We start from the raw sequence: 115343 nt of genomic DNA, 5'->3' as shown, positions 1-115343 counted from the left end.
GTCGGCAAGGTTATCGTTGTCAGGTGTCATAGTTTCTCCTCTGTGGTGATTGGTAATGGTTTTGACTGCGTCGGTTACATTCGGACAAGTCAACTGCGCCGGTCACACTCCTCGAAGTCAACAACGCCGGTCGCAAATTTGGTAGTCAACAGCAGTGAGCTGTACACAAATGGAATAGGCAAGCGGTCTCACGCACCGGCGGCGGAATCCTAGCGTCGAGTATCAGCAATTATGGGAAGATTCGTGTCTAGCCTGCGTGGCAGGCGGATCGGGTTGATCGACGTCACCTTGACGCCGCGCTTGCGTAGCGCTTACGGCAGTTTTCCTGCAACTAACCACGGCCTCATAAGGTCCGTCGTATGCGACGCCGTGGCCTTCGCAATGTCGTAACGTTTAGATCCAATTTACAAATTTGTCAATATTTTGGAACTCTTTGGCACTATGTTGCATAAACTCCGTTGTTCATGTAGCATCGTCGGGCAAGGAGATAGCCATGTCGATACGAGAACGGAAATGGACGTCCGGCGGTGAGGAAAAGACCGCTTGGGTGGTCGATTATTTCGACCAGAACGGCAAACGCCACATCAAGACTTTCAAGAAAAAGAAGGAGGCTAAAGACTTCGAGGCCGGCACGCACATCGAGGTGAAGGGGAAGATCCACGTTGCAGACCGCGACACTGTAACCGTGGCTGCCGCTGGCAAGCTATGGCATGCTGCGTGCGTCGGTGCAGGCCTCGAGATCACCACGACCCGGCAGTACGAACAACACCTACGGCTGCACATCAATCCTCTAATCGGCCATCTGCGCCTTAACGAAATGACGGTTCCCAAGGTCCGGCAATTCCTAGACGACCTGCAGACGAACGGTCGATCGCCAGCGGTGCAGCGCGCCGTGCGCGTCAGCCTGGGCGCCCTCTTATCAGACGCTCAAGAGCGCGGCCTCGTCGTCCGCAATCCAGTGAAAGAGATGGGGCGTGGCAAGGCACGAGCTCGGTCGGCTGCACGACATGAGGAGCCCGTTGTCGTCGGCGTCGACCTCCCCTTCCCTGACGAGATCCGAATGGTGATGCCAACCTTGACCGGCAAGATTAGGGTGTTCTGGATGACCGCCATCTTCACCGGCATGCGCGCGTCAGAACTTCGCGGCCTTCGATGGCAGGATGTCGACTTCCAACGCGCCGAGATCAATGTCAGCCAGCGGGCAAATATTCTAAAAACGATGGGGCCGCCAAAGACCAAGGCTGGCCGCAGGACGATCCCCCTCGTCGCTCACCTGGTTACTGCACTCAAGGATTGGAAAAAGGAATGCCCAAAAGGCGATCCGGATCTCGGTCTGGTTTTCCCGACTGGCATCGGCACGGTTGAGGAACACAACAACATTATCACTCGGTGGTATCAGCCTCAGTGGATTGCGGCCGGCATCACGAAACAAAGCGGTAAAACCGACCGCGATGGCCAGCCAATCACGGAAGCGAAATACACTGGCCTTCACGCCCTTCGGCACTTTTACGCGTCGTGGTGCATCAATTCTCCCGCCGATGGCGGCCTCGGGTTATCGGCCAAGGTGGTGCAAGACCGCATGGGGCACTCGTCAATTCAGGTAACGCTAGACACCTATTCGCACTTGTTTAGACAGGCTGGCACTGGCGAAACCATGGACAGCGCAGCTGCGGCTCTTCTGGGGTGACTGCGACAAGAACGCGACACAATGGCAATTTCATCAATAATAATAACATTATGTAACGGACTCTGACTCCGTTAATCTTGGTTCGAATCCAGGTTCCCCAGCCAATTCTTCTTCCCATTAGCTAAACCGCCCGGCATGGCTTCAACCCGCCGCGGCCGATATGCTGGCGTCAGAGAATAACCACCCTTTCGCCGAACGGCGTATCATCGTCGAAATTCTGATTGCCGATTCGTTCGCTCTCTCCAGACAATCGCTGCTCCTCCGGCTGATCGCTCGTTTCGGCGGCAGTGTGGGCATGATGTGGTGGCGCGCCATCCGGTTTCTCATCGGCGGCGTCTCGCCGCAACCGTTGCTGATCAGCCGTTATCTGCTCCTGACGGGCAGCAACCCAAGCATTGTCCGGCTCGGACGTGATCGAAAGACTGCTGTCGATCCGCGTCGCCTCGGACGCGGCACTGGCGGATATGCGGGTGACCGGCTCAACCATGATGCCTTCTCCTGCTCGTTTTCCATCGGAAACACCATTCATCTCCTGACTGGAGATAGGCTTTATCGATGGCCATGCAAGTATGACGTGCTCGCCGTCATCCTTCAGCCATGTCGCCGGTCTGCCGAGACATCGACCGCATGTTCAACGGAATGAGCGCGCGGATCAGGCCGATCAGGCAGAAACCGGGCCATCACCATCCTGCGACAGGATAGCCAGTCTGCCGGCGGTCGCATCCGTCTGCTGCAGAAACACACCGTAGGGTTCGTCCCGAATTTCGGTCAAAATCTCTTCAGGGCCGATCACGACGGGTGCCTGGTCATCCGCATATTTGTAGAATTCAAGAAAACCGTCTTCCGCCAGCCTGCATGCGAATGCCAGAACCTCGTTCACGTCCGCACCCGTCTTTTCCAACAGGTTCTCCGCCGCACTCAAAACGGCATCCTCGTCCAGGGCACTCAAAAGCAACTCGCGCTCGATCAGTCTCTTATCCATCATCTTCTCATTCTCCGAGCGGTACACGGTCGCCGGACGGCTGAACTTTTACGTAAGGGCCCTTGTGAACCGCATCGCCGCCGCCGCCTTTCAGACCTTCCGGGTAACCGCGGTTGAGCGATACGGAGCCGCCCTTGCCGTCATAATAGCGCACGCCATCTCCTTTGCCGAGCGGCGCCTTCGTCCAGCCGGCGTCGTCCCGCAGCTCGCGATCCAGAATGTCCTCGGCCTCTTCGTAACGCTTGCCGCGCAGGCGGTCCGCATAGGGTTTTGTATCGCGCTTTTGCGGTTTTGGCTTTTTAGGCGCGCAATTGCCATTGCAATTGTCGCGCTGCTGGGAGGCATTTCCTTGCTGGTCCGCCTTCTGCTGTGCCTGCTGTGGTTTTGCCGGCGGCTGGGCGGGTGGTTTGCCCGGCGGGGTTTTCACCGGAGGGCGCGCGGTGCTGCTCTTCAGCAATTTCTCAAGGAGTTTGATCAGGAACTTCATGGCGCTGATCCAGCCCAGATATCATCCCACTCACCACCGGAGGATTTTTCAAAAGCAACGAGCAGATCGTCGATCGCGTCGTCGGGATGTTTTGCAGTGTCGTTGAAGAAATTCTCCGCTTCCGGGCCATCACACCCGCCATCGGTGATCGACATCAGATAGGCCCATTTCATATGCGCCCGCTCGGATGCCAAACCCAGACGTGTACCGGAAGTTTCATAGGACAGCACGCGTTCCATCATCTCGCCATCCGCCACATCCAATGTCGCCGGATGCACATCGCGCAGATAGGCCACCACCTTGAGCCGAGAGGCCTGCATGCGGGCATCCTCGATCATCGCGATCATGTCAGGGGACAGATGCAGCATTCCCCTGCCCGCCAGAAGCGTTGCCACCGGCCGGCGCCCACGCTTGACGCCGCCGCCCCAGACGGGATCGGGCGAAAAGAAGATCAGCTCGGCCGGGCCGAACAGGCACCAGGCCTGCGTCTCGTCCAGAACCGGAAACACCTGCATCATGACGTTTGGATCGGCATGGCGAAAGATCACCGTTTCCGTGGCCGGCCCGCGCGCGGCCACAGGCTCGGCTGCGGCATCATCGGCGCCACCCGCCGCTGCCATCTCCACCTTCTCGCCATCAAAGACATCGGCTGCAGTGCCGCGCGGAATGGTGATGCGGTTGAGGCCGCGCAGATGGCGAAACAGGCTCTCGGCCGTCAATGTCTCGTCGCCAGCCCAGAAGACGATGGCCGAGCGCTGATCGGCGAGGTGAACCAAGGCCTCCAGCCGGGCAATGACGCTTTCCGGATGCGGCGCACCGGATTGTGCCAGCATGCCGCCAGCAGAAACATCGCCGGCATTCAGGCTCGCCAGCATTTTTTGCGACAGAAGAGCCGCCTGCGCAGCCAGCGCCTCGTCGGACAATGCATCCGCCTCGCCCTCACCGGAAACGCCAAAATCTTCGAGCAGCGCTGATTGCGCCGGCCGCGAGGGATCGACCAACCAGGGGCCACCGGCCACGATGGCATAATCACCGCCGGCATGGCGATAAAGCGGGCGATGAGCGATATCGGCGCGGTAGAGCGAGGCTGCCAGATTTTCGAAACGCGCGCCATCCATGGCCGCAAAAATGCGGCGGCCCGGCTCGCCGGCAAGCGCGCTCAGGCGTGCCAAAAGCGCCCGTCCCTCTGGCGAGAGCGGGTTTTGTTCGCGCTCGCGATCGATCATGATTATCCTCTCACCGTCGGCATGGATTGCGCGGCCATGCTGGCCTGGCACGGCGTGCCGCCGCTTGCCGCACTGCCGGCTCCACCGCCGCCGCCCGCACCCTTGCCCTCGTCGTCACCGATAAACACATCGCCGGAGCCGGTCTGCGCATTGCCGCCGCAATCGATGGCGTCACCGATACGACCGGCCGGCTTGCCATTGATGAACACGGTGGCGGAACCCGCCGCCAGCGCCCGTCCATGCGGCCCGGCATGACCGGCTACGCAGGCATGCGGCGCATAACTGTCGCCGACCCGCATCAAGGGGCGGTCGTTGACGTAGACATCAGGACTGCCACCGGTCGCCGGCGATGGCGGGAAGTGGCAGGCGTGGGCTGAGCCGATATCGGCGCGTCGGTGGGCTGGGGGCATGGGTGATCCTCTCTCTAAGAGCGAGACGTTGTCCTGAAAAGACAACTTTACTTAGTGTGCGCAGTGTTCTCGCTTATGACGTCGAGAGCGTTTGTTTCCATACCAATGGGAATTGTACCGCTGAGGCCATTCGGGCGAGCCGACGACACTCGACCAACAGGCACCCTCGTATCTCCAGAAGCATCCGATGGAATAAGGTTCGTCGGCGCTCCACCGCCAGCAGCTGTATCCTCCGGCCGCCTCCACGCCGGATATCCGATACCGCCAGCCTTTTCGACTGACGGCTTTATAGGTTCTCCATGGCTAGACCCACCGACCATCATCAAGACCTGAACATCAAACCGAATGATCTGGGGAAGAGGAGCTTTGTTAATTACGTCAAAGGCGACATATAGATTTCTGCCGAATTCGCCCGGAAACGCGCGCTCAGCTCGAGCGCCGTTATTGAAGTTGAACTCCAACACTTTGTTATCTGTAACTAAGCATGATCTATTCGAGTGGAGAGGCAAGAGGTCAATTTGGTACACACTGTCGATCTGGATCGGAATCCCTCCGCTGGATTTATTCACCAGATCAATGGCATCTCGTCCCGCACTGCCAACATCACTCTCTCCGGCTTTCATAGAGGCCATTCCTGCGCCTCTTTCTTTTGTAAGACTTCCATCCTTGAGCAAGTTTCCGTCGCGAGCAACTTTTGGAGAAGGAGCAAGATCCTCTATTGAATAAAGACTTGTCTTCATCCCAGTAAACCTAATTAAAATTCCGTGATATTCAGACCTGTGGATCCGAACAAATTTTGAATATCTTTTAAATTCACCTGCAGGAAGAATATCGTCTACGACAATGTAGGCAGCATGTAAAAGTTTAGTTCCCCAAGACAAAAGATTATTGTTATAGGGCTCATGGTTATATGTCGTTGATTCAATCGCGTCGGTACCATCACCAAGATTGGCTCCCGGCATAGTTAGTTGCGGCTTGCCATCTTGGTGAGTCTTAGCGAGAATCTGCCTGAACGCGTTATCAGTCATGGCTGAATAGCCTTATATAGAAGGTCGTATTGGACGCGAAAAACATCACTCAATATAAAAACGCCATCAGATGTTTCTTTTTCACTGCACACTTTATACTTGCAGTAATATGCGCGACACATTGGCTGGGCGATTCCATCAGGATACTCGGCCTGAAAAAATAACGTGCGGTAGGAACTGTCATCAAATGACGTGATTTCCGGTGCATAATCGCAAAAATACGGAGTTCTCTGAAACGCATTCTTAGCTTCGGCTGACAGCGAATCGAAAACAGAGCGATGACATTTCGCATCCAGACCACATGCCCACACCAAAAGCCTAAAAGCTTCAGAGGCAGACGTCAAAGAAACGTCAGAGTCGCTTTGCTTCTCATTTAGACGGATTTCTTCAACGTAATCCACGAACTTCTCTTTAAAATCGTTACTTATATCAAATTTAAATTTCCACATCTCAAAGAAAACATTATCGCCTTTGCATTCGCTTAATTTCTTGGTTATTTCACTAGTAATGTTGTACTGCTTGCAAACGCCAGGGAAATTTATAGCGACAGTATTAACTGTACCTTTATTATGGCAAATTGCATCAATCAGATTAACGACATCAACTGCACAAGCTTGAGGCAGCCGACGCTCGACACTCTCCGGCATAGGCGTTGAAGTCTGAGCGCTTACTGAAAAGGCAAAGCAAAAATTCAAAAATACGAAAGTAAAAAAATTAGATATTTTCATATTACTCCTCCCTCAATTGATATCGATACGTTTTGATTTTTGCTTGATGCTTTGAGCTCCTTCGACAAGCACATTCTCTCCTCGAATGGTTATCTGCCCATCCTTGTTCATGGTAAACTCCGATTTTCCGCATTTTATTGAAAACGCATCCCCCACACCAAACACGACCCGCTGCCCCACCTTGACTATGTGGTTCAAAGTTACAGAAAGAGAATAGTCCTTAGCGGTATTGATCGAGAGACCGTTGTCATAATTTTGCTGCGAGTTCCCAGACACATCTAGTGTATAATTCTTCTCAACTGAAGTTGCCACATCTCCTGACACTATAGTTATCAAAGAACCTTGATTATGAACATTTGAAAAATCTGTATTTTTCGACATTCCGTCAAAAGGAAGACCGAAATTAAATCTATCTACGAAATTTGAACTCATAATAGACATGACGGCATCACTTTCGCCGATCATCTGCACTAAATTTCTTCCTGTTGATATTGTTAGGTTTTGATTATAATAAAAATCAGCCCAACCTAAAACAACCCGACTTTCGTTCATACCTATTTGTTGGTGATGATTTGCGTTTGTGTACTGAACAAAGTTATTCTTTACGCCAACATTGTAATCCCGCTCGGCCTGAACAAATATCTCCTCGCGACCCACATTATCTTCAAAACTTAATTCGTTAAAACCGCGCCCCTTATGCGTGTTGGTCCGAAACGGCTCTTCGTCTTGTTCGCCGGCAGGTCATACGGAACCTTCTGCATCGCATTCGGAACCACACCCGTCACCAGCGGCCGATCCGGATCGCCGTCGACATAAGCAATCATCACTTCCATGCCGATACGCGGGATAACCTGCCCGCCCCAGGTTGAGCCGGCCCAGTTCTGCGCCACGCGCACCCAGCAGGTGTCCGATCCGTCCTTCTTGGCCTTGCGGTCCCAGGGGAACCAGACCTTGATGCGGCCGTACTGGTCCGGGTGGATCTCTTCGCCCTCCGGCCCAGCGACGATCGCCACCTGCGTACCCTCGATGCGCGGACGCTTGGTTTCCCTATGCGGCGTCATCGGTACGCGGGAGGGTACGGCTTCGAACTCGTTGCGGTATTCCGGTTCGTTGCTGTTGGTTTCGTAGGAGCGGTCTACCACCGTCTGGATCGAGCGGATGATGACGTGTTCATCGTAGACATTGTCGGGATGCGCGACTTCGTAAGGTGTAAAACGGCGGCCAGTTTCGATGATGCGGCTGGTAGAAGCACCGAAAACGCGGTCATGGTCGGCTTCCGACGCTTGAGACCGCAGTTTTTGCGCACGCTCGGCTTCGGCAACGGAGGAGATGCGGGCCGGGTATTCGTAAAGCTCGCGTTTGGTCGCATCCGGCATCTGCACCAGAGATGGTGTCATCGTGCCCGGCACCATGCGGGGGGTCTCGAAATTCCAGTCGGCGCCGGCGCGCTGGCCCGGCACGTAGGAGAAACGACGCGCCCATTCATTGATGTGGTTGCGGTCGGACGAGCCTTGCGCCAGGCGCACTCTCTTTTCACCCTGCGCCGAGGCTGACGGGCCGAGCCAGCCATTGGCCGTATCGGCCACATGCAGCTTGTGTTTGCCGTCTTCGTGGCTGAACCAGTAGAACAGGCCGTCTTCTTCAAAACGACGGCAGAGATAGTCAAAATCTCGCTCGTTGAACTGGACCGAATAATGCTGTTTTGGCGGAGATGTAATTACGCCAGATGTATCCGGTGCCGGGATGCCGTGTTCGGAAAACAGGATTTCGGCGATCTCGATCGACGTCTTGTCCATCCAGATGCGGCAATCGGAACGGCGGGCCAGCAGCCACATCTGCGGACGCAGCACCATGACATAGGACCGCAGACCGCGGGTGATCGGCGGACCTTCGTTGAGTTCGGTAACGAGACCGTTGAACGGGCGGCGGATGGCCGGAACATCCTCGCCGTCCCCCTGCTGCACCTCGACCGAGACATCGAGCAGACGGCCGATAAGCTCTTCCGGCTTGATCTGCTCCTTCTTGGTGCGGGCGACGAGACGGATTTCGAACAGCGAGGAAATACCTTCCTCGATCGTGACGCGCTCGGCGAGAAGCTGATCTTCTCCCAGCGGCGAGTTGATCTTCAGGATACGGCTCGCCTGGATGAAATCGGCGGCGGAAGATGCATTGTCCATAAGGTGCCCCGGCAAATGCTAAAGTAAAACGCCCGCCGGATTGCCGGCAGCGAAAAATTGAATGCTTGCTTTTGCGGGGAAAAATATGGCGCCAAGGGGCCAAATCAACCCAGAATGGGCGCTATTCAAATATAGGGTGTTTTTACGGGAATTTTAGAAAATCGGCATGAAACCGGTCTATCGCCGTCCCTTCGGCCGCGTCGCCAGCACGTTTCTGATCGAAAAACTGGAATGAATGCGCAGCACGCCCGGCAGCGCCGAGAGGATCTCCTTGTGGATGCGCTCGAATTCCAGCGCGCTCTCCACCTCCACCCTCAAGAGATAGTCAGAATCGCCGGTCATCAGAAAACATTCGCGGATTTCCGGATATTTGCGGATCGCCGCCTCGAAGCGGTTCAGATGATCCTCGGTCTGGCGCTCCAGCGTGATGTTGATGATGACAGCGATCGTGTTGCTTCCGGCGCTTTCGATCAGCGCCGTATAGCCCTTGATCACCCCCGCCTTTTCGAGAAGCCCGATGCGGCGCAGGCAGGCGGATGGCGACAGCCCGACCTCCGTGGCGATCCTGGCATTGCTCATGCGGGCGTTCAGCCGCAGCAGGCGGATGATGTCGCGGTCTATGGCATCGATGGCGGACATGCGGATTATTCCATAAGTTCGAAGATCATCCCGAAAAACATCAATTGATGCAATGATCAAGCAATAAACGATGGGATATTGCGTGATCGTTTCAATAAGCTTGAGTCATAAGTCAATAATGACGGGAACGGGTGCTGCAGACTGGCCTCAAGCGTTTTCAGGCGTGGCTGCTGCCGCAAGGCGGACTCGGCCAAAGCTGTGTTTCGCAGTATAGTGGCCTTTCCGGCATGAACCACTGAGGACAGAATGAAAGTCTCCATTCTCGGCGCCGGCGTCATCGGCGTCACATCCGCCTACCAGCTTGCCAAGGCCGGCCACGAGGTCACCGTCATCGACCGCCAGCCGGGTCCGGCGCTGGAAACCAGCTTTGCCAATGCCGGCGAAGTGTCGTTCGGGTATTGCTCGCCCTGGGCTGCCCCCGGCATTCCGCAGAAGGCGATGAAGTGGCTGTTCATGAAACATGCACCGCTCATCCTGCGTCCGAAAATGGATGCGGCGATGCTGTCGTGGATGCTGAAAATGCTGATGAACTGCACCTCGGATCGGTACGCCATCAACAAGAGCCGCATGCTGCGGCTGGCCGATTACGCCCGTATCACGCTGGCGGATGTGCGGGAAGAGACCGGCATTGCCTATGACGCGCGCATGCAGGGCACGCTGCAGCTTTTTCGCACGCAGGATCAGCTGGATGCTTCGGCCAAGGACGTGAAGGCGCTGGCGGCCGATGGCGTGCCGTATGAAGTGCTGGACCGTGATGGCTGCGTGCGCGTCGAGCCTGCCCTTTCGCATGTGCGCCACAAGATTGTCGGCGGTCTTCTGACGCCGAAGGACGAGACCGGCGACTGCTTCAAGTTCACCAATGCGCTGGCGGCCAAGGCCGAGGCGCTGGGCGTGAAATTCCTCTGGGGCCACACTATCAAGGCCGTCGATATTTCCGGCGGTGCCGTCTCGGGCGTTCATACCGACAAGGGCGATATCAGGTCGGATGCCGTGGTCGTGGCGCTCGGCAGCTATTCGCCGCTTCTGGTCAAATCCTTCGGCATCAACCTGCCGGTCTATCCGGTCAAGGGTTACTCGCTGACCATCCCGATCACCGATGCGACGCGCGCGCCTGAATCCACCGTGATGGACGAGACCTACAAGATCGCCATCACGCGTCTGGGCGCCCGTATCCGTGTCGGCGGTATGGCGGAGATTTCCGGTTATACCAATGATCTCGGCCTTGCCCGCCGCCGCACGCTGGAACATTCGGTCATGGACCTGTTTCCGGGCGGCGAAGCCGGCAAGGGCGAATTCTGGTCGGGCCTTCGCCCGATGACGCCGGATGGCACGCCGATCATCGGTGGCACCCACATCAAGGGCCTCTATCTCAACACCGGCCATGGCACGCTGGGCTGGACCATGAGCACCGGTTCGGCGCGGGTGATTGCCGACCTCGTCAGCGGCCGCGCACCGGAAATCGATGCGAGCGACCTGTCCGTCAGCCGTTACGCCTGATTTTTTTGACCGACGCGGCGGCGCTTCGATGCCGCCGCTTCTGCCCTTCCCGCTCAGGCGAAGGGATCGTAGCCCGGCTTTTTGTAGATCAGGTCCGGCTTGCCGGCGATCTCCGGCACATAGACCTTTTCCGTCCAGTCTTCCGGCGCAACATCCTCGATCGCCACGGAGATGGATTTTTCCGTCGAACCGATGGCCGTCATCAGCGCCTTGGCGATTTCCGCCGTCAGCGCCTGCTTCTGCTCTTCCGTCTTGCCGGCAAACATTTTCACGATCACATGTGGCATGGCTTTTCCTTTATGTCGTTTCCGGGCCGTTTTCATTGATGCCGGGATATGGGTGAATTACAACATTGCTGGACAGTGGCAATTTGGATTTTTGAGCCCGCAGCGAAGGCAAGGCAGAAGCATATGGAAAAGACGGCAGCACCGGCGGCCGGCCGACCACGAAAGAACGACAGGCAGAAAACGAAAGACGACATCCTCGTCGTGGCCACCGCCGAGTTCGGCGAATACGGACTGGCCGGCGCACGCGTTGATGCGATCGCCGAAAAGACCAAAACCTCCAAGCGGATGATCTATTATTATTTCGGCGGCAAGGAAGGGCTGTATCTCGCAGTTCTGGAAAAGGCATATCGGCGCACCCGTTCTCGCGAAGACGACCTCCAGCTTGCCATCATGCCGCCGGCGGAAGCCCTGAGGACGCTGATTTACAGCACCTTCGACCACGATGAGCAGAACCCGGATTTCATCCGCATCGTCAGCAGTGAAAACATCAACAACGCCATGCATATGCGGCGTTCTGCGGAGCTGAGCGATCTCAACATATCGGTCATCCGCGTGCTCGACGATATTCTCTGTCGTGGTTATGCGCAGGGTGTCTTCTGTCGTCAGATTTCATCTCTCGACCTGCACCTGATGATCAGTGCGCTCTGTTTTTTCCGGGCTTCCAACCGCCACACGTTTGGTACGCTGTTTCATTGCGATCTCTCGCAACCGGACATTTATGAGCGCCATCGCACGATGGCGGCAGACATGATCCTGAGCTACTTGACCTCAGCGTCCATTCCCCACGATGGCGACTGACGTGGAACCCTCTGCGAAAAGGCGCGTTGCCTGACCGTGAAGCTGTCAAAGGCTGCGGGTAAGACGTGAAAGAGATGCCCGCAAAACCAGAGGATCGGAAGTGCTGCATGCCGTTTGCGTCAAACGATATCATCGACAGCAAGGACCTGTCGTTCCTGCACGCGGTGCTGACCGAAATCTGTCGCGAGCGAGAGATCCCGCCCGGCAGTGAAGCGGAAAAGGCGGTGGCGGACCAGTTGATCAACTGGTTCCTGTTCGGCATCCGTGACGCACAGGAACTCAAGTCCATGCTCGAGCCGATGATCGATCCGGAAACCGCAGCGACGGGGACATGACACGGATATGCCGGGAAAATTGACCGGTTGCCGAAGGTCGCCATGCCGATAAGATGCGCCTCGATATCGCATCGCATTTCCTTCAGGCAGGTTCATCATGACAGCGGACGTCATCGTACTCGGAGCCGGTATCATCGGCGTTTCGACGGCCATTCATCTCGCCCGGCGCGGCAAATCCGTGGTGCTGGTCGATCGTCGTGATCCCGGCTGCGAAACCTCCTATGGCAATGCCGGTCTGATCCAGCGTGAGGGCGTCGCCCCCTATGGCTTTCCGCAGGAGTTTCGCACCCTCATGCGTTATGCGCTCAACAATCGCGTCGATGCCTTTTATCACGCCCGCGCCATGCCCAGGGTGGCGCCCTTCCTGTTGCGTTACTGGTGGCATTCCAATGTCGATCGCCACACGCTGATCACCAAGGCCTATGCCCCGTTGATCGAACATTCGATCAGCGAACATGCGGACCTGATCGAGGCGGCGAATGCATCCCATCTGATCCGCAAGGATGGCTGGATGGAAGTGTTTCGCTCGCCCGCCGCACTGGATAAGGAACTGGCGTCGGCTCGCGCCAAACAATCCGAATACGGACTTGCCTTCGAGGCGCTCGACAAGGCAGCACTTGCCAGCCGAGAACCGCATCTGAGCGATGATTTTGCCGGTGGCCTGATCTGGCGCGATCCGTGGTCGGTTCTCGATCCGCTGGCGCTGACACAGGCCTATGTGGCGCTGTTCGAAAAGCTGGGCGGACGGTTCGTGCATGGAGATGCGACGACGCTGACGCCGGTTGCCAATGGCTGGAAGGTGACGACCGAGGACGGCCCTGTCCAGGGCGAGGAGGTGGTGGTTGCACTCGGCCCCTGGTCCGACACCGTGACCGCGCCGCTCGGCTACCGCTATCTGGTCGGCGTCAAGCGCGGTTATCACATGCATTATGGCGCAAGGGACGGGGCAAAGCTCAACAACTGGCTGATGGATGCCGAGCGCGGTTATCTGCTCGCCCCGATGAACCAGGGTATCCGCCTGACGACCGGCGCAGAGTTCGCATTGCGCGACGCGCCAAAAACACCGGTACAACTGGCCCGCGCCGAAGCGATTGCCCGAAACGTATTTCCATTGGGGGAAAGGCTCGACGCTGAGCCATGGATGGGCGCCCGCCCCTGCACGCCGGACATGATGCCGGTGATCGGCAAGGCGCCGCGCCATCGCGGCCTGTGGTTCGCCTTCGGTCATGCGCATCATGGTTTGACGCTGGGGCCGGTAACGGGGCGCATTCTGGCGGAAACGATGACCGGCGAAAAACCGGTCATCGATATCTCGGCTTACAGGCCCGAACGCTTCCGGGCGTGAATATCAGATCGAAGTTGGGAACTTGCCTTCGAAATAATAGGTGGCCTGAGCGCGGGTGATCGCCTTGAACTGGGCGACGATAACTTCGCCTTCCTTTTCCGGAACCATCAGCGCCAGACGCAGGGTTGCGGAAGCCATGTGGAACATCAGAAACAGCGTGCGGCGATACGCATCACGCATCTGCTCTGGAATGAACTGCTCCGTGGCATCGTAGAAGCTGTCCGCCTGATAGCGGGTTTCATCGATATCGCGGTCGGCAAGCGCCTTGTCTGCCTGGATGGCGTTCAGCAGATCCTGTGTCGATGGATTCTGGCGCAGGTTATTGTAGTAGACGTCGAACATCGTGTCGGTCGCGTCCAGCGCATCAGCCGCAGAGGAGATGCTGGTGATCGTCTTGCTGACGATCAGACGGGTCTGGTCGACATAGCGATCATAAAGCATCGCGATGATCGCCGATTTATTCGGGAAATATTGATAGACCGACGCGATCGGACCACCGGAAAGAGCGGCAATTTCCTTCATCGTGACGGCATCAATGCCCTTTTCACCGATGAGATGCATTGAAACTTTCAGGATTTCGTCAATACGATCACGGCTTCTTCCCTGTTTGGGAACGCGACGGAGCGACGATGAACTTCCACTGTCATGACCGAGACCTGGCATAATATTCCTCAAACCGTTATTCGACGTAGCCCCGGGCGTCATTTCAGCATCAGACGCAATAAGCCCGGATACGCATTCTTAAAACCTGACTACTGTACGGAAGTGCCCCACAAACGGATCACCTCTCCCTCGATTTTATTTCGCCCCGTGCGGGAGGGACCGCTCGAACCGCATTCGCCACCAAGCATTGCCAGCCAGCAAAACCCGATCTGGATACACCGGAACCAAGCGTCGGACTTCACCGCGCCAATTCCGATACCCTTTCACAACAGACGAAAGGGAAATCAAAATAGTTTCATCAAACCGACAGATTATCTGAAACCGTTAACAGCAAGGGCCTCGCGAAAAACTTGGCCTGGTCATTTAGAGAGTTGGGCAGGAGCGAACGCCAATTCTTTGTAAACGTACAAAGACAGTCATATTCGATGGCCTGCAAATCAACGCCAGACAAATCATTAGCCCGGCATGTAATCTGTCAGACAAGACAGACCCAACAAGATAACTACAACATCAAATTGCAAACACCCCTTACCCTATAGGAACCACTCACTTACTTTATGAGTAATATGTACTTCAATGATTGGAACGGTTCAATGACAACTGTAAAATATACATCGATTAACATTATATTTACCATAAAAAGACCCGCATCACGCGCAAACAGGTAAATGTCGCCACCATTGGGCGGTAAAAATCCCCTGACGGTGCCTCAACACCACCCGGCAATATCGCGAATCGCTGTTACAGAAGCTGACGGAACAAACGAAAAAAGCCGCGGACTGATCCGCGGCTTTCAGGAATTCGATTGTGTTACCCTGCTGTTGCCAGATCGGGTCAGGCGGCGGGAGCGCGCAACTCAGGCATGCTGGCCGGCGGGAATTCGTCGAGGCCGAGCAGGAAGTTGATCTGCGGGCGCGCCTTGACGAGATCGTCGATCGTGTATTCGGCCAACACATCAAAAAATGCGTTGAGTGCCTTGCGCAGCGCCGAGTTGAGGCCACAGCTGTCGACCAGAGGACATTCGGCAACGCCGTCCTCGAAGCATTCCGCCATGGCAAAACTGTCTTCCGTGACCCGTACGACGTCAAACAGCGTGATCTTGTCGGCAGCACGGCCAAGCTTGACGCCGCCGTTGCGACCGCGGACGGTCTCGACCAGACCGGCCTTGGTCAGCGGCTGCAGGATCTTGAACAGGAAAAGCTCGGACACGCCATAGGCTCTGGCGATCTCGGGAATACGGCTCAAATGGCCTTCGTTCGCGGCGCAATACATCAGCATGCGAACGGCATAATTGGTCTGTTTCGTCAGGCGCATCTTCGTCTCCAGAGACTCTTGAAGTCCTATATAGGGGCTTTGCTAGTTTTGAACAATTCCAAAATACAATTTTCACCGCCGTGTTTACACAAATGTGTCCGCGTTTTCACGACGCCGGATCGGCAGCGCCAGATTATGGTGACCGCCGTACTCCAGTTTTTTCTTATATGCGTTTGCCCCCTGCTCCACAAGGCATGGATGTCGCGTCTTTTGAACGCAGGCGTTCGACGCAATGCTCCAAAGGCCGGTCAAGGCCTTGTGGAACTGCGACGTCCAAACTTCGGATGACCTTTATTTACGGCTCAATATGCGGAGAAAAACCAGCTGCCGATTGCCACCAGACCGCAAGCCACGATCAATGCGAGGCCGACCTTGCCAATCTGCGCCCGACGCGCACGCTTGGCATCCCACTCATAAACCATGACGCGCACCCCCCCCCCAACTCTGTACTGGAGCGCTAAATTAGTCCGGCTGACAGGAAGGTCAATGTGTCAAAGCCGGACATCGTCACGGATCCTTAACGGCACCTTCAAGTTGTTGTGCATAATCGCGGATATATTTCTGCCGCGCCGGGGTGCCGGGATGGGTGGAGAGCATGCTTGTTTCACCACGGTCGCCGATCTTTTCCTCCAGAATGGCGAAGAAACGCGCCAGCGCATCCGCATGATAACCGGCAGCCTTCATCAGCTCCACGGAACGACGATCCGCCGCCTCTTCCGCACCACGCGAATAGGAGAGCGCCACAAGCGTGCCGCCCTGCGCGAGAATATCCTCGACGCCGGAGCCGACGTCACCGGCGATCAGCATGACCAGCGCCGCAAAACCGGCAACCCGGTAGATCTGCCGCAGACTGTGATCGCCTTCGACATGGGCAATCTCATGCCCCAGCACGCCGAGAACCATCTGGCGATCGCCCTTGGCGAGTTGCACGAGATCATCGGTCAGGACCAGCGTGCCGTCCGGCAGCGCAAAGGCATTCGGCCCCATCAGCCGGGCATTGCGGAACAGCAGTTTGTAAGCGGGTTCGCCGCCTCTGGCATTCCTGGCCAGCGGTGCGAATTCGGCACGGATAGAACTTTGCTCCTCCTGCGACAATTCGGTTGGGCTCAGCAATGTCTTGTCGAGCGAGGCGAGCGTGCTTGCGCCGATCATCTGCGGAACGACGGGAGGCGTTACCAGCACCGCCACCTCGACCATCACCGGCAGGGCAAACCGATAGATGCCGACGGCCAAGAGAATGACGGCAAGGGTGAAGGCGATCAGACGCGGATGAAACTGCTCGAGGCGATGGACGAAACCGCTGCGCTTGCCGCCATGACGGCCGACAAAGGCATCGATGGCATCATTGTCACGGGTTTCGAACACCGAGCCATCTATAAATGTCAGGCGCCGCGGGATCGAACCGACCCGCGGGCTGATGTCAATCTGCTCGCGAAGGCCGGAGGCCAGCGTGGCGCCGTCGGAGACGGCGACCAGCTGGGCTTCCTGTTCACGAAGTTCCGCGGCGACCGCGCGGCTGGAATGAGCGGGGTGCCATTCGCCGCGCGCGATCAGAGTGCCGTCAGAAACCAAAGTCAAATCCTTCCAGGTCGAGATATTCGGCGCTGACAGCAGAGCCGGTCATCTCCATGGACGACAATACCTCACCCAGATCGCCGACAACAATGACGCCGGTGTGAATGGCCATGAAGCGGGCCATTCGCACGGCAGCCCAGGGGCGCATCAGGCTGAGCGTGAGGATGGTGACGATGACGTTGGAAATGGCGATCCAGGCATACTGGAAACGCGGCGCATCGCTGACCAGCTGATGCTTGCCATCGAGCGTGGTGGCGGAGAAGACGACATTGCGCACACCGATACGGTACAGCAGGCCGGCAAGACCGTAGGCGACGAAGACGAACAGGACGGCGAAATGTACCGGGCTGAAGCCGGACATGCTGTCGAGCATTTCGGTATCGCTCATTGCGGATGCAGCCGATGCAGCTGCGAAGCCGATACCCGCAATGAGAACCGTGCCGACAACGATCAGCGCAGCCGGAAGGATCCAGACGCCGTAAAGAGACTTGATCTTGGGATCGGTCGCGAACGGACGGTCACCGTAATGCAGGTTGTTGAAGACATAACGCCAGACCCAGCGGCTTGCGAGCGGCGCGAGAATGCCGAAGGAGATCGATGCAACCATGCTGCCGAGCAGGACCGAAACGAACGCGCCACCAACCGAGCCGATGAAATTGAAGCGAACATTGCGATAGCTGGTGACGCGAGCGCTAAAACGCAGGCTGCGCTGGATCAGCCAAGGCAGCGCAACAAGAATGACGAAAAACACGATCAGGCCGAAGGGCGGGAAAATGGTCGTCAGAATGTTGGTGACGATGAAGAAACCGACGACGATCAGGCGGCCGATGAAAATCTGCTTGCCGGTGGCGTGGTATTCGAATGCACGGTCTGCGATGACGGTGTTTCCGTAAAAGTAACGGTTGCGGCGGACCTTTGCCCAAGCCGAGTAAATGCCGAGCGTCACGATTGTCAAAAGAACGTTGACGATCCAGATTCCGAAGTATTCCCGCGCATTTCCGCTGAAAGATGCACGCTCAAGCGTGCCGGACGCCTTCGGCGCCAAGTCTGAAAAGGACATGTATATTTCCCCAATCCTTCAATTGCCGCAAAAAGCGGCAGATCCCATTGATCGGCTGCGGCAAATAGCGCAATAAAAATCAATTTCAATCACATAATAGAGAAAGGGGAGTTTTACCCTCCACTTCCAAGTCGCTGAAAACACGCCAAAAACGAACAAGGGCGACTTACGCCGCCCTCTCCTAAAATGCTGCTTTGACTTTTATTTTAGCGACTTACTTCATGACCGGCATGACGAATTCCGCACCATCCTTGATGCCCGAAGGCCAGCGGGCGGTGATCGTCTTGGTCTTGGTCCAGAACTTGATCGAGTCCGTGCCGTGCTGGTTGAGATCACCAAAGGAGGATGCTTTCCAGCCACCAAAGGAATGATAGGCGAGCGGCACCGGGATCGGTACGTTGATGCCGATCATGCCGATATTGATGCGGGAGGCAAAGTCGCGCGCCGCATCGCCGTCACGGGTGTAGATGGCGACGCCATTGCCATATTCGTGCTTCATCGGCAGGTCGATCGCTTCCTCGTAATTTTTGGCGCGCACGACCGACAGGACCGGACCAAAGATTTCCTGCTTGTAGATATCCATATCCGGCGTGACGTGGTCGAACAGCGAACCGCCGACGAAATAGCCGTCCTCATAACCCTGCAGCTTGAAACCGCGACCATCAACGAGAAGCTCGGCTCCCTCTTCGACACCACGGTCGATCAGGCCGTTGATGCGCTCCTGCGCAGCCTTGGTGACGACCGGACCCATGTCGGCCTTGTCATCCGTATAGGGGCCGATGCGCAGGGACTCGATCTTGGGGATCAGCTTTTCGACGAGGCGATTGGCGGTTTCCTCGCCGACCGGAACGGCAACCGACACCGCCATGCAGCGCTCGCCTGCCGAACCGTAGCCTGCGCCCATAAGCGCGTTGACGGCCTGATCGAGATCGGCGTCGGGCATGATGATCATGTGGTTCTTGGCGCCACCGAAGCACTGGGCGCGCTTGCCGTTCATCGCCGCCGTGCCATAGACATAACGGGCGATCGGGGTGGAGCCGACGAAGGAGATGGCGCCGATATCCGGATCGGTCAGAAGCGCATCGACGGCTTCCTTGTCACCATTGATGACATTGAGAATGCCGGCAGGCAGACCCGCCTCGATCATCAATTCTGCCAGACGCAGCGGCAGCGACGGGTCACGTTCCGATGGCTTCAGGATGAAGGCGTTGCCGCAGGCGATCGCCGGCGCAAACATCCACATGGGGATCATGCCCGGAAAATTGAACGGCGTGATACCGGCGCCGATGCCGACCGGCTGGCGGATCGAATACATGTCGATGGCGGGACCCGCACCTTCGGTGAACTCACCCTTGGAGAGATGCGGAATGCCGATGACGAATTCGCAGACTTCCAGGCCGCGGACGATATCGCCCTTGGAGTCTTCAACCGTCTTGCCATGCTCCTTCGATAGCATCACCGCCAGCTCATCCATGTTCTGGTTGAGGAGATCGACGAATTTCATGAACACGCGGGCGCGGCGCTGCGGGTTGGTGGCTGCCCATTTCGGCTGCGCCGCCTTGGCATTTTCCACCGCCGCACGGATTTCCGCAACGCTTGCCAGCGCCACCTTGGCCTGAACCTCGCCGGTTGCCGGATTAAAGACGTCGGCCGTGCGACCGCTTGTGCCGGCCACGTGGCTGCCGCCGATGAAATGTCCGAGTGTGTTCATTGAAAAGTCCTCCATTCAGTTGCCGGCAGGATGACATTCACATTTGCACAGGGCAACGCCGTAGTTTACGCATCCGTTGTGCAAATTTCGACATCGGCAATCACATGCGGGGTGCTGCGATGAACTGGGATGATGTCCGGCTGTTTCTGTCAGTGGCGCGAACCGGGCAGATCCTCAGCGCCTCGCGGCGACTGGGCATCAATCACGCGACGTTGGGGCGACGCCTCACCGCGCTGGAAGCCGACATGAAGACGCAGTTGCTGATCCGCCGCACGACGGGATGCGAACTGACGCCGCAAGGCCAGGCGCTTTATGCATCAGCCGAGCGCATGGAAGCGGAAATGCTGGCCATGCAGGCGGCAACAGGATCGGGCGATGCGGCGATTGCCGGCACGGTGCGGATCGGTGCGCCGGATGGTCTGGGTGTTGCCGTGCTGGCGCCGCGCCTGGGCGAACTGACGGAACGGCACCCGCAGCTGAAACTGCAGCTGGTGCCGGTGCCGCGCTCGTTTTCGCTGTCACAGCGCGAGGCGGACATCGCCATTACAATAGAACGGCCGCAGCAGGGGCGGCTGATCTCGGCCAAGCTGACGGATTACACGCTCGGCCTTTATGCTTCACGCGACTATCTGCAAAAGCGGGGCCGGCCGCAAACGGTGGAAGACCTGCGCGGCCATGCGCGTATCGGTTATGTCGAGGACCTGATCTTCTCCCCATCGCTGAACTTTACCGGCGAGGTGATGCGCAACTGGGATGCGGGTTTTGAAGTATCGAGCGCGATCGGACAGGTACAGGCCGTGCGCGCCGGTGCCGGCATCGCCATCCTGCATGATTATATTGCCAGACAGGATAGCGAACTGGAGCGGCTTTTGCCGGAAATCGGCCTGCGCCGCTCGTACTGGACGACATATCACGAAAGCATGCGCGATCTGCCGCGCATGCGCACCGTCATTGCCTTCCTGCAGGAAATCGTCACAGCACTGAAGCTTGCCGCCGGAGATTGAAACCTTCCGCGGCGGCAAGACATCTCTTTATTCACCGTGATGTTCGTAGGCGCCATGGCCGAGCCGATGCGCCATCAGCATGGCAGTGAGCTGCACAAGATTGCGTGCCCCCATGCGATCCTTCATGCGCTCGAGACGGTGCTCGACCGTTCGCGGCGACACATTGATCTGGGCAGCGATTTCCTTGGCGGTGGCGCCCTCCACCAGCAACTGCACGATCGATTCGTCCGTCAGGTCGAGTTCCGCATGTTTTTGCGGTGCCACGAACATGAAACGTCCCATGGTGCAGGTGATCACCCATTCCGGCCCAGCAGTGTTCTTCTGTGCCAGCATGATTCGATCGTAACCGACACTGAGGCCCATGACGCGTGTCTTGACCACCTCGATGACCGGCTGCTGCGTCTGGATCACTTCCTGCATACGCGGCACGACCGCGTGTTCCATGAACTGGCGGTCGGACACGTCCCCCAATGGCCCATCGGGAAGAAGCTTGGACATATCCAGCAGGCGTGACGCAAAGCCATAGGTGCGGATTGCCCGCATGCGCCATTGCCACGGATCGCCTTCATCGACCCGGATCAGAGTGAGGCGCATACGCACCGAAAGAAGATCCACCACACCACGATAGATATCGATAGCATCGGCAGGACGATTTGGGTCAGATGCGAGCCATGCATCAAGAAGCTTACGACTCACTACTGAAAAAGGTGTCTCTTTAGGCATAAGATAAGTTGTAGTACCCAGCTAAAAACTGAGGACATACGAGCCGAATATTTCTTCCCGCACAAGGAGAAATTCCTTTAAAACGCAACTGCTTATTTAGTTTTCTCGCATTTTTGCGACGCAGACGGGAAAATAGCAACCGGCGGCTGCCAAATTCCCGAAACGGCACATCGCGGTCCCAAAATGGTTAGATTTTTTTTACGGTAAAACCTCGAAACAACGGCCAGAATAGTGATTTTACGAGCCTAGCAAGTCCGCAATTGCCACAGTTTCGCCCCAAACAAAGGCGGAATCTAAACTTGATATATACATCAACTGCAGACGGAAAATTCGATCCCAATTGTCGAAGGCTGGCGTTGTCGACCTTGCGCACGCTATCCGTTACCGCAACGACACGGATCGAAGAACCATCTCTGATGGTGACTTGGCGAATATACGCGCCGCAAACAGACTGGCAGACGTGCCAATACCCGTCGCCATGACGATCACAGCAACGCAAAACAACAAAAATGAAACTGGAGAGAAGAGACTTCTCTTCTCCCCGACAGTCGCAGTGACATAAAGACTGACGGGGAGAAGAGAATGGTACGGTTGAGTGGGGTCGAACCACCGACCTCAGGTGCCACAAACCTGCGCTCTAACCAACTGAGCTACAACCGCACATGAGACGTTTTGGGCGTCTGCGGCTCACATACGAGGATCAAACTCGTTTTGCAAGCCCCTAACAGTCATCCAGATGAGAAAGACCACATGACAATGTGCAGTCTTTATCCTTCGCAAACGGATCAGGCCGCCTTGAAGCCGGCCATGGCACGTTCGGCCGCAGCGCGTCCGGGTTTCGTCACCTGCTCGGCCACCTTGCGGGTCGTCTCTTGCATGCCGCGCATATGCTGCGCAGTCAACTCCGCCTGCTTGCGCATGAAACTGGACTGCAGTTCGAACAGTTCGGACACCGAGCGCACGCCCATCATCGCTTCCATATGGGCGATGGAAAGATCGGCGCTGCTGCGCATCGTGTCCGCCACCTTCATGCCCAGCTCGAATGAGCCTGACTGGGCAGACTGAAATGTGTCTTCCACAGTTTTCGTCGCGTCCGTCGTCACTTCGCGCATGCGCGAATAGGCTTCGCGGGACTGTTCGGCGCCCTTCTCCGCAGCCTCGCGGAACCCTTGCGCCATACGGCTCGGATCGAATGTGGAAAATCCAAAGAAATCATCGGCTTTATAAGCCATGTTATGTCCTCCTCGACATAAACCCGGCAGGGGATGCCGGCTCCTCATCTGTATATTTAAAACATCTAATTGTGCAATGCAACATATTTGTGCGCCGCACCTTCCGGCGTTAACCCTCTTGCCCGATAGGAAGGCGGCGAAGGTGGACCCGAGCCCCCTGTGAAGTTACTAACAATATGTTAACTTGGCACTTCGTCGCGTATCTGGCGAAGGTGCTCCCAGGGTTCGTTCATGTCCGCTGTACAGTATCCATTTATAGACATCGCCGTGCATCCGCGCATCCGTGCGCGCCTTTCCGGCGGCGAGGCGATCGTCATTTTTTCGCCCGACATGAAACATGCGCTCTGGGCGAACGGACGCGGCGCCGAGCTTTTCGGCCACGAATCCATCTATGATTTTCTCGACCATGGCACCGCCCCGATCGACGTGTCCTTCCGGCAGGCGGACGCGGCTGCGCGTGGATTGAAGAATGACGGCGACAGCCGCTCCTTTATAATGCGCGTCACCAACGGTTTTCAGCGCACCGCCGTGCAGGCCACATGCGAACTGATGACGATCGGCCACGACCGCGCCATCATGATTGCCGCACCGACTGCCGACGAGACGATGTCTGTCGCCCAATGCGCGGCGCGCATGATCGAAGGTTTTGACGACACCGATACGCACCGCGCCGTGCTGGACCAGAATGGCGCGATCCTGGCCGCCTCGCCGCGTTTCGCCTCGCTCGATCTGACGCCGCATACCGCGCGCATGCTGGTGAATATGGCCGCCGTGCATAATGAAGGCCTGGTAAAACGCCCTGTCCCGACCAGGATCGGCTACCTGCCGGCGGCGATGGGCCGGGTTTCCGACATGCCGGCCATGCATCTTCTGTTCATCGTCGAACCGGACGAGGATTCCTCCGACGTCATTCCGATGGAAATCAGGCGAGAGACGATCGGGAACGAAGACGTGACAGCAGTCGTCGATACCGCTCCGGCAATTGCCGAAATCATCGAGCCGGCCGAAATTTCAGAGCCGGAAGTGCCGGCCGTGGAAACTCCTGCCGAAACCACGCCCGCCGCCGATGCTTATGCGGATACGCTCGATGCGCTGGCAGACATTTCCGAAGTGGATGACGAGCCGACCGAGGAGGCTGAATTCGAGCCCTCCAGCCGGCCCGCCAACGAAACGACGCAGACCGAACAGGCCATGTCCGAGGTGAGGCAGGCGCTGCTCGACAGCTTTGGCACCGAACCCGAGGCCCAGGATGGCGACGAAGCCGTGGCTTCCGATGACGCCGAGGACATGGATGAGGTAGACGAGACCGAATTGGAAGCGGACGAAGATCTGCCGGTAGAAGAGGTTTTGGCGGACGATGCTCCGGTCGCAGCCGAAGAAGAAGATCTGGCCGATACGGCAGTGACGGAAACCGTGGCCGTCACCGTGGATGAACCGAATGAGACGCCGGCACAGATGTTCGGCACCTCCAGAATTTCCGATAATGCAGAGCCTTTCGTGTTTTCGCCCGATATGCGCGCCACGCGTTTTGTCTGGAAGATCGATTCCGAAGGCCGGTTCAGCGAAGTGTCCAGCGAGTTTGCCCGCGTCGTCGGCCCACATGCCGCCGATATCAACGGCCTTGCCTTTTCCGATCTCGCAGCGCTGTTCAACTTCGATCCGGACGGCAAGATCGCAGAGCTTTTGCGCAAGCGCGATACGTGGTCCGGCAAGACCATCTGGTGGCCGATCGAAGGCACGACCCTGAAAGTGCCGGTCGACCTCGCCGCCCTGCCCACCTATACGCGTTCACGCGAATTCGACGGTTTTCGCGGTTTCGGGATCGTGCGCGTTGCCGATGTGGCGGAAGACCCGCTGGCAATCGGTGTGACACTGGTGCCGACACCGGCCGCCGCTGAGACGGAAACCTCGGCTGAAGACGCCACTGCCGAGAGCGATGACACAGCCGTTCATGGGTCGGACGACAGCATCGCCCTGCTGCCGGAAACGAGTGACGACGACATCCCGGCTTCAGCGGACGTTGTTGACGATAGCGACACAGCTACGGCAGCCGACGATGCTTATGCCGACCCCGCCGAGGCGGAAGATGCCGATGACATCGCGCCGGAAGAAGACACTTCCGAGATGGATGCGCCTGCCGCCCCGGAAGAAGAGCGGCCCGCGCTTCGCGTCGTCGAAACACCGTCGCGTCGCCATTCCGACAAGGTCATCCAGTTCGAGGAACGCCGTTCGCGCAAGGATGGGCTGACGCCCGGCGAGCAGGCAGCGTTTATCGAGATCGCCCGCCGCCTCGAGCCACTGACGGATCGGGAAGAGGTGGAGGACGACAATTCCATCCTCGCGCCTCACGCCAATGAAAACGCCCCGAGCGACCTCATCGAGGCCGCAGCCGGGCAGGACGAAACGGCGGCAGAAGAGACTGTTGACGCAGCCGAGCAGCCGGACGACAGCGACGCGAACCTTGACGGGAGCAGCGACGCGGCGGAAGACGGCGATGAAGACGTGGCTTCCGAAGCGCTGCCATTGCTCGATCAGGCGGAAACCGATGCCGATGAAACCGACCGGGTCGATGCCCAGATTGAGGAAGATGACGAGGACGAGCAGGAACCGGAAGCCGAGGAGCCGGCGACCTATGCCGACATCATTCCGGTGCGCGCACGGCTTGGTCTGAGTGCGGAAATTCTCGACCAGATGCCGGTGGCGTTGATCGTTCATGCCGGCGACCGGCTGTTCCATGCCAATCCCGAATTCCTGCGCCTGACCGGCTACGAATCCCTTGATCAGCTTGATGAACTTGGCGGTCTCGACGTGCTTTTGCAGCGCGACGAACTCGAAGCCAAGACCGCCGAGGCCGGTGGCATGGTGGTGGTGCGCGCCGACGATACGCTGGTTCCGGTCAGCGCCCGCCTGCAATCGATCCGCTGGGAACAATCGACCGCGCTGATGCTCGCACTGATGCCGGTCGCGGTGGTCGCAGAACCCGTGCCTGCGGCCGTGCAGACTGCTGCCGAAACCGTCGTGGACGAAGACGCAGCCGCCATTGCCGCGGAAGTCTCAGGCCTCAAGGTGGAAGTGGACGAGCTGCGCTCGATCCTCGAAACCGCGACGGACGGCGTCGTCATCATCGGCTCGGAAGGCGATGTGCGCTCGATGAACCGGGCTGCCAGTGCGCTGTTCAACTATGACAATGACGAGACCGCCGGCCGGCCTTTCGTGATGCTGTTTGCCCATGAAAGCCAGCGCTCGGTCATCGATTATCTCGGTGGCCTGTCCGGCCATGGCGTTGCCAGCGTTCTGAATGACGGGCGTGAGGTGATCGGCCGTGAAGCCGGTGGTGGTTTCCTGCCGCTGTTCATGACGATCGGCCGGTTAACCTCGTCGAACGGTTATTGCGCCGTCATCCGCGACATCACCGCCTGGAAGCGGACCGAGGAAGAACTGCGCAACGCCAAGCGCGCCGCCGAAACAGCCAATGCGCACAAGAGCGATTTTCTCGCCCATGTCAGCCATGAGATCCGCACGCCGCTGAACGCGATCATCGGTTTTGCCGACATGATGGCGACCGAACGTTTTGGCCCGATCGGCCATCCGCGCTATGTGGAATATGCCAATGATATCGGCCGCTCCGGCCGCCATGTGCTCGATATCGTCAACGACCTCCTGGATATTTCCAAGATCGAGGCGGGCGAGATGGATCTCGAATTCGAGGCGGTTGGCCTGAACGAGACCGTGTCGGAAGCCGTGTCGATCATCCAGCCACAGGCCAACGGCCAACTGGTGATCATTCGCACCGCGCTCTCTCAGGCTGTGCCGCAGGTGGTGGCGGATCTGCGTTCGATCAAGCAGATCGTTCTCAACCTCCTGTCCAATGCCATCCGGTTCACCCCGTCGGGCGGGCAGATCGTGGTGTCCAGCGCTTTCGAGGCGAATGGCAACGTCATCCTGCGCATCCGCGATACCGGGATCGGCATGACGCGCTCGGAACTGGAACTGGCGATGAAGCCTTTCCGGCAGGTGACAGGGGCTGCCCGCAAGCGCGGCGACGGCACCGGGCTGGGACTGCCGCTGACCAAGGCGATGGTGGATGCCAACCGCGCATCCTTCGCCATCTCGTCGACGCCCAACGAAGGAACACTGGTGGAGATCACCTTCCCCTCACCGCGTGTTCTGGCCAACTGATTGCAACGCTGGAATGCGGGCAAAAAAGAAGGCAGCCGAAGCTGCCTTTTTATAAGTTGATGCTGCGATCCCAACGACGGGAAAAAGGTGTCAGACGGTGAAAGTGAGCGCCGAAACCAGGCGACATTCCGCTTTTCCGTTCAGTGTTAACTTTGCACCAACAGGTCTTAACGACCGGTAAATTTTCCCGTTTTCCGCCAGGTAAAAGGCACAATTTACGATAAAGAATCACGTAACTCCCGCAAAGAGACAACGAAAAGTGTATGGTTGCAGCGACCCGCGCCAATCCGGCACAGGTTGGGAAATCATGAGCGTAATTCAGTCAGATTTGAGAAAAGGGTGAGTGCTTCGGGATTGGCGAGTGCCTCCCGATTTTTCACCGTCCGCCCATGCACGATCTCGCGCACTGCGAGTTCGACGATCTTGCCGGACTTGGTACGGGGAATGTCTGCGACGGCAATGATCCTTGCCGGCACATGCCGCGGTGACGCCCCTGCCCTGATGGTGGACCTGATTCTGGATTGCAGCGCCTCGTCCAGAGCAGCGCCGGATGCCAGACGCACGAACAGCACGACTCGAACATCGTCTTCCCAGTCCTGACCGATACACAGGGCCTCGGCGATCTCCTCCATCTTCTCGACCTGATTGTAGATTTCCGCCGTACCGATGCGCACGCCGCCGGGATTGAGCGTGGCATCCGAGCGCCCATGGATGATCAGCCCGCCGTGATCCGTCCATTCGGCAAAATCGCCGTGGCACCAGATATTGTCGAAACGCTCGAAATAGGCGGCGTGATATTTGGCGCCGTCGGGATCGTTCCAGAACATCACCGGCATCGAGGGAAACGCTTGGGTGCAGACCAGCTCGCCCTTTTCGCCGCGCACAGAATTTCCGGCCTCGTCAAAGACATCGACGGCAAGGCCGAGGCCCGGCCCCTGTATCTCGCCGCGCCAGACCGGTTTCAGCGGATGGCCGAGCACGAAGCAGGAGACGATATCGGTGCCGCCGGAAATCGAGGCGAGATGCACATCCGGTTTGATGCCGTCGTAAACGAAGGAAAACCCTTCCGGCGATAGCGGTGAACCCGTCGAGGTGAGCATCCGCAGTTGCGTCAGATCATGCGTCTCTCTCGGCACCAGACCTGCCTTGCGCACCGCATCGATATATTTGGCCGAAGTGCCGAACAGCGAAAACCGCTCTTCCTGCGCAAAATCGAACAGGACATTGCCATCCGGCGCGAAGGGCGAGCCGTCGTAAAGGCACAGCGTTGCACCCGATGCGAGGCCGGAGACCAGCCAGTTCCACATCATCCAGCCGCAGGTGGTGAAATAGAACAGCCTTTCGCCAGGCATCACGCCGCAATGCAACTGCTGTTCCTTCAGGTGCTGCAACAAAGTGCCGCCGGCGGAATGGACGATGCATTTCGGAACACCGGTCGTGCCGGATGAAAACAGGATATAGAGCGGATGCGAAAATGGTAGCGGCTCGAACTGCGGCTCACCCGCCTCGAAAGGAGCGATGAAGGCGGCAAGCGTGCGGCCATCGGCCAGTGACGCGGAAAGGGTTTCGGCTTCGCCCGCATAAGGCACGACCAGAACCGGCACACCAAGCTCTGCGCCGACAGCCCTCACCTTCTCCGAAACATCCTGCCGCTTGCCGTTATACCAGTAGCCGTCGCAGGTGATGAACAGTTTGGGCTCGATCTGGCCAAACCGGTCGAGCACGCCCTGCACGCCAAAATCCGGCGAGCATGACGACCAGATGGCGCCGAGCGATGCGGCCGCGAGCATCAGGGCCACCGTTTCCGGCATGTTCGGCATCATGGCGGCAATACGATCACCCTTGCCGATGCCCGATGCACGAAACGCCTGCTGCAGGCGCGAGACCGAAGCGGCAAGCTCATCCCATGACCAGCGGGCAAAGACCTTGTCCTCGCCGCGAAAGATCAGCGCATCCTCGGCACCACGTCGCGACAGCAGGTTTTGTGCGAAGTTGAGGGTCGCTTCGGGAAAGAAACGCGCTTCGGTCATGTGGCCATCATCGACCAGAACCGGTCCTGGCCTTTCACCCCACACGCCGCAAAAATCCCAGACCGCCGACCAGAAATCCGCCCGCTCGGCAACCGACCAGGCATGAAACGCATCCGGCCCGTCGAACTGCCGGTCGTATCGTTTTTCGCACCAGTGCATGAAGCGGGCGAGCGGCGACGCGCAGAGCGCGTCGGGTGCCGGCACCCATAACGGTTTTTGCGATTGCGGCATGAATGAAGTCCTCCCACTCCCACACCAGTCTAACATAAGCCATTTGGCGGAAAAGGCGCGGCATCCGGCCTATTTGCATGGCCGCTGGATTTCCGCTAACGAAAGCCACACATTGCCGAGGCCCCGAGATTGCGAAGCCATGGGCGCTTCGAGGAAAGCATGTTGCAGTCGCTGATCCATTCGCTCAAGACCAGAAAACGCTACCGGCGATCGGCCATGGTCGTGGCCGTCGGCGCAATCGCGCTCGGGCTGGTTTCGCAGGTTGCGGCCCCGTATCTGATTTCCACATCGCTGGTGCGCAACGGCATGGAAGAGGCCGTCGAACAATGGTTCGGGCATGAGGCAACCATTGAAGGTGCTCCGGAGCTGCATTTCTGGCCGCATCCGCACATCATCCTGAAGGATGTTTCCATTCGCGAGACGGAAGATCCAGCCTCTCGCCTGATTGCCCATGTCGATAATCTCTCGGCATCGTTCGAGCTGTTTCAGGCGCTACGCGGCAATCTGGTCTTCGAGGATTTCGACCTTGTACGCCCAAAGCTTTTCGCCTTGCGCACGGCATCCGGTGACATCGACTGGTCAATGGACGGTTTGCTCAATGATGCGGTCAAGAAGGTTCGCAGCAATGCCGGCAATACAGCGATCGGCAAGGATCTCGATGCCGCCATCGGCGAGGTGACGATCGAGGACGGCTCGGTCGAGATCAGTGATGCCAATGGTCAACACAAAACCAGCCTGACAGCGGTCAACGGAACGGTGGAATGGCCGCAGCTTTCCTCGGCGATCTCTTCGCGCCTCACCGGAACGCTGAGAGACAAGACTTTTACGCTCTCCTTCTCCTCGGCAAAACCGCTGACGCTTCTGGCCGGCCGCAATGCCGATGCCGACCTTTCGCTCAGCTCCGACCTGTTTTCGGGCCAGTTCAGCGGCACTGCCAATCTGGCGACTTACGCATTTCTGGCCGGATCGTTCAGCATCAACATGCCGCGCGTGCCGGACATTCTCAACTGGCTCGACATCCACGTTACCGGCCTCGACCGGCTGAACCAGCTGTCGCTCAAGGGCCAGATGATGACGGCCGGCAATGCCCTGCGTTTCGAACAGGTGTCGCTGCAGGCCAATGAGGCATCGGCCACCGGCATCATGGATCTGGTGGCATCCGATGGCGCAAGACCACGCCTGACCGGCACGCTCGCCTTCGACAAGCTGAATTTTTCCGCGATCATCGCAGCTCTGTCACCACAGCCGCAGACTGCCGGCCAGGATGATGTGACGCCGGCCGCCCTTCTCGGCGACCTTCTCGATCTCGACCTGCGCCTGTCCGCGACGGAGGCGCAACTGGGGCCGCTGCCGCTACGCAATGCCGCCGTCAGCCTGATCAACACACACCAGATGGCACGCGTTGATCTGGTCGACAGTTCAATCGATGGCGGACGGTTGACCGGCCAGATCAGCGCCCCGGAAGGCCGGCTGACCGATAGCGCCGATCTCAGGCTGTCGCTGCGGGATGTCGACCTTGCTAGCGTATCACGCCGCTTCGGCGTCGAGGCGATCGTTCCCGAGGCGAACGGTTCCGCCGAACTGGCCCTGCATCTTGCCAAACCGCTTGGTCTGGCGACGATGAGCGATCTTTCCGGCTCGCTGCGCCTTTCGGCACGCAACGGCCGCCTGAACGGCATCGACCTTGCCGCCATTCGCCAGCTGGCCGGGCAGTCCGCCTATTTTGCCCTGAAGGATGTCAGCGACGGCGATATCCTCTTCGATCGCATGGATATCTCGGCAACCATCGCCGATGGCGTTGCCGAGCTTGGCGAAGCAAGGCTGGATGGGCCGAGTGACCTGATCGTGCTGAGCGGGCTGGTGCCGCTGGAAACGCAGGGGCTGGCGCTTTCCGCCAATATCTATGCCGAGACGGACGGCACGCCTTCCAACGACCCGCTGATGATGTTCATCGGTGGCGCATGGCCGACACCGGTGTTCTGGCCAATGGCCAAGCCGCCGCAACCATAAACGCATCAGCCCATAACGATCAGCCTTGAGCGGCAGCGTGTTCGTCACGCTGGCGGCGCAGCTCGTTGCGTTTGGTGGCCAGCGAGGCCGCAATCACGCCGATCGCCACAAGCCCGATCAGGATTGTGCAGATCGCATTGATCTCAGGTGTTACACCCAGACGCACCTGCGAATAGATCTTGATCGGCAGCGTGGTGGCGCCGGGGCCGGTGTTGAAGTTGGCGATCACCAGATCGTCCAGCGACAGGGTAAAGGCCAGCATCCAGCCCGCCAGAACCGCCGGCAGGATGAGCGGCAGGGTGATGCGGAAAAACGTCTTCACCGGCGGGCAACCGAGATCGAGCGCCGCCTCTTCCAGAGACCGGTCGAATGTCAGGAGCCGCGACTGCACGACGATCGCGACATAGCACATCGAAAAGGTCGTGTGGGCGATGACCACGGTCCAGAAACCGCGATCGACATTGAGCGATACGAACAATAACAGCAGCGACAGGCCGGTAATGACTTCCGGCATCACCAGCGGCGCATAGATCATGCCCGAAAACAGCAGACGGCCGGGGATTTTGCGGAACCGCACCAAGGTCAGCGCCGCCAGCGTGCCGAGAATGGTGGCGATCGTGGCACTGAGCAGGGCAACACGTGCGGTCACCCATGCGGCATCCATCAGCCCCTGGTTCGACCACATCTGCTGGTACCAGACGAGCGAAAACCCGCCCCAGACCGTGACCAGCCGCGAGGCGTTGAACGAATAGATCACCAGAATGAGGATCGGGATGTAGAGGAAGGCGAAACCGAGAGTGAGAACGGTCGCGTCGAAACGGGCATTCTTCATGGCCTTATCCCGCCTTCTGCTGCTGGTTCTGGAAATAGACGATGGGCAGGACCAGCACCGCCAGCAATATGACGGCGATCGCCGAAGCGAGCGGCCAGTCGCGGCTGTTGAAGAACTCGGTCCACAAGGTCTTGCCGATCATCAGCGTATCGGCGCCACCGAGCAGATCGGGGATGACGAATTCGCCGGTGATCGGGATGAAGCAGATCAGCGAGCCGGCAATCACGCCGGGCAAGGACAATGGGAATGTGATGCGCCAGAAGGCCTTCCAGGGCGGGCAGCCGAGATCGCTTGCGGCTTCCAGCAGCGTATGGTCCATCTTTTCCAGCGCGGCATACAGCGGCAGGACCATGAACGGCAGGTAGGAATAAACGATGCCGATGAAGACCGCGTAATCGGTGCGAAAGATCTGTACCTGCTCGCCCTCGCCCATCAGGCCGATCGACTGGAAAAGAACCGTGAGCAGGCCTTCCGGCTTCAGGATGCCGATCCAGGCGTAAACGCGGATCAGGAACGAGGTCCAGAATGGCAGGATGACCATCATCACCAGAATCGGCCGCAGACTGGTCTTGGCGCGCGCCATGGCAAGCGCCATCGGATAACCGATCAGCAGCAGCAGAACCGTCGAGATGGCGGCGATGCGCAGCGAGTTGAGATAGGATTTGATGTAGATACTGTCGCTTGCCAGATAGGCGTAGTTTTCGAAATCCAGCTGCGAGAAGAAGGTGCCGAGATTGCCAAAACCCTGAAAGGTCGGCGTGTAGGGCGGCATGGCGATTGCCGTGTCGGACAGCGAGATTTTTGCGATGATCAGGAAGGGTGCCGCGAAAAACAGCAGCAGCCAGAGATAGGGAATGGCGACGATCAGCCAGCGTGCCGGATTGGTGCGCCCGGCATCATCGGCAAGTTCGACTTTTGGCTCGGGCGGTAACGGGGGAGACAGCGTATCGATTGCCATGGCGCTCTCCTCAGCGGGTCAGAACAAGGCCGGCATCGCGCGACCAGTGGACCCAGACGCGATCACCGAAGGTGAGCGGGCGATCGACGAGGCGCTGGATATTGGCCTGTGCCGCGCGGATGATGCGGCCATCGTCGAGCTTGACGAGGAATAGCGAAAAATCGCCGAGATAACCGATGTCGTAAACCTCGCCCGCGGCGGCGTTGACGGCGGTATCGGCCGGCGGCTCGATGCCGAGGCGAACCTTTTCCGGGCGGATGGCATAAGCGACGCGATCCCCTGTCGATGCCGGGCATTCCTGATCAACGGCGATCTTCAGACCATCGCAATCGAGCATCACGCCACCGCTCGCCGCGCCGCTGTTGGAAACGATCGCACCTTCGATGATGTTGATATCGCCGATGAAGTCGGCGACGTAGCGGCTGTTCGGCGCCTCGTAGATTTCCGCCGGTGTCGCAACCTGCATGATGACGCCCTTGTCCATCACGGCGATACGGTCGGACACGGTCATCGCCTCTTCCTGATCATGGGTGACGATCAAAAAGGTCAGACCCAGCGTGTGTTGCAGGTCGGTCAGTTCGAACTGTGTTTCCTCGCGCAGCTTCTTGTCGAGCGCGCCGAGCGGTTCGTCGAGCAGCAGAACCTTTGGCCGCTTGGCAAGCGACCGGGCCAGCGCCACGCGCTGCCGCTGACCACCGGAGAGCTGCGACGGTTTACGCTTGGCGAACTGTTCCAGCTTCACCAGCTTCAGCATCTCTTCGACGCGGGCGGCGATCTCGGCTTTCGGCAGCTTGTCCTGTTCCAGACCGAAGGCGATGTTCTTTTCCACCGTCATATGCGGGAACAGCGCGTAGGACTGGAACATCATGTTGGTGGGGCGGCGATAGGGCGGCACGCCGGCCAGATCCTTGCCCTGCAGGAGGATGCGGCCTTCGGTCGGCTCCTCGAAACCGGCCAGCATGCGCATCAACGTGGTCTTGCCGCAGCCCGATGGCCCGAGCAGCGCAAAGAACTCGCGCTCGTAGATATCCAGCGTCAGGTTTTCGACGGCGGTGAAATTGCCGAACCGCTTGGTGATATTCTCGAAACGGATGAAGGGCACCGATGTCGGATCGGTCCAGGGAGAAAATTTGCGCTTAACCGGCCCGAGAGATTTCGCCATGCCTGTCCCCATCTACCCTGATTTTTTGGCACGCCGTGGTGCCGGATTGGCAATCATGCGGAGCGGGCCCAAAACCCGCTCCGCAGAAGGCATCAGCTGCCGGTCTTGATCTCGGTCCAGACGCGGTTGAGCACACGCTGTTCACGCGGGCCGTAAGGCGAGATGGTGAAGAGTTTTTTCACGACATCTTCCGGGGGATAGACGCCCGGATTTTCCAGCACTTCCTTGTCCACGAATTTCTGCGAGGCAAGGTTGCCGTTGGCATACTGGACATAGTTCGAGGACTTGGCGATGACTTCCGGCTTCATCATGAAGTTGATGAATTCGTGGGCCTCGGCAACATTCTTGGCATCGGCCGGAATGGCAAGGTTGTCGAACCAGATATAGGTGCCTTCCTTGGGGATGACGAACTCGACCTTGACGCCATTCTTGGCTTCTTCGGCGCGGGTCTTTGCCTGCAGGATGTCACCCGACCAGCCGATGGAAATGCAGCTGTCGCCGTTTGCCAGTTCATCGATATAGGCCGAGGCGTTGAAGGTGCGCACCGACGGGCGGATCTTCTTGTAAACCTCGCCGCCAGCTTCCAGATCGGCCGCTTCCTTGCTGTCGGGGTTCTTGCCGATATAGTTCATGGCAATCGCGAAGGTCTCGTCGGACGCGTCGAGGATGTTGATACCGCAGGATTTCAGCTTTTCGGCATTTTCCGGCTTGAACAGGATATCCCAGCTGTCGAGCGGCACATCACCAAGCGCTGCCTTCACCTTGTCGACATTGTAACCGATGCCGGTGGTGCCCCACATGTAGTTGACGGCATATTCATTGCCGGGATCGTATTTGGCGAGACGCTCGGAGACTTCCGACCACATGTTGGAAAGGTTCGGCAGCTTCGACTTGTCGAGCTTCTGGAAGACGCCGGCCTGGATCTGGCGGGCGAGGAAGGGGCCGGTCGGCACGACGACATCATAACCGGAACCGCCGGCCAGCAGCTTTGTCTCGACCACTTCATTGCTGTCGAACACGTCGTAAACGACCTTGATGCCGGTTTCCTTGGTGAATTCTTCCAGCACCGATTCATCGATATAGTCGGACCAGTTGTAGACGTGGACCTGGCGTTCCTGCGCGAAGACGGCGGTGGCCATCAGCGTCGTGGCGGCAGCGGCGGTCAGAAGACGAAGCAGATTGGGTCGCATGATTTCTCCTGTTTTATGAAGGCTGGCCGCATCAGCGCCGCGCCTTGTTTCCCTCTTTATGCTTTTGTTTTGTGCGAGAGTATGAAGGAACATCGCTACCCACAAGCAAAAAGCTGCATTGCAGCAAAGACTTCTCAAGATACCATCAGGGCCATCACCGAAAATCGAAGGCACTGAGACCGGTCGCCATCTCGTCCAGTCCCAGAGGCCGCGTTACCGGCGGCTCGGCGCGCGACAGGCAGCCGCGTCTCTCGCACAGGCGACAGGCAGTTCCGGCCAGAACGGTTGCCCCCGGCAGGCTCGCCGCTTCGCCATAGACCGTTTCGCGCGCCACCTCGAAATCGCAGCCGATGAGGATGGCGGTGCGGCGCACGCGCTCGTTGAAACCGGCCTGCGGGCCTTCCAGCGTGCGGCAGACCGTCAGATAGGCGGCACCATCCGGCATCTCGACCCGATCCGTGAGAACCTGCCCCGGCTGGGCGAAAGCCGCATGCACACCGAGCCTGGGACAGAGCCCGCCGAATTTCGCATGCGGATAGGCTTGCGCGCCGGCGCGGCGGAGACGGTTGCCGGCGCTGTCGATCTCGGCGAGGAAAAACGGCAGGCCGGATGCGCCGGGCCGTGCGAGTGTCGTCACCCGGTTTGCCGCCTGTTCGAACGACACGTCGAAACGGGCGCGCAAAACATCGATATCGTAACGGGCGCGCTGGGCAGCCGACAGGAAAGCGCCATAGGGCATCATCAGCGCATGCGCCGCATACCGCGCCAGTTCGAACCGGGCGATGCGTTTGGCCTCGCCGCTCGACAAGGCGAGGTCTTCGAGTTCGCCGGCAATCGCCTCCCCCAGCGCCAGCAGTGCCACTTCCATGGCGATTTCACGCAGACGGTCGCTGGCCGACAGTCGTTCGGACAGGAACAGCCGCAGCGAATGACGATCGTAACGGCGTTTCAGGTCCGGCATGACATGTACCGGCAGCGAGCGGACGACGATGCCGTGGCGGGTTTTCAGCCAGTCTCGAAGACTAGCCGCAAGATCGTCACCGGCAGCGAGTTCGGCAATAAATGTTTCCGCCGCATCTTCTATGCGTGCGAAAAAATGCGGGCGGTGTTCAAGACGGTCACGCACCTCATCGGCCGGCAGACGCGTGGCGGCCATACCGGTTTCGTGACCTTCGCGGGCAAGAAGTTCGGCCAGATCGGAGAGACGCGCGGCCTGCTCACGATAGGCGCGATAAAGTTTTAGAATCCCGCCGGCGGTATTGGGGGCGGCATCGGCCACTTCCACCAGTTCCTGATCGCCCGGCAGTTCGCCCGACAGGAGCGGATCGCGAAACACCTCTCGAAGCTCGCCGACCATGGCGCCGTCATCGCTTTGCAGCGCTTCAAGATCGACCTTATAGGTGGAGGCAAGCCGCAACAGCAGCTGCACGGTGAGCGGCCGCTGGTTGCGTTCGATGAGGTTGAGATAGGAGGCGGAAATCTCCAGCCCCTCCGCCATCGCCGCCTGCGTCAGTTCCAGCCCGAGCCGGATGCGCCGAACCTTTGGACCGGCAAAGATCTTACGTTCAGCCATTCGCTCTCCTCCCAAAGAAGCAACCAGCACAAACTTTACAAAAATTGACAAACTCACTTTGGACTTTGTCAAAAACAGTACATCTCGACCCTTTTACTGTCGCAACACTGCGGATTTGATTAGATACAATTTCAACGCCCATGTAAATTCCTTGACATCGGACAAGTTACCGAAGCCCAGGGAGTGAAGCATGACTGATTTTTACAACATCGTTCCGACTGCACCGTCCGGCCGTTACGACGGCATCGAACGCCCCTATTCTGCGGATGACGTGAAGCGGCTGCGCGGTTCGGTAACGATCCGTCATTCGCTGGCGGAGGCGGGCGCCAACCGGCTGTGGTCGCTTCTGCGCAGCCAAGATTTTGTCAATTCGCTGGGCGCGATGACCGGCAACCAGGCCATGCAGCAGGTGCGCGCCGGGTTGAAGGCGATCTATCTGTCCGGCTGGCAGGTGGCGGCGGACAGCAACACCGCGTCTTCCATGTATCCCGACCAGTCGCTTTACCCGGCCAATGCCGCACCGGAACTGGCGCGCCGCATCAACCGCACGCTTCAACGCGCCGACCAGATCGAAACGGCGGAAGGCAACGGCCTTTCGGTCGAAACATGGTTTGCGCCTATTGTCGCCGATGCCGAGGCCGGTTTCGGCGGCTCGCTCAATGCGTTCGAGATCATGAAGGCGTTTATCGAGGCGGGCGTTGCCGGTGTTCATTACGAGGACCAGCTGGCATCGGAAAAGAAATGCGGCCATCTGGGCGGCAAGGTTTTGATCCCGACGGCGGCGCATATCCGCAACCTCACCGCAGCGCGCCTCGCCGCCGACGTGATGGGCACGCCGACGCTTGTGATTGCCCGCACCGATGCGGAGGCGGCCAAGCTTTTGACGTCAGATATCGATGAGCGCGACCAGCCGTTTGTCGATTACGATGCAGGCCGTACCGTCGAAGGGTTTTACCGGGTGCGCAACGGGCTGGAACCGTGCATCGCGCGTGCGGTGGCCTATGCGCCCTATTGCGATCTGATCTGGTGCGAAACTTCGAAACCCGATCTGGAACAGGCGAAAAGATTTGCCGAAGGGGTGCACAAGGCGCATCCCGGAAAAATGCTGGCCTATAATTGCTCGCCGTCGTTCAACTGGAAAAAGAACCTCGATGACTCGACGATCGCCAAATTCCAGCGGGCGCTGGGGGCGATGGGCTACAAGTTCCAGTTCATCACGCTGGCCGGCTTCCACCAGCTGAACTTTGGCATGTTCGAACTCGCGCGCGGCTACCGGGACCGGCAAATGGCCGCCTATTCGGAGCTGCAGGAAGCGGAGTTTGCCGCCGAGATCCATGGCTATACCGCCACCAAACACCAGCGCGAAGTCGGGACAGGGTATTTTGACGCCGTGTCGGTGGCGATCAGCGGCGGACAGTCTTCGACGACGGCTATGGGAGGGTCGACCGAGCATGCGCAGTTCCGCCCGGCGGCTGAGTAGCGAATCGTAAAAAGACCCCGCCCCAAACCCCAACCGGGGCAGAGCCGCGTGTCTCTGCCCGTCCTTGTGGACCCCCACAAGGGGGAGGGGCTTAACCCGGCCGATCCGCTGAGGTTCAATTTGGGCAGAGAGTTTGCCGCATATTTTCTCCCCCTTGTGGGGGAGATGGCGGCAGCCAGAGGGGGACTTTGCACCCGACAACCTGTCACCACCAAAAACCACAGAGAGGAGAAATATCATGAACATGCACAATCCGATCTCTCAGTCAGCGCCCATCCAGACCCACGTCAAGGAACGCGCCGAGGAGCAATCTTCGACCATGAGTTTCGAGCAGCAGGCGGCGATCCGGTCGCTGGCCAATGATCTGCACCGGCTGAACCATTCGGTCATGAAGGCGGTCGAGGCAGGTGTTTCGGTCGAACTCGTGCGTTCCGCCCGCCATCACGGTGGTGACGGACAATGGGGCGACCTGCTGATCCCGGTCGTGGTTGCCCGTGGCAACTGACACGGCAACCGTCCGGGCGGACAGCAGACGCGAAGGCTTCCCCCGAAACGCCAAAGGCCGGGCAAATCCCCTGCCCGGCCTTTGGTCGATTCTACAGATCTTGAAGATCAGGCGGCGTAGCGCTTGTGGCCGGCACCGTGATCTGCCTCGATGCGGAACTGCTGCACGAGGCTCATCAGCTGGTTGGCTTCTTCCGCAAGGGCACGGCTGGCTTCGCTGGTCTCTTCCACCATCGCGCCGTTCTGCTGGGTCATCTGGTCCATGCGGTTGACGGAGCCGTTGATGTCCTGCAGCGCGGCCGACTGGTCGCGGGCGGCGGTGGCGATGGTTTCGACATGCTTGCTGATGCCGGTGATCTGCTCGCTGATCGTCGACAGAACCTTTCCAGTCTGCTGCACGAGACCGGCACCGGCGCTGACTTCGTTACTCGACTGGTTGATCAGCGTCTTGATCTCGCGGGCGGCATCGGCCGAACGCTGGGCCAGTTCGCGCACTTCTTGGGCGACGACGGCAAAACCCTTGCCGGCTTCACCGGCGCGTGCGGCTTCGATACCGGCATTGAGCGCCAGAAGGTTGGTCTGGAAGGCGATGTCGTCGATCACTTCGATGATCTGCTCGATCTTCTTTGAGGCTTCCTCGATGCGATCCATGGCCTGGACGGCATTGTTGACGACCGTGCCGGAACCGTCGGCATTCTGCTTGGTCTTGGCGACGGCGTCATTGGCTTCGCGGGCGCGCTCGGCAGAAGAACGTACGGTGGCAGTAATTTCCTCGACGGCGGCGGCGGTTTCTTCGAGCGAAGCAGCCTGGTTTTCCGTGCGCTTGGCAAGGTCCGCAGACGACTGGCTGAGTTCGCCACTGTTGCGCTGGATGGCCAGCGTGCTTTCACGGATGCGCGACAGCGTATCACGCAGACGCTCGATCGAGCCGTTGAAATCGACGCGGAGCTGTTCGAGGCGGCCGGTGAAGGTGCGGTCGATCTTGACCGAAAGATCCCCCTGCGACAGGCGGGCAAGTGCTGCGCCCAGTTCCGTGACAGCGAGGTTGATCTGGCTATCGACTTCCTGCTTTTCCGCATCGTTGCGGCGACGGTCGGCATCGGCGCTGGCGCGATCATCGGCGCTGCGGGCTTCGATCAGGCGCTTCTGGCGGGCGTTGTCGCGGAAGACTTCCAGCGCGCGGGCAATATTGCCGAACTCGTTGCGACGATCGAGATATGGAATGTCGGTATCGCTGCCGTCCGCCATGGTGCGGATCGTGCCGGTCAGAACGCTGAGCGGCTTGACCAGATGACGGATGGCGAAGAAGCCGATCAGACCCATGGCGATCAGAGCCAGAAAGCTGGTGACGGCCATCTGGGTGACGGATGCCGAAAGCTGGGCAAAATAGACTTCCATCGGGATGCCGATGAACATGACGCCGGTGACCACATTGGCCTTGTCCTTGATCGGGAAATAACCCGTCATGAAATCACGGCCGAACAAAGCTGCCTGGCCGAAATAGGGCTGGCCGGAAGCCAGCGTGTTCTGGGCCGGGTGTTCGGCGGCAAGCTTGGTGCCGACGGCGCGCTCGCCCTTCTCGGTCTTCACGTTGGTGGAGACGCGGACATAATCGCTGCCGTTCTTGCTGAATACGGTGGCGACACCTCCGATGGACTCGGCGGTGCGGTCGACAAGCGAGTGGTTCTTGAACTCGATCGGACCGGCGCTGGTAATACCGGTAACCTCACCGTCCTTGACCGCGAGATCGGCACCTTCCGCCTCGACCTCATAAAGGACGCCCATGGCGCGGATGGCGCTGTGCGCATCTTCCACGGCATTGCCCATGATATCTGAACGCAAGTTCAGATAGGTCATTCCCGACAGGGCGGAAATCGAAACGAAAACGAGGAAAAGGCAAAGGCTGACTATCCGTGCAACCACGGATGACGGCAGAACGTTCAACATACGGCGACCCCCAATACGAAATACCAGTAGTAATTGAGGGGCAATATAAATGGAAATGCGTAAAAATTTACTGAACTTGCGTTTTGCCATTAACGCAGCAGAGATCTAAATTCAAAATATCCCAAACTTGGTTCAGTGTAATTCCGGCAAAGCTCAATTAGAGCATCGATGTATCGAAAAAAACATATCGCCTATATTGACCGACCATCAGAATAGATGGGATATCAACATTATGGCAACCGTTGCACTTGCTGCAGCAAGAAACAGACGAAGTGTAATTGTTGCAGCGGCTTCAGTCTTTGCTATGGCGATGGCACGGGCACGACGACGGTTCTGCATCAAGATCAATCCCGACTGGAGGAGTTTCAATCGCCGCCTCGGCGACGACCAGCGCTTAACACAAGATAAGAATCCATGACTGTGCGCGCATTAAGGCAGGATGTCGCAGGCTTATTAAAAAGTGCTAAAAGATATCTCCGGCATCAGAACAGTTCCGCCAGCGCCTCGCCACAGGCATTTCCCGATGCCCAGGCCCATTGGAAATTATATCCGCCGAGCCAGCCGGTGACATCCACGCATTCGCCGATGAAATAAAGACCGGGCACGTTCTTGGCCTGCATCGTCTTTGAATCGATCTCCGATGTATCGATGCCGCCGATCGTCACTTCCGCCGTGCGATACCCTTCGGAACCTGCCGGCACGATGCTCCAGTCCTGCACCGAGGCCGCCAACGCTTCGAGCTTGCGATCGCCTTGGTCCGCCATCTGTCCGGTCATGCCCGCATTTTCGGTCAGGAACTGGGCCAGACGTTTCGGCAGGATCTCACCCAGCACCGTCTGCGCCGCCTGTTTGCCATTGGCCTTGCGACCTTCCTTGAGGCGAGATGTGATGTCGATATCCGGCTCGATCGACAATTTTATTGAATCGCCTTCGCGCCAGTAGGACGAGATCTGCAGGATCGACGGGCCGCTGATACCACGATGGGTGAAGAGCAGAGCCTCGCGGAACGAAATCTTGCCGTGTTTTACTTCAGCATCGACAGCAATGCCGGATAGCGGCGCCAGTTTTTCCAGCAGCAACGGATCCAGTGTCAGCGGCACAAGGCCGGGACGCGTGTCGGTAACCTTAAGGCCGAATTCGGCGGCGATGCGATAGGCAAAGCCGGTCGCGCCCATTTTCGGGATCGACTTGCCGCCGGTGGCGAGCACAACGGCATCCGCCTCGACCATGCCGTTCGATGTCATCACGCGAAAACCGTCCGGACCTTTTTCGACGGCGGAAATTTCGGTGCGCAGTTCAAGGACACCGCCGACAGCACGCATCTCATCGAGCAGCATGTGGATGATGTCCTTGGCGCTGTCGTCGCAGAACAATTGGCCGAGCGTCTTTTCATGCCAGGCGATACGGTGTTTTTCGACCATGTCGAGAAAATCGCGTGGGCTGTAACGCGCCAGCGCCGATTTGGCGAAATGCGGATTGGCCGACAGATAGTTTTTCGGACCGGCATGGATATTGGTGAAATTGCAGCGACCACCGCCGGAAATGCGGATCTTTTCGGCAGGGTTCTTCGCATGATCTAGCACAAGAACGCGCTTGCCACCCTGCCCGGCGCGGATCGCACACATCAGCCCGGCCGCACCGGCACCAAGGATCACCACGTCAAATCTGCGGGCCAAAACAAAAACTCCTGAAACGAGCGGCGTTTCTGTTGCCATCACGCGTTCATGTCAATGCCGACAAAGAGATCAAACATTGCGAACCAGCTATCGCCAATTGCCGCAAGGTGACTATTATAAGGTTCCCGACCAACGCTTCCGGTGAGCCATGCCGCCCAAGAAAAAGCCGACGCCTTCCGCCCCCAAGCCCAAAATCCCTGCCGCAGTTCTGGATAGCCGACGCGGGGTGAAATCCTGGCAGGAAGCCGCCGCATGGCTGAAAGTGCGGGGCATCGAGGATGTCGAATGCATCACGCCCGACCTTGCCGGCGTTCCGCGCGGCAAGATGATGCCGGCGTCAAAGTTTACCAGCAACACCTCGCTGGCCTTGCCCTCGGCACTCTACCGCCACACGATTTCCGGCGAATACCCGGATGAAACCGGCAATTTCCGTTATGACAGCCGCGACAGCGACATCAAGCTGGTGCCGGACCTTTCGACGCTTTCCGTCGTGCCGTGGGAAAGCGATCCGACCGCGCAGGTGATCTGCGATATCGTCGGCGCCGACGGCAAGAACGTGCCCTATACGCCGCGCAACGTGCTGAAGCATGTCGTCAAACTCTATTCGGATCGCGGATGGAAACCGGTCGTCGCCCCGGAAATCGAGTTCTATCTCGTTGCCGTCAATGAAGACCCGGATTATCCGCTGCATCCGCCGAAGGGGCGTTCTGGCCGTTCGATTTCCGGCGGGCAAAGTTATTCGATCGCCGGCATCAACGAATTCGACGAGTTGATCGACGACATCTACCATTTTTCTGAAAAGCAGGGTCTGGAGATCGATACGCTGATCCATGAAGAGGGTCCGGCGCAGCTGGAAATCAACCTTCGCCATGGCGATCCGATCCAGCTCGCCGATCAGGTGTTTCTGTTCAAACGCACCATTCGCGAGGCGGCGCTGAAACACGGCATTTATGCCACGTTCATGGCGAAGCCCATGCAGGGCCAGCCGGGGTCGGCCATGCACGTCCACCAGTCGGTGGTCGATATCAATACCGGCAAGAATGTCTTTTCCAATGACGACGGCACACCGTCGAAGGAATTCTTCCACTTCATCGGCGGCATGCAGAAATTCGTGCCGAGTTCGCTGGTCATGCTGGCGCCTTATGTGAACTCCTATCGTCGCCTGACGCCTGATATGGCCTGCCCGGTCAACAATGCCTGGGGTTACGACAACCGCACCACGGCTTTCCGCGTGCCGGTGTCCGATCCGTCCGCCCGCCGTGTCGAAAACCGCCTTCCGAGTTCGGATGCCAATCCCTATCTGGCGCTGGCCGCTTCGCTCGGTTGCGGCCTGTTGGGCATCACACGAGAAATCCAGCCGACCGAACCGACCTCGGATACCGCCAACGAAGGGTCGATCGAACTGCCGCGCGGCCTTCTGGAAGCGCTGGCACTGCTGGAAAACGAACCGGCCTTCGAGGAGGTGTACGGCTCCGAATTCATCAATATCTATGCCGGGGTCAAACGCGGCGAATTCGAAACATTCATGCAGGTGATCAGTCCCTGGGAGCGTGAATTCCTGTTGCTGAACGTTTGAAGGAGACGGCATGACCGCATGGCAGAGCCCGATCGCGCCCGGAATTTCATGGTATCAGGCGTCAAGTGGCGACAGGCCGACCTATCCGGCGCTTGACGGCTCGAAAACCACCGACGTCGCCATTATCGGCGGTGGTTATACCGGGCTGCAGGCGGCTTACTGTCTGGCGTCTGCCGGTGTTTCGGTGACGCTGATCGAAGCCTGCCATTTCGGTGACGGCGCATCCGGCCGCAATGGCGGCCAGCTCGGCACCGGCCAGCGCTGGTGGCCGGAGGAGCAGGAAGAGGCACTTGGTCTTGAGCGGTCACGCGCCCTGTTCGACATGGCCGAACATGCCAAACGTTACCTGCTGGACTTTGCCGACAAACACGGCATCGACATGGAATATGTGGCTGGACACATGTGCGTGGCCCACAAGCCCGGCCATGACAAGGAATACCGCGCCAATGCCGAGATCGCGGCGACGCGCTACGACTACCCCTATATTTCCTTCATGGATAAAAAGGAGACGGCCGAACGGCTCGGCTCCGACCATTACCATTGCGGCGTCTATGACGGCGGCACCGGCCATATCCATCCGCTGAAACTGCTGATCGGCCTTGCCCGTGTGGCGGCGGCAGCAGGGGCTGCGATCCACGAAAACACGCCGGCCAAATCGATATCTCAATCCGGTGGTAAAACGCTGATCGAAACGCCGACCGGCACGATCACCGCCAATCGCGTACTGATCGCCACCAATGCCTATATCGAAAATCTCGAGCCGGTGACGGCCGCGCATGTGATGCCGATCCGCTCCTTTATCGGCGCGACAGAACCGCTCGATGCGCATCCGACCATTCTTTCCGGCAATGAATCGGTCGCCGATTCGCGCTTCGTGGTGCGTTATTTCCGAAAGTCGAAGGATGGCCGTCTGCTGTTCGGCGGTCGCGAGGCCTATACGGCCGACAGCCCGCGCGACATTTCCAGCCATATCCGCCGGCAGATCGCCGAGATCTATCCGGCCCTGAACGATATTGAGATCACCCATTCCTGGGGCGGTTCGGTGGGCATCACCCTCACCCGCCAGCCTTTCGTGCGAGAGGTCATGCCCGGCGTGATGTCGGTCGGCGGTTATTCCGGCCATGGTGTCATGCTGTCAAATTATTGTGGTAAGCTTTATGCAGATATGACACTCGGCAAATCGACGGAGCTTTCCTATCTTGCCGATCTGGACGTTCCTTCCTTTCCGGGAGGCTCGCGCCTGCGGGCCCCGCTCCTTTTCCTCGCCCTGACCTGGTACGCGCTCCGCGACCGGTTCTGAGGCAAATAGTCACTCCCGCCCGTTTTCGGGCTGGCGCTTTTAAATCGATTAGATTATGACCCCTATCAACAACGCGACTTCGAGAGAATTAGGTATGAGCAGCCAGATCATCCCAGTTGAGCCCTTCGATTGCATCGTCTTCGGCGGCAGCGGCGACCTTGCGGAACGCAAGCTTCTTCCGGCGCTCTACCACCGCCAGATCGAGGGCCAGTTCACCGAACCGACGCGCATTATCGGCGCTTCGCGCAGCGCGCTTTCCCATGAAGATTACCGTAAATTCGCCAAGGATGCCCTTAAAGAGCATCTGAAAAAGGGCGAATATGACGAGGCGGAAGTCAAGAAATTCTGCGAACGTCTTTTCTACGTGTCCGTCGATGCCAAGTCCGATCAGGGCTGGGATGTGCTTAAAAAACTGCTGGACGAAGGCAAGGACCGCATCCGCGCCTTCTACCTCGCCGTCGCTCCGGGCATCTTTGGCGCGATTTCCGAAAAGATCCGCGACCACAAGCTGATCACGCCTAAGACCCGCATCGTCGTCGAAAAGCCGATCGGCCGTGACCTTGCGTCGGCGCTGGTGCTGAACGACACGATCGGCAAGGTGTTCAAGGAAGAACAGATATACCGTATCGACCATTATCTGGGCAAGGAAACCGTCCAGAACCTGATGGCGCTGCGTTTTGCCAATGCGCTTTATGAGCCGCTGTGGAACGCCAATTACATCGATCACGTGCAGATTACCGTTGCCGAAGCCGTCGGTCTCGAAGGCCGTGCCGGTTATTACGACACGGCCGGCGCGCTGCGCGACATGGTGCAGAACCATATCATGCAGCTGCTTTGCCTGGTTGCCATGGAAACTCCGTCCTCGATGAATTCCGAGGCCGTGCGCGATGAAAAGCTGAAGGTTCTGCGGGCATTGAAGCCCATCAATGCCGACAATGTCGAGCAGATGACGGTGCGCGGCCAGTACCGCGCCGGTGCTTCCGCAGGCGGCCCGGTCAAGGGTTACCTGGAAGAGCTGGAAGGCGGCGTTTCCAACACCGAAACCTTCGTCGCCATCAAGGCCGAGATCGGCAACTGGCGCTGGGCCGGCGTTCCCTTCTACATCCGCACGGGCAAACGCCTGACACAGCGCATGTCGGAAATCGTCATCACCTTCAAGCCGGTGCCGCACAACATTTTTGACAGCGCAGCCGGCCGCATTTCCGCCAACCAGCTGATCATCCGCCTGCAGCCGGACGAAGGCGTAAAGCAGTCGCTGATGATCAAGGATCCTGGTCCGGGCGGCATGCGCCTGCGCAATGTTTCGCTCGACATGAGCTTTGCCGAAGCGTTCAACGTTCGCTCGCCGGATGCTTACGAGCGCCTGCTGATGGACACGATCCGCGCCAACCAGACGCTGTTCATGCGCCGCGACGAAGTGGAAGCCGCATGGGAATGGGTCGATCCGATCCTCAAGGGTTGGGACGAAACCGGACAGCCGGCACAGGGTTACACCGCCGGCACCTGGGGTCCGAGCCAGGCAATCGCGCTGATCGAGCGTGACGGCCGCACATGGCACGAGGGCTGAGGCATGTCGGGAAACCTGCACGAATTTCCTGATCCCGAAACGCTGGCACATGAACTTGCGCTGGACGTCTCCGCACAGTTGACGGCGGCAATCGCCGTGCGCGGTTCGGCATCGATCGCCGTGTCCGGCGGCTCGACGCCCAAACGTTTCTTCGAAGCGCTGTCGGAACAGGATATCAACTGGTCGAAGGTGACGATCACGCTGGTCGACGAACGTTTCGTTGCCGCCGACGACGAGCGGTCCAACCACCGTCTGGTCGCGACGCATCTTCTGAAGGACAAGGCGGAGGCAGCGACATTCGTGCCGCTTTACCAGCCTTCCACGACCGCCGAGGAAGCCGCAAAGATCGCCACCGAAAAGACGGCCGGTTTCGGCAATCCGTTCGATGTCGTCATTCTCGGCATGGGAGGAGACGGGCACACCGCTTCCTTCTTCCCGAAGGGTAACAATCTGGCCAAGGCGATCGACCCGGCAGGCCCGCGTGGCGTTCTGACCATGCAGGCCGAAGGTGCCGGCGAAGAGCGTCTGACCTTCTCGTTCACCAGCCTTGCCGATGCGCGCCTTCTGGTGCTGCATATCGAGGGTGATGCCAAGATGATCGTGCTGGAAAACGCGGAAAACGGTGAGGACGAGATGGAAATGCCCATCCGCGCCGTACTGAACCGCGCGCCGTCATCGCTCGAGATCTACTGGGCGCCTTAAACGGCGCCCTCCCCGGCGCACCGGTTTACGATCCGCAGGCGCCGGCACATTTTACGAGACCCACAATCCCGGTGGCTTCGGCCTCTCCCAAACCGGGATTGACCGAAGGAGGATTGCACATGGCCGCCCATTCCAGCATCGAGGCGATTACCGCGCGTATCGTCGAGAGATCGAAACCGCATCGTGAAACCTATCTCGATCGCCTCAACCGTGCCGTGACGCGCGGCACGCACCGGTCGGTCCTCTCCTGCGGCAACCTTGCCCATGGATTTGCGGTCTGTTCCCCCGCCGATAAGGGCGCGCTCGCAGGCGACGTCGTCCCGAACCTCGGCATCATCACCTCCTATAACGACATGCTTTCGGCCCACCAGCCTTACGAAAACTATCCGGCGCTGATCCGTGATGCGGCCCGCGAGGCCGGCGGCGTGGCGCAGGTGGCAGGCGGCGTGCCCGCCATGTGCGATGGCGTGACGCAAGGCCAGCCCGGCATGGAACTGTCGCTATTTTCACGCGACCTGATCGCCATGTCGGCCGGTATCGGCCTCAGCCACAACATGTTCGACAGTTCCGTCTATCTCGGCGTCTGCGACAAGATCGTGCCCGGTCTGGTCATTGCAGCCCTCTCCTTCGGCCATCTGCCAGCCGTGTTCGTGCCCGCCGGCCCGATGACCTCAGGTCTGCCGAACGACGAAAAGTCGCGCATCCGCCAGCTTTATGCAGAAGGCAAGGTCGGCCGCGCCGAACTCTTGGAATCGGAATCCAAATCCTACCACGGCCCCGGCACCTGCACCTTCTACGGCACGGCCAATTCCAACCAGATGCTGATGGAAATCATGGGCTTTCACATGCCCGGTTCGTCCTTCATCAATCCGGGCACGCCGCTGCGCGATGCGCTGACCAAGGAAGCCGCCAAACGGGCACTGGCGATTACCGCACTCGGCAACGAATTCACGCCGGCCGGTGAGATGATCGACGAACGCTCGATCGTCAATGGCGTTGTCGGCCTGCATGCGACGGGTGGTTCGACCAACCACACGATGCATCTCGTCGCCATGGCGCGCGCTGCCGGCATTCACCTGACATGGCAGGATATTTCCGAGCTTTCGGACATCGTGCCGCTTCTGACCCGCGTCTACCCGAACGGACTTTCCGACGTGAACCATTTTGCCGCTGCCGGCGGCATGGGCTTTTTGATCAAGCAGCTTCTGGCCGGCGGTCTCGTGCATGACGACGTGCGCACCGTGTTCGGTCAGGGACTGGAGGCCTATACGGTCGAAGCCATGCTCGGCGAAAACGGTGGCGTTGCCCGTCAACCGATCCCGGAGGTCAGCGGCGATCCAAAGGTGCTGACCACGATCGACAAGCCTTTCCAGGCCAATGGTGGCCTGAAGATGCTGCATGGCAATCTCGGCAAGGCCGTCATCAAGATCTCGGCCGTCAAACCGGAGCGCCATATCATCGAGGCACCGGCGATCGTCTTCCATACCCAGAAGGAATTGCAGGACGCCTTCAAGCGCGGCGACCTGAACAACAAGGACTTTATCGCCGTCGTGCGTTTCCAGGGTCCGAAGGCGAACGGCATGCCGGAACTGCACCAGCTGACGCCGCCGCTCGGCGTGCTGCAGGACCGTGGTTTCAAGGTCGCTCTCGTCACCGACGGCCGCATGTCGGGCGCATCCGGCAAGGTGCCGGCAGCGATCCATATCACGCCGGAAGCATCAGACGGCGGCCCGATCGCCAAGATCTGCGACGGCGACATCGTTCGCCTCGACGCCACGACCGGCACGCTGGAAGTGCTGGTGGATGCCGCCGAATTTGCCGCCCGCCCGGCCGCTACCGCCGATCTGTCGGAGAACGAATACGGCATGGGCCGCGAACTTTTTGGCGCCTTCCGCCGCAATGTCGGCCATGCCGATCAGGGCGCCAGCGTGTTTGCTTGAGATAGGCCGGGGCGGCTGACGCCGCCCTCGCAATTCACTCGCGGAAATGCTATCTATAGTGGCATGAGCAAGAAAAACGCGACCACGGAGACGACTGTAACCGACCCCAAGACGGGGAAGGTTCTCATCGTGCGCGGACTTGGCTCCATGAAGGACCACCCGTTCAAGCTTGATCCGCGGATCGACCTGACCAAGCCGATCTATGAGCAGGTCCTTGCACTCGAGGATGCAGACAGGGAGCGCTGATTGGCTGGTGCATTGCTCGATACGCATGCGCTTTATTGGGCCGTCAGCGGCGAAAGTCGACTTTCTTCGCAGGCCGTAACAGTCTTCGGCCAAAGCCAAACCGATGGTAGGCTATTCATCTCACCGATATCCGCGTGGGAAATGTCGTTGGCGGCACAGAAACGCGTCAACGCTCTGAACTTTGGCAACCTCTCGCTTGAGGAATGGTTCAGCCGGGCACGAAAGCAAATTCTCTTTCGACCCCTGCCCATCACCCAACGCATCGCCATCGAGGCGGCAACGGTTGCGAAGGATACCGGTCATCGCGATCCCGCCGATTGCTACATGATCGCCACGGCCCGCGTTCGCAAAATCCCCGTCATCACGCGCGATGCGGTCATCCTGAAAATCGCCGCGTCGGGTTACGTTTCGGCAATCGCCTGCTGAGACATTATCATCTGAGCGCATTCAGCGAAGGCGGCGAGTTTCATCACCGCCTTCGCTTCTGGCTGTCACTGCTCGGCTGCAGGATCACGCTGCAGCAATGCCCCTCTCAAGCTCGAAACCTTCGTCGATCCACCCGGTGATCCCGCCTGCCATGATCTTGACCGGGCGTCCGAGTTCGGCAAGGCGCACGGCACCTCTGGCGGCACCATTGCAATGCGGACCGGCGCAATAGGTGACGAATAGCGTCTCTTGCGGCCACTGCTCCATCTTCGAGCGGACAATCTTGCCATGCGGCAGGTTGATGGCGCCGGGAACGTGGCCGGCGGCGAACATGGCCGGGCTGCGGACATCGAGAAGCACGAAATCAAGCCCCCGTGACAGCGTGTCGTGGACATCCCAACAATCGGTCCCGAACGTGAAGGCAGCGGCGAAATGTTCCCGGGCGATTTCGCTGGGGGCGGCGGCAATGGTAGTAACGGCGCTTGGCATGATGGTCTCCTTTTCTGCCGTTACAGAATGGAACGAACAGTTTTCGATTGCCATTGGCGCGATTGCCATCATACATGAATATCATGCCAAACACGCACGGACCGATGGTCACCGCACTTCTGTATGACGGGCTCTGTACTTTCGAGTTCGGGATCGTTGCCGAGATTTTTGGCCTGTCCCGACCGGAGATGGGCGAAGGCTGGTATCGTTTTGCCAGTTGCGCGGTCGAACAAGGCCCGCTGCGCGCCCATGGCGGTTTCACGCTTTTGCCCGACGACGGCATAGAGCTGATCGATCGGGCAGACATCATCGTCGTACCGGGCTGGAAGGGCGTGAACGAACCGGTGCCGGAAGCACTTTGCGAGCGCCTGCGACAGGCTCATGATCGTGGCGCGCGTCTTGTTTCCATCTGTTCCGGCGCCTTCGTTCTTGCCGCCACGGGTCTGCTGGATGGCGGCAGCGCGACCACACACTGGCGATATGCCGAGGCACTGCGCAAACGCCACCCAACCATCGAGGTGGATGATCGCTCGCTCTACCGCAATCATGGCCGCATTTTCACATCGGCCGGCAGCGCTGCGGGCATGGATCTGCTGATCGAGATCGTGCGTCAGGATTTTGGGCCGGACGCCGCAAGCTCCGTGGCCCGCAGGCTTGTCATGCCGGCGCACCGCACGGGGGGACAGGCCCAGTTTCTGGAGCGTCCGGTACCGATACGCCGGCAATCGGAAATAGCGCCATTGCTTGACAATATGCGCGCGGCGCTGGCGACGGCGTGGACGCTGGAGCGTATGGCTGCCGAGTGCCGGATGAGCGTGAGGACATTCGTTCGCCGTTTTGCGGAAGCAACGGGCACGTCACCGGGCGAATGGCTGACGGCAGAGCGGCTGGAGGAAGCCAAGCGCCTCCTCGTGGCTGGACGGCTTGGTATCGATGAGATCGCGCTTGCCGCCGGACTTGGAACGGCCGACACGCTGCGTCACCATTTCAGGAAACGGATTGGTATCAGCCCGCGCGAATACCAGATGCGGTTCGGACGGCTTCAGCCTTCGTAACGTCTGTTACCAGGTGCGCACATCCAGCTTGCGGTCGCGATGCGCCGGGTGCGTCGAAAACACGAAAATGCGGTCGAGTTCCTTCTGCGTCATCAGGCGCAGGAAACGTACGTCGATCGTGTTGTTGGCGTTCTGGCGCATCAGCAGGCAGCCGATCTTGCTGATGCGGGCATCCGGAATATCGAGATAGAACTGTTTTGGCAGATTGTACTGGGTGAGGATGCCGAGGACTGCGCCGCTCATGGAAATGCGCAGCACGTCGCAGCGGCGGGCGGCGAGGTTCATCACCGCTTTTTCGGTATATTCGATGCGGGCAGCGTTCATCGTATCTTCCATGCGGTACCGCGTTTCGCGGTCGTACATGAAGGATTCTTCCTTGCTCAGATAACTCGGTCGGCCCCCGGCAATCGCACCCACGTCTACTCTCCTGTTCTCTGAAGGAAAATCTACCGTGCGAAACTTAATAGACCGTATGGAGCCGAGCCCGGATCACCTTATGAAACGCTTTCTCTGTGGATGATAATAACAGTTTGCCAATGACGTCAGCCTAATGGCGCAGACTGAGACCATCCGCATCGAAAAGATGCATCTTTTCCGGCCTGGCCGTGAAGCGCATCACATCGCCCCGGCTGACCGAAAGGATGCCCGGAAGCTTGGCGATGATCGGCTCGTCCTTTGTCAGCCCCTCGATGTAGAGAAGCGTGACTTCACCGAGCGCCTCTACGATGCCGATCTTGCCTTCGAACAGGCAGGGATCGCCGTCCGTCGCCAGCGCCAGATCCTCCGGCCGCACGCCGAAGCTGACCTGTTTGCCCTGCTGCGAAGCGTCGGTCGGGATATCCAGCGTCACCGACTTGCCGCCGGCAAGCTCGACCACCGTTTGCGCGCCTGCCGTGGTGACTTTTGCCGGGATGACGTTCATCGCCGGTGAGCCGATGAAGCGGGCAACGAACAGATTGTCCGGCCGCTCGTAAAGCTCCAGTGGCGGGCCGACCTGTTCTATTCGTCCGGCAGAGAGCACGACGATGCGGTCCGCCAGCGTCATCGCCTCGACCTGGTCGTGGGTGACGTAGATCATCGTCGTGTCCGGCATGGACTCTTTCAGTCTGGCGATCTCGATGCGGGTGGCGACACGCAAGGCGGCATCGAGGTTGGAGAGCGGCTCGTCAAACAGAAACACTTTTGGATCGCGGCAGATGGCGCGGCCGATGGCGACGCGCTGCCGCTGGCCACCGGAGAGCGCCTTGGGCAGACGCTCCAGATATTGGGTCAGCTGGAGGATTTCGGCCGCCGCTTTCACACGGCGATCCACCTCCTCCTTGCTTTCCCTGGCGATGCGCATGCCAAACGCCATGTTGTCGTAGACGGTCATATGCGGATAAAGCGCATAGGACTGGAACACCATGGCGATGCCGCGCCGCGACGGCGGCACTTCGTTGACGACATGACCGTCGATCGACATCTCACCGCCGGTAATGTCTTCAAGCCCGGCGATCATGCGCAGCAGTGTCGATTTTCCGCAGCCGGAAGGGCCGACGAAAACCACGAACTCACCCTGCTCGATCTCCAGATCGATGCCGTGCAGAACCTGCACCTGGCCATAGGATTTCTTGATATCCTTGAGGATTACCCCGGTCATGCGCATCCCTCCCCTTTTTTATCAGCCAAGCCTTGCGAAATAAGCGCCCCAGGCCGGCAGTTCGACGTTTCTGTTATCGACCGTGCTGTAAAAGCCGTGGCCCTCCAGCTTCTGCCAGTCGCCCTGCGGCAGCGGAATGCTTTGGCCATCCGGCCCCATGTTGAACACGCAGAGCAGCGTTTCGTTGCCAAAACTCCGCTCATAGATCAGGGTCGTGCCTTCCGCCGTCAGGAAACGGATCTCGCCCTTGGAAAAAGCCGGATGCTGTTTGCGGAAGGTGATGAAGCGGCGGTACTGTTCCAGCACGGAATCCGGATCGCCATATTGCGCGCTGACGGCGCGGATCTGGTGCTCGACCGGGATCGGTAGCCATGTCTTTTCCGCCGTCGAGAAACCCGCCTGCAGCGCCTGCGCATCCCAGACCATCGGTGTGCGGCAACCGTCGCGGCCCTTGAATTCCGGCCAGAACTGAATGCCGTAAGGGTCCTGCAGATCGGCATAGGCGATATCGGCTTCGGTCAGGCCCAGCTCTTCGCCCTGATAGATGCAGACCGAACCACGCTGGGTGAAGAGAAGTGCCGCCAGCATCTTGGCAAAGGCATCGCGGTCGAGAACGTCGGCGCCCCAGCGGCTGACATGGCGCACCACATCATGGTTGGAGAAAGCCCAGCAGGCCCAGCCTTCCGGTGCGGCAGCGGAAAAGGCGTTCTGCACTTCGCCGACGCGGGCGGCTGTCGGATAATCCGGCGCCAGGAATTCGAAGGCGTAACACATCTGCATCTTGTCGTCGCCGGACGTGTACTGGCCGACGATTTCCAGACCATACTGGCTGTCGCCGACTTCGCCGACGGCGGCAATCGCCGGGAACTCATCGAGCACTGCGCGAAAACGCTTCAGGAATTCGAGGTTTTCCGGGCGGTTCTTGTCGTAGAGGTGTTCCTGGAAATTGTAGGGGTTCACCGCCGGTGCGGTGGAGGCATTGCGGCGCGAGGGATCGAGCGCCGGGTTGTTGCGCAGTTCCTTGTCGTGGAAGTAAAAATTGATCGTGTCGAGGCGGAAGCCATCGACGCCGCGCTGCAGCCAGAAGCGGGTGACATCCAGCAGCGCATCCTGAACCTCCGGATTGTGCAGGTTCAAATCCGGCTGCGAGGTGAGGAAATTGTGCATGTAATATTGCATGCGGGTCGGGTCCCAGTGCCATGCGGACCCGCCGAAGATGGACAGCCAGTTGTTGGGCGGCGAACCGTCCGGCTTGGCATCGGCCCAGACATACCAGTCGGCCTTGGGGTTGAAGCGCGACGAGCGGCTTTCGATGAACCATGCGTGCTGATCCGACGAGTGCGACATGACGAGATCGATCATGACGCGGATTTTCAGGCGGTGCGCCTCGGCAATCAGCGCATCGAAATCCGACAGCGAACCGAACATCGGGTCGATATCGACATAGTTGGAAACGTCGTAGCCAAAGTCCTTCATCGGCGACGGGAAGAAGGGCGAAATCCAGATCGCATCGGCACCCAGAGCCGCGATATGCGGCAGGCGCGCGGTGATGCCCTTCAGGTCGCCGATGCCATCACCGTTACTGTCCTGATAGGAACGCGGATAGATCTGGTAGATGACCGCACCACGCCACCAGTCCTTGTCGAGCGGCGTTTCGGTCATCTGCGTTACATTGCTCATTCGAAAATCCTGTAGATAGAAATGCTGTCTGGGTGTGATGGTGTGAAAGGCGTCAGCCGCCCTTCACCGAACCGGCGAGAAGTCCCCGCACGAGGTAACGCTGCAGGGCAAAAAAGACGAGAATCGGGACGATGATGGTAATGAAGGCGGAGGCCGTGAGGATTTCCCACTTTCCGCCCATGGAGCCCAGAAGCGCATTGAGCGCACCTGTGAGCACCAGCTGATCCTTGCCGGTACCGAGGAAAACCATGGCGACCAGCAGGTCGTTCCATGTCCACAGGAACTGGAAGATCGAGAAGGAGGCGAGCGCCGGGAAGGACAAAGGCAGCACGATCTTCACGAAGATTTCAAAATCGCTGGCGCCATCGACGCGGGCGGATTCGATGATTTCCTTGGGCAGGCCGGCGATATAGTTGCGCAACAGATAGATGGCGAGCGGCATGCCAAAGGCGGAATGCGCCAGCCAGATGCCGACATAGGAGCGCGCATTGATGCCGAAGAAGGCGCCGATATCGTTATAGAGCGTCAGAAGCGGGATCAGCGCCATCTGCAGCGGCACGACGATGAGGCCGACGACGACGGCGATCAGCAGCGCCCGACCCGGAAAATGCATCCATGACAATGCATAGGCCGCGAAAGCCGCGATCAGGATCGGGATGACGGTGGCGGGAATGGCGACGGTCAGTGAATTGACGAAGGCTTGGCCGATGCCGGCCGAGGTCAGCACGTCGCGATAGTTCTGCCAGGTGAATTCCGGCGCGGTGGCGAGCGAGACATAAACGCGCTTCGGGCGCTTGTCGTCGAAGGCGGCACCCTTGCTGTAGACGTAGGAGCCGTCCTGATTGATCTGCAGGGTTTCGCCATCGCCGATATCGGCGGCTTTGCCGATCTCGAAGGCGGACGGATCCTGTACACGCACGCCAAAAGCGCTGACGGTGCCGGTGGCATTACCCTCGAAGATGGAGCCGGCAATGACGAAGCGGCCGCCCTCCTCCTTTTGCGTGGAAGGATCGGCCAGCCGCACGGCTTCCATCTGGGTGGAACCGTTGAAGGCCGTCCACCAGCCGGTGGCGGTGATCTGCTCCTTGTCGCGCACCGAGGTGACGAGAATACCGAGCGTCGGGATCAGCCACAGGATGACGATGGCGAGCACCGACAGATGCAGGAAAAGCCGCGGCAGGCCCATGCGGCGCAGGCGCGTGCCGATGGAAGAGGATGCGGCGGAAGAGACGGTTGCAGTTGCGGCCATGTCAGTGTCCCTCCGCATCGCGATGTGCCTGCCTGATGTTCCAGATCATGATCGGCGTCACCGCCAGCATGATGACCAGCGCGATGACCGCACTTCGGCCGCTGTCACCGCCACCCCGGAACATCCAGTCGAACATCAGGTTGGCGAGCACCATCGTGTTCCATTGACCATTGGTCATGGTCAGCACGATATCGAAGACCTTCAGGACCAGAATGGTGATCGTCGTCCAGACGACGGCGATCGTGCCCCAGATCTGCGGCACCATGATCTTCCAGAAGATCTGCCAGCCATTGGCGCCGTCGATGACGGCCGCCTCGATGGTTTCTTCCGGAATGCCACGAAGGGCTGCCGACAGGATGACCATGGCAAAGCCGGTCTGGATCCAGATGAGGATGATCATCAGAAAGAAGCTGTTCCAGAAGGGCAGCGAGATCCAGATCTGCGGATCGCCGCCGACGGCCTTCACGATGGCGTTGAGCAGACCGATCTGCGTTTCGTTGCCGCCACGGAATTCGTAGATGAACTTCCAGATCACTGAAGCGCCAACAAACGAGATCGCCATCGGCATGAAAACGATGCTCTTGGCGATATTGCCCCACCAGATGCGGTCGGTGAGAACCGCGATTACGAGGCCGAAAAAGGTGCAGGCGGCCGGCACGACGGCCAGCCAGAGGATGTTGTTGAAGATCGACTGGCGGAACTGCTGGTCGAAAAACGCCCAGCGGTAATTGGCGAAACCGACGTAATAGTCGCCGGAACGATCATAGAAGGAGAGGATGAAGGTCGCGATCACCGGATAGATGAGATAGACGCCGAGCAGGATCAGCGCGGGGCCTAAAAACAGCCACGGGCGGATGGTGGCGCGGCGGTTGAGATTGATCGAGGCCTGCCGGACATTCCCCTCCGGCACCGGCAGTGCCAGCGACAGAAGCTTGTCGGACAGCCAGTAATACAGCGCACAGGCGAACACGCCGGCGACCATGACACCGATGGCCGATACGATCTGCGAGATCATTGTTACCCTCCCCTTTGTGCCGTTCTCGTGCGGCTTTCCCCCTCACCCGCCTCCGCTTCGCTCGGCGACCTCTCCCCGCTGGGGAGAGGATGACCGGCACGGCTGCGGCTTCATATCTTCTCCCCAGCGGGGAGAAGGTGGCCCGAAGGGCCGGATGAGGGGGTGTTCACACGTTTCGTTCGATCCTTATGCGGGCAGGCCCTACTTCAACCCATCCCACGCTTTCTGGATCTCACCCGCCGCGGTCTTGCCATCCTTGCCGCCGACATAATCGATCATGCCGGTCCAGAAGGCACCGGCACCGATCTTGCCCGGCATCTGGTCGGATGCATCGAAACGGAAGGTGGTTGCGGTGGTCAGAAGTTCGCCCTGCTTGCGCAGCACGTCATTGGCATAGGCTTCCGGCTTGACGCCCTTGTACGGTGTCAGGAACGACGCCTGTGCCATCCAGACCTCATGTGCGATCGGCGTCTTCAGGAATTCGATGAAGGCCTTTGCCGCCGGTGAATCCTTGGTGACGGCAAAAAATGTGCCGGCGCCGAGAACCGGCGTGCCGAGTTCCGGCTTGGAGGCATAGGTCGGAAGATAGAAGAAGTCGGCATCGACGCCCAGTTCCTTCTCCGGCGGGAAGAAGGACGGCACGAAGGACGCCTGATGGTGCAGGTAGCATTTCGGCGGAATGTCGAAGAGCCCCTTCGGGCTATCACGAAAATCGGTGGAGGCAACCGCTGCCACACCACCGGAGACATATTTGTCGTTCTTGGCGAACTTGCCGAATTCCTCGATGGCGCCGACCACGGCCGGATCATCGAACTTGATCTCGTTCGACACCCACTTGTCATAGGTTTCCGGCGTCTGCGTGCGCAGCATCAGGTCTTCCACCCAGTCGGTGGCCGGCCAGCCGGTGGCACCACCGGAACCGAGACCGATGCACCACGGCACGCCGCCATCCTCGACGATCTGGTCGGAGAGCTTGAACAGATCCTCCATGGTCTTAGGGACTTCGTAACCGGCTTCCTCAAAGTTTTCCGGCACATACCAGACCATCGACTTGAAATCGGCCTTGAAGGGGAAACCGAAATAGGCCTGTTTGCCGTCCTTGCCCTTGTAGGTTCCGTATTTCACCCAGTCCTCGCCGGAGCCGTAATTGGTCTTGACCCAATCCTGGGTTTCCTGACCGAGTGGTGTCAGAAAACCCTTGGCGGAGAGATCGGCCAGAAGACCGGGCTGCGGGATGATGGCGATATTGGGCGGCGAACCGGCCTGCGTATCGATGACGATCTGCTGCTCGTAGTTTTCCGAGGAGGAATATTTGCCGTTCGCGCCGGTCGCGGCGTTGAAATAGGCAAGCACGCTGTTGAACAGCACTTCGTCCTCACCGCGCCACGGGCCGAACAGGGTCAGCGACTGGCCCTTGAGATCGCCATGCGCCGCCTTGAAATCCTCAAAACTCTTCCAGTTGAATTTCGCGTCCTTGCCGGGCTCGAATTTCAGTTCCTGCGCAACCGCTCCCGTTGCCACCAGCGCCGCCAGTGCCGTTCCCATCAGATAAGACAGTTTCATCGTCAGCCTCCCGCCTTCATGCGCGGTCGCGTTGCCGCGCTTCTCCACCGCAGTACGAAACGTACCATGTGTAGAAGACATAAGGCGCTGACGGAGGAGTCAACCCCCCGTGATCTTTCAGAATTTAGGGATCGCCACTCCGAGGGCGCGACTGGCGGCGACAACCGTGTTGGCCATCAGCATGGCGATGGTCATCGGACCGACGCCACCGGGCACCGGCGTGATGGCATTTGCCACTTCCGCGCATTCGGCGAAGGCAACATCACCCACGAGACGGGTTTTACCCTCCCCTTTTTCAGGGGCCGGAATGCGGTTGATGCCGACATCGATGATCGTGGCGCCGGGCTTGACCCAATCGGCCTTGACCATTTCGCTGCGTCCAACAGCCGCAACCAGAATATCGGCATTTTTGCAGATCGAGGCGAGATCCTTGCTGCGCGAATGCGCCATCGTCACCGTGGCATTGGCGGCAAGCAGAAGCAGCGCCATCGGCTTGCCAAACAGGTTGGAGCGGCCGATGACGACAGCATTGAGACCGGAGAGGTCTTCACCCAAAATCTGCTTGACCAGAAGCATGGAGCCGGCCGGGGTGCAGGACACGAGGCCGGTTTCGAAATCGCCGGTGGCGATCTTGCCGGCATTGACGACATGCAGGCCGTCAACGTCCTTTTCCGGCGCGACGAGTTGCGTCACACGCTCACTGTCGAGATTTTTTGGCAGCGGCAGCTGCACGAGAATGCCGTGAATGGCCGGGTCGGCATTGAGTTCGGAAACCAGCGCCTCAAGCGCTTCCTGCGTGGTATCGCCGGGGAGGCTGTGCTGGATGGAGTTGAAGCCGCACTGTTTGGCCATGCGGCTCTTGGCGGCGACGTAGGTGTGGCTGGCGGCATCGTCACCAACGATGACGACGGCGAGACCGGGGCGCACGCCCTTTTCGCTTTCCAGCGTGGCGGACGCTTGCGTGACCGTGGCGATGACCTTTTCAGCCGCCAGTTTGCCGTCGATTACCGTTGCCATGCGCGCCTCGCTTCCCGAAAGTTCGTGAACATTGCCTAAGCAGAAGGCGTATGCTGGGAAATGTATCGAATGGCAAGCTTCGCGGCGGACAAACGATACACCATTCGCGACGTGAATGGATGCGTATCAGCGCTGCCCGGCGGCGCGGCGTTCGTTGAATTCGGCAACCCGTTCGCGCAGGGACATGATGTCGTGGCGAAGCTCGGCTGTCTTGCGCGCTTCCTCTTCCGTCTCGCCATCGTAGTGTGGCGCAACGCTGACGCCACCCGACATGACGGCGGCAACGAGTGGCGGAAGATGTGCTTCGGCGTCCTCTTCCCTCATGCGATTGGCCAGCAGCAGTTCGCGGACACGATCGGCCAGCGGCGTGGCACTGTTGGCGGCAACCGGATAATCGTCTTCGAAAAACTCTTGCCGCTCTTCATCGGCATAAGCATAGGCATCGGCGTCGTGAAGATAGACGCTTGCCGATAGATCCTGCGTCGCGACAGCGGCAACGACAGGAGGCGCGACACGCGCGGCATGAACGACCGGAGCCGGCTGCAACAGATCGATCTCTTCGCCGTCGAACAGGTCGTCCTCGGCTTCATCGGAGGACAAGGCATAAAGATCGTCGTCTTCCGACCTGCGCGGAATGGCGAAGGCCAGAACCACACCAAAACCAAGCCCGAGAGCGGCGCCAATGGCTGACAACATCCACATCGGCAGGCCGACGGGTTCGGCCGATGCCGCATTTGCCGGCGCAACCGTCTTGACGGAAATCGGGCCGGCCACGGCCACGGCATCGAGGCGCTGGACGCAGTCGAAATAATCCTTGCGGGCTTTGTCGGCTTTGGCCTGCAGCTCGGCAAGGGCCAGCGTTTCGGGCGAAGGCGGCGTTGCGGCAATCTTCTGTTGCCGCGCCTTCAGCTCGGCCAGTTCCCTGGTTGCAGTGGCTTCCCGCTGTTTCAGCGAGGAGGAAAGACTTTTCAGGGCGGCATCGATCTTGCTGCTCACCTCACTGAGCGCTGCCTGTGCCGCCAGAAGGCGTGGATGGCGTGGCCCGAGGCTGGCGGACAGCTGATCCACAACCAGCTTGGCATCCACATGCATCTGGCGCATCTGGTCGATGCCGGAATAATCGAAGGCCGAAGACAGGGATTTGGCCAACACATCGGCGAGCGATGTCGCGGAGACGGTCTTGAGGTCATCGCGAAGCTGCGTGACGGTCGTTTCCAGCGTTGCGATGTCCTGCTCAAGAGTAAGACGCTCTTCCTCGTGCCGGTCCCCGCCGTTGGCAAGCGCCTGCGATACGGCGGCCTCGGCATCCTGCATGCTGCGCTCGAGCTGCGCCGTCCGGTTGCGGGCCGAACTCACCGCGGCGCCCGCAAGTTCGCGCTGATAGGTTTCGGCAACGGCGCGGGCAATGCGTGTCGACTTTCTCGCATCCGTGGTTTCGACGGAAATGACGATACGGTTGCCGCTTGCGTCCGGCGTTGCGGTAAAGGCGGCGGAAAGATGCTCTCGTAGCTTGGCATCGGCGGCAGAGGCCGTCATCGCCTTGCCGGTCAAGATGTCGGACACGACGCCGAGCGCACTCGGGGCGGCGACTGCAAATTCCTCATCGCGACCAAGGTCCAGCCTGCGCGCCATGCCATCGAGATTGGCGGCAGAGCGCACGGCCTTGCCGGCTTCGGTAATGGCGCGCTGCTTTTCCGTCTTCGACAGGCCGGCGGCATCGACACCGATGGTCGTTTCGACAGCGTATTTTCGGGTGAAATCATGGCCGAGAAGCTGCGGCGCGCTGGCGCCTGCAACGACGAGTGCCGATGTGGTGAGCGCCAGCAGCAGCTTGCGTGTCTTGCCGCTGCCCGCATCGTTCAGCGGGTGCGATCGCTCGATATGTTCCGATGCAAACATGTGTGCCGAACCGCGCTTGTCTATGATTAAGACATGCTAAAGTTTTCTGGCAAACAAATCGTTAACGTCGCGCTGGGGCGCACCAAAATGGAGAAACAGGCCTACATGGCATGGATCAGGAGTTGCGATTGTCGAAGGCTGCTCCGGCCATGACAATCAGGCCATTGTGGCGCAGACCCACGGCCTTTTCGAAACGGGCCTCATCCTCGTAACCATCGGCATCGACGATCACCAGATCCGGCACGGCGCCGACAAAGCCGGCAACGGCACTGTTTTCAACGATACCGCCGCCGATATCCGCGGCCCGGACGATGGAAAACATGTGCCAGGGAGCATGTTGCGACAGATGCTGACGCGTCGCGTCAAGCCGCGCAAAGCGGCTGCCGACCAGAGCGACATGGCAACGCGGCACAAAGGTCAGCAGCGCATCCACGAACCGTGCGGCGTCGAAACTGGTTTTCAGCGGCCCACCGCCCTGCCAACGGGCCATCAATGCCAGCGTGCGGCTGGCCGGCAACAGGATGCGGTTGCCAAGAACGGCGCGGCAATCGGCGTCGATGGGAAGGCGAAGCGCGGTCTGGCCGTCGATGAAGGACAAGGTCCGCGGGTTTTGCCGCAGGTTGGAGATCAGCTCCACATAGGTGAGAGCCTCGGTCCATTCCATATCGCAGATCTGCACGCCAAACAGCTTGCGAAAACCGTCCGGATAGGCTGCGGCAGTCCACTCGCCTTTCGGTTCGAGACGCGCGAAAACACCGGAATGAGCAGGTCGGGAAATCGGAAGTGGAGCGGGTCGCATCATCGCCATTTCAGCCAGGTGGAAGCATGCGACAAGCTGTATCACGCGATGATGAAATCGCGTTTAAACGAACCATTCCAATCCGATGACAGATTTTAAGAGCTGATTAACCAGAACGCACAGGCCCTATTTCCAAGGCCTGTGCGGTTGTCTGGTCAGTGACCGCTCGCGGCGGCAGGTGCTGCGACCGGCGTGCCCTCGACGATCTTGGTCGGGGCGACCTGGTTCTTGGCCGAACGCGTGGTATTGTCGCGGATATCGTCCTTGCCGAGATAGTCGATCTGCTCGACCATCACGTCGGTAACGGTGCCGTCGCCCATTTTCTGGTTGAGGCCGTCCTTGATCTTCTGCTTGAAGGCGTCGAGCTGGAACGCCTTGGTATTGGCAAGATCGATCATCTTGTTGCCGACGAGCAGCGTATAAAGCTCGTCGGTCATCATCTCCGTCAGCGGCATCTGGGCGACGACATGCATCTTTTCCTTGTCCATCAGGAAGGAAATGCGGGTGATGAAATAGCCGTTGACCGCACCGTTGGCGAGCAGCGGCACATTGATCACTTCGCCCTTCACGACCTGCATGCTGGCAAGTCGCTGCGCCTCTTCATCCAGCGGCGGCGGCGGAGCCGCTGCCTTGACGGAGAAGTAGACGGCACCGAGCGTGACGACGCAGACCCAGAGACCGGTGAGGATGAGCTTGACCATCAGGCCTCGCTATAAAAGAACTGTTCCTGCGTATAGGTACCGTCGCCGTCTGCATCGCGCACGGCATTCTTCAAGAGATCGGCAACCGTACGCACGGCATTGAGATGGGCTTCGACGCGGCGGGCATTGACCTTGAGCTTGGCCTTCAGCGCATGCAGCTGATCGACGTGGTTGGTGGCGAGTTCCTTGGGGTCGGAGCTGCGAAACAGCATGGTCAGTTCGTAAAGGCAGCGGCTCTTGTGGGCGTTCGATACCTTGAAGTCGAACTCGGGATCGTGACCGATCCGCTGGTTTTCGTTGTCGATGATCATCTCCAGGCGGCCGAGAACCGTCTTGATGCGATAATCACTGGAAACCATTTCCATATGTTCCATTCCTGCTTTTGTCATATCAAACCTCCCCCTGCTTCATTTCTTCCGTGCTCAACGTCTTGCGCTGGAAATCTTCGATCATGCTGGTTGCGCGGGCGCGATCGTCTTCATCCGTCGTGGCGTTGAGCGCCTTCTTGGTATCCAGGCGATCAAGCGCCTGCGAATACATCTGCTCGGCAATGCCGATGCCACCCTTCTTCGACATGCTGTCGGCAATCTGTTCCGACATCATGCTCTTCCAGAACTCGCCGGCCGACCCCTTGCCGTAGACGTTTTCGCTGTCGCTCGGCATCATGGTGTTGACGAAGTTCTGCAGGATCGTCGCCTCGAACTTGCGATATTCCTCGGGCATTTCAGCCGTCTTTGCGGATTTATCGACGCGACCGAGACCGGCCTTGAAGGCCGATGTGTCTAGTGCTGCGCCAAAGCCTGCGCCGGCCTCGGCAAGGCTGTTGGCGGCAAATGCTGCCTTGTTGGCCTTAAGCTTGGCCTGCGCTGCCTGAACGTCCGTCGGGTCGGCGGCGCGAAGCACGTCAAGCACGAGGTCGCTTGGAGGAGATATAGCCACGTCAGCTCCTGAAATAAGAAAACTTGGAGCGGACTATGCCGGGTGAAGCTTGCTGCAGGCTGGCGTGGATCCAGAAAGTCGATTTTAAGCGGAAAATTCCGCAAAAACTGACAGATGCCAAATGTTTACGTCAGTAGGACTTGGTGCCGCCGGTCGCCAGAGTGATTTCCAGCAGGTCGTAGATGGCGTTGTCGTCCTTCTCCCGATCCTCCGCCTCACGGGCTTCCTTCATCTGGTCCTCCAGCCGGTCGCCCTTGGTGCGCTCCTTGATGACACGCACTTCCTGCGCCTTCTGGATATCGGTCAACTGCTTCTCGCGCACCATCAGCCTGCCGAAGCGGCCGGCGTAATTATGCGAAAACTGCATGTGGATCGGTGTCATCGAACCGATGGCCTCGATCACCTGTTCCTTGGACTGATTGACCTCGACGATCTGGCGGCCGGTGGCGGCCAGATCATTCTCGGCCATCTTTTCCATATGCCGCTGCAGATTGACGAGGCGCTTGAGCTTTTTCGATCGTGTCTGTTCGCCGCCGGCCATGTTTCACTCCTCAGAATGACGTGAAGACCGGCACGAAACCTTCGGCAAACTGCCGAACCATCGCGCCGATGGAAAGATAAAGCAGGAAAAGCCCGCCAAACAACAGGAACGGCGCCGAGATGAACGACACCGGCACCTGCGGGGCCAGCTTGTTGATCAAGCCGATGGCGATGTTGAAGATCATGCCGAACAACAGAAAGGGACCGGCCAGCCGCATCATGATCATCGTCGAGGCGCGCAGCGTATCGGTGAGCGTGATCAGCATCTTCTGCGGTTCGATGATCGCACCGACCGGCGTCACACCATAGGAATCGACCAGCGCCCGGAACATGATGTGGTGAAAATCGAGCAGGAACAACACCATCAGACCGCCGAAACTGATCAGGTTGATCAACTGGTTTTCAGGCATGTCTTCCAGCACGTCGGTGCCACCCGGTGCGTTGAAGCCGATGGACAGGCTGATGATCGTGCCGGCGAACTGCAGCCCGATGACGTAGATGCGGGCAATCAGGCCATAGATGACGCCGACAAATGCTTCCGAGACGATCAGGCCGACATAGGCCGGGCCCGGATTGGCGACGCGCGGATAGATGGTGTCCCAGAGAACCGGCATGATGGCCAGCGACACCGCGACGGCCAGCAGAAGCCTGAGCTGCGGCGGCAGACGCGCGCTGGAAAAACCGGGCATGACCATGATGCAGGCGCCCATGCGACAAAAGCACAGGAACAGCGTCAGTATGATGCCTTGCGCGTCTATCGGACCGCTGAACATGAAAACTTCCTTGAGACGGTTTTTGCGCGGCCTTGTGCGGCCGCGCGCACCGTCACGAAATGGCGCCGAGAATCTTGATCTCCAGCCCCTTGGCCAGTTCCACATGGGAAAGGACCGGAAGCGTTGCGAACAGACGCTCGATGATCATGCGGACATAGGAGCGTGTTTCCGGCGACGTGACAAGAACGAAAGGCAGGCCACGATCCATGAATTCACGGATTGTTTGGCTGGCCTGCTCGGAAAACTCTTCCAGTGCGCGCGGATCGATGTCGAATTCGACGACTTCACCCTTAGCATCGCGCTTGAGCGCCTGGTGGAAGATCATATCCCACTTGCTGCCGAGGCGAAGCACACGCAGCACGCCATTGTCGGCCAGATCGCCGCAGAGCTGCTGCGACATGCGCACGCGGACATGCTCGACGATCTGTTCGGTCTTGCGCACATGCGGTGCAAGTTCGGCAACGGCTTCGAGGATGAGGTGCAGGTTGCGGATCGAGACACGCTCGGCCAGCAGCAGTTTCAGCACCGCCTGCAGGCCCGAATAGGACATGTGCGACGAGCAGATCTCGTCCGCCAGCTTCTTGTATTCCGGGTCCATGCGATCGATGAGGATCTTCAGGTCCTTGTAGGACAGAAGCTGCGGCAGGTTGTTGCGGATCACTTCGGACAGATGCGTCAGCACCACCGAGACGTTGTCGATCGGGTGAAAACCTTCGCGCTTCAGATCTTCGGCGAAGGTTTCGAGGATCGCCACCGCCGGCATGCCGAAAGCGGGTTCGCGGATGTCGTCGCCGGGAATGGAGGGCTTGCGGCCGGAACCGGTGACGACGATGACATCACCGACGCGCAGCGTGTTGGACGCAATGGTCGTGCCGTGAATGCGGATCTGGTAGGACTTTTCCGGAATGCCGATATCGTCGGCAACCTTGATCTCGGGAACGACGAAACCGTACTGGCTGGCAAACTTCTTGCGCATCTTGCCGACGCGGAAGGCCAGTTCCTGATGGGCACCCAGCAGACGGGTGGAGACCTGCTTGCCGAGCGCCAGTTCGATTTCGGCGGTTTTCAGAGCCGATTTGACAGAGTCACGTTCGGCTTCCTTGGTCTGGACGACCTTCTTCTCTTCGGTCTCGCGCGCCAGCTTGTTTTCCGCTTCCAGCTGACGGGGAATGTACCAGGCACCAAAGCCCAGAGCACTGCCAAGTGCGAGGAAGGGAAGCATCGGCAGGCCCGGCACGACCGCCAGAACAATCATCAGGCCGGCCGACATGCCAAGTGCGCGCGGATAACCGCCGAGCTGTTCGGCCAGCGCCTTGTCGGTCGGGCCGGCAGTGCCGCCGCGCGACACCAGAAGGCCCGCAGCAAGAGACACGATCAGCGCCGGGATCTGCGAGACGATACCGTCACCGACCGAGAGCTTGACGAAAACGTCGGCGGCCTCGCCGATTTCCATGCCGTGGCGGAAATAACCGATGATGATGCCGCCAAAGATGTTGATGGCGGTGATGATCAGGCCGGCGATCGCATCGCCGCGCACGAATTTCGAGGCACCGTCCATGGCGCCGAAAAACATGCTTTCTTCTTCGAGCTCGGAGCGGCGGCGCTGCGCTTCCTTCTCGTCGATCGTACCCGATGCAAGGTCGGCATCGATCGACATCTGCTTGCCGGGAATGGCGTCGAGGGTGAAGCGGGCGCCGACTTCCGCGATACGGGTGGCGCCCTTGGTGATGACGATGAAGTTGACGGTGATCAGGATCAGGAAGACGATCAGACCGATCAGGAAGTCGCCGGACATGACGAGATTGGCGAAACCCGCGATGACGCCACCGGCCGCATCATGCCCCTGGTGACCGTGCGAAAGGATGACACGGGTCGTCGCGATGTTGAGCGACAGGCGCACCATCGTCGAAATCAGGAGAATGGTCGGGAAGGACGAGAAATCCAGAGGCTTCTGGATCCACAGCGCCACCATCAGGATCAGCACCGAAAATGCGATCGAGAAAGCCAGGCCGAGGTCGATCAGGAAGGTCGGGATCGGCAGGAAAAGGATGCAGAGAATCCCGATGATACCGAGCGCGAGGCCGATATCACGCCCTTTCGGGGCGACCTTCGGAATGGACAGTGCAGGTGGTTGCGCCATGGGTCTTCCGTCTCTTCATGAGAAGGCGACGGGATACACAACCCCGCCAGTTCACCATGGGTCTTAGAGAACGAAGCTTGCGCGAGGATGGCCCGATCCGTGAACCGGCATCAGAAGCCGGATTGCACGCGGGAGAAGACGAGTTCCGCGAAAAGATAGACCTGGCCGCCGATAAAAGGAGCGGAAATGGCGATGGTGAGGAGGATGGCGACGATCTTCGGGACGAAGGTGAGCGTCATTTCCTGAATCTGCGTCAACGCCTGCAGGAAGGCGATGCCGACGCCGACGATCATTGCCGCCAGAACGGCGGGGCCGGAAGCGATCAGGACCGTCCTGATCGCCGCCTGCAGGATCTCGAGGGCGTCGGCTTCATTCATTGGAGCTCTCCGGGGCCGCGAATCATCTGCGGCCTTAGCGTCAGCACTATGTACTGCTCTGCTCCTGTTCCGTCGAGCTATCGGTGGCGCTATCGGTCTTGGTGTCGGCAGTAATTTCCGTATCGGAAAGAACAACGCCGGCCTGAACCAGAACCTTGTCGCCCTTCTCGGTGACGGCGATGACGCCATCGGCATAAACCTGGACTTCCTTGACCTTGCCCATGGTCTTGTCGTCGGCGCTCATGATGTACTTGCCCACCATGTCGCCGGCCTTGGTCAGGGCTTCGGCCTGAAGCATGCTCTTCAGGTGCTTGTTGGTCTGGATGGTCTGTTCGACCTGCGAGAACGATGCCAGCTGCGAAACCTGTTCGGACGCATCCATCGGATCCGTCGGGTCCTGGTTCTTCATCTGCGCGATCAACAACTGAAGAAAGCTGTCGTAATCAACGCTGGCCTTGTTGGCATCCGTGTCCGACGCACCGGCATTTGCCCACGGGTTGGATGCCGACGTGGTCGTGGTGACTGCATCTACCGCCATGGCGCGATTTCCTTGCGAATGTTCTCGACCATGGCCGGAGCGATCTCGTTGTTGTTGAGAATGCGGTCTTCGGTCGGGTAGAGGTTGCGAATGGCTTTCAGGGCATCGAAGGCGCGGCCGGAGGCGACCATGGCATCGATGCGCTTCAGTTCCGCCAGAACGTCGGAGTCCTGGAAGCAGGTCAAAAGCATGGCGACCGACTTCTTGAACATCGCCATCGACTGATCCTTACCCTCGGGGTTGATCAGGATCATCTGGGCGATGAAGTAAAGCTGGCGCAAAGGCGTGTTGGCATCCTGGGGCTGAAGGACGTGGTTTTCCAGAAGGAAGGTGACGTCGTTGAGGAATTCCAGGGCAACCTTACGATCGACGCGCAGAACCGCACCATTGATGAAGATTCGTTCGCCAGACTTGAGCGAGATACGCAGAGTGCTTTTCATTTAATGCCATCCCTGATGATGGTGGTTACGTCGATGATGCCTTGGAAATTATCGGACTGGCGCCGCCTGATCTTTTCGCATTCCTTCAAGATCCAGATGGCGATGGAGATCAGATTGGCGCGCAGTTCGGTATTCAGTTCGTTTTCCGGTTGCCGCAGGTCCTCTATGAACCTGATCCAGACGCGCCTTGTGTAGAACAGCGCATCGACTGTGGACCGGGAGTGGTCCTTGTTTGCCTGAGCAGCCTGAAGGAGTTCGATCGACCGATCGAGCGTCTGCCGTTCACGCGCTTTGGCGTCGGCGACGTCATCCTTCATGATCTCGGCATATGAAAACTGGAACATTCATGTACCCTTTATTTTCAATTCTCTACCCTTTTTCATCAAAGGTAGTTCACAAGGCTCAGCTGCTGAATCCTTGAGGTCAAAGTGTAGGAAGCCTCAAGAAGAGACTGCAGCGCGCTGACCCGCGTCGATGCCTCATAGACATCGACACCCTGCAGCTCGTTGATATGCGTTTCGATGATCGATTTCTGGTCGGACAGCGAATCCGTCGCCTTGGTAACGCGTTCGGTCGACAGGCCGATGGTGGAGCGCTGGTCGTTGATACCGGAAATCGCCTTGCCGATGGCGGCAGTCGCGCTGTCCGTGACCGCCACGCGCGTTGCCTCGGGAATTTCGCCGGTGAGGAACTTGGACGAGACGACCGACGCGAAGACGAAGCTGCGAAAACCCTGGGCGTTGGCATTGGTCGACGTGTCGACCACTTCGGTGGCGCTGATGCGGCTGGTAATGTTGGTGTCGCTGGACTGCGACGCGTAGGTCGTCCAGAACGCATCGTCGTTGAAGGTCGCTTCCAGGCCGGTGAGGAAATCGCTCATCTGGCCGGCACTCATCTGCGAAGCCGAAGTCAGGCCCTGCGACAGGAGATAGGCGTCCAGCTCATCGTCAACGGCGGCTGCCATCGGCGAGCCTTCTTCCGTGTAGGACAGCATCGGCTTGACGTCGCTGTTGGTGCCGGAAAACAGGTATTCACCGCTGACCGACGTATTGGCGACATCCGTGAAGGTGTTGAGCGCCGAGGTGATCGTCGACCGCGCCACGTCGAGCGTGGTCGAGGAACTGCTGAAACCCACCAGCGAGTCCATGACGCTCTGGCTGATATCAGCAAGCTGCGAGAGCGCTTCTTCCGAGGAGGTCAGGCGCTGCGTGGCAATGGAATTCGTCGTCATCTGCGATTCGATCCGCAGCATGTCGCGGGAAAGATCGAGGCTGCGCGATGTCTGTGCACCAAGCTCGACGCCGAGGTCGGCGTAAACGCCGGTTGTCACCTCTTCATTGGCCTTGGCGAGATCGTTCTGTGCTTTTGCCATGGTCTGCAAAAGCGTCGTCTGGATGGAATGCGTAGAGCTAAAGGAGGTCTTCATGATCAACCCGCTGCGGTTAGAAGCGCACTCATCATTTCATCGATGGTACTTACGAGCTTCGTTGCTGCCTTGTAGGACTGCTCGATGTCGAGAAGCAGCGAAAGCTCTTCATCGAGGCTGACACCCGTCTCACTGGACAGGGCTTCCGCAGCGCGAGACTGCATTGCGGACTTGGTTTCGGTGGCCGTGGTCGATGAACTGCGCAGGGCTTCGAGCCAGCCGGTCGAGTCCGATGCATAGGACATCAGGTCGATATCGGTGCCGCCAACGCCTGTGGTCTCGTCGAAAGTCCGCTTGGCCTGCATTGTCAGCGAATAATGGTCGATCAGCGTCGAATAACCACTGGCCGACGTCGGATTCCATTCATAAGCTGTTCCATTGATACCGCCGTCACGCAGCAGAGTCGGCGTGTCTTTGACATCAGTGTTAACGGATATGGCAGCCGCAAGCCCGACCTGTGCCAGACCGGTATCATCGACCGTGCTGTCGACACCATTCGTGAAGAGACCGGCCATTGCCGGCTGATCGTCGTTCGGGCCGGTTTCGGCGAAGGCAACAATCAGGCCGCGCGCAATCTCGTCGAGCTGGCTCTGGTAGGTCGGGGCAACCTCGTCGCGGATCTGCAGCAGCGCCTGCAGCGAACCGCTGGCACTGGTATCGCCGCCGACGCCGGCCTTGACCGCGACACCGTCGATGGTGACAGCATAACCGTCCGTTGCTGCGGTATAGGTCTTGGTGGCGGTAAAGCTGACGGCGCGCGGAATGGTTTCGAACAGGGTCGTGCCATCACTCGTGTACAGCGCCATGTCATTGCCGACGCGAACAGTCGAGGAAACACCGACGATCTCCGAGATCTGTTTGACCAGAGTGTCGCGCGTATCGAGCGCGTCGTTGTTTTGCTTGCCTACCGCTGCGGCCTGCATGACGGCCGTATTGGCAGTCTCGAACTGGGCAAGCAGGTTGTTGAGGTCATCGACCTGCGTCTTGATCTGCGCATCCGCCCTGGCGCGGATTGCCTGCAGTTCGGTAGAGGTCGTGTTCAGCGTATTAACGACATCCTGGGCAGACGACACGACCGTGGCAGCAAGGGTCGACTCGCTCGGCTTGGCCGCGTAGGCGCCGAGGTTGTTGAGCAACGTCGTCATCTTCGTGCTCATCGACGTTTCGTAGTCGTTGCCGCCGAGCAGGCTGCGGATCTCTTCGAGACCCGTCGCCAGAGTAGCCTGACCACTCGCCAGCGATGTGCTGGCGATGGTCTGTCGTAGCAAAGGTTCGTTCTGTTCGCGCGTTGTCGTGGCGACCAGCGCCCCGCTGCCATTGCTCACCAGGACCGCAGTGCGCTTCGCATAGTTGGCGTTCTGGGTATTGGCGATGTTCGTCGACGTCACCGCCGTTTGCGTGCCGGTGTTGTTGAAGATCTGCTGGGCAGTGGAAATCGCTGAACTAATCGACATTTATCTAACCTTTGCGGGTGTCATTCCCGCGGTTTATCTCTTCAGGTTGACCAGGGTTTCGAGCAATTCGGAACCGGTCTGGAAGACCTTCGAGTTTGCGGTGTAGTTGCGCTGCGATTCGATCATGCCGGTGAGTTCTTCGGCGATATCGACGTTGGAATCTTCCAGCGCGCCCGAGAGGATCGAACCGTAACCGCTGTTTCCGGCATAACCCATGACGATAACGCCCGAGTCATTGCTCTGCGAATAGACGTTGCCTTCGCGCGGCGTCAGGTTGTTCGGGCTCTGCACGCTTGCCATCGCGATACGATAGGCAGGCATGGACTGGCCGTTCTTGTAGAGAATGGAAACGATACCATCTTCGCTGATCTCGACCTTGTCGACGGCGCTGGCCGCCTGGCCGTTGATATTGCCCTTGATCGAATAGGCGGCACCGAGCTGCGACATGTCGCTGAGGTCGATATCGAGACCATTCAGCTGAGCACCGGCAATAGTCAGGCCAGTGGTTGAGATCGTGCCGGATGCCGGCGTGGTGAGCTTGCCGGTGGAATCGAATTCCAGTGCATACGTGCCCAGCGCGTTTACGGTGCCGACGTCGTCCTTGTAGCTGACGTCAAGCGTCCACTCGTTGTCTGCATTCTTGGTGTAGGTAAGATCGAGCAGACGGGAGTTGCCCTGGCTGTCATAAGCGACGAGCGAGGACGACTTCGTGTAACCGACTGCTTCACCAGACGGCAGGTTGCCCGAGACGACACCGGTCGTCGAAGGCGTCGAGCTCATGCCGCCAGCCTGAACGTTGACTTCCTCAAGACCGTCGAAACCGTTGATGACGATGGTCGGGTCGGTGGTCGATGAATAGGGGTAGCCCATCAGCGTGAAGCCGGCTGCGTTCATCAGCGAGCCGTCAGGCTGCACTTCGAAATTGCCGGCGCGGGTCAGGTAGTTAGAACCGTCGGAGCCGCTGACGATGAAGAAACCTTCGCCGTTGATGGCAAGATCGGTCGAGGAAGTGGTGTAGGTGAACGAACCCTGGTCGTTGATCGAATAACGAACCGTGGTGTTGACGCCACCAGAATTGTACGAGCCGTTCGAAGACGGCAGGATCATCGACGAGAACTGCGTCGAGGCCTTTTTGTAGCCGACGGTGCTCGAGTTGGCGATGTTGTCGGCAACCGTGCTGAGCCGGTTTGCCTGCGCATTCATCCCGGACACACCCGTCCGCATAGTTCCGTAAAGGCTCATCTCAAATCCTCGTTTTGCCTATAGTGGTGACCCTAGATGACGGGCCTTGCGTGAAGCTGTCTGTTTTGGCCTTTGAGGATGGTTTCGATCAGAACGTGTTCACATTTTCAGAAACGAAAAAGGCCGGTCTCCATTTTCGGACACCGGCCTTTTTTTCTAAATAAATCTGATAGTTAGTTCCAGTCGATGCAATAGCCCAGGAAGCGCTTGGAATCGACAGGATCGAAGCCGAGCTTCTTGCGAAGCTTCTTGCGAAGCTTGCTGATATGGCTTTCCACGACGTTCTCTTCGACCTCTTCGTCGAAGATGCCGTAGATGGCGTTGAAGATCTGGGTCTTCGAAACGCGACGGCCACGGTTGGCAATCAAATATTCCAGAATGCGGCGCTCGCGGCGCGGCAAGGCAAAAATTTCGCCGTTGATTTCCGGATCACGACCATCGGAGAAGACGCGGATCGCGCCGACATCCGTATGGGTGGACAGTGCCTTCAGACGGCGACGGATCGCCGCTGCGCGAGCCAAGATCTCGCGGGGATGGACAGGTTTGCGCACCACGTCGTCGACGCCGCTGTCGAACAACGCAAGTGTTGCTTCCAGCGAATGCTGGTCGCTAACCGCGATCACCGGAGCCTGCGAACGATCGCGGATGGCCCGCGGCAGTTCGAGAGCACGATCGCTCTGTCCAATCAAAAATGCTTCCACCGCCGCAATGTCGGTATCCGCTGCTGTGTTGACCCACTCACCGAACTCGCTGGGATCAAACCCAGTAGAGGGCACGCCCTCACGTCCAAACAGGGATGTGTATCCCTCTTTCACCAGTTCACGTTCATCAACCACTACGATCATTCGTCCGCCTCCGAATCACTTGTGGCACCTCGATGAGCCATGAGTACGAATCGAGCGAATCCCGAACAACTGGGTAAAATTAACCATAGAATTTAATAGTTGATTAAGATCGGCCACGCGATTTGCACTAGATGTAGTGGGTCCATCAAAGGTCGATACAAATTTTCAGTGGAAAAAGTTAACGATGCCTAAATTTAGCCTTGCGAGAGGTACAGGGGCCAAAACGTGAACATCGTTACCAACCGCTCGAAATCGACAACGGTCAATCAACCGAGAATAGTCATCCACGGCAAAATTGAGAGGCTGTTCCGGTCCAGCTACCATAGCCGGTTGCAACCAGATTGGAGATGACGCGGCAGACATAGCGCTTCTGGGCGGGGTCGTTATTGGGTCCGGCGTGGTATCTTGCTACCGCCATCGTCCAGGTCTCGTGGCGGTTATGAAGGTTGCTGAGAAACTTCGCGGCATACTCGACATTGAGGCGAGGATCGAACATCTGCTCTGCCGACGCAAAATTTTCGCCATGGAAATGGTGATTGATCTGCATGCAGCCGATGTCGATCAGCTTCTTGCCCTCACTGCGCGCCTCCCGGAACTTCTGCATCGCCTCCTGCTGGCTTGGCGGGAAAAATGCCTTGCCCTCGATGTTCATGGCGTAGGGATAAAGGCTTCCCTTGCGCCCGGTTTCCGTCAGCCCGACAGAATAGAGAATACCTTCCGGTATGCCGTATTTGGCGGCAGCAGCCTGGATCACCGCCTCACAGACCCCTGAGCCGGCGGCAGGCGGTTGCGCACTGACCTTGGGCCGGGTGACCGAGGGGGGCTGGATGGCCGCGGGGACCGGTGCAACAGCCTGCGCCGATGGTGCCGGCGTGGAGAAGAGACCAGCCGCCTTTGGCGCGTCAGAGGTAGAGCTGATCAGGGCGAGCGTTGCCAGCAGCGACAGTGTCGGATACCGGTTCATTCGTGCCTCTTGCGCTTTCGCCTGTCGTGGACTGACCATTGGCCTGGTTCTGCTCGCGTGCAGCACCATTGCCCTGACGTCCTTCATTCGCGGCCGCCTGCTGCTGTGCCGACTGGCCGGACTGCTGTTGCTGCTGGCCGGACGTATCCGACTGGGTGGTGGATGCCACGCTGATGGTGACCTGATCGACGGAGAAGCCCTGCGAGCGCAAAGCCTCGATCATGCCGGAACTGTCGTCGCTGAGGGCCCGATGAGCGGCGTGGTTCTCGACCGTCAGATGAACACTGAGTGTTTCGCCTGTCAGCCGCAACGTGGCCGTGACGGAGCCGAGGTCATGCGGGTTGAGCTGCAGCTTGAGTGTATTGACGACATTGCTGGTGCTGGATGCCAGCGGATCGCCCAGCGAGGCGCCGGAACTCATCGCGGCGGCCCAAGTCTTGTCGTCGGACATGGCGGCGGTCAAAGCCGCGCCATTGGCGCTCTGGCCGAAACCGAGAAAACGACGCGAATCGAGCACGACGACGTTTTCGGCATTGCCGTTTCCGGCAGCCTTCGCCTCGAAGCCGACCTTGCCCTGCTCATCGGTGCCGATCTTCATATCGACGCTCTGGCCGGTTCCGCGCCCGGACGAAAGCCGGAACGTACGCTCGTCCACAAGGGCAGCATCGCTATCCGTAGGCATTTCGAGTTCATCGGAAGCCTTGGACGCCGAGGATGCCTGTGCTGAACGCCCTTCCGTGGCCGATCCAACTGTCTTGTCGCCACGCGTTTCCCCGCGTTCACGCACCTGACCAGTCTGGCGTGGAGTGGTGTTTGCAACGGTTTCGACAGCCGCTCCGCCGGCCAGAAGCGAGAGAACCTCGCTCAGGCCCGTCTCATTGCCTGCGGCAACAGTATCATCGGTGTCGGACACTTTTTCATCGGTTTTCGATTCGGTGTCTTCGGCGGCCTTCGCCTTGGTGGTTTTGGAAGAGGTTGTGGCATCGACCTTGGCAGGCTTGGCGTCCACGAAGATTGCGGCGGCATCCTTGCCGTCCGTCGTCTGCGCAGCCGTCTTGCTCTCGCCAAGAACGTCCTTGACGGATGTGGAGCCGCGCCCGGTCTCTACCGTTTTGCCGAAGAGGACGCGGGCCGTCAGGTCCAGTACGTCATTCCCCTTGGATGGAACCGTATCCTCAGTCCCTTCCGCGCCTTCCGCCAGATTTTCCGGCGTTTCAGCCTCGCTTTTGGAAGCGCTGTCATCATGCTTGCGGGAGCCGCCGCCGACGTTGGAGAGCGCATCGGAAAATCCGCTCTTTTCGCCTTCGCTGCCCTGTTTTCCGGCAAAGCCTCTCACCGCACCGGTCGCGTCAGACGCACCGGTCCTTGCCGTCACCTCAGCATTGATCATTGCAAAGTACCTTCTTCCTTCAGCAGATCGTCGATCGCAGTCAGTGTCGAACGGCCCCTATCGACATAGGTCTGGAAGTCGGCATCGTACTTCGTCGCGTTACCTGCCGGTGTTGCACCGGGGGCAGAGCCTGATCCGCTCACATCATTGGCGGATGACGCGGTTTTGGGGACCGAGTCTTGTGTTGGCACGACATTGACGCCTGTGTCTTGCTCCAGGCTTTCGGCGCTGACATTCGCTGCGACAGGAGGACGAACCACCGCATCGGCGATGGCCTGTGCCGCCGCCCGCAACGCCTGATCCGCCGGAGACAAGGTCTCCTCCGGCAGATCGGTGATCGCTTTCATCGCATCACCGACCTTGTCGCTCGGAATATCGGCCATGCCACCATAAAGGCGGGCCAGCTGTTCGGCGTTACGGTCGTCCGCGCCGCCCTTGATGCCGGTTGCCTGTTCGGATGCATAACGGGCCAGATCGTTCTTGCCGGCAATCGCCGCCTGACGCGCGATGCGCAGATAGACTTCGCGCTGGCGATCGGCATCCATGAAGGCAAGCGTGCCTTCGATATCGGGCGCGGCAATTTCCTTACCGTAATGGCGCACCACCAGAAGCACGAAAAGATCGGCGAACTGACTGGCATAAGGCGAATGAACATAACGCCGCGCATATTTGCGCGAATAGGCCAGCCCCTTGTCGACCATATCGGCCTCGACGGCGATCGAGACGGAACGGCGCAGGGCCGCCTCCTCCACGATCGTGCCGGGCGCCGTCAAACGCGCCCAGTCGTAAAGTTCAAGCGCTTCGAGCGGCGTGTTGGTGATGGCGACATTGCCAGCCACCAGCGCCAGGTAGGGACCGATCCGTTCGTTCCTGTATTCCGGCACCATGGCCTTCAGAGAATTGGCCACCAGCATGCCCTGACCGGCCAGATATTTGCGCAGGACATCGGAAACACGGTTGTCGAAATTGCCGGCAACATCTCGGGAGACGAGGTATTCGAGTGTCGACGGATTGCCGCCGCTCATCGCATAGATCAGCGCCGCATCGACATTGCGTGGATCGGAATAGACGGATGGATCGACCGAACGCAGACGCTTGTCGATCGCCCCGATCATGTAACGCTGCATCTCGCCGGCGGAATGATCGCCGGTAACGACCGTATCCTGCACGAACTGGAGCGACCGCAGCATCTGGTATGGAGCAAGGTTTTCGCCTTCCTGCTGCGCGGAAGCGCTTTGCAGCGATACCGCTGCAAAGGCGACCGAAGCCAGCCATAAAAGACGATGCGGAAGGCGCGCCATGATTACCCCTTGGCTGCTTCGAGAAGGATCTCGATACGACGGTTGGAATCCGCGAACGGATCATCCGGCACCTGCAGGCGACGATCGGCGAAACCGGAGATCTGCTTGACGCGATCTTCCTCAAGTCCACCCTTGACCAGCATGAAATAGGCGCTGTGCGCACGCGCCGACGACAGGCGCCAGTTGTCATTGCCTTCGGTTGTGAACGGTCGGCCGTCGGTATGACCGCGGATGACGACGTCACCCTTGCGATCCTTGAGGATCTGGCCGATCTTTTCCATAGCCAGAACCATTTCGCGGCGCGGCACGGCAGATGACAGATTGAACATCGGCGTGTTGTTCTGGTCGGAAATCGTCACCAGCAATCCGCCTTCGGACGGTGTCACTTCGAGGCCTTCGGCAAGACGGCCGGAAATGCCGGCGATCTGCTGCTCGATGGCTTCACGCAATTCTTCCGCCTGCTTCTTCTCCTCGGCGCTTGCCTGCGGCTCGGCAGCATCCTGCTTCACCTGCGAAGGATCGGGGCGCGGCTGCGGAACAACAGTGGCAATCTGGTCTGCCGACTGGTCCTTGGCCTGCGTCTGCGGTGCCTTCGGCGTTTCCGGCAGCATTTCGACGGGCTTCGACGGATCGACCGGCTCCGCGCTGGCCTGCTGCTGGTGCAACTGCGCCTCGGCGGCCTTTTCAGCCTCGGTTTTTGCGGCGGCCTCGCTCTTGGTCTCGGTGCCTTCGGCGCGGATCACCTGGATCTGCTTGGTCCAGAAATCCGGATCGAAGGGATCACGATAGGCTTCGCCGCCATCGGCGCCGGTCGCGGGACCGGAGGTCGATGCACCGCCCTCGCCCTTGGCGCTTACATTGGCCTGCTGTCCGACTTCCTGGGCGATCTCGGCCAGAACGGAATACGGGTTTTCGAAGAAATCGGCTTCCGAATAATTCTGCTGGTCACCGGCGCTGGAGGTCAGGTCTTCGCCGGTCGCCGCGGCGGAGCCGACAGTATGCCCCTCGTCGGCCTTGACCTGCGAACGGTCCTTCTTTTCCTGGCCTTCCGACGTATCGACGGGCTTTTCAAGCCCCTTCTTGGCCGGGGTCTCGTCGGACAGCTTGATCGGATTGAAATAGCTGGCGACCGAAGCCTTGGTTTCCTCGTTGGCAGCGTTGACGAGCCACATGACCAGGAAGAAAGCCATCATTGCCGTCATGAAGTCCGCATAGGCGATCTTCCACGCACCGCCGTGGTGGGCATCGTGGCCACCGCTGTGCTTCTTGACGACGATGATCTCGTTCTTGCCGTGGTGGTGATTGTCGCTCATCCGAGCACCTTTCTCAGGCTCGCCGCCCAGGCAGACAGCCGGGTGACGAGTACGCTGCCATCGATATCGACCGAGAGATCGAGATCATCGGCTTCGACATGACGCAGAACCGGCGCATCGGAACCGAGCGCCGTTTTCAGTTTTTCATACATTTCGCCCGGCCCGGACACGGTGATCGTACCGATGTCGCCATCGAACATGGCCTTGCGGATGAGATCCGCCAGTTCGTCTACGGCCTTGTTGGCCAGCGATTCTTCGAGGAATGGCACAAGTGCACCGGCCGTCTGTTCACCGATCGCCGCGGCAAGCCGTGCGGCAATGGTATTCAGGCCTGCCTCGATCTTCTCGGCAGCCTGTGTCTCGTAACGTTCGCGCAGGGCTGCAATCTCGGCGGCATGAGCGGCCTCGAGAGCCTGCTTGTCATCTGCCCATTTCTGCATGACCTCGGCGTGGGCAGCCTCGAACCCCTCGGCATGCGCCTCGGCACGCTCGGCCGCGACATCCACTGCCGGTTCTTCCTCGACGGCGGGAAAGTCGAAATCATCACTCATGCCGCCGAGATCGAATTCGGGTGTCAGCATGGCGGGAGCCGGCTGCGGCTCACCAAAATCCTTGAGGTAACGGGCGATCGACGCGCTCATGCGTGTACTCCGTGAACTTTGCCCTGATATCCGGTCCAACCGCATGCGCATGCGAGGTGAGACCGGGAATTCGCCACTGCAATCATTGCGCTGTCCCGATTAAGAGCGGATTACTGACAAGTGGCAAACAAGCCTCCTGCAGGTAACATTTGCGGCAAACCTAAGCGGTCAAACTTGTGCGAAAATGAAGGTGCTGGACCGCGACAGGGCAAAAGCGCGGTCCAGCATCGCCGTTGCCGATGACCGGGGCTCGGCGATAAAACAAGGAAAAGAAAAATGGGAAGCCGGCCGCCTCCCCTGCAGCGCCACGCGTCTGAAATGACGCGCGGATGGCGCTGCAGCATATGGCAATGGCTTACTGCTGGAACAGCGTAAGGATGTTCTGGGCGTTGGTGTTGGCGATCGAGAGTGCCTGGATGCCGAGCTGCTGCTGTGTCTGCAGTGCCTTCAGGCGTGTCGATTCTTCATCCATATCCGCATCGACCAGTCGTCCCACGCCCTTGTCGATCACATCCATCAGGGTCGAGACGAATGTGGTCTGCAGATCGATACGGCTGCTGACCGCACCGAGGTTGGCGGCCGAATCCGTCAGCTGCTGCAACATCTGTTCGACCGCATTCAGCATGCCGTCGACTTCGGTGTCGGTGGTGGTTTCGTCAAGCTTGATTTCGGTACCGGTCGCCGGATCGGTGGAACCGGCATCGATGAGGAAGTAGGTCCCCATGGTGGCGCCGGTCTCATCCGTGATCGTCCAGTCCTTGGTCAGGATGCCGCGGCCGGCGCTGGACGTATCGATCATGACCGATTCTGCTGCGTCGTAATTCAAGGTGGTCAGCGACACCGAACCATCCGTGGAACGGTTGAACGAGGCGACGATTTCCTTGGTCGGCATACCGGCCGTTGCCGTGTTGTAGAGCCAGTTCTCACCAGAGAACGAGGCGGATTCGGCAATCGAGGACAGCTGGTTCTTGAGCTCCGAAAGCTCCTTGTCGATCTTCGTCTTGTCGACACCCGGCTCGCGGGAAGCGGTGATCTTCGACTTGATTTCAGTCACGACGTCGATAGCGGATTCCAGACCCGTATAGGCGGTATCCGTCTTGGCAGCGCCGAGGCCGAGGGCATCTTCCACGGTGGAGAGAGCCGAATTGTCAGACCGCATCGTGGTCGCAATCGACCAGTAGGCAGCGTTGTCTGCGGCGGTTTCGACCCGGTAACCCGAGGAAATCCGGTTCTGCGTCGTCTCCATGTCGGAGTTGATCGAACGCAGGGTCTGCAGCGCCGCCATGGCGCCGGTATTGGTAAGAATGCTGGTCATCTGGAGAAAATGCCCCTGGAGGATAACGGGACATACCGGAGCGGTGCCGGCAACGTGCGGAAGCGTCATGCTCACCGGTCAGACATTTTGCCCTGTTGACCGGCCCGTACGTTCTTAATGTACGGTTAACGCTGATATGGTTAATGAGGTGTTAATGCAATACGGTTTTTTAACCTAGATTAAGGCCGGGTTAAGCTTCGGACCAGTTTCGAAGCCGCTTTCGACAGAAAAAACCGATAACCGACACTATATCTCTTCAGACACCAACGAAAAAAGGCCGCGCTGTTGGCGCGACCTTTCGAATTTTCGAGATTTGTGAAGCTTACTGCTGGAACAGCGTGAGGATGTTCTGCGAAGCGGAGTTGGCAATCGACAGAGCCTGAACGCCGAGCTGCTGCTGCGTCTGCAGAGCCTTGAGGCGGGTCGATTCCTCGTTCATGTCCGCGTCGACCAGCTTGCCGACGCCGGTTTCGATGGAGTCCATCAGGTCGGCGACGAAAGTGGCCTGCAGGTCGATACGGCTGTTGATCGAACCAACGTCAGCGGCTGCGTCCGTCATGTCCTGGAGAACCGTGTCGATTGCGCTCAGCGCCTCGGTCAGATCGTCAGTGTTGACGTCGAGCGACAGAACCGAGAAGCCGGTGGTTGCCGTGGTGCCGTCGGCATCGATGTATTCGATGTAGGAAGACAGCAGACCGCCGCCAACAGTGGTGACGTCAGCACCAGCCGAGTCGACCTGGATCAGCGAAGACTTCGAGGTGTCGAAGTCGAGCGTGGTCAGGCTGACATTGCCCTGGGCGTCGCGGTTGAACGAACCGACGATCGATTCGGTTGCCGCAGCATTGACTTCGTCGTGGTAAACCCAGTTTTCGCCGGAGAACGATGCCGACTTGGCAACCGAGCGCAGCTGGTCCTGAAGCTGGGTGATTTCCTTCTGGATTTTGTCCTTGTCAACGCCCGGCTCGGAAGCAGCGGTGATCTTGGCCTTGATTTCGTCGACGACGTCGATCGAGGATTCCAGAGCGGTGTAGGCAACGTCGGACGTGGCAGCGCCAAGGCCGAGAGCATCCTGTACGGTGGAGAGTGCCTTGTTGTCCGAACGCATCGTCGTCGCGATCGACCAGTAGGCAGCGTTGTCCTTGGCAGTCTCGATTTCGTAACCCGACGAAATGCGGCTCTGGGTGGTCTCCATGTCGGTGTTGATCGAACGGAGGGTCGACAGGGCGGCGATAGCCGAGGTGTTTGTGATGATGCTGGTCATGAATTGATGCCTCTCAGTACGAACTGATTTTGATAAAACAGACTCCGGTTTCTCTCCGGCAAGGGGTGAGCTGCATCATGCTCGTCTCGACTTGTTTTCGCCGTAACGCACCCTCTTGAGTGAGACCAATTAACCATAACGTCCTTAACGAAGGGTAAATCGAACAAGCGATATTCTTAATATTGTCAGGAAGTTACGATTCCCGTTGATTTTCCCAGAGAGGCTCGATGGTGCAGAGCACCAGAACAAAAAAAATCGCGCCCCGGAGGAGCGCGATCTTATTCTTGCAGATGAAATCGATCTTACTGGAAGAGCGACAGGATGTTCTGCGTCGAGGAGTTGGCGATAGACAGCGACTGAATGCCGAGCTGCTGCTGCGTCTGCAGAGCCTTGAGGCGGGTCGATTCTTCGTTCATGTCCGCATCGACGAGCTTGCCGACGCCGGTGTCGATGGAGTCCATCAGGTCGGCGACGAAGTCCGTCTGCATGTCGATACGGCTGTTGATCGAACCAACGTCAGCAGCTGCATCCGTCATGTCCTGCAGAACCGTATCAATTGCCTTCAGGGCTTCGGTCAGGTCGTCAGTGCTGACGTCGAGCGACAGAACCGAGAAGCCGGTCGTTGCCGTGCTGCCTTCTTCGTCCGTGTAAACGATAACGGAGGACAACAGGCCGCCGCCAGCGGTGGTGACGTCAGCGCCAGCCGAGTCGACCTGGATCAGCGAGGACTTCGAGGTGTCGAAGTCGAGCGTGGTCAGGCTGACATTGCCTTCAGAGTCACGGTTGAACGAACCAACGATCGACTGCGTGCCGGCAACGTTGGTTTCGTCCTGGTAGACCCAGTTTTCGCCGGAGAACGATGCCGACTTGGCGATCGAACGCAGCTGGTCCTGGAGCTGGGTGATTTCCTTCTGGATCTTGTCCTTGTCAACGCCCGGCTCGGAAGCGGCGGTGATCTTGGCCTTGATCTCGTCGACGACGTCGATCGAAGCTTCCAGAGCCGTGTAGGCTACGTCGGTCGTGGCAGCGCCGAGGCCGAGAGCGTCCTGAACGGTGGAGAGAGACTTGTTGTCCGAACGCATGGTGGTGGCGATCGACCAGTAAGCAGCGTTGTCCGAAGCGGTTTCGACCTTGTAGCCCGACGAGATGCGGCTCTGGGTGGTCTCCATGTCCGAGTTGATCGAACGGAGCGTGGACAGAGCGGCGGTTGCACCGGCGTTGGTGAGAATGCTGGTCATAGAATTTAGTCCCTTTTAAACAGAATACGGTGGGGGACATACCGGGCTGTAATTACCGGCGATGACGTCTGGCTTCATGCCCACTCGGCTCCTCCCGCTGGAGAAAACCAAACCCGTCATGTGAGGCTGACACTCGCAAACAATGATTTCGGATTCCTTAAGCGGGCGCTTGCGATAAATCATAAATGCGATCGTTTTCCCGTCGCGAGGCACCGGCTTCGAGCAAGCTTGGCCGATTATGGCTGAAAACTGGGAGTATTCCGCGTTTTTGCCGGCGGTTACTCTTTGTAAACCATAATTCGTGGAGTTTACCGTTGACCCCGCAGACCCTGTTTGCCGATGCTTCCAAAAGTTTTCAATGCGGTCGCTATACCGACGCGTTGGGCGCCCTCAACAGGCTGCTGGATTATTCGAAGGACGCCGAGACATACGCCCTCCTGGCAAAAACCCTTGTTGCCCTCAGCTTCAAGGAGGACGCGGCACGCACCTATACGCTCGCCGCGGAACAGGGCGGTTCAAGCTCCGAAGATTATTATATCGAGGCGATGAAGCTTTATATCGAGATCGGTCAGGACGATCTCGCTCTCAGCCTCGGCCTGCCGCTTCTGCAACGGGCTGGCAGGGATGCCGATCTTGCCTTCATGATCGTCAGCCTGCTTTACAAGCGCGGCGAAAAGGAAGTCACACGGGCATTCCTGCCGGTGCTGGCGGCCAGCGAAGATAGCAAACACAACAATCTCGCTTTCCTTCTTCTGACAGGCTCTCCTGAAGACAATACCGAACGCGCGGCACTGGGTGCCCTGCTTGCCAAAATGCCGAGAAGCCTGCCCGTCATCATGGCGCATCTGGTCTCCCATCGCGAGATCAATAATTACGAGGAAATGCAGCGGCTTCAGCCGCAATTGGCGCGCATTCTCAAAAACGACACCCAGAAGCTGATGCGGGTCGATTCCCCCTTCTACAATTTGATGTGGCTGGGCGATGAAGCGATCAACAAGAAAATCGGCCATATCGCCGACGCCTTCCCGGCCGGCAATCCTGAGAAGCGCCTGACCACACCGCACGCATGGGGCAAGAAAATCCGCATCGGTTATCTGTCCTCGGATTTCTGGCAGCATCATGCCACGATGAAACTGTGCGGCGCCGTGCTGGAGGCGCATGACCGCGATCGTTTTGACATCACCCTTTTCTGCTACACCGACCCGAAACATCTGATGGATGGCGCATCCCGCGAGAAATGGGGCAAGGTCGTTTCCATCAGGGACATGACCAATGCAGAAGCCGCCCAGACAATCCGCGACCACGATATCGACATTCTGGTCGAGATGAAGGGCCATACCCGCGGCGGACGTGCCTTCATCCTCAATCAGGTCGCCGCGCCAGTGCAGGTTGCCTGGCTGGGCTTCCCTGGCACCACCGTCAATGTCGATCTCGACTACATCATCGGCGACAATTCGGTGTTACCCGACAAATCCAAACCGCATTATTGGGAAAAGTTCTGCCGTCTGCCGGAAAACTACCAACCGAACAATCCCAACCAGGCCAAAGCCAGGACGGATATGTTCACCCGTGCCGAAGCCGGTCTGCCGGAGGATGCTTTCGTCTTCGCCTCGTTCAACGCGACGCGCAAAATCTCGATGGAAACGATCGACCTGTGGATCCGCATTCTCAAGGCGACGCCCAAAAGCGTGCTGTGGGTGATGGTCAAATCGCGCGAGGCAGAGACCAATATCCTGCGTAAATTCACCTCGTCGGGCATTGATGCTTCCCGCATCGTCTTTACCAAGATGGTGCCTTACGAAGCACATCTGTCGCGCATCACGCTCGCCGATGTCGGCCTCGATCCGTTCCCTTGTAACGGCCATACGACCACATCCGAGCAACTCTGGGCCGGCCTTCCCGTGCTGACGAAAAAAGGCACCCATTTTTCCTCGCGCGTGACGGAAAGCCTGCTGCGCGCGATCGGCTTGCCGGAAATGGTCGCCAGGAACGAAAACGAGTATTTCCGTCTGGCCGTAGAGCTTTATGAAAACCCGCAGAAGGCGGTGGAATACAGCGAGCGACTGGATAAAAACCGTTTCGAAAAGCCGCTATTTGATTCCGAGCGCTATTGTCGCCATCTCGAAGCCGCTTTCGAGATGATGGCCGATCGCGCTCGAAAGGGACTTGCTCCCACCCATATCGACGTGCCGGCGATGCCGCCACGCGAAGGTCGCTTCGGCGCGTAGCCACCCCGCACGAACAAGAGCCGTGCATGAAGCCGAAAACCGCCCGCGGTTTTCGGCTTCATGCATTTGGGCATCACGTCCCGCAGGGTAAAAGAACAACGGCCGGCAACCAAGGTTACCAGCCGGCATTCATTTCATTACGCTGATGCTCTGCCGATCAGGACCGGCAAAGGCAGTCTCTTAACCTGCGGTCTTCAAGGCCTCGGACACACCGAACAACCAGAGCATCTCGCTGGCATTCAGACGCGGTTTGGCAGGGCGAGGCAAAACCACGCTGCGGTTTGGCTTACGCGCCATGAAAAGGAAGTCCGCGTAGAATTTCTCGACGTCACGCTCGTAGTCGTCGACGAAAATATGTGTCGAATCCTTGCATACTTTCGAAGCCCAGTAGATCGGCAGGGCGCGACCCGGCAGATCTTCACGATATCCCATCGGACCATCGACCAGGATGACGTCCCATTTGCGCTCGGTCAGGAATGCCGGGATCTCCATTGATGCCATCGTCTTGATCGGATCTCGCATGGATTGCGAAACGGTGGTGGGATAATCCACCACCTCGACATTGAGATACGGAAACTGGCCGACCATTTTCGAAACCCAGCCCGGCGCGTTTTCGATGAACAGGGTGTAGCCGCTTTTATTCAGGTTGGCCCATACAGGGCTGTCATTACCGAGTCCGAAAACCAGCATATTGCAACCAGGCCGGCGCGACATGATGGCCGCGGACACGGCTTCGATCTGTATCGGTGACATCTGCGCTTCCGGATTGAAATAATCCTTCAACGTCTGATCAAGACCGGCATCCATGGAAAGGTCTTCACTGCGATAGACGACGTCCTGACTATCGAACCGCGGCGTAATCTTGTTTTCAGTCATCGGTTATCCGATCATGTGTTTTCCGGGCAAGGATTTGTAGTCAACGACCTGCGGAGACCAGCAAGCCCGAGCCACCGATTGCGTTGGAGCAAAATTTCAGCCCGGTTCCGTTCGCCTTCCAGGACGACAATGCCTGTTCTTCCACGTCCCTGGAGACGCCGATCAAACCGAACACAAAACCTTCACGTGAAAAACGCTCTGCCAAAGCAGGCAGCGAAACGAGCGCGCTGCCCTCCGGCAGGCTGGGTGACAGATCCGCGAGGATGAAGTTGAAACTCTGCTCGGCCTTGAGCACCTGCACATCGGGAAACGCACCCTCGATTTTTCCGAGCGTATGAGTGACGAGCGGTGTTTGAACGACCTCGACATCGGAAAAGCCGCAGAGAGCAAGCCGGTGTGTAAGTTCATCCGCTTCGGGCGCCGAGGTCGACATGAATGTCAGCGAACGCCCGCTTCCTTCCGTCAAGGCCGCAAGTACCAAAGCAGACCTGGTCGCGCCGATATGCAGTATTTTCGCATCTCCGCCATAGGCCAAGAGAAGTTCGCTCAGCCCCAGAATCTGCAACGGTGCGAGTTGTGCTTCGCCGGCAAAAACGATGGCCTTGAGCAGGGAAGGATGACGCTCGATCAATGTCTTGCTGGTCAGCTCGTCCCAGGCCAAGGATTTGTTCGCCAAAGCTATCGGCTGGCTTTGTTTCGAAGGCTGCATCGTTTCGCTTTTCTGGGCAATGCCGCTAGAGGCAACGAGGGGTCTCAGCAGCGGCAGTGGCGTCTTGGAAAACACCTCCTTGGCCGAACTCTGCTGAATGGTTGAATTGAGGCCTCTGGAATTCGGATCCATATTGTGGTGGGAGGCCGGATTGGTTGCCGTGTAACGATAGGCATTTTCCGGGATGAACTTGTAACGCCTGGTCTGATCAAGAATGGGCATGGCAAGAGCGATATCGCATGCCGCCTTCAGCCACTCACCCTGACTGTTCTGGAAATATTCAACAGGAACAGTCAGCAGGAGTTCGGCGCGAAAGCTGAAAAAATGGCTGGTTTTCCATCCCTGCCGGCGAGGCGGCACATTGGGGTCGAGCGCTTTGTTCCCGCCAATGAAACCGCTGTCTGTCGCATAATTGGTCCACACGACATCGTGGCCGGCGATATAGAACTGCCGCATCCGTTCCAGAATGGTAGGGGATATCAGCTGGTCGTCGGCATCCACGACGGCTATGAAATCTGTCTTGCCCGCCCGCGGTCGTAGATGTTCCCAGGCGTTTCTCGCCTTGCCATACTGCAGCTCGTTGCTGATGAGCGTATGCTTGTCGGGAAAGAGGCGCGTCAATTCGGCCTGGGCGATACTCGCCGTCTCATCCGTCGAAGCATCGTCAATAAACAGGATATGCACAGCATCGAGCGTCTGCTCGGCAATACTGGCGATCGCACGTTTGACATAACGGTCGCAGTTGCGGCCCGTCATGAAAATCAGCGCAGCACCGAGCTGGCTCGAACTAGGGGAAACCATTTTATGTGCCTTGTGGAGTACTGAATTCCCGGCACGTTATCGGGTCAACCTGTACCGAGGCTTACAGCAGCAGAAACCTTTCGAGACAAAAAATGTCCCGGACGCCCGTCAATTAAACGAACGAACCAGACTGCCGACAAGCAGGTTCCAGCCGTCGATCAACACGAAGAACAATATCTTGAAGGGCAGCGAGATCGAGGTCGGCGGCAGCATCATCATGCCCATGGACATGGTGATGGCGGCGACGATCATGTCGATGACGAGAAATGGCAGGATGATCAGGAAGCCGATTTCGAAACCACGGCGGATTTCCGACAGCATGAAAGCCGGCACCAGCACGCGGTAATCGATCAGTTCCGGCGTTCCCACCGACTGGCCGCGTTCGCGGGCGATATCGACGAACAGTGACAGGTCCTTGTCGCGCGTATTGGCGCTCATGAACACACGGAACGGCTCGGCGATACGCTGCACGGCTTCGGCTTCGGTGATCTGGTTGGACAGCATCGGCTGCACGCCTTCGTTCCAGGCACGGTCGAAGGTGGGCGACATGACGTAGAAGGTCATGAACATCGCCATCGACACCAGCACCATGTTCGGCGGCGATGTGCCCATGCCCATGCCGGAGCGCAGAATGGAGAAGGCGATCACGAAGCGCGGAAAGCTCGTCACCATGATCATGATGCCGGGCGCGACCGAAAGAACGGTCAGAAGGCCAAAGGTGCGAATAATCCACGAGGCCGCAGAACCGTCAGTCGGCAGATTGAGAAGATCTGCCGGCGACTGCTGTGCGTGGGCCAGGCCCGGTGCCGCGACGATGACGGCAAGCAGAACGAGAAGTCGAATCATTCAATCACGAAGGTTCTGAACATCACCTTCGATACGCGGCCTTTCGCGCGCAGGTCAACACGTTCCTGAAGGTCATCCCGTAGATATTGAAAGCCGCGCGGGCCCTCGATCTGCTGCAGCGAAACGGTGCGCAGATAGGACATGATATCCTGATGGATTTCCTGGGCCAGCGGCGTGTCTGTCGGGCCGCGGAACATCAGCGCCACTTCCAGCCGCACCCAGTTGTCCGAAGGATAGGCAAGGTTGGTGGTGATCGGGTCGAGCAGGACGATACCATTGGCTTCGGTGGAGATCGGCTGGATGCCGGCCGCTTCCTTGCCCGCCTCGCCGTGACCGCCGGCCGCAGCTGGCGCCTCGGCTGCCGGTTTTGCAGGCGGTGGCGGGGCGATCATGCCGCCCAGAACCCAGCCGCCACCGGCGCCGGCCAGCGTGACAACAGCCACGCCGACAATCGTCATCACCATGCCGCCTTTTTTCTTGGCCTGGCCATCTTCCGGCGTCGTCTCATCCATCGCCATGTTCCTTCGATCCGTGCTTTGCCACTCAGAAGGGCGAATACATGTCGACGACCTGCTGGCCGATCGGCGGCTGCTGCACTTCCGTCATGCGGCCGCGGCCACCGTAGGAAATGCGGGCTTCGGCGATCTTGTCGTAGGAAATCTGGTTGTCGGAATCGACGTCCTTGGGACGGGCGATACCGGCGACATTGAGGATACGGATCTCGTGGTTGACGCGCACTTCCTGCGAACCGCTGATCAGCAGATTGCCGTTTTCGAGAACACCGGTGACGACGGCGGCAACCATCAGGTTCAGCTTTTCAGCGCGCTTGATCGTGCCCTTGCCGTTGCTTTCGCTGGACGAATCCGTGCCCATATCGCCGGAAGTTCCGGCATTTGTGCTGAAGCCAAGGAAATTCTTGACGCCGGCCTGCCAGCCGAGGCTGGTTGAGTTGGTGCGGCTGCGGTCGGTTTCGTTGTCGAAATCGGCCTTGTCGTTGATCTTGATCTCGACCGTCAGGATGTCGCCGATATTGAGCGCGCGGGCATCCTTAAAGAGGGCTGCCTGATTGTCGCTCCACAGCGAATAACCGCTCGCCATCTGGCGCGGCTGCTTCGGATAGGACGACATCTGCGGCGCCTGCGCATATTGCAGGCCGCTGCCGATCGGGCTCATCGCCGGAGCGTTGCCGATTTCCTTCAGCGTCTGATTCTGGCAGCCGGCCAGAAACATCACGGCCACGAGGGCTGAAGCACGCTTCATCATGTACGGTCCTTCGAAGTATTGGGGTTCGACGCGCTGGCGATGATCGTCGAGATCATGCCCGCCTTTTTCGGGTCCATCTCCGCAAGGATCAGACCCGACTGGCGCGCCGGCAGTTTCATGATGATCGCGGCTGCGATCTCTATCTTCATTTCCGCAAGCTGCGGTGCTGCCGCATCGGCCTTCATCGTCTTGAAGATGTCAACGAGACCGAGCTCGGCATTCTTCAGGAAATCGTTGCGGCGCTTAAGCCAGTCCTCGTATTCCGCCTTGCGGGTTTCGAGTGTGGCGATGCGGGTATCGACGTCGGACTGCAGTTTTTCCAGTTCCTGCTTCTGAAGCAGGTAACGCTGGTCGCGGGCCGGATCTGCGATATTGGTGCAGAAACGCTGGATATCGTCGGCGGTGGTCGGCGCCAGCGGCTCAGCCTGCTGCTGCGCGTTGACCTGCGGCACGGCGGCGAGAACAACCCCGGCGACCAGAAGCTTGCGAACGGTCGATGCGGAAATCGTGATCGTGAACATCGCTTTTTTCTCCGTCATTGCAGCACCAGTTCCGCCTGAAGCGCACCTGCGGACTTGATGCCCTGCAGGATGGCGATGACGCCGTCCGGCTTGACGCCGATGCTGTTGAGGCCGGCAACCAGTGTGCGCAGGTCGGGACCGTTGAGGATGGCGACCTGGCCGCCGTCCTTCATCGCCATGATGTCGGTCTGTTCCTGAACCGCCGTCTCGCCGCGCGAGAACGGTTCGGGCTGGATGACCTGCGGTGTTTCGGTGACCTGTACGGTGAGCGTGCCGTAGCTGACGGCGACGCGTGAAACCTTCACATCCGCACCGATGACGATCGTGCCGGTGCGCTCATTGATGACGACCTTGGCGGGGGTATCGGTCTGGACGATGAGGTTTTCGATCTCGGCCATCAGCCGGGTCAGGTCAGCCTGGCGCGGTTTGGAAATTATGACTTCCTGGCTGTCACGGGCTTCCGCGACCGGGCCGCCGTAACGCTGCGAAGCGAACATGTTGACCGCATCGGCCATGCGCTGCGCGGTGGAAAAATCGGGGTTGCGCAATTGCAGGACCAGATTGACCCCATCCTTGAACTTGGACGGCAGTTCGCGCTCGATGATGGCACCGTTCGGCACGCGGCCGGATGTGGTGACACCTTCGGTCAGCGTTGCGGCCGCACCCTGCGCCTGAAAGCCGGACACGACGACCGCGCCCTGGGCAACGGCGTAGATCTGGCCATCGGCGCCGGACAGCGAGGTCATCACCAGCGTACCGCCACGCAGCGAGGTGGCATCGCCGAGCGAAGAGACATTGACGTCGATACGGCTGCCGGGGCTGGCAAATGGCGGCAGGTTGGCGGTCACCATGACGGCCGCGAGGTTCTTGGCGCTCGACTGGCCGCCTTGCGTGGAAATGCCGAGGTTCTGCAGCATGGCGCGCATGGACTGCTCGGTGAACGGCGAGGAACGCAGGCTGTCGCCCGATCCCTGCAGACCGACGACGAGACCATAACCGATCAGCTGGTTTTCACGACCTGCTTGCAGCGAGGCAATATCCTTGATGCGGGCCGCATCGGCAAAGGCCGGCTGCACGGGACCGAAAACGGTCGCGATCGCGAGGGAAAGGGCTAAAATACGCTTCATGATCATTTCGCCATCACCTGCACGGTGCCGTCGGCCATCACAGTGCCGCTGACGGACAGGCCGGAATCGATGTTACGGACACGGATGACATCGCCGACCGAACCGTTCTGCAGCGGCGAGCCGGATGCGGAAATGGTCATATTGCCGATGCCGAAAGTCAGGCGCACATTGGCGCCGCGTTTGACCAGATAGGGAACCCGCAGGGACGACACGAGGATCGTGCGGCCCGGCAGCAGCGTGCGGTTGGTGATCATTCCCGTGACTTCCTCGACGGAGCGCGCGAAGTCGCCGGCGAGATTGGGGTTGGTCACCTCGACCACATCGAGGGAAGACGGGGCGATTTCCTCGCCCGGATAGATGATCCGCGTCGGCACGACGGCCATGCCCATGTCGGCTGCGGCCGGCATAGCCAGGCTCGCAGCGAGAAGCGACAGAAGGGCAAGGACCGTCTTTCGACCGATCCCTGCTGCATTTTCGTGTGTCCGGCGAAACATCATGTCTGCCCTGCCTTTTGGGTTTACTTGAGGTTTTTACTGACGATGGAGGCCATTTCGTCGGCCGTCGTGATGACCTTGGAATTCATCTCGTAGGCGCGCTGCGCCGAGATCAGGTCGGTGATTTCCTTGACCGCATCGACGTTGGACGATTCGAGATAACCCTGACGGAGATAGCCGTAGCCCGGATCTTCCGGAGCGGCGATGACCGCTTCGCCCGATGCCGGCGTTTCCGCATAGAGGTTATCGCCGAGCGGCTTCAGGCCGGCTTCGTTGGCAAAGTTCGCCATCGTGAGCTGGCCGACCTCGGTATAGTCGGTGGCGTTGCCGATACGAACGCTGACCTGACCGGTACGGCTGATGACGGTTTCCGTCACATCAGCCGGGAAGGTGATGTTGGGGATAACCTGATAACCTTCGATGGTGACCAGCTGGCCGTCGCCATTCTGGTTGAAGGCACCGGCGCGGGTGTACATCGTGCCGCCATCGGGCGACTGCACCTGGAAGAAACCACGACCGACAATGGCCAGATCGAGGTTGTTTTCCGTGTGGGTCAGTTCGCCCTGCTCGTGGATGTAGCGAACAGCTGCGGTCTGCACACCGAGACCGACATTGGCGCCTTCCGGCACGATCGCCTGGTTGGCACGGTTCGGCACACCCTGGGCACGTTCGGTCTGGTAGAGAAGATCAGAAAACTCAGCGCGACCGCGCTTGAAGCCGGTCGTGTTGATGTTGGCGATGTTGTGGGCGATGACCTCAAGATTGGTCTGCTGGGCATCCATGCCCGTCGCTGCAACGGAAAGTGCTCTCATCGGTAGGTTCCTTGTCCGCTACTAGATCTGCATCTTCGAGATATCGAGATATGCCGAGACCAGCTTGTCGCGCAGGGCGATTGCGGTCTGCAGCGACTGGTTTGCTTCCATGACGGCATCCACGACTTCACGCGTGTTGGCCTTGCCCTGGATGGCATCGATCGACTTGCTTTCGGCGGTCTTCAGATTGTCCAGCGCGGTCGAAGCGACATTGCCGAGCACGTTTGCAAAGCTGAGGCCGGCGTTTTCTACCGGCTTCTGGACCTGGCCGAGCAGCGAGGTGGTGTTCTCGTCCGACGAGATGGAGCCGATACCGCGGGAAAGCGAAAGCGAGCTTACGTTCTTGATTGCGTCAATCATTGCGCACCCTTGAGAAGTTCGATTGTGGAGGAAACGATGTCACGCGTCTGCTTGATCATCTGGAGATTGGCGTCGTAGCTGCGATTGGCTTCGCGCATGTCGGCCATTTCGATGAGCATGTTGACATTGGGCATCTTGACCATGCCCTTCGCGTCGGCAGCCGGATGGCTCGGATCGTATTCCTGGGCAAACTCGCCCCGATCAACGCCAAGCTTCTTGACCCCGACCAGCTCCGCGCCGGCTGCCTTGTCCATTTCGGCGCCGAAGGTGATGGTCTTGCGACGATAGGGATCGGCGCCGGGCGTGTCGCCCGTGGTGCGTGCGTTGGCGATGTTTTCCGATACGATGCGAAGTCGGGTGGCCTGGGCCTCCATCCCCGACCCTGCGATCTTCGAAGCGGCTGCGAGCGGATCCATTTCCTTACCTCTTCACTGTCAAAAGCATCATGCTGTTGAACGACTTCACCAGATTGGCACTGAGCTCGTACTGGCGTTTGACTTCACCGGCCTTCGACAGCTCCTTGGAGAGCGCGACGGTGTTGCCGGATTCCTGGATGCCGATCTCGTCGTTAAGAGCGGCTTCCTCGACCTTGACGTTATTGCTGAGCTGGCTGTCGCCGAAATGCGCCGAATTGGTGCGCGCCATCCGCATCGACGTGTTGTCGAGAACAGCGTCGAAGGAGGCTACATCCTTCGCCTTGTATTGCGGCGTATTGGCATTGGCGATGTTGTTGGCGACGACTTCCTGGCGCACAGACAACCACTCGGCCTGCTTGGATGCCAGCGCGAATAATTGAATGGGTTGCATAGGCTTCTCTCCATTTTGTAGCTGAAGCCTATGTTAGCAATCTTGCGTCAGACTTACGGACGCGACGTTCCCTGGCTCGAATAGATTTCACCGGCCGAAGTGACGATCACCCACTTGCCCTCACGCTGCTCCAGCGTGGCGAGACGGCTGTTGTCCGGCAGGATCGAACCGACGCGCACCATGTACATGCCGGCAGCATCCTCGATCAGCGCGCGGCCGTTCGAGACATGCATCAGGCGGAAACCGCCACGGCCCGGAAGCGGTTGTTCTTCCATCAGATCCTGCGGCGGTCCCTGACGAACGGCACCCACGGACGAGGTCGTCGCCGTGGTGATGTTGTCGATAGGATCGATCGGCGGCTTCGGCTGGTCGTCCTTGGAATTGTCGACCATGGCCAGCGGCGAAACGCTGAAGACATTGCGGGCATGGCCCGGCGGCAGATCACGGGTGTGATCCATCGGCGTGACCTTGATGCCGAATTTGTCTTCGTTCAGAAACACATACCACGGGAAAAAGGCGGACGCGCCTGCAAGCGCGATGCCGATTGCCAGCACCATGTGGTCGGAAAGCTTGGATTTCGGCTTCTGCGCCCTGATCGGCTTTACCGGAATATCCTGGTCGTCTTCGATCACGGTTTATCCTCTCGCTCGGGGTGGCGGCGCCATACCTGCCCGCAACGCGTTGGCAAGGTCGGCATAGGCATCTGCACTGGGTTGGTCGGACGGCGTCTGCTTGAGCACGTCGTAGATGATCGGTACCTGCTTGATCGCCATATCGAGATCGCCGTCACTGCCGGCGCGGTAACCGCCGATCAGACGAAGATCGCGGGTTTCCTCGAAGCGGTGGATCAGCGACTTCAGGCGCGACACCAGCTTTTCCTGATCGCCGCTCCAGGCCTTGCGGGCCAGACGCGAGATCGACGACAGCGGATTGATGGGCGGATAACGCCCTTCCTCCGCCAGGCTGCGCTCGAGAACGATATGGCCATCGAGAATGCCGCGCGCCGAGTCGGCGATCGGGTCGTTATGGTTGTCGCCATCGACGAGGATGGAGATGATCGCGGTGATCGTGCCGGTGCCTTCCGGGCCGGGACCTGACCGTTCCAGCAGGCGCGGCAGTTCGGTGAAGACGGAAGCCGGATAACCGCGGGCGACCGGCGGCTCGCCGGCGGCAACGGCCACCTCGCGGATGGCATGGGCGAAACGGGTGACGCTGTCGGCGATGAACAGGACGTTCTCGCCCTTGTCGCGAAAATGTTCGGCGATGGTGATCGCCACCAATGGCGCCATCTTGCGCAGCATCGGGCTTTCGTCGGAGGTGGCAACGACGGCGATCGATTTCGACATATTGTCACCGAGCGTATCCTCGATGAATTCACGCACTTCACGGCCACGTTCGCCAACCAGCGCGATCACCACCTTGTCGAAGGCATCGGCGCGGGCAAGCATGGACAGAAGCGTCGATTTACCGACACCGGAACCGGCGAAAATGCCCAGACGCTGGCCGAGGCAGAGTGGTGAAAAGATATCGATGGCGCGCACGCCGGTCATGAAACCGGTCTCGACGCGCTTGCGGGTCATCGAAGGCGGCGCCGTGTTGGAGATCGAGCGGCGCTCGAAGCCGGATGACAACGGTCCGCGATTGTCGATCGGCTCGCCCAGCGAATTGATCGTACGACCACACCAGCTGTCATCAGGTGCAATACGGAAAGCCCCTTTTTCGATGACGACGTCACCGATGCCGATCGGTTCGCCCGGCTCGATCGGGCAGACGTAGATCACATCCTGCTCGACGCGGACGACTTCACCCAGATGAATGCCGGTAGCGCTGCGATGGCCAACGAATTCACCCAGCCGCACATGTTTGGAAAGACCGCTGACGGTATAATGCCCGGCGGCAATGGTGCGCACGCGGCCGCCATGGGCGACGGACTGTTGCGGCGCGGCGTGGCGCCTGGCGAGGCCGGCGAGATGCGCCAGCCTGCCCGATGCCAAAGTTTCGGCAATGATCGTTTCCATCGGTCAGATGATCCTTAGCGGGAGCCGCCCAAAGTCTTGATCGCTTCGGAGAGTGACGATTCGCTGTCGCGCATCAGCGAGGCAATGCCTTCGAAGGCGCGGTTGACCTGGATGAGTTCGGTCATCTGGCTGATGCCGTTGACGTTGGATTCCTCGACATAACCCTGCACGACGGAGGTGCTGACCGTATCGATGACCGGCTGCGGATTTTCCGTCGGGATCACGCCCGAGTTTTCATAACGCAGATACCCCTTGGAGAGGTCGGCAGAGAAGACGCCGATTTGGCCGACGCGGACGCCATCCTGCATGATGCCACCATCGGCGCCAACCTGCGGCGGGCTGCCGGCGCGGTTGAGCTGGATCGGCGCACCGCCGGCGTCGAGAACGGGGAAACCGCGCACGGAAACCAGTTCACCGGTTTCCTTCATGGTGAAGCGGCCGTCACGCGTCAGAACCTGGCCGGCCGGCGTATCGATCGAGAAATAACCATCGCCCTTGATGGCGAAGTCGAGCGAATTGCCGCTGGCTTCCATGGCGCCGCTGCGGGTGGAAAGATAGTCGTTACCCTGGGTGACGAAGGCGACCTTGGCGTTGATATCGTTACGGGTCTTGCTCATGACCTCGTCGAATTTCACTTCCGTTGCGCGAAAGCCGACGGTGTTCATGTTTGCCATGTTGTCGGCAATCGTGTTGAGCCGGCGCTCGAGCGCGATCTGTGAAGAAATACCGACATACAGTCCGGATTGCATATCATCTGCCTCCGTGTTTCAGGGATAGGGTCGAGAGCATGTCCGGGCCGGCGATCTATAAGGAGTGCGTCCGTCAGGCATGCTCGCGTCGGGCGGAAATCCGTCCGATCTTCGCGGAAACTAGGCGTAAAGACTTGTGCGAGGCTGTCTCATATCGCGGTTCGGCGGTATCTGGCCGGATTGGCGAAAAGCCAGCCACAGCCAGCCTCACGCAAGCCAGAACCCGTATCCAATGACCACGAGAAAACGATCGGGCATAGACACGCGATGACTATTATTATCGGATTTGTGATCACCGTCGGCTGCATTTTGGGCGGCTTCATGGCGATGGGTGGACATGTGGACGCGCTTTTCCAGCCGTTCGAGCTGGTCATCATCGGCGGTGCCGGCGTCGGCGCCTTCATCATGGGTAACCCGCTGAAAGTCGTGAAGGATTCCGGCAAGGCGATGGCCGAGGCCTTCAAATATGCGGTTCCGAAAGAGCGTCATTATCTCGACGTGCTCGGCGTTCTTTATTCGCTGATGCGTGACCTGCGCACCAAGTCGCGCAACGAGATCGAAGCCCATATCGACAATCCGGACGAATCCCCGATCTTCCAGTCGGCCCCGACCGTTTTGAAGAACAAGGAACTGACATCCTTCATCTGTGACTACGTTCGTCTCATCATCATCGGCAATGCCCGCAGCCACGAGATCGAGGCGCTGATGGATGAAGAAATCGAAACGATGATGCACGACAAGATGAAGCCCTATCATTCGATCGTTGCGATCGGTGACAGCTTTCCGGCCATCGGCATCATCGCCGCCGTTCTCGGCGTCATCAAGGCCATGGCCAAGATCAACGAATCGCCGGAAGTGCTCGGTGGCCTGATCGGCGCCGCTCTCGTCGGCACCATGCTCGGCATCTTCCTGTCCTATTGCCTCGTCAATCCGCTCACCTCGCAGATCAAGATCGTCCGCGGCAAGCAGCACCGCCTCTACATCATCGTCAAGCAGACCCTGCTTGCCTACATGAACGGCTCGGTTCCGCAGGTCGCGCTCGAATATGGTCGCAAAACGATTTCCAACTACGAGCGCCCGTCCATCGACTCGGTCGAGCAGGAAATGATGAACCCGGGCGGCGGCGCAGAGAAGGCGGCCTAAACCATGACAGACGTGAACGCCTCCGAAAATCACGCCTCGTCCCACGCTCCTGCAATGGAACATTCGCTGCTCGCCAAGCTCACCGGCGGGCTGGGTGACCGGCAGACGGTGGAAAAGATCTGCGGCGACTTCGGCCAGCTTTATTCCGGTTTTCTGCCGGACGTTTTTCACAGCGAAACCGGAATTGCTATCCAGGTCGGTTACGTCGGTTGCGAAAGCGGCCTGATGACGGAACTGGTGGCCGATCTCGGCGACACCTTTTCCTTCGTCAACGGTTCACTGCGCAACTGGAGCCCGAACTTCGTGCTCGCCTGCGGCAATGGTTTTGTCATCTCGCTGATGGAACTGATGCTGGGCGCCGAACTTGAGACGATCGAACAGCCGGCCGAACGCTCGCTGTCGGACATCGAACTCGATCTGGCCGCCATGGTGTTCGAGCGGATCGGCAACGTGCTGCGCTCCGGCGTCAACGCCGCCGGCGGTTTCGAGGCAACGCTCGATCCTCCGCACAATGCCGACGATCGTTCGAAGCACGAGGATGACAGCCGCAGCGAATACGGCGCCGTCGTGCGCATGTCGATCGAGCTGGGCCAGGTGAAATCCGAGGTCGCGCTGATCATTCCGCAGCGTGCGCTGTTGAAGACGCGCGTGGAACTGCCGAAGCCCACGGGTCAGATCGCCAAGGGCAAGCAGGACTGGACCGACCGGATCAACGAACAGGTGCGCCGTTCACAGGTGACGCTGGAGGCGCGTATTCGCCTTGAAAAGCTGACCTTGTCGACGATCTCGCGGCTTGCTGCCGGCGATGTCATCGGCTTCGAGGACACCAGAGATGTTTCAGTACAGGTCAGCGCCAACGGCAAGGACATGTACATGTGCGAATTCGGACGCTCCGGCGAGCGTTATACGGTCCGCGTAAAGGATAATATCAGCAGCGACGACGAAATCCTCAAGCATCTGGCAGGATGATCACGGATCGTTGACACAGCATGAAATCGTGCCCTTGGGCAGGCTGACGCAAGTTTCATAAGGAATAATGTTTTCCATGGCTAAGAAACCGACACCTATTACAGAAAACGATGATCTGTCCCCGATCGGCAATGAAGCCGATCTCGACCAGGCGATCGACGATCTGCGCGGCGTGCTGAAGGCTGATGCCAGCGGCGAGGCTCCTGCTTTCGACGCGGAATTCGGTGCGGGTACAAGCGACTTCGATCTCGACGCCTCTTTCGGTGGCGGTCTCGACGATACGGCTTCGGCCGGCGCTTCGGATTTCGGCACGTCTGACTTCGGCGGCTCCGACTTCGGTGGATCCGATCTCGGCGGCGGCGCAAGCTTTGGTGGTTCGGATTTCGGAAGCTCGGATTTCGGTGGTTCCTCGGGTGCGGCTTCGGCCGCTCCGGGTAGCGCGCTGAACGCCAATCTCGACCTGATCATGGATATCCCGATCAATCTCGAGATCGTGCTCGGCACCAGCCGCATGCAGGTATCAGGCCTGATGAACCTGGAAGAAGGCGCAACAATCGCGCTGGACAAGAAGATCGGCGAACCGGTGGAAATCACCGTCAATGGCCGGCGCATTGCAAAGGGCGAGATTACCGTCCTTGAACACGACGATACGCGCTTCGGCGTTAAACTGACGGAAGTTTTAAGCACCAAAGCAATCTGATCCCGATGTAGGGACAGTGAGGTAAGACCATGATGGACTTCGAGGATTTCGGTGGAGGCGCTGTAGCCGGTTCACCCCTGTCCCAGGCTGAAAAAGCGGCTGCGGTGCTTCTTGCCATGGGCAAGGGCGTCGCAGGCAAGCTTTTGAAATATTTCACCCAGGCAGAGCTGCAGACGATTATCGCCTCGGCTCAGAACCTGCGTGAAATCCCTCCGGATGAACTGCTCGGCCTCGTCAACGAGTTCGAGGATCTGTTCACCGAAGGTGCGGGACTGATGGACAACGCAAAGGCCATCGAAAGCATTCTCGAAGAAGGTCTCACCCCCGAGGAAGTCGACGGCCTTCTGGGCCGCCGGACAGCCTTCGAAGCCTATCAGACATCGATCTGGGATCAGTTGCAGGATGCAGAGCCGGCCTTTATCGGCAAGTTCCTGCTGCGCGAACACCCGCAGACGATTGCTTATATCCTGTCGATGATCCCATCTGCCTTCGGCGCCAAGGTTCTTCTGGAACTGCCGGAAAGCCGCCGCGCCGACATCATGAACCGTACGGTCAACATGAAGGACGTCAGCCCGAAGGCTGCGCAGATCATCGAGAACCGCGTGATCGACCTCGTCGCAAAGATCGAAGCCGAACGCAATTCGAACGGCGCCAACAAGGTTGCCGAGCTGATGAACGAGCTCGACAAGCCGCAGGTCGATACGTTGCTGACCTCGCTGGAAACGATGAGCAAGGCCTCGGTCAACAAGGTTCGCCCGAAGATCTTCCTCTTCGAAGACCTGCTGGCCATGCCGCAGCGCAGCCGCGTCCTGCTGCTCAACGATATCGCCGGCGATATCATCACCATGGCGCTGCGTGGCGCCTCGATGGAAATCAAGGAAGCCGTGCTTTCGGCGATCAGCCCGCGCCAGCGCCGCATGATCGAATCGGACCTGCAGGCCACCGGCGTCATCAACCCGCGCGAAGTGGCAATCGCCCGTCGCGCTGTCGCTCAGGAAGCCATCCGCCTTGCAGGCAGCGGCCAGATCCAGCTCAAGGATCCGGAAGCCGACGCCGAAAAGCCCGAGGAGGCAGCGGCCGCAGCCGCCTGATCCCTTCCAATCAAGCAGTAAAAAAAGCCGGCGGTCTTCCCGTCGGCTTTTTTGTTGTGCATGCCGCCCGCCGTTTAGCATGCCGGCAGCCGGCAGAACTGCGCTTGTCTGCTGCGATGCGTTAGACTGGGTCAATGCCATCGGGCGATTCGCAAGGACCCAAGCGTTGTCTGACGAAGATAAAGACAGTAAAACAGAAGACCCCACAGCGAAAAAAATGAGCGACGCTGCCATCAAGGGCAATGTGGCGTCGTCGCGCGAAATCACGCTGTTTGCCTCTTCGCTGGCCTTTTATTTCTATCTCGTCTTCTTTCTTCCCGGCGCGATCGCCAATCTGGCCGAGCGGTTGAAGGACATATTTGAACAGCCCGACCGATGGCCGCTGGAAAACGCCACGGACGTGGTGTCGATCGGCAGCCGCATGGGCTGGGACATGGCGGGTTTTCTGGCGCCTGCGATGATCCTCATGGTGGTTTTCGGTCTTGGTTCATCGTTTGCACAGAACCTGCCGTCCTTCGTGCTGGAGCGTATCCGTCCGCAGGCGGACCGGGTATCGATCGCCAAGGGTTTTACACGCATCTACAGCGTCGCCGGCATGGTGGAATTCGGCAAGTCGGTCTTCAAGCTGCTTGTCGTGTCGCTGATCTTCTATTTTGTCCTGTATCGCGACTTCATGGAATCGCTGGACATCATGTTCTCCGATCCGGCCATCATCCTGGTGAAGCTGGAAGCGATCGTGAAGAAGATGATGATCATCGTTCTTCTGGCGACAGCAACATTGGCCGTGGTCGACTTCTTCTGGACCAAACATCAGTGGTTCTCGAACCTGAAGATGTCGAAACAGGAAATCAAGGACGAGCACAAGCAGGCGCAGGGCGACCCCATGGTCAAGGCCCGCCAGCGATCGCTCATGCGCAGCCGCGCACGCCAGCGCATGATCCAGAACATTCCGCGTGCGACCCTGGTGATTACCAACCCTTCGCATTACGCAATTGCGCTGCGTTATGTGCGTGAGGAAAACGATGCGCCGGTCATCGTCGGCAAGGGTCAGGACCTTGTGGCGTTGAGAATCAGGCAGATTGCCGAGGAGAACAACATCCCCGTTTTCGAAGATCCGCCACTTGCCCGCTCCATGTTTGCGCAAGTCTCGGTGGATAGTGTGATTCCATCAGCTTTTTACAAGGCTGTGGCGGAACTCATACACCGGGTTTACGCCGCAAGGACGCCCAAACAACGGACACGCCAACCGCAATGAAAAAATGTAACTTCTCCAGAGAACGTGAAGAGATCCTCGGCCTTGCAATCGCACCGGTCGCGTCGGAGTTACGATTACTGGATGCCGGCGACCTGATAGCCCTGTTAAGGCTTGAAAGATACTCCAGCGTCGCGGACCTCGTGTCCTCCGCAGCCGAGCTTTATTTCCATCCCGGCACCGTCAACTTCGGGTCAGGCGGCGAATATCGCCTGGAATGGAACGGCGCACCGGAGATCACCCTCGATCTCGAAATCAAGCCCAAGGGCGTTTCCGTCTATGCACGGCTGACGCTCGCAGACCAGCAGGCTGCTATCGAGATCGATCACGTCGCCTTCCAGAACCCGTCGAACGATCCTGACGAGAATACCCGCTTCCTTGCCAACAGCCTGGCTGAAGCCAAATTTGCGATAAACCGGCAGGCCGAAGCCGCCTGAGGCTGCTTGCCGCATCATCACAAAGGCCGTACCGTGGAATTTCCCGGTGCGGCCTTTTTCTTTTGTGTCAGTGGATGTAGCCGAGGCGGATGGCCTTGGCGATCGCCTGGATACGGTTGACCGAATCAAGCTTGATGGTCGCCGAGCCGAGATAGGCGTTGACCGTATGCACCGAGAGGCCGAGCTTGTCGGCGATTTCTTCGCTGATCTGGCCGTCGCCGGCCAGTTGCAGGCAGGCGATCTCGCGTTCGCTGAGCGTCTCCGAAGGAACCGCACGCTTTTCCTCCAGCGCCAGCAGATCGACCATGATCTGGCAGCTGCGGACATGCTGATCGACGATGACATCGCTGGCAAGATCGAGAGAATTGGACAGGAAGGCGACATAACCGTTGCCGGTCGCTCCCAGCCGTACGGGAAAAGCGATGCCGCCAAATGGCATGGAAACCGATTCAAGCCTGCGTATCATCGGCGCAAATTCGTTGGTATCGACCCGGTTGGCGAGATCCGTGCCGTTCCAGACGATCGGCAGCAAGGAGAAGTCGATATGTTCGATCAAGATCTCGCCGCAGGCCTCGATCAGCATATTGCCGTTCTCGATACCTGCCGATCCCCAGTTCTCAAGCTCGCAGACCAGTTTGCGCTTGTTGGGCATGCCAACACCGGCGACGCGGAAGACCGCAAAATTGCGGGCATTCAGGTTTTTCTGCATGGAGACCAGCTTCGGAAACAGATCCGACCGGCTGGACGCCCTTGCTACGCGTACATATTGAAAACCCGTTCCAACATCAGCCGCTTGTTCGCGCGAATAACCCATTTCAATCGTTGGCCCTATACCAGATTGTTACGAACAGCATATGCAATGGCTTCCGAGCGCGTCTTCGTTGCCGTCTTGCGCATGACGCTGGTGATGTAGTTGTTGATCGTGTTGCGCGAGATGCCGAGGATGGTGGCGATCTCGTCGCTGGTCTTGCCCTCTGCAATCCAGAACAGGCATTCCAGTTCACGTTCCGTCAGATCGAAATCGCGCTCGATCTTGGTGCCGGTGACGGCACCGAAACTCAGGCCATAGGCGGCCATCAGGCCGACCTCGCGCAGACGCTCCTGCGACAGGATGATGCCTTCGAGGAAGAGCAGCATCAGCGAAAAACGGGTGCGCCCGGCGCAGAATGTCAACGAGCAATATTGCCGGCTGATTTCCTGCGGGGTGGTTACCTCGTCCGGAAGAAGCGCGAATTGCGGTGTCAGGATGGACAGGCACTTTTCCAGCTCGGTCGATTTCGCATAACCGCGCGTCAACTCCGCGCCAAGTCGGCGCACGAGGTCGAACGGCCAGTTGGACGCCACGATGAAATCGAGCCCCTGGTCCTGAATAAGGTCATAACGTGCAAGAAGGAAATGCGATGCACCTACATATTCCGAGAGAATACGCATGGTGGCAGGCACGTTGCACGCTGCAGACGTGATCGCCAGTTTTCGCACGATCTGATCACGCAATGCCGTTCGCGACGGCACCGGCTCCAGATACGGCCGACCCTCAGATTTGCTTTCTGCCCCCAGAAGCTCCATTTTCGAAATTCTCCCCTTATAGGGATAAGCGTTCAGACCCGAGAACCGTTTGCGTGCTTCACGATTCAGACCGACCCGCGGTAAACATGACCTCCACGAACACAACCATTCGCCGTAACGAATCACTGCATTGTAGGAATCCGTAAAGGAATTGCTATCGGGCGGTTGCGTTTTATGTTGTGCACTGCACAGGTCTGTGACGGACCGGCTGACCGGGGGCGGTCATTTTCGTAAGGCAACCAATCAGAAGACCGCAAAACAAAGGGGCCGGCTTGCGCCGACCCCTTGCATCACGAAGCCGTGAGTCCATGTTACGCGGCGCGATCCACCGCCCATTTGCGCAGGATCTTGGCTGCACGTTCTTCCGAAATCTCGACCATGCGGGAAAGACGCTTTTCCGGGCCTTCCTTGACGCGACGGTTGAAGCCGCCATTCGGATCCTCGCCGCCACCGAACACATCGTCGGAGCTGTCGAAACCGAAGTCTGCGCCAAAGCCGTCCATGAGCGCCGGGCTTGCGCCGCCCGGAGAGAAGTCGGGCAACTCGAGACCCAGACCACCTTCTTCGGCAATCTCCGTGCCCGCAGCAGCACCGCTGCCGCCGCCGGTGACGCTGCGGATCATCGGGCGCAGGCCAAGCCAGACCACCAGGAAGGCGACGACGACGAAGGCGAGCGAGTTGATGATGCCGCCGAGGTTGCGGTTCAGCACTTCGAGGAAACCCGGTCCCGAGGTGACGGATTCTTCGAGAAGCTGGTTCTCGAGGAAGTCCATGGCCGTCAGCGTCACGACGTCACCGCGGTCGGCATTGATGCCGGCAGCCGATGCAACGATCTTCTGCATCTCGGCAAGGTAGGCATCGATCTTGGCCTGATCAACCGGCTCGCCGACGAGCTTGCCGATGCGGCCCTTGTTGACGACGACGGCGACCGAGATTTTTTCCAGCTTGTAGCTGTTGCGGGTGGTGGCGACCGTCTTCGAGTTGATTTCGTAATTGGTCTGTTCTTCGCGCTTGTCGGACTTGTCGGAGGACTGCGGACCAGCGGCGCCACCGGCTTCGGGAGCGGCCTGCGGCACGTTCTGCTCGACGGTCGTTGCCGAGTCGTTCTGCTGCTGCTGTGACTGCTGGTTTTCGCGGGTGTTGCGAACCGAACGTTCGACGCGCGATTCAGGATCGTAGATGGTTTCCTGGATCTGCTGGCTATCGGTATTGAGAGCTGCCGTGACGCTGGAGCGGAAATTGTCCATGCCGAGGAACGGGGCGAGCGCCTTGTCGATGTTCTGCTCGACTTCCTGCTGCACCGACTGGACAATGTTGAGATTGCGGCTCAGCGCGCTGTTGCCGTAATCGTCGCCGGACGCCAGCAGCTGGCCGGTCGAATCGAGGATCGTCACGTCGTCGACGTCGAGGCCGGGAACTGCCGAGGCGACAAGGTGGCGAATGGAGGAAGCGGCCTTGCGGCCCGTCGTGGTGCTGGCGCGGATCATCACCGATGCGGTCGGTTTCTGTCCGACGCGGCGGAAATTGCCGACGTCAGGCATGACGATGTGGACGCGGGCTGCAGCGACACCATTGATCTGCTGGATGGAGCGACCGATCTCGCCTTCCAGTGCGCGAACGCGGGTGACTTCCTGCATGAAGGAGGTGAGGCCGAGCGAACCGACATTGTCGAACAGCTCGTAACCGGCATTGGCGCTATTGGGCAGGCCACGTTCGGCCAGCAGAATGCGGGCCTTGCTGGTCATGCCGACAGGAACGGCAATGCTCTGGCCGTCGGCTCCTACCTGGAAATCCATATTGCTTTCGGCGAGCGCGATCGAGACCTGATTGAGATCCGTCTTCTCGAGGCCGACGTAAAGGTTTTCGTAAGCCGGTTTGTTGACGAACATGGCAGCCGCGATGACGATCGCCATGGACACGATACCGACGCCTGCCAGAGCCAGAAGCTTTGTCTGGCCTAAAGACGTGATATTTCTACCGATTTGCTGAAATTGAGCTAACAGATTCATTCTGTTCCCGCATCATGAACAAGGGTTTTGAGCCTTATGCTCACCGGCACCCTAGTCCGCGAAGCTTGTGCGAACGTTTCGCCTGCGGGAACAAAACCCCTGAAAGGTACGGATTATTAGAAGAAGTCAAAATCGCCGGCAGCCTTGCTCAAAGGCTGGGAATGACCGTGGCGCATGCCCTTGCCGAGCGCCTTCTGCATGTCGGCAAGCTTCACGAGGCTGAGCGCGGTCGAGACATCAACCATCCATTCATCGGGAATGGAGGCGGTAATTGTATCGACGAACTCGGCCAGACCACGGGTCTTCTGCACGGCAAGATCGATCCCCTGCAGGATCTTGACGGTTTCGGCAGACATGACGTCGGCTTCGCCACCCATTTCCAGAAGCTGCGGCTCGATGCGTTCGATCAGATAGGCAACGTCATGCAGCTCGGTCACGAGGCGCATCAGCACCTCGGGCAACGATTCCTCGAGGGAAGCGGACGGCATCGGCATAGGGTCGTTCATAGCTTTCCTCAAAATTGGCAGGTGGTGAAGGGTAGAGCAGCCACCTGCCGCCCCTGCCCTTCGCATGTCTTGAAAATGGCTTCAGAAAAATTCGATCGAGTCTTCCACCGGCTTCGGCGCCGGTTTCGGGACACGCTGTTCGGCTGCAACGGTCTTCTGGGTTTCGGCACCGGTCAGCGGATACTGACGGGCGCGGCCGCTGACGGGCCAGTATTCGAGCTTGCGCCCGAATTCTCCGCCCGTCGACGACCCGACGACGGTAATGCCTTCGTCGCGAAGGAATTCCATGGCGAAAGCCGCATTCTGCTCTCCGACATTGGAGAAGCTGGCAATGGTCTTTGCGCCGCCGAAGATCTTGGCTTCCAATCGGTCGCGCCGGGCGCCCTTCTTCAGAAGACCGTTGATCAGCAGTTCCATGAGATGCACGCCGTAACGCGTAACATCGCCGCCTCCGCTCATGGCACCGCCGGATCCCGGCAGGAGAAAGTGGTTCATGCCGCCGACACCGGCGACAGGATCACGAAGGCAGGCAGCCACGCACGAACCAAGGATGGTTGAAAGGACGACGTTTGGGTCGTCCACCACCTTGAATTCGCCCTGGATAATATGGACTTTTTTGGCACCTGCCAGGTCGTTCATTTAAGGGCTCCGAATACTGCCTCGATGGCAGCCTTCATCTTTTCGATCGTGAAAGGCTTGGCCAGAACGTTGTTGGCACCGAGCTGGGCAGCACGCTGAACCAGCGCGCGGTCGCCCTGTGCCGTCAGGATGATGAAGGCGGCCTTCTTGGTGCTCGGGTTTGCGCGAACAGCCTGCAGGAAGCCGATGCCATCCATGTTCGGCATGTTGAAGTCCGAGATCACCAGGTGATGCGGCTGCTCCGACATGATCTTCATGCCCTGCACACCATCACCGGCAGCGGTGATCTGCTTGAAACCGAGCTGGGTCAGAGCGTCGCTGAGCAGAAGCCGGCTGGTGACCTGATCGTCGACGATCAGAACTTTGATTTTTTCAGCGATAGACATTTATTCAGTACCTTCTTTACGGGCGGCGGTTAATTTCAAAACTTCCTCACCGATGGAGCTCAAGGGCAGCTGGGTTTCAACCGCCCCTATTTCGTATGCGACCCGCGGCATGCCGTAGACCACGCACGTCTTTTCGTTCTGGCCCACTGTGCGTGCACCTGCCTGGCGCATTCGCAGCAGTCCGGATGCTCCATCGCGGCCCATGCCGGTGAGGATGACCCCGACGGCATTGCGGCCGGCCAGTTCGGCAACCGAGTCGAACAACACATCCACCGACGGCCTGTGACCGTTGACCGGATCGCGTTCGACCAGTCGGCAGACCGGAGCGGACGGATTGACGACCTGCAGGTGCCGTTCACCACCGGGCGCCAGATAGATCTTGCCGATCTCCAGCCGGGCACCGTCGGTGGCTTCCTGCACCACAGGAGCGCAGATACGATTAAGACGTTCTGCAAAACTTTTGGTAAACGTCGACGGCATATGTTGAGTAATTACAGTCGGCGGGCAGTTTTTTGGGAATTTCTGAAGTACTGTTATAAGTGCTTCTACACCGCCGGTAGATGAACCGATTGCCACAACCTTGCGACCGACCTTGTATTCTGTAGCAGGTGTCACAATTGCTGCCGGGGCAGAAGTACGGCGCAGGCCCGAACGGGCAGCGGCCTTGACCTTGTCGGCCAGATCGCTGAACGGACGCACATCACCCGGTGCCGGTTTGCCGACGCAATCGAAGGCACCGATTTCAAGCGCTGCCAGCGTCGCATTGGCGCCATGATGGGTCATGGCGGACACCATGATGACCGGCATGGGGCGCAGACGCATGATCTTGTCGAGAAACTCGAGGCCGTTCATGTTCGGCATCTCGACATCGAGGGTGACGACGTCGGGATTGAGTTCCTTGATGGCCGCGCGCGCTTCCATGGCATCGCCGGCCTGGCCGACGACGCTGACCTCCGGATCCGAATTCAGGACGGCGGTGATCAACCCACGCATGGTGGGCGAGTCATCTACGACGAGAACGCGTGCCGGCATACTTAGGCTCTCCTTCCTGCGGACTTACCAATATAGCGGTAAGTCGTTATTCCGATGTTATCGAAGAGATTCTTGCTATCACCCGACACACGCTCGGAATGACCAATGTAGAGATGGCCGGCATCCGGAAGCAGGCTTGCAAAACGCGACCAGATCTTCATCTGCGTCGGTTCATCGAAATATATCACCACGTTACGGCAGAAGATGACGTCGAAATTGCCCTTGAACGGCCACTGCGCCATCAGGTTCAATTCGTTGAAGGTAATGAGCTTCTTGACGCGATCGTCGACCTGAAACTTGCGACGGCCGCCGGCATCGACTTCGCGGAACCATTGCTTGCGCATGGCCGGAGACACCGTTTCCAGCGCGTTTTCGTCATAGACGCCAGCGCGTGCCTGAGCGAGAATCTTCGGGTCGATATCGGTGGCCAGAATGCGGAAATCGTAATCGGCCGCATTCGGCATCATGGCGAGAACCGTCAGCGCGATCGAATAGGGTTCCTGTCCATCGGAGCACGCGGCCGACCAGATGCGGACGCGGCCACCCGAGCGGGCGCGGTTCAGCAGGCCCGGAAGGACCTCGTCGCGCAGATGCTCGAAATGGTGGTTTTCGCGGAAGAAGCGGGTGAAGTTGGTGGTCAGATGCGACAGCATCTCACGCCGCGCACCTGCGCCCTCCTGAGAGGATACCAGCGCGCAATATTCCCGGAAACCGCTCAATCCGAGGTTGCGAATGTGCTTCGACAGACGCGAATACACCAGCGACGCCTTGGAGTCGTTCAGGTAGATACCTGCATCGGCATAGATCATAGCCGCAATATCGGCGAGATCCTTGCGCGACAGCGGATATTCTCCGCTGGCAAGGATTTCGTCCGGGGACTGCCGGCTGTCAATGGCGCTCATCGCCTTCATGCGGCTTCGCTTTCGTTCTCGGGGAACAGTGAATCAAGTTCGATCATGCAGATCATGCGTTTGTCGATCGCGAGAATGCCCCGCGCATATTGCTTCACCAGGCTGGACGCCACTTCCGGCACGGCCTGGATATTGTCTTCGGTCACGGTCAAGATGTCCGAAACAGCCTCGACGAGAAGACCGACGATGCGCGAACCGACCTGCGACACGATGATGACGTGGCGCGGGGTCGGTTCGGTTTTGCGCATGCCGAGACGCGCGGAAAAATCCACGATCGGCAGCACTGCGCCGCGCAAGTTGATCACGCCGATGACATAGGAGGGCGCGTGCGGCATGGACGTGGCTTTCGTCCAGCCGCGGATTTCGCGTACCGCCATGACATTCACGCAAAATTCCTGATCGCCGACACGGAACGCGATGAGTTCCCGGTCACCTTGAGCAAGATTTTTTACGATATACGACATGTTACGTTTCCGTCTCTTGAGGCTTTTCTATCAACCTGCCGCTGCCAGCGACACGTCGGCCTTGAGGGCACCACCGTCCTGTTTCATCGACTGACCGCGCGAAGCGCCAACAACGGCATCGACGTCAAGGATGAGCGCGACGCGACCATCACCCAGGATGGTTGCGGCAGCGATGCCCGGAACGTGGGTGTAGTTGGCTTCGAGCGACTTGATGACGACCTGACGCTGACCCTGGATGGCATCGACCATGAGGGCGCGCTGACCGCCGCCTTCCGATTCCACCAGCAGCGCCACGCCTTCGACGGGGTTTGCCTGGGTGGAGCGGAAGTTGAGGATGCGACCGACATCGACCAGCGGGCAGAAGGAGTTGCGGATCGAGATCAGGCGCTGGTTGGCACCGAACGAATGGATCGCGGATGCTTCCGGCTGCAGCGTTTCGACGATTGCCGTCAACGGCACGACCAGCGTCTGGCCGGCAACGGTGACGACCATGCCGTCGAGGACGGCGAGCGTCAGCGGCAGGCTCATGGTGAAGGTCGAGCCGAGGCCCGGACGCGACGAGATCGAGATACGGCCGCCGAGTGCCTGGATCGAACGCTTGACCACGTCCATGCCGACGCCACGGCCGGAAATGTCCGAAATCTTGTCGGCGGTCGAGAAGCCCGGTGCGAAGATAAGGTTGTCGATTTCCTCGTCGGACAGGTTGGCGTCCGGCGAGATCAGGTCGTTGTCGATGGCCTTCTGACGGACGCGCTCGCGGTTGATACCGCCGCCATCGTCGATCAGTTCGATCAGGATGCGGCCCGAACGATGTTTTGCGGACAGCTTGATCGTGCCTTCCGGATCCTTGCCGGCAGCCTCGCGCTTTTCCGGGCTTTCGATGCCGTGGTCGACGGCATTACGGATCATGTGGGTCAGAGGCTCGGCGATCTTGTCGATGACCGTCTTGTCGACTTCGGTGTTTTCACCTTCGGTGACGAGGCGGATCGACTTGCCGACCATGTCGGCGACTTCGCGAACGATACGCGACATGCGCTGGAAGACCGGCTTTACCGGCTGTGCGCGGATGGCCATGACCGAGTCCTGGATCTCGCGGGTGAGCTGCTGCAGCTCTTCGAGACCCATGTTGACGGCGGATGTGCCGCTCGCATCGTTTTCGACAACGCTCTGCGACAGCATGGCCTGGTTGATGACCAGCTCGCCGACGAGGTTGATCAGGCGGTCAACGCGATCGAGATCGACGCGGATCGTCTGGCCTGCAGCATTGGCGGCAGCGGCAGCGTTGTTGGCAGCGGCAGCCGGAGCGGCTGCGGCTTCCTTCTTTTCGACGCGGGCAGCAGCGGCAGCAAGCTTGGCATCTGCCGGCGCTTCTGCGGCGGCGGCCGGGGCTACAGCCGGCTCGTCATCGAGAGCCGAGAGATCGAACGGTACCGGAACCATCGGCAGTTCTTCAGCGGCCTGCGCTGCGACTTCGTTCACCTCGAGATCGCAATCCCATTCGGCAAATTCGAAAACGGCACGGATGTCCTGCTCGGTCTTGTCGGTGGTGAGCGAAATCGTCCAGGAGAAATAGGTTTCCTCCGGGTCCATCGCTTCAAGTGCGGGCAGTGCGTCGGTGTCGCAGTTGATGGCCATGTCGCCGAGGCGCGATAGGTCGCGCAGCAAGAGAGCGGCTTCATTGCCCTTGGAGAACAGGTCGCGACGCGGCTTGAAGGTGACTTCGAAGACCGACTTGCCGTCATCATCGCCGCCGAAATCGTCGTCGAAGGAGAAGGGGATCGGCTGGAAGCCGCTGTCGTCGGTCGGAGCGACCGCGGCAGGAGCTGCTGCAGCCGGCTTCGGCGCTTCGGCAGCACCGCCGCTGGGCATTTCACCCTTGGCCAGCGCTTCCAGTTCCTTGACCAGACCACGGGTACGGCTGTCCTCGACGCTGCCGCCATCACGCGAGCAGGTGACCAGGTCGGCGAGCACGTCGGCCGACTTGAGCATGACTTTCAGAACGTCCTGATTGGGCTCCAGCTTGTTGGAGCGCACGCAGTCGAGAGTGGTCTCGAAAACGTGTGCGAACGAAACCAGGTCGTCGAGGCCGAACGCGCCGGCGCCGCCCTTGATCGAGTGGACGGCACGGAACACTGCGTTGACCGTTTCCGGGTCGCGGTCGCCGTCATTCAGCTTGAGAAGACCGGATTCCAGTTCAGCGAGCTGCTCTTCGCACTCCTGGAAGAAGATCTCTTTGATTTCGTTCATATCCATTTCAGGAATTCCCGTATCAGGCGGTTACACGCTCAATGGCATCGATCAGTTTGGCAGGGTCGAAAGGCTTGACGATCCAGCCTGTCGCACCGGCCTGGCGGGCGCGGTTCTTCTTTTCCGCATCGCTTTCCGTGGTCAGGACCAGGATCGGAATGGCGCGGTACTTCTCGTTGCGGCGAACGCCTTCGATGAAGCCAAAACCGTCGAGACGGGGCATGTTGATGTCGGTGACGATGACATCCGGGTTGCAGCCTTCGAGGACTTCGAGGCCTTCGACGCCGTCTTCAGCCTGGATGGTTTCGAAACCGGCATTGTTGAGGGTGACCAGAAGCATGTTCCGGATCGTTCTGGAATCATCCACTGTCAGGACTTTTTTCTTCACTGCCGGATCTCCTTGGCGAGTAGATGGTCAATGTTGATGCCGATAAGCTGCATCGTCTTTTCAAATGCCTCCGAAACCTTTTCGAAGACGAAATTCTTGCTGTCGGCTTCCCAGGTCTTGGCCGCAGCCAGAAGAACCTGAACGCACTGAACGCCGACGCGCTCGACTTCGGATGCGTCGATCTTGACGTCGTTGCCGCGCATGTTGGTCAACTGGCCATGCAGGACCGACGCCTCGTTGAGGTCGAGTATGGGAACCAGCTTGAGGCTCCCCTTGTCTGCTTTCTTGCTCGCCATCAGCCGATCCTTGTCGTTGGCATAAAAAGAAAATCGATTTTCAGCACATCAGGCCCTGAATCCGGCGAGCTGCGCCGAAAACAGTTGATGCACCGGGTTATGGTATTCTTGCTCGTCGGCCTCGCCTGCGCCCTGCTGCACCTGGATGCGCGGCGACTGGCGGTGAGCCGTCTCGTGAGCCTGACGGGCGATGCGGAATTCGCGGATCGTCTGGCCGAGTTCGAGAATGACGGTATGCAGTTCGTCGGCGTTTTCACCGGAACGATGGGCAATGTCGGCGGTTGCTGAAACACGGTTGCCGATCTCGCCGACCTCGCCGGAAACACGGGCGAGACACTGGACCTGCTCGCCGCTGTCTTCCGCAATGCCGGCAATGCTGCCGTTGATGTCGGAAACCTGACGGACGATGCCGGCAATGGCATCCTGCGTGCGGTGGACCATGTCGACGCCGGCGCCGACCTGAGCCTTGGTGCCGGTGACCAGCGTCTTGATTTCGCGCGCAGCATCGGCGGAACGCTGGGCAAGGGCGCGGACTTCCTGGGCGACGACCGCAAAACCGCGGCCGCTATCACCGGCACGCGCCGCCTCGATGCCGGCATTAAGCGCCAGAAGATTGGTCTGGAAGGCGATCTCGTCGATGACGCCGATGATCTCGCCGATCTTTTCCGCCGAGTTTTCGATATCGGTCATGGCGTTGATGGCGCGACCGACGATCTCGCCGCTCTGCTCGACCGACTTGCGGGTTTCGGTTGCGGCCTTTTCGGCAGCGACCGTGCGGGTGGCGGTATCGCGGAAACGGATCGTCAGTTCCTGCAGCTGGCCGGACGTATCGGCGAGATTGCGGGCATGTTCTGCCGTTTCGCCGGCAACGGTGCGGGCATTGGCGATGAGGCCGGACGACAGCGCATCGATACGCTTCATCTTGTCGCCGACGGTCTCAATGGCGGTGCGCATCGCCTCGGCGGCCTGATTGAGAATGCCGGCCAGTTCCGAATAGACGTCCGGCACTTCGCCTTCGATACGGGTGGTCAGGTCGTTCACGGAGAGGGCGGAGGCAAAATCGAAAAAGGTATCGATAGCCTGGGCCTGATCGGCCTTGCGCTGTTCCAGTGCCGTGCGCTGGTGGCGCTGGCGCAATTCGTTGAAGCGCAGCGAAACCGCGATCTCGACATCGACCATTACGAGACGGATGACGGCGGTGATGGCTTCAGAAATTTCCTGATCGCGGCGACGTGCACCCGGCAGCAGCGACTTTGCGCCGATCTGCTCGACGAGTGCTGCGACCAGATGTTCAAGCATGACCGCATGGCCGGCAACGTGCCAGCGGGGATCGAGCCCCATGCGGCTTTCGGCGTCGGACAGAACTTTTACCCGCTCGGCGTAAAGCGCATCGAAGCGGGCATCGGTCAAAACACTCCAGTGCGAGGCCTGCAGGTCGTGCAGACGATCGAGCTGGCGTTCGTTCTCGAAATTGCGGGCGGAATCGGGGAAAGACTGGAAACGATGGAAGAGATCGCGCAGGCCGGTTTTCAGCTGCTCCTCGAGTTGAGGACGAAAACGGCGCAGCAGATCGCATTGCTGGGCATCGAGGCCGGCAAAGGCAAGGCGATCACGCAGGCTGCCCGCCTGTGCGCTTTTCGCCTGATCCGTTGGCGTATCGTGCCCCAAAATTCAGTCCCCGATAATGTTCCGGCATGGCCGGAATTGAATGAAAAAACCTCTGTTTCGTCATTGCCGGCCTGCCCGAGCCCCCTGCTTCGAGCCAGCCTTACAAAAGATGAACCCGCTGAAACCCGGCGCACGGTTGAACTCCGCAGCGGCCTCACGTTCCAGCCTTCCAGCTTTTCGCAATGTCATGATGGATACCGGATCGAAACCGGTACAACGTCGGCGGCTTCATGCCTGACGGTCGGACGCACGTCCGGCCATTTCGCCGTGTGCTTTCATATGTATGGTTAATTCCTTGCCCGAAGGTTAATAAACCGTGGAACGGCGGGGTGTTTTATACGTAAACTT

The 115343-nt window shown here is 58.9% G+C and carries 110 protein-coding genes, 1 tRNA gene and 1 pseudogene (1 of these 112 only partly in view); 25 read left to right on the top strand and 87 right to left on the bottom strand.

Going from position 1 to position 115343, the window contains the following annotated elements; translation table 11 throughout:
* Positions 1-30, bottom strand: the 5' end (the start) of a protein-coding gene (locus tag EDF70_RS07410; RefSeq protein WP_132272730.1) for a helix-turn-helix domain-containing protein. The gene continues 183 nt to the left of window position 1, outside the view; the window shows 30 of its 213 coding nt (coding positions 1-30); its start codon is at positions 28-30; the stop codon falls past the left edge of the window.
* Between the two features lie 463 nt (positions 31-493).
* Between EDF70_RS07410 and EDF70_RS07405 the strand changes: the two genes are divergently transcribed.
* Positions 494-1687: a site-specific integrase gene (locus tag EDF70_RS07405; RefSeq protein ID WP_132272729.1), complete on the top strand. Its 1194-nt coding sequence runs from the start codon at positions 494-496 to the stop codon at positions 1685-1687.
* A 169-nt stretch (positions 1688-1856) separates the two neighbouring features.
* Here EDF70_RS07405 and EDF70_RS07400 read toward each other — a convergent pair whose 3' ends face one another.
* From EDF70_RS07400 to EDF70_RS07360, 9 genes and pseudogenes are all read right to left on the bottom strand, one after another.
* Positions 1857-2174, bottom strand: a complete 318-nt coding sequence (locus EDF70_RS07400) for a hypothetical protein (RefSeq protein WP_132272728.1) — start codon at positions 2172-2174, stop codon at positions 1857-1859.
* A gap of 174 nt (positions 2175-2348) precedes the next feature.
* Positions 2349-2672 carry a hypothetical protein gene (locus tag EDF70_RS07395; RefSeq protein ID WP_132272727.1) on the bottom strand — a complete coding sequence of 108 codons (324 nt, stop codon included), beginning with the start codon at positions 2670-2672 and terminating at the stop codon, positions 2349-2351.
* Between the two features lie 4 nt (positions 2673-2676).
* Complete coding sequence (locus EDF70_RS07390) at positions 2677-3156, bottom strand: hypothetical protein (RefSeq protein WP_132272726.1); 480 nt, start codon at positions 3154-3156, stop codon at positions 2677-2679.
* On the bottom strand, positions 3153-4382 hold the full coding sequence (locus EDF70_RS07385; RefSeq protein ID WP_132272725.1) for a hypothetical protein: 1230 nt from the start codon (positions 4380-4382) through the stop codon (positions 3153-3155). Before EDF70_RS07385 ends, EDF70_RS07390 begins: the two co-directional genes overlap by 4 nt.
* Positions 4383-4384: 2 nt before the next feature.
* Positions 4385-4792, bottom strand: a complete 408-nt coding sequence (locus EDF70_RS07380) for a PAAR domain-containing protein (protein ID WP_132272724.1) — start codon at positions 4790-4792, stop codon at positions 4385-4387.
* Between the two features lie 47 nt (positions 4793-4839).
* Entirely contained in the window at positions 4840-5820 is a 981-nt protein-coding gene (locus EDF70_RS07375; protein WP_132272723.1) for a hypothetical protein, read from the bottom strand.
* Positions 5817-6548, bottom strand: a complete 732-nt coding sequence (locus EDF70_RS07370; RefSeq protein WP_132272722.1) for a hypothetical protein — start codon at positions 6546-6548, stop codon at positions 5817-5819. Before EDF70_RS07370 ends, EDF70_RS07375 begins: the two co-directional genes overlap by 4 nt.
* A 12-nt stretch (positions 6549-6560) precedes the next feature.
* Positions 6561-8725, bottom strand: a pseudogene (gene tssI / locus EDF70_RS07365) (type VI secretion system tip protein TssI/VgrG).
* Positions 8726-8902: 177 nt separating this feature from the next.
* Positions 8903-9364 (bottom strand): Lrp/AsnC family transcriptional regulator, encoded by a 462-nt coding sequence (locus EDF70_RS07360; RefSeq protein WP_132272721.1) that lies wholly within the window; start codon positions 9362-9364, stop codon positions 8903-8905.
* Positions 9365-9610: 246 nt separating this feature from the next.
* Here EDF70_RS07360 and EDF70_RS07355 point away from each other — a divergent pair, with 246 nt between their 5' ends.
* Positions 9611-10861: a D-amino acid dehydrogenase gene (locus tag EDF70_RS07355; RefSeq protein WP_132272720.1), complete on the top strand. Its 1251-nt coding sequence runs from the start codon at positions 9611-9613 to the stop codon at positions 10859-10861.
* A 53-nt stretch (positions 10862-10914) separates the two neighbouring features.
* Here EDF70_RS07355 and EDF70_RS07350 read toward each other — a convergent pair whose 3' ends face one another.
* Positions 10915-11148, bottom strand: coding sequence for a tautomerase family protein (locus tag EDF70_RS07350; protein ID WP_132272719.1), 234 nt, complete (start codon positions 11146-11148; stop codon positions 10915-10917).
* Positions 11149-11271: 123 nt separating this feature from the next.
* Between EDF70_RS07350 and EDF70_RS07345 the strand changes: the two genes are divergently transcribed.
* The 3 genes from EDF70_RS07345 (at position 11272) to EDF70_RS07335 (ending at position 13626) form a co-directional block, all read left to right on the top strand.
* Complete coding sequence (locus tag EDF70_RS07345; RefSeq protein ID WP_132272718.1) at positions 11272-11946, top strand: TetR/AcrR family transcriptional regulator; 675 nt, start codon at positions 11272-11274, stop codon at positions 11944-11946.
* Between the two features lie 107 nt (positions 11947-12053).
* A complete protein-coding gene (locus tag EDF70_RS07340) occupies positions 12054-12281 on the top strand; it encodes a hypothetical protein (RefSeq protein ID WP_132272717.1) in 228 nt (75 codons plus the stop codon).
* A gap of 97 nt (positions 12282-12378) precedes the next feature.
* Complete coding sequence (locus EDF70_RS07335; RefSeq protein WP_132272716.1) at positions 12379-13626, top strand: FAD-binding oxidoreductase; 1248 nt, start codon at positions 12379-12381, stop codon at positions 13624-13626.
* Positions 13627-13629: 3 nt separating this feature from the next.
* On the opposite strand, the gene EDF70_RS07330 is transcribed toward EDF70_RS07335, so the two are convergent.
* From EDF70_RS07330 to EDF70_RS07310, 5 genes are all read right to left on the bottom strand, one after another.
* On the bottom strand, positions 13630-14289 hold the full coding sequence (locus EDF70_RS07330) for a TetR/AcrR family transcriptional regulator (protein WP_132272715.1): 660 nt from the start codon (positions 14287-14289) through the stop codon (positions 13630-13632).
* An 834-nt stretch (positions 14290-15123) separates the two neighbouring features.
* Positions 15124-15603 carry an iron-responsive transcriptional regulator RirA gene (gene rirA / locus EDF70_RS07325; protein ID WP_132272714.1) on the bottom strand — a complete coding sequence of 160 codons (480 nt, stop codon included), beginning with the start codon at positions 15601-15603 and terminating at the stop codon, positions 15124-15126.
* Between the two features lie 507 nt (positions 15604-16110).
* Positions 16111-17175 carry a M48 family metallopeptidase gene (locus tag EDF70_RS07320; RefSeq protein WP_132272713.1) on the bottom strand — a complete coding sequence of 355 codons (1065 nt, stop codon included), beginning with the start codon at positions 17173-17175 and terminating at the stop codon, positions 16111-16113.
* Entirely contained in the window at positions 17165-18238 is a 1074-nt protein-coding gene (locus EDF70_RS07315) for a DUF898 family protein (protein WP_132272712.1), read from the bottom strand. The genes EDF70_RS07320 and EDF70_RS07315 overlap by 11 nt, the downstream gene beginning before the upstream one ends.
* Before the next feature lie 214 nt (positions 18239-18452).
* Positions 18453-19949 carry a CoA-acylating methylmalonate-semialdehyde dehydrogenase gene (locus tag EDF70_RS07310; protein ID WP_132272711.1) on the bottom strand — a complete coding sequence of 499 codons (1497 nt, stop codon included), beginning with the start codon at positions 19947-19949 and terminating at the stop codon, positions 18453-18455.
* A 119-nt stretch (positions 19950-20068) separates the two neighbouring features.
* Between EDF70_RS07310 and EDF70_RS07305 the strand changes: the two genes are divergently transcribed.
* Positions 20069-20953 (top strand): LysR family transcriptional regulator, encoded by an 885-nt coding sequence (locus EDF70_RS07305; RefSeq protein ID WP_132272710.1) that lies wholly within the window; start codon positions 20069-20071, stop codon positions 20951-20953.
* Between the two features lie 27 nt (positions 20954-20980).
* On the opposite strand, the gene EDF70_RS07300 is transcribed toward EDF70_RS07305, so the two are convergent.
* From EDF70_RS07300 to EDF70_RS07290, 3 genes are all read right to left on the bottom strand, one after another.
* Positions 20981-21649: a helix-turn-helix transcriptional regulator gene (locus EDF70_RS07300; protein ID WP_245519089.1), complete on the bottom strand. Its 669-nt coding sequence runs from the start codon at positions 21647-21649 to the stop codon at positions 20981-20983.
* A gap of 610 nt (positions 21650-22259) precedes the next feature.
* A tRNA-His gene (locus EDF70_RS07295) sits at positions 22260-22336 on the bottom strand.
* 125 nt (positions 22337-22461) lie between these two features.
* A complete protein-coding gene (locus EDF70_RS07290; RefSeq protein ID WP_132272708.1) occupies positions 22462-22908 on the bottom strand; it encodes a phasin family protein in 447 nt (148 codons plus the stop codon).
* A gap of 231 nt (positions 22909-23139) precedes the next feature.
* Here EDF70_RS07290 and EDF70_RS07285 point away from each other — a divergent pair, with 231 nt between their 5' ends.
* Positions 23140-27087 (top strand): ATP-binding protein, encoded by a 3948-nt coding sequence (locus EDF70_RS07285; RefSeq protein WP_132272707.1) that lies wholly within the window; start codon positions 23140-23142, stop codon positions 27085-27087.
* A gap of 305 nt (positions 27088-27392) precedes the next feature.
* Here the strand turns inward: EDF70_RS07285 and EDF70_RS07280 are convergent, their stop codons facing one another.
* Positions 27393-29348: an acetoacetate--CoA ligase gene (locus EDF70_RS07280; RefSeq protein ID WP_132272706.1), complete on the bottom strand. Its 1956-nt coding sequence runs from the start codon at positions 29346-29348 to the stop codon at positions 27393-27395.
* A 159-nt stretch (positions 29349-29507) separates the two neighbouring features.
* On the opposite strand from EDF70_RS07280, the gene EDF70_RS07275 reads away from it, so the two are divergent.
* The gene (locus EDF70_RS07275) at positions 29508-31358 is read left to right on the top strand and encodes an AsmA-like C-terminal region-containing protein (RefSeq protein WP_132272705.1); all 1851 of its coding nucleotides are present in this window, start codon (positions 29508-29510) and stop codon (positions 31356-31358) included.
* A gap of 19 nt (positions 31359-31377) precedes the next feature.
* On the opposite strand, the gene EDF70_RS07270 is transcribed toward EDF70_RS07275, so the two are convergent.
* The 5 genes from EDF70_RS07270 to EDF70_RS07250 form a co-directional block, all read right to left on the bottom strand.
* A complete protein-coding gene (locus tag EDF70_RS07270; protein WP_132272704.1) occupies positions 31378-32190 on the bottom strand; it encodes an ABC transporter permease in 813 nt (270 codons plus the stop codon).
* A 4-nt stretch (positions 32191-32194) separates the two neighbouring features.
* The gene (locus EDF70_RS07265; protein WP_132272703.1) at positions 32195-33148 is read right to left on the bottom strand and encodes an ABC transporter permease subunit; all 954 of its coding nucleotides are present in this window, start codon (positions 33146-33148) and stop codon (positions 32195-32197) included.
* A 10-nt stretch (positions 33149-33158) separates the two neighbouring features.
* On the bottom strand, positions 33159-34310 hold the full coding sequence (locus tag EDF70_RS07260; protein WP_132272702.1) for an ABC transporter ATP-binding protein: 1152 nt from the start codon (positions 34308-34310) through the stop codon (positions 33159-33161).
* Between the two features lie 92 nt (positions 34311-34402).
* Positions 34403-35449 (bottom strand): polyamine ABC transporter substrate-binding protein, encoded by a 1047-nt coding sequence (locus EDF70_RS07255; RefSeq protein ID WP_245519137.1) that lies wholly within the window; start codon positions 35447-35449, stop codon positions 34403-34405.
* Between the two features lie 205 nt (positions 35450-35654).
* Positions 35655-37073, bottom strand: coding sequence for an XRE family transcriptional regulator (locus EDF70_RS07250; protein WP_132272700.1), 1419 nt, complete (start codon positions 37071-37073; stop codon positions 35655-35657).
* A 190-nt stretch (positions 37074-37263) separates the two neighbouring features.
* Between EDF70_RS07250 and aceA the strand changes: the two genes are divergently transcribed.
* Positions 37264-38553: an isocitrate lyase gene (aceA, locus tag EDF70_RS07245; RefSeq protein ID WP_132272699.1), complete on the top strand. Its 1290-nt coding sequence runs from the start codon at positions 37264-37266 to the stop codon at positions 38551-38553.
* Positions 38554-38797: 244 nt separating this feature from the next.
* Entirely contained in the window at positions 38798-39058 is a 261-nt protein-coding gene (locus EDF70_RS07240; protein ID WP_132273668.1) for a hypothetical protein, read from the top strand.
* 107 nt (positions 39059-39165) lie between these two features.
* Here the strand turns inward: EDF70_RS07240 and EDF70_RS07235 are convergent, their stop codons facing one another.
* Positions 39166-41004, bottom strand: a complete 1839-nt coding sequence (locus EDF70_RS07235) for a methyl-accepting chemotaxis protein (RefSeq protein ID WP_132272698.1) — start codon at positions 41002-41004, stop codon at positions 39166-39168.
* Between the two features lie 482 nt (positions 41005-41486).
* Positions 41487-42680, bottom strand: a complete 1194-nt coding sequence (locus EDF70_RS07230) for an NAD(P)/FAD-dependent oxidoreductase (protein WP_207908236.1) — start codon at positions 42678-42680, stop codon at positions 41487-41489.
* A gap of 148 nt (positions 42681-42828) precedes the next feature.
* Here EDF70_RS07230 and EDF70_RS07225 point away from each other — a divergent pair, with 148 nt between their 5' ends.
* The 7 genes from EDF70_RS07225 (at position 42829) to EDF70_RS07195 (ending at position 50437) form a co-directional block, all read left to right on the top strand.
* Complete coding sequence (locus EDF70_RS07225) at positions 42829-44256, top strand: glutamine synthetase family protein (RefSeq protein ID WP_132272696.1); 1428 nt, start codon at positions 42829-42831, stop codon at positions 44254-44256.
* Between the two features lie 10 nt (positions 44257-44266).
* Positions 44267-45556 carry an FAD-binding oxidoreductase gene (locus tag EDF70_RS07220; protein WP_132272695.1) on the top strand — a complete coding sequence of 430 codons (1290 nt, stop codon included), beginning with the start codon at positions 44267-44269 and terminating at the stop codon, positions 45554-45556.
* Positions 45557-45650: 94 nt separating this feature from the next.
* A complete protein-coding gene (gene zwf / locus EDF70_RS07215) occupies positions 45651-47123 on the top strand; it encodes a glucose-6-phosphate dehydrogenase (protein WP_132272694.1) in 1473 nt (490 codons plus the stop codon).
* A gap of 3 nt (positions 47124-47126) precedes the next feature.
* Entirely contained in the window at positions 47127-47825 is a 699-nt protein-coding gene (pgl, locus tag EDF70_RS07210) for a 6-phosphogluconolactonase (protein WP_132272693.1), read from the top strand.
* Positions 47826-47944: 119 nt separating this feature from the next.
* Positions 47945-49765 (top strand): phosphogluconate dehydratase, encoded by a 1821-nt coding sequence (edd, locus tag EDF70_RS07205; protein ID WP_132272692.1) that lies wholly within the window; start codon positions 47945-47947, stop codon positions 49763-49765.
* 63 nt (positions 49766-49828) lie between these two features.
* Positions 49829-50011, top strand: a complete 183-nt coding sequence (locus EDF70_RS07200) for a hypothetical protein (RefSeq protein WP_132272691.1) — start codon at positions 49829-49831, stop codon at positions 50009-50011.
* Positions 50012-50437, top strand: a complete 426-nt coding sequence (locus EDF70_RS07195; RefSeq protein WP_132272690.1) for a type II toxin-antitoxin system VapC family toxin — start codon at positions 50012-50014, stop codon at positions 50435-50437.
* 84 nt (positions 50438-50521) lie between these two features.
* Here the strand turns inward: EDF70_RS07195 and EDF70_RS07190 are convergent, their stop codons facing one another.
* Positions 50522-50926 (bottom strand): rhodanese-like domain-containing protein, encoded by a 405-nt coding sequence (locus tag EDF70_RS07190; RefSeq protein WP_132272689.1) that lies wholly within the window; start codon positions 50924-50926, stop codon positions 50522-50524.
* 83 nt (positions 50927-51009) lie between these two features.
* Here EDF70_RS07190 and ftrA point away from each other — a divergent pair, with 83 nt between their 5' ends.
* Positions 51010-51981, top strand: a complete 972-nt coding sequence (gene ftrA, locus EDF70_RS07185) for a transcriptional regulator FtrA (RefSeq protein WP_132272688.1) — start codon at positions 51010-51012, stop codon at positions 51979-51981.
* Positions 51982-51987: 6 nt separating this feature from the next.
* On the opposite strand, the gene EDF70_RS07180 is transcribed toward ftrA, so the two are convergent.
* The 31 genes from EDF70_RS07180 to EDF70_RS07030 all read right to left on the bottom strand — a co-directional run bounded on the left by EDF70_RS07180 (position 51988) and on the right by EDF70_RS07030 (position 83680).
* Positions 51988-52344, bottom strand: a complete 357-nt coding sequence (locus EDF70_RS07180) for a hypothetical protein (protein WP_165932005.1) — start codon at positions 52342-52344, stop codon at positions 51988-51990.
* A gap of 184 nt (positions 52345-52528) precedes the next feature.
* Positions 52529-53620: a sn-glycerol-3-phosphate ABC transporter ATP-binding protein UgpC gene (gene ugpC / locus EDF70_RS07175; RefSeq protein ID WP_132272686.1), complete on the bottom strand. Its 1092-nt coding sequence runs from the start codon at positions 53618-53620 to the stop codon at positions 52529-52531.
* Between the two features lie 21 nt (positions 53621-53641).
* Positions 53642-55300 (bottom strand): alpha-glucosidase family protein, encoded by a 1659-nt coding sequence (locus tag EDF70_RS07170; protein WP_132272685.1) that lies wholly within the window; start codon positions 55298-55300, stop codon positions 53642-53644.
* A 52-nt stretch (positions 55301-55352) separates the two neighbouring features.
* Positions 55353-56549, bottom strand: a complete 1197-nt coding sequence (locus EDF70_RS07165) for a carbohydrate ABC transporter permease (RefSeq protein ID WP_132272684.1) — start codon at positions 56547-56549, stop codon at positions 55353-55355.
* Position 56550: 1 nt separating this feature from the next.
* Positions 56551-57564, bottom strand: a complete 1014-nt coding sequence (locus tag EDF70_RS07160) for a sugar ABC transporter permease (RefSeq protein ID WP_132272683.1) — start codon at positions 57562-57564, stop codon at positions 56551-56553.
* Positions 57565-57765: 201 nt separating this feature from the next.
* Positions 57766-59127, bottom strand: coding sequence for an ABC transporter substrate-binding protein (locus EDF70_RS07155; RefSeq protein ID WP_132272682.1), 1362 nt, complete (start codon positions 59125-59127; stop codon positions 57766-57768).
* 117 nt (positions 59128-59244) lie between these two features.
* Positions 59245-60144, bottom strand: coding sequence for a bifunctional methylenetetrahydrofolate dehydrogenase/methenyltetrahydrofolate cyclohydrolase FolD (folD, locus tag EDF70_RS07150; protein WP_132272681.1), 900 nt, complete (start codon positions 60142-60144; stop codon positions 59245-59247).
* A 126-nt stretch (positions 60145-60270) separates the two neighbouring features.
* Positions 60271-62043 carry a hypothetical protein gene (locus tag EDF70_RS07145; protein WP_132272680.1) on the bottom strand — a complete coding sequence of 591 codons (1773 nt, stop codon included), beginning with the start codon at positions 62041-62043 and terminating at the stop codon, positions 60271-60273.
* Positions 62044-62158: 115 nt separating this feature from the next.
* Positions 62159-62845, bottom strand: coding sequence for a hypothetical protein (locus EDF70_RS07140; protein WP_132272679.1), 687 nt, complete (start codon positions 62843-62845; stop codon positions 62159-62161).
* Between the two features lie 152 nt (positions 62846-62997).
* Positions 62998-63543 carry a hypothetical protein gene (locus tag EDF70_RS07135; protein ID WP_132272678.1) on the bottom strand — a complete coding sequence of 182 codons (546 nt, stop codon included), beginning with the start codon at positions 63541-63543 and terminating at the stop codon, positions 62998-63000.
* Positions 63543-63908 (bottom strand): hypothetical protein, encoded by a 366-nt coding sequence (locus tag EDF70_RS07130; protein WP_132273667.1) that lies wholly within the window; start codon positions 63906-63908, stop codon positions 63543-63545. The genes EDF70_RS07135 and EDF70_RS07130 overlap by 1 nt, the downstream gene beginning before the upstream one ends.
* A gap of 25 nt (positions 63909-63933) precedes the next feature.
* Positions 63934-64482 carry a rod-binding protein gene (locus EDF70_RS07125; RefSeq protein WP_132272677.1) on the bottom strand — a complete coding sequence of 183 codons (549 nt, stop codon included), beginning with the start codon at positions 64480-64482 and terminating at the stop codon, positions 63934-63936.
* Between the two features lie 130 nt (positions 64483-64612).
* A complete protein-coding gene (locus EDF70_RS07120; protein WP_132272676.1) occupies positions 64613-65023 on the bottom strand; it encodes a hypothetical protein in 411 nt (136 codons plus the stop codon).
* Positions 65024-65033: 10 nt separating this feature from the next.
* Entirely contained in the window at positions 65034-65795 is a 762-nt protein-coding gene (locus EDF70_RS07115; RefSeq protein ID WP_132272675.1) for a flagellar biosynthetic protein FliR, read from the bottom strand.
* A gap of 52 nt (positions 65796-65847) precedes the next feature.
* Entirely contained in the window at positions 65848-67935 is a 2088-nt protein-coding gene (gene flhA / locus EDF70_RS07110) for a flagellar biosynthesis protein FlhA (protein ID WP_132272674.1), read from the bottom strand.
* A gap of 110 nt (positions 67936-68045) precedes the next feature.
* Positions 68046-68312, bottom strand: a complete 267-nt coding sequence (fliQ, locus tag EDF70_RS07105; protein WP_132272673.1) for a flagellar biosynthesis protein FliQ — start codon at positions 68310-68312, stop codon at positions 68046-68048.
* A 46-nt stretch (positions 68313-68358) separates the two neighbouring features.
* Positions 68359-68850: a flagellar hook assembly protein FlgD gene (gene flgD, locus EDF70_RS07100; protein ID WP_132272672.1), complete on the bottom strand. Its 492-nt coding sequence runs from the start codon at positions 68848-68850 to the stop codon at positions 68359-68361.
* The gene (gene flbT, locus EDF70_RS07095; protein WP_132272671.1) at positions 68841-69290 is read right to left on the bottom strand and encodes a flagellar biosynthesis repressor FlbT; all 450 of its coding nucleotides are present in this window, start codon (positions 69288-69290) and stop codon (positions 68841-68843) included. The genes flgD and flbT overlap by 10 nt, the downstream gene beginning before the upstream one ends.
* Positions 69287-69634: a flagellar biosynthesis regulator FlaF gene (gene flaF, locus EDF70_RS07090; protein WP_132272670.1), complete on the bottom strand. Its 348-nt coding sequence runs from the start codon at positions 69632-69634 to the stop codon at positions 69287-69289. The genes flbT and flaF overlap by 4 nt, the downstream gene beginning before the upstream one ends.
* Before the next feature lie 38 nt (positions 69635-69672).
* On the bottom strand, positions 69673-70716 hold the full coding sequence (locus EDF70_RS07085) for a flagellar hook-associated family protein (protein ID WP_132272669.1): 1044 nt from the start codon (positions 70714-70716) through the stop codon (positions 69673-69675).
* A gap of 2 nt (positions 70717-70718) precedes the next feature.
* Positions 70719-72170 carry a flagellar hook-associated protein FlgK gene (gene flgK / locus EDF70_RS07080; protein WP_132272668.1) on the bottom strand — a complete coding sequence of 484 codons (1452 nt, stop codon included), beginning with the start codon at positions 72168-72170 and terminating at the stop codon, positions 70719-70721.
* A gap of 33 nt (positions 72171-72203) precedes the next feature.
* Complete coding sequence (locus EDF70_RS07075) at positions 72204-73412, bottom strand: flagellar hook protein FlgE (RefSeq protein WP_132272667.1); 1209 nt, start codon at positions 73410-73412, stop codon at positions 72204-72206.
* 173 nt (positions 73413-73585) lie between these two features.
* A complete protein-coding gene (locus tag EDF70_RS07070) occupies positions 73586-74257 on the bottom strand; it encodes a winged helix-turn-helix domain-containing protein (protein WP_132272666.1) in 672 nt (223 codons plus the stop codon).
* Between the two features lie 280 nt (positions 74258-74537).
* Complete coding sequence (locus tag EDF70_RS07065; protein ID WP_348639712.1) at positions 74538-75221, bottom strand: transglycosylase SLT domain-containing protein; 684 nt, start codon at positions 75219-75221, stop codon at positions 74538-74540.
* Positions 75160-76611 carry a flagellar hook-length control protein FliK gene (locus tag EDF70_RS07060; RefSeq protein WP_132272665.1) on the bottom strand — a complete coding sequence of 484 codons (1452 nt, stop codon included), beginning with the start codon at positions 76609-76611 and terminating at the stop codon, positions 75160-75162. The genes EDF70_RS07065 and EDF70_RS07060 overlap by 62 nt, the downstream gene beginning before the upstream one ends.
* Positions 76608-77912 (bottom strand): chemotaxis protein MotC, encoded by a 1305-nt coding sequence (gene motC, locus EDF70_RS07055; RefSeq protein ID WP_132272664.1) that lies wholly within the window; start codon positions 77910-77912, stop codon positions 76608-76610. Before motC ends, EDF70_RS07060 begins: the two co-directional genes overlap by 4 nt.
* Positions 77913-77914: 2 nt before the next feature.
* Positions 77915-79225, bottom strand: coding sequence for a MotB family protein (locus tag EDF70_RS07050; protein ID WP_132272663.1), 1311 nt, complete (start codon positions 79223-79225; stop codon positions 77915-77917).
* The gene (locus EDF70_RS07045; RefSeq protein ID WP_132272662.1) at positions 79222-79866 is read right to left on the bottom strand and encodes a hypothetical protein; all 645 of its coding nucleotides are present in this window, start codon (positions 79864-79866) and stop codon (positions 79222-79224) included. The genes EDF70_RS07050 and EDF70_RS07045 overlap by 4 nt, the downstream gene beginning before the upstream one ends.
* 355 nt (positions 79867-80221) lie before the next feature.
* On the bottom strand, positions 80222-81181 hold the full coding sequence (locus EDF70_RS07040) for a flagellin (RefSeq protein WP_132272661.1): 960 nt from the start codon (positions 81179-81181) through the stop codon (positions 80222-80224).
* Between the two features lie 322 nt (positions 81182-81503).
* Positions 81504-82442, bottom strand: coding sequence for a flagellin (locus EDF70_RS07035; protein WP_132272660.1), 939 nt, complete (start codon positions 82440-82442; stop codon positions 81504-81506).
* A gap of 302 nt (positions 82443-82744) precedes the next feature.
* Positions 82745-83680: a flagellin gene (locus tag EDF70_RS07030; protein WP_132272659.1), complete on the bottom strand. Its 936-nt coding sequence runs from the start codon at positions 83678-83680 to the stop codon at positions 82745-82747.
* 314 nt (positions 83681-83994) lie between these two features.
* Here EDF70_RS07030 and EDF70_RS07025 point away from each other — a divergent pair, with 314 nt between their 5' ends.
* Positions 83995-85908: a glycosyl transferase gene (locus EDF70_RS07025; RefSeq protein WP_245519088.1), complete on the top strand. Its 1914-nt coding sequence runs from the start codon at positions 83995-83997 to the stop codon at positions 85906-85908.
* A gap of 180 nt (positions 85909-86088) precedes the next feature.
* Here the strand turns inward: EDF70_RS07025 and EDF70_RS07020 are convergent, their stop codons facing one another.
* The 15 genes from EDF70_RS07020 to flgF all read right to left on the bottom strand — a co-directional run bounded on the left by EDF70_RS07020 (position 86089) and on the right by flgF (position 97291).
* Positions 86089-86784, bottom strand: coding sequence for a hypothetical protein (locus EDF70_RS07020; RefSeq protein WP_132272657.1), 696 nt, complete (start codon positions 86782-86784; stop codon positions 86089-86091).
* Between the two features lie 40 nt (positions 86785-86824).
* Positions 86825-88294 (bottom strand): glycosyltransferase family A protein, encoded by a 1470-nt coding sequence (locus tag EDF70_RS07015; RefSeq protein WP_132272656.1) that lies wholly within the window; start codon positions 88292-88294, stop codon positions 86825-86827.
* 108 nt (positions 88295-88402) lie between these two features.
* A complete protein-coding gene (gene fliP, locus EDF70_RS07010) occupies positions 88403-89140 on the bottom strand; it encodes a flagellar type III secretion system pore protein FliP (protein ID WP_132272655.1) in 738 nt (245 codons plus the stop codon).
* The gene (locus EDF70_RS07005; RefSeq protein ID WP_165931960.1) at positions 89137-89652 is read right to left on the bottom strand and encodes a flagellar basal body-associated FliL family protein; all 516 of its coding nucleotides are present in this window, start codon (positions 89650-89652) and stop codon (positions 89137-89139) included. The genes fliP and EDF70_RS07005 overlap by 4 nt, the downstream gene beginning before the upstream one ends.
* 31 nt (positions 89653-89683) lie before the next feature.
* Positions 89684-90403 (bottom strand): flagellar basal body L-ring protein FlgH, encoded by a 720-nt coding sequence (gene flgH / locus EDF70_RS07000; RefSeq protein WP_132272654.1) that lies wholly within the window; start codon positions 90401-90403, stop codon positions 89684-89686.
* The gene (locus tag EDF70_RS06995; protein ID WP_132272653.1) at positions 90400-90924 is read right to left on the bottom strand and encodes a MotE family protein; all 525 of its coding nucleotides are present in this window, start codon (positions 90922-90924) and stop codon (positions 90400-90402) included. Before EDF70_RS06995 ends, flgH begins: the two co-directional genes overlap by 4 nt.
* A gap of 14 nt (positions 90925-90938) precedes the next feature.
* Entirely contained in the window at positions 90939-92051 is a 1113-nt protein-coding gene (locus EDF70_RS06990) for a flagellar basal body P-ring protein FlgI (RefSeq protein ID WP_245519087.1), read from the bottom strand.
* Positions 92052-92053: 2 nt separating this feature from the next.
* The gene (gene flgA / locus EDF70_RS06985) at positions 92054-92458 is read right to left on the bottom strand and encodes a flagellar basal body P-ring formation chaperone FlgA (protein WP_245519135.1); all 405 of its coding nucleotides are present in this window, start codon (positions 92456-92458) and stop codon (positions 92054-92056) included.
* A 110-nt stretch (positions 92459-92568) separates the two neighbouring features.
* Positions 92569-93357 carry a flagellar basal-body rod protein FlgG gene (gene flgG, locus EDF70_RS06980; RefSeq protein WP_132272650.1) on the bottom strand — a complete coding sequence of 263 codons (789 nt, stop codon included), beginning with the start codon at positions 93355-93357 and terminating at the stop codon, positions 92569-92571.
* 21 nt (positions 93358-93378) lie between these two features.
* Positions 93379-93717, bottom strand: coding sequence for a flagellar hook-basal body complex protein FliE (locus EDF70_RS06975; RefSeq protein WP_132272649.1), 339 nt, complete (start codon positions 93715-93717; stop codon positions 93379-93381).
* On the bottom strand, positions 93714-94133 hold the full coding sequence (gene flgC / locus EDF70_RS06970; RefSeq protein WP_132272648.1) for a flagellar basal body rod protein FlgC: 420 nt from the start codon (positions 94131-94133) through the stop codon (positions 93714-93716). The genes EDF70_RS06975 and flgC overlap by 4 nt, the downstream gene beginning before the upstream one ends.
* A gap of 4 nt (positions 94134-94137) precedes the next feature.
* Positions 94138-94524 (bottom strand): flagellar basal body rod protein FlgB, encoded by a 387-nt coding sequence (gene flgB / locus EDF70_RS06965; RefSeq protein ID WP_132272647.1) that lies wholly within the window; start codon positions 94522-94524, stop codon positions 94138-94140.
* Between the two features lie 53 nt (positions 94525-94577).
* On the bottom strand, positions 94578-95120 hold the full coding sequence (locus EDF70_RS06960; RefSeq protein ID WP_245519134.1) for a flagellar protein: 543 nt from the start codon (positions 95118-95120) through the stop codon (positions 94578-94580).
* A gap of 39 nt (positions 95121-95159) precedes the next feature.
* A complete protein-coding gene (gene fliI / locus EDF70_RS06955; RefSeq protein ID WP_132272646.1) occupies positions 95160-96542 on the bottom strand; it encodes a flagellar protein export ATPase FliI in 1383 nt (460 codons plus the stop codon).
* 14 nt (positions 96543-96556) lie between these two features.
* Positions 96557-97291, bottom strand: coding sequence for a flagellar basal-body rod protein FlgF (gene flgF, locus EDF70_RS06950; protein WP_132272645.1), 735 nt, complete (start codon positions 97289-97291; stop codon positions 96557-96559).
* Positions 97292-97558: 267 nt separating this feature from the next.
* Here flgF and motA point away from each other — a divergent pair, with 267 nt between their 5' ends.
* The 6 genes from motA to EDF70_RS06920 all read left to right on the top strand — a co-directional run bounded on the left by motA (position 97559) and on the right by EDF70_RS06920 (position 102883).
* Entirely contained in the window at positions 97559-98434 is an 876-nt protein-coding gene (motA, locus tag EDF70_RS06945; RefSeq protein WP_132272644.1) for a flagellar motor stator protein MotA, read from the top strand.
* Positions 98435-98437: 3 nt separating this feature from the next.
* Positions 98438-99403 carry a FliM/FliN family flagellar motor switch protein gene (locus EDF70_RS06940; protein ID WP_132272643.1) on the top strand — a complete coding sequence of 322 codons (966 nt, stop codon included), beginning with the start codon at positions 98438-98440 and terminating at the stop codon, positions 99401-99403.
* 76 nt (positions 99404-99479) lie between these two features.
* Positions 99480-100103, top strand: coding sequence for a flagellar motor switch protein FliN (fliN, locus tag EDF70_RS06935; RefSeq protein ID WP_132272642.1), 624 nt, complete (start codon positions 99480-99482; stop codon positions 100101-100103).
* A 29-nt stretch (positions 100104-100132) separates the two neighbouring features.
* Positions 100133-101194, top strand: coding sequence for a flagellar motor switch protein FliG (gene fliG / locus EDF70_RS06930; protein ID WP_132272641.1), 1062 nt, complete (start codon positions 100133-100135; stop codon positions 101192-101194).
* A gap of 166 nt (positions 101195-101360) precedes the next feature.
* On the top strand, positions 101361-102449 hold the full coding sequence (flhB, locus tag EDF70_RS06925) for a flagellar biosynthesis protein FlhB (protein WP_165931959.1): 1089 nt from the start codon (positions 101361-101363) through the stop codon (positions 102447-102449).
* Entirely contained in the window at positions 102446-102883 is a 438-nt protein-coding gene (locus EDF70_RS06920) for a hypothetical protein (RefSeq protein WP_132272639.1), read from the top strand. The genes flhB and EDF70_RS06920 overlap by 4 nt, the downstream gene beginning before the upstream one ends.
* 67 nt (positions 102884-102950) lie before the next feature.
* Here EDF70_RS06920 and EDF70_RS06915 read toward each other — a convergent pair whose 3' ends face one another.
* From EDF70_RS06915 to EDF70_RS06855, 13 genes are all read right to left on the bottom strand, one after another.
* Positions 102951-103592, bottom strand: coding sequence for a helix-turn-helix transcriptional regulator (locus EDF70_RS06915; protein ID WP_245519085.1), 642 nt, complete (start codon positions 103590-103592; stop codon positions 102951-102953).
* Between the two features lie 119 nt (positions 103593-103711).
* Positions 103712-104449 carry a helix-turn-helix transcriptional regulator gene (locus tag EDF70_RS06910; RefSeq protein WP_132272637.1) on the bottom strand — a complete coding sequence of 246 codons (738 nt, stop codon included), beginning with the start codon at positions 104447-104449 and terminating at the stop codon, positions 103712-103714.
* 311 nt (positions 104450-104760) lie between these two features.
* Positions 104761-106458, bottom strand: a complete 1698-nt coding sequence (gene fliF / locus EDF70_RS06905; protein WP_132272636.1) for a flagellar basal-body MS-ring/collar protein FliF — start codon at positions 106456-106458, stop codon at positions 104761-104763.
* Positions 106459-106574: 116 nt separating this feature from the next.
* A complete protein-coding gene (locus EDF70_RS06900; protein WP_132272635.1) occupies positions 106575-106964 on the bottom strand; it encodes a hypothetical protein in 390 nt (129 codons plus the stop codon).
* Between the two features lie 81 nt (positions 106965-107045).
* On the bottom strand, positions 107046-107603 hold the full coding sequence (gene cheD, locus EDF70_RS06895; RefSeq protein ID WP_132272634.1) for a chemoreceptor glutamine deamidase CheD: 558 nt from the start codon (positions 107601-107603) through the stop codon (positions 107046-107048).
* Entirely contained in the window at positions 107600-107989 is a 390-nt protein-coding gene (locus tag EDF70_RS06890; protein ID WP_132272633.1) for a response regulator, read from the bottom strand. The genes cheD and EDF70_RS06890 overlap by 4 nt, the downstream gene beginning before the upstream one ends.
* Positions 107990-109021: a protein-glutamate O-methylesterase CheB gene (gene cheB, locus EDF70_RS06885; protein ID WP_132272632.1), complete on the bottom strand. Its 1032-nt coding sequence runs from the start codon at positions 109019-109021 to the stop codon at positions 107990-107992.
* Positions 109022-109023: 2 nt separating this feature from the next.
* On the bottom strand, positions 109024-109932 hold the full coding sequence (gene cheR / locus EDF70_RS06880) for a protein-glutamate O-methyltransferase CheR (RefSeq protein WP_132272631.1): 909 nt from the start codon (positions 109930-109932) through the stop codon (positions 109024-109026).
* The gene (locus EDF70_RS06875) at positions 109929-110396 is read right to left on the bottom strand and encodes a chemotaxis protein CheW (protein WP_132272630.1); all 468 of its coding nucleotides are present in this window, start codon (positions 110394-110396) and stop codon (positions 109929-109931) included. Before EDF70_RS06875 ends, cheR begins: the two co-directional genes overlap by 4 nt.
* Before the next feature lie 30 nt (positions 110397-110426).
* Complete coding sequence (locus EDF70_RS06870; RefSeq protein ID WP_132272629.1) at positions 110427-112649, bottom strand: chemotaxis protein CheA; 2223 nt, start codon at positions 112647-112649, stop codon at positions 110427-110429.
* A 16-nt stretch (positions 112650-112665) separates the two neighbouring features.
* A complete protein-coding gene (cheY1, locus tag EDF70_RS06865; RefSeq protein ID WP_112727556.1) occupies positions 112666-113031 on the bottom strand; it encodes a chemotaxis response regulator CheY1 in 366 nt (121 codons plus the stop codon).
* Entirely contained in the window at positions 113028-113327 is a 300-nt protein-coding gene (locus EDF70_RS06860) for an STAS domain-containing protein (RefSeq protein ID WP_132272628.1), read from the bottom strand. Before EDF70_RS06860 ends, cheY1 begins: the two co-directional genes overlap by 4 nt.
* A gap of 48 nt (positions 113328-113375) precedes the next feature.
* On the bottom strand, positions 113376-114995 hold the full coding sequence (locus EDF70_RS06855; RefSeq protein WP_132272627.1) for a globin-coupled sensor protein: 1620 nt from the start codon (positions 114993-114995) through the stop codon (positions 113376-113378).
* Positions 114996-115343: the final 348 nt, after the last annotated feature.

The sequence above is a fragment of the Neorhizobium sp. JUb45 genome (assembly GCF_004343585.1).
GTDB lineage: Bacteria > Pseudomonadota > Alphaproteobacteria > Rhizobiales > Rhizobiaceae > Neorhizobium.
Note: the sequence above shows the minus strand (reverse complement) of the source record. Positions and strands in the feature narration are given on the sequence as shown.

Excerpts from the sequence above, each read along its gene's own strand:
- EDF70_RS07130 (WP_132273667.1), bottom strand. The coding sequence starts at position 63,908 with ATGGAAATGGTTTCCAGTGATTATCGCATCAAGACGGTTCTCGGCCGC.
- EDF70_RS06910 (WP_132272637.1), bottom strand. The coding sequence starts at position 104,449 with ATGGAGCTTCTGGGGGCAGAAAGCAAATCTGAGGGTCGGCCGTATCTG.
- EDF70_RS07305 (WP_132272710.1), top strand. The coding sequence starts at position 20,069 with ATGAACTGGGATGATGTCCGGCTGTTTCTGTCAGTGGCGCGAACCGGG.
- flgG (WP_132272650.1), bottom strand. The coding sequence starts at position 93,357 with ATGAGAGCACTTTCCGTTGCAGCGACGGGCATGGATGCCCAGCAGACC.
- EDF70_RS07180 (WP_165932005.1), bottom strand. The coding sequence starts at position 52,344 with ATGTACGACCGCGAAACGCGGTACCGCATGGAAGATACGATGAACGCT.
- ugpC (WP_132272686.1), bottom strand. The coding sequence starts at position 53,620 with ATGACCGGGGTAATCCTCAAGGATATCAAGAAATCCTATGGCCAGGTG.
- flgD (WP_132272672.1), bottom strand. The coding sequence starts at position 68,850 with ATGGCGGTAGATGCAGTCACCACGACCACGTCGGCATCCAACCCGTGG.
- EDF70_RS07265 (WP_132272703.1), bottom strand. The coding sequence starts at position 33,148 with ATGGCAATCGATACGCTGTCTCCCCCGTTACCGCCCGAGCCAAAAGTC.
- EDF70_RS06915 (WP_245519085.1), bottom strand. The coding sequence starts at position 103,592 with ATGCAGAAAAACCTGAATGCCCGCAATTTTGCGGTCTTCCGCGTCGCC.
- flaF (WP_132272670.1), bottom strand. The coding sequence starts at position 69,634 with ATGTTCCAGTTTTCATATGCCGAGATCATGAAGGATGACGTCGCCGAC.
- EDF70_RS07030 (WP_132272659.1), bottom strand. The coding sequence starts at position 83,680 with ATGACCAGCATTCTCACCAACGCCGGTGCAACCGCCGCTCTGTCCACG.
- EDF70_RS06875 (WP_132272630.1), bottom strand. The coding sequence starts at position 110,396 with ATGTCGTATATCGTAAAAAATCTTGCTCAAGGTGACCGGGAACTCATC.
- flbT (WP_132272671.1), bottom strand. The coding sequence starts at position 69,290 with ATGAAAAGCACTCTGCGTATCTCGCTCAAGTCTGGCGAACGAATCTTC.
- EDF70_RS07070 (WP_132272666.1), bottom strand. The coding sequence starts at position 74,257 with ATGATCGTAGTGGTTGATGAACGTGAACTGGTGAAAGAGGGATACACA.
- EDF70_RS07120 (WP_132272676.1), bottom strand. The coding sequence starts at position 65,023 with ATGGCCGGCGGCGAACAGACACGATCGAAAAAGCTCAAGCGCCTCGTC.
- pgl (WP_132272693.1), top strand. The coding sequence starts at position 47,127 with ATGTCGGGAAACCTGCACGAATTTCCTGATCCCGAAACGCTGGCACAT.
- cheD (WP_132272634.1), bottom strand. The coding sequence starts at position 107,603 with ATGAACGACCTGGCAGGTGCCAAAAAAGTCCATATTATCCAGGGCGAA.
- EDF70_RS06990 (WP_245519087.1), bottom strand. The coding sequence starts at position 92,051 with ATGAAGCGTATTTTAGCCCTTTCCCTCGCGATCGCGACCGTTTTCGGT.
- EDF70_RS07045 (WP_132272662.1), bottom strand. The coding sequence starts at position 79,866 with ATGAGCGCGTCGATCGCCCGTTACCTCAAGGATTTTGGTGAGCCGCAG.
- flhA (WP_132272674.1), bottom strand. The coding sequence starts at position 67,935 with ATGGCGCAACCACCTGCACTGTCCATTCCGAAGGTCGCCCCGAAAGGG.
- EDF70_RS07330 (WP_132272715.1), bottom strand. The coding sequence starts at position 14,289 with ATGCCAGGTCTCGGTCATGACAGTGGAAGTTCATCGTCGCTCCGTCGC.
- EDF70_RS07315 (WP_132272712.1), bottom strand. The coding sequence starts at position 18,238 with ATGTCCTTTTCAGACTTGGCGCCGAAGGCGTCCGGCACGCTTGAGCGT.
- fliN (WP_132272642.1), top strand. The coding sequence starts at position 99,480 with ATGGCTAAGAAACCGACACCTATTACAGAAAACGATGATCTGTCCCCG.
- EDF70_RS07270 (WP_132272704.1), bottom strand. The coding sequence starts at position 32,190 with ATGAAGAATGCCCGTTTCGACGCGACCGTTCTCACTCTCGGTTTCGCC.
- EDF70_RS06860 (WP_132272628.1), bottom strand. The coding sequence starts at position 113,327 with ATGGCGAGCAAGAAAGCAGACAAGGGGAGCCTCAAGCTGGTTCCCATA.
- EDF70_RS07170 (WP_132272685.1), bottom strand. The coding sequence starts at position 55,300 with ATGAGCAATGTAACGCAGATGACCGAAACGCCGCTCGACAAGGACTGG.
- flgF (WP_132272645.1), bottom strand. The coding sequence starts at position 97,291 with ATGCAATCCGGACTGTATGTCGGTATTTCTTCACAGATCGCGCTCGAG.
- EDF70_RS06900 (WP_132272635.1), bottom strand. The coding sequence starts at position 106,964 with ATGAACGACCCTATGCCGATGCCGTCCGCTTCCCTCGAGGAATCGTTG.
- EDF70_RS07250 (WP_132272700.1), bottom strand. The coding sequence starts at position 37,073 with ATGGCTGAACGTAAGATCTTTGCCGGTCCAAAGGTTCGGCGCATCCGG.
- EDF70_RS07115 (WP_132272675.1), bottom strand. The coding sequence starts at position 65,795 with ATGTTCAGCGGTCCGATAGACGCGCAAGGCATCATACTGACGCTGTTC.
- EDF70_RS07155 (WP_132272682.1), bottom strand. The coding sequence starts at position 59,127 with ATGAAACTGTCTTATCTGATGGGAACGGCACTGGCGGCGCTGGTGGCA.
- EDF70_RS07240 (WP_132273668.1), top strand. The coding sequence starts at position 38,798 with ATGCACAATCCGATCTCTCAGTCAGCGCCCATCCAGACCCACGTCAAG.
- fliG (WP_132272641.1), top strand. The coding sequence starts at position 100,133 with ATGATGGACTTCGAGGATTTCGGTGGAGGCGCTGTAGCCGGTTCACCC.
- EDF70_RS07290 (WP_132272708.1), bottom strand. The coding sequence starts at position 22,908 with ATGGCTTATAAAGCCGATGATTTCTTTGGATTTTCCACATTCGATCCG.
- EDF70_RS07380 (WP_132272724.1), bottom strand. The coding sequence starts at position 4,792 with ATGCCCCCAGCCCACCGACGCGCCGATATCGGCTCAGCCCACGCCTGC.
- flgC (WP_132272648.1), bottom strand. The coding sequence starts at position 94,133 with ATGGATCCGCTCGCAGCCGCTTCGAAGATCGCAGGGTCGGGGATGGAG.
- flgH (WP_132272654.1), bottom strand. The coding sequence starts at position 90,403 with ATGATGAAGCGTGCTTCAGCCCTCGTGGCCGTGATGTTTCTGGCCGGC.
- EDF70_RS07260 (WP_132272702.1), bottom strand. The coding sequence starts at position 34,310 with ATGGCGAAATCTCTCGGGCCGGTTAAGCGCAAATTTTCTCCCTGGACC.
- EDF70_RS07310 (WP_132272711.1), bottom strand. The coding sequence starts at position 19,949 with ATGAACACACTCGGACATTTCATCGGCGGCAGCCACGTGGCCGGCACA.
- EDF70_RS07035 (WP_132272660.1), bottom strand. The coding sequence starts at position 82,442 with ATGACCAGCATCATCACAAACACCTCGGCTATCGCCGCCCTGTCGACC.
- EDF70_RS07160 (WP_132272683.1), bottom strand. The coding sequence starts at position 57,564 with ATGATCTCGCAGATCGTATCGGCCATCGGTGTCATGGTCGCCGGCGTG.
- EDF70_RS07375 (WP_132272723.1), bottom strand. The coding sequence starts at position 5,820 with ATGACTGATAACGCGTTCAGGCAGATTCTCGCTAAGACTCACCAAGAT.
- EDF70_RS07335 (WP_132272716.1), top strand. The coding sequence starts at position 12,379 with ATGACAGCGGACGTCATCGTACTCGGAGCCGGTATCATCGGCGTTTCG.
- EDF70_RS06975 (WP_132272649.1), bottom strand. The coding sequence starts at position 93,717 with ATGATTGACGCAATCAAGAACGTAAGCTCGCTTTCGCTTTCCCGCGGT.
- fliI (WP_132272646.1), bottom strand. The coding sequence starts at position 96,542 with ATGGAAACGATCATTGCCGAAACTTTGGCATCGGGCAGGCTGGCGCAT.
- rirA (WP_132272714.1), bottom strand. The coding sequence starts at position 15,603 with ATGCGCCTGACGAAACAGACCAATTATGCCGTTCGCATGCTGATGTAT.
- EDF70_RS07140 (WP_132272679.1), bottom strand. The coding sequence starts at position 62,845 with ATGATGCGACCCGCTCCACTTCCGATTTCCCGACCTGCTCATTCCGGT.
- motA (WP_132272644.1), top strand. The coding sequence starts at position 97,559 with ATGACTATTATTATCGGATTTGTGATCACCGTCGGCTGCATTTTGGGC.
- fliP (WP_132272655.1), bottom strand. The coding sequence starts at position 89,140 with ATGATTCGACTTCTCGTTCTGCTTGCCGTCATCGTCGCGGCACCGGGC.
- EDF70_RS07400 (WP_132272728.1), bottom strand. The coding sequence starts at position 2,174 with ATGGTTGAGCCGGTCACCCGCATATCCGCCAGTGCCGCGTCCGAGGCG.
- EDF70_RS07020 (WP_132272657.1), bottom strand. The coding sequence starts at position 86,784 with ATGACTGAAAACAAGATTACGCCGCGGTTCGATAGTCAGGACGTCGTC.
- fliF (WP_132272636.1), bottom strand. The coding sequence starts at position 106,458 with ATGAATCTGTTAGCTCAATTTCAGCAAATCGGTAGAAATATCACGTCT.
- EDF70_RS06870 (WP_132272629.1), bottom strand. The coding sequence starts at position 112,649 with ATGGATATGAACGAAATCAAAGAGATCTTCTTCCAGGAGTGCGAAGAG.
- cheB (WP_132272632.1), bottom strand. The coding sequence starts at position 109,021 with ATGCCGGCACGCGTTCTCGTCGTAGATGACTCGCCCACCATGCGTGGG.
- ftrA (WP_132272688.1), top strand. The coding sequence starts at position 51,010 with ATGCCAAACACGCACGGACCGATGGTCACCGCACTTCTGTATGACGGG.
- EDF70_RS07165 (WP_132272684.1), bottom strand. The coding sequence starts at position 56,549 with ATGGCCGCAACTGCAACCGTCTCTTCCGCCGCATCCTCTTCCATCGGC.
- EDF70_RS07385 (WP_132272725.1), bottom strand. The coding sequence starts at position 4,382 with ATGATCGATCGCGAGCGCGAACAAAACCCGCTCTCGCCAGAGGGACGG.
- EDF70_RS07050 (WP_132272663.1), bottom strand. The coding sequence starts at position 79,225 with ATGAGCGACAATCACCACCACGGCAAGAACGAGATCATCGTCGTCAAG.
- EDF70_RS07280 (WP_132272706.1), bottom strand. The coding sequence starts at position 29,348 with ATGCCGCAATCGCAAAAACCGTTATGGGTGCCGGCACCCGACGCGCTC.
- EDF70_RS07340 (WP_132272717.1), top strand. The coding sequence starts at position 12,054 with ATGCCGTTTGCGTCAAACGATATCATCGACAGCAAGGACCTGTCGTTC.
- EDF70_RS06920 (WP_132272639.1), top strand. The coding sequence starts at position 102,446 with ATGAAAAAATGTAACTTCTCCAGAGAACGTGAAGAGATCCTCGGCCTT.
- EDF70_RS07220 (WP_132272695.1), top strand. The coding sequence starts at position 44,267 with ATGACCGCATGGCAGAGCCCGATCGCGCCCGGAATTTCATGGTATCAG.
- EDF70_RS07075 (WP_132272667.1), bottom strand. The coding sequence starts at position 73,412 with ATGAGCCTTTACGGAACTATGCGGACGGGTGTGTCCGGGATGAATGCG.
- EDF70_RS07345 (WP_132272718.1), top strand. The coding sequence starts at position 11,272 with ATGGAAAAGACGGCAGCACCGGCGGCCGGCCGACCACGAAAGAACGAC.
- EDF70_RS07350 (WP_132272719.1), bottom strand. The coding sequence starts at position 11,148 with ATGCCACATGTGATCGTGAAAATGTTTGCCGGCAAGACGGAAGAGCAG.
- EDF70_RS07085 (WP_132272669.1), bottom strand. The coding sequence starts at position 70,716 with ATGAAGACCTCCTTTAGCTCTACGCATTCCATCCAGACGACGCTTTTG.
- EDF70_RS07360 (WP_132272721.1), bottom strand. The coding sequence starts at position 9,364 with ATGTCCGCCATCGATGCCATAGACCGCGACATCATCCGCCTGCTGCGG.
- EDF70_RS07015 (WP_132272656.1), bottom strand. The coding sequence starts at position 88,294 with ATGGTTTCCCCTAGTTCGAGCCAGCTCGGTGCTGCGCTGATTTTCATG.
- flgK (WP_132272668.1), bottom strand. The coding sequence starts at position 72,170 with ATGTCGATTAGTTCAGCGATTTCCACTGCCCAGCAGATCTTCAACAAC.
- EDF70_RS06890 (WP_132272633.1), bottom strand. The coding sequence starts at position 107,989 with ATGTCTATCGCTGAAAAAATCAAAGTTCTGATCGTCGACGATCAGGTC.
- flgA (WP_245519135.1), bottom strand. The coding sequence starts at position 92,458 with ATGCCGGCCGCAGCCGACATGGGCATGGCCGTCGTGCCGACGCGGATC.
- EDF70_RS07200 (WP_132272691.1), top strand. The coding sequence starts at position 49,829 with ATGAGCAAGAAAAACGCGACCACGGAGACGACTGTAACCGACCCCAAG.
- EDF70_RS07040 (WP_132272661.1), bottom strand. The coding sequence starts at position 81,181 with ATGACCAGCATTCTTACCAATACCGGCGCCATGGCGGCGCTGCAGACC.
- cheR (WP_132272631.1), bottom strand. The coding sequence starts at position 109,932 with ATGAAGGCGATGAGCGCCATTGACAGCCGGCAGTCCCCGGACGAAATC.
- zwf (WP_132272694.1), top strand. The coding sequence starts at position 45,651 with ATGAGCAGCCAGATCATCCCAGTTGAGCCCTTCGATTGCATCGTCTTC.
- EDF70_RS07355 (WP_132272720.1), top strand. The coding sequence starts at position 9,611 with ATGAAAGTCTCCATTCTCGGCGCCGGCGTCATCGGCGTCACATCCGCC.
- EDF70_RS07370 (WP_132272722.1), bottom strand. The coding sequence starts at position 6,548 with ATGAAAATATCTAATTTTTTTACTTTCGTATTTTTGAATTTTTGCTTT.
- aceA (WP_132272699.1), top strand. The coding sequence starts at position 37,264 with ATGACTGATTTTTACAACATCGTTCCGACTGCACCGTCCGGCCGTTAC.
- EDF70_RS07235 (WP_132272698.1), bottom strand. The coding sequence starts at position 41,004 with ATGTTGAACGTTCTGCCGTCATCCGTGGTTGCACGGATAGTCAGCCTT.
- EDF70_RS07135 (WP_132272678.1), bottom strand. The coding sequence starts at position 63,543 with ATGGTCAAGCTCATCCTCACCGGTCTCTGGGTCTGCGTCGTCACGCTC.
- EDF70_RS07390 (WP_132272726.1), bottom strand. The coding sequence starts at position 3,156 with ATGAAGTTCCTGATCAAACTCCTTGAGAAATTGCTGAAGAGCAGCACC.
- motC (WP_132272664.1), bottom strand. The coding sequence starts at position 77,912 with ATGGCGCGCCTTCCGCATCGTCTTTTATGGCTGGCTTCGGTCGCCTTT.
- EDF70_RS07405 (WP_132272729.1), top strand. The coding sequence starts at position 494 with ATGTCGATACGAGAACGGAAATGGACGTCCGGCGGTGAGGAAAAGACC.
- folD (WP_132272681.1), bottom strand. The coding sequence starts at position 60,144 with ATGGCAACGGTAATCGACGGCAAACTGGCGGCTGAAAAGGTCATCGCC.
- EDF70_RS07060 (WP_132272665.1), bottom strand. The coding sequence starts at position 76,611 with ATGATCAATGCTGAGGTGACGGCAAGGACCGGTGCGTCTGACGCGACC.
- EDF70_RS07255 (WP_245519137.1), bottom strand. The coding sequence starts at position 35,449 with ATGGCCACCGCCGTCTTCGCGCAGGAACGCCAGGTCCACGTCTACAAC.
- EDF70_RS07225 (WP_132272696.1), top strand. The coding sequence starts at position 42,829 with ATGCCGCCCAAGAAAAAGCCGACGCCTTCCGCCCCCAAGCCCAAAATC.
- EDF70_RS07285 (WP_132272707.1), top strand. The coding sequence starts at position 23,140 with ATGTCCGCTGTACAGTATCCATTTATAGACATCGCCGTGCATCCGCGC.
- EDF70_RS06995 (WP_132272653.1), bottom strand. The coding sequence starts at position 90,924 with ATGTTCACGATCACGATTTCCGCATCGACCGTTCGCAAGCTTCTGGTC.
- fliQ (WP_132272673.1), bottom strand. The coding sequence starts at position 68,312 with ATGAATGAAGCCGACGCCCTCGAGATCCTGCAGGCGGCGATCAGGACG.
- EDF70_RS07005 (WP_165931960.1), bottom strand. The coding sequence starts at position 89,652 with ATGGATGAGACGACGCCGGAAGATGGCCAGGCCAAGAAAAAAGGCGGC.
- edd (WP_132272692.1), top strand. The coding sequence starts at position 47,945 with ATGGCCGCCCATTCCAGCATCGAGGCGATTACCGCGCGTATCGTCGAG.
- EDF70_RS07395 (WP_132272727.1), bottom strand. The coding sequence starts at position 2,672 with ATGATGGATAAGAGACTGATCGAGCGCGAGTTGCTTTTGAGTGCCCTG.
- flgB (WP_132272647.1), bottom strand. The coding sequence starts at position 94,524 with ATGCAACCCATTCAATTATTCGCGCTGGCATCCAAGCAGGCCGAGTGG.
- EDF70_RS07065 (WP_348639712.1), bottom strand. The coding sequence starts at position 75,221 with ATGAACCGGTATCCGACACTGTCGCTGCTGGCAACGCTCGCCCTGATC.
- EDF70_RS07145 (WP_132272680.1), bottom strand. The coding sequence starts at position 62,043 with ATGTTTGCATCGGAACATATCGAGCGATCGCACCCGCTGAACGATGCG.
- EDF70_RS07190 (WP_132272689.1), bottom strand. The coding sequence starts at position 50,926 with ATGCCAAGCGCCGTTACTACCATTGCCGCCGCCCCCAGCGAAATCGCC.
- EDF70_RS06940 (WP_132272643.1), top strand. The coding sequence starts at position 98,438 with ATGACAGACGTGAACGCCTCCGAAAATCACGCCTCGTCCCACGCTCCT.
- EDF70_RS07275 (WP_132272705.1), top strand. The coding sequence starts at position 29,508 with ATGTTGCAGTCGCTGATCCATTCGCTCAAGACCAGAAAACGCTACCGG.